Genomic DNA, 84,028 nt, shown 5'->3' with positions numbered 1-84,028 from the left:
TCGCCAATGCCGGCATCGTCGTTGTCCACCGCAAAAGCCTCGCCCTGCGGAAGCACCGCCACGTCGAGCCGGTCTTTCGAAACATCGATGCCTACTATCGTCTCCATCTGATCCCATCCTTGCCTAAGCGGGCTTTGCCTGCGCAAGCGACCCTGGCGACTGTTCGGGGTCAATGGAACGGCGGACGGAGACCCAGGCTCTCCCGCGGGCTTGGTGTCTCAAAGGTGCATCGGTCTTCCATCCGCCACCGCGATAGGCATTACAGCCTCGATAGCGGATAAAGGGAAGTTACAAAGGTGGCCCAAAGGGCCGGATGAGGGGGCCGCGGCCACAGTTCCTCTCTCATCAAGTCAGTCTCATTTGCTGGGCCTCGTATTCCCTGAGCCTCGCATTTGCGATGACGATGATGTGCCGCAATATGGCGCCGAGAGCGGTCATTTTGCCCTCGCCAGCGGCGATCAGGCGCTTGTAGATGATTGCCAGACTGTTCTTTCCCTGGCTTGCGGCCATGGCTGCGGTGAAGAGCAGCGGCACACTGACGCTGCCATTTCGCATGGGCTCGCCAGCGAAGATCCCCTCACCCGAAACTCGCCGCCATCGTCCCGATAATCAGCGCCGCCGAAACCGCGCCCGGATCGGCATGCCCAAGCACACGCTCACCCAATCGAGACGCCCGTCCCTTGGTCGCCAGCATCGACTTCGTCGCCTCCGCACCGGCATTCGCCGCATCCGCCGCCGCCTTCAGGCAGACAGCAAGCGGAGAGCCCTTGGCCAACTCCGCCTCAGCCGCATCAGCGGCCGGACGCCAGGCATCGACCATCGTCTTTTCGCCCGGGACTGCCTTGCCGCGGTCCTCGATCCCCTTGGCCATGGCGGCAAACGCCTTCACCATGTCCTCGTCGCCGGCGGATGCCTTGCCCTTCAGCGCCGCACCGGCGCGCATGAAGGCCGTCGCATAGAGCGGTCCCGATGAGGCGCCGACGGCGTTCAGGAATGACTTGGCGGCGAGGTTGAAGATGGCGCCGAGATCACTCTCTGCCGCATTGGCCGCGAGGCTTGTCTTCACCGTCGAAAAACCGAGCTCCATGGTGATGCCATGGTCGGCATCGCCGATGACGCCGTCGAGTTCACTGAGGCGGTCGCGGTTTTCCGTAATGGTCGCGGCGATCGCCGAGAACAGGGCGCGCAGGTCCTGTGCAGTGATCTCAGCCATCAGTGGCCGCTCCTGAACATGGCGCAATCGCAGGGGTGGTCGAGCAGCGATTGCAGCTCATCGTCGAGATGCATGAGGGTCACCGAGGCGCCCATCATGTCGAGCGAGCTGCAATAATTGCCGACGAGCGTCGAGTGGATGACAAGGCCCTCGCCATCAAGCCGCTGCTTGACGCGCGCCATCATGATGTAGAGCTCCATCAGTGGCGTGGCGCCGAGGCCGTTGACCAGAACGGCAACGCGGTCACCGCGGGCGGCTTTCATCTCGGGCAGGATCTTGTCGAGCAGATCGTCGGTGATCGCATTGGCGCTTTTCAGCGGGCCGCGCGCGACGCCGGGTTCGCCATGGATGCCCATGCCGATTTCCATCTCGTCGGGGCCGAGCTCGAAATTCGGCTTGCGCGTCTGCGGCAGGGAACAAGGACCGAGCGCCACCCCCATGGTGAAGGTCCGGTCGTTGGCCTTTCGGGCGGCAGCCTCGCAGGCATCGAGATCCATCATTCGGTCGCTGGCGGCACCGGCGATCTTGAAGACGAAGACATTGCCGGCCACGCCGCGGCGGTCGGAGCGACGCTCGCGCGGTGCGGACGCCACGTCGTCGGTCGTCAGCACGGTGCGCACTTCGATATTGTCCATCGCCGCCATTTCGGCAGCCATGTCGAAATTCATGACGTCGCCGGCATAGTTGCCATACATGAAGAGCACGCCGGCGCCGCCATCGACGGCCTTGGCGCATTCGAGAATCGGGTCCGGCGGCGGCGAGGCGAAGACATTGCCGATCGCCGCGCCATCGGCGAGACCGCGCCCGACAAAGCCGACGAAGCTCGGTTCATGACCGGAGCCGCCACCGATCACCAAGCCGACCTTGCCTTGACGCGGACCATCGACTGCGACAACCGAGCGGGTGGTGCCCTCGATCAGCTTGAGATGATTGGGATGGGCAGCCAGCATGCCCGCCAGCATTTCGTCGACGGCGTCAGCGCCGTTGTTGATGATTTTCTTGACCGTCATCGATCCTCCTTCGATGCATGCAGCCGCCCCTCTTCCCAGGCGGCAGGCATGCCTATTTCGTATAGAGCGCCCGTGAGCGTTCGAGATGCTTCAGCACCGCCGATTCTGCACCATCGGCATCGCGCGCCGCAAGACGCTCGACGATTTCCTCGTGCTCGACCAGCGTGAATTTTTCCTTGCCGGTCCAGATCAGCATTTCCGTATGATATTCGCGCAACCACGCCAGCATCGCCTCGCTGACGGCGGCAAAGATAGGATTGCCGGAAATCTGCGCGATACGGGTGTGAAACTGCATGTCGGCGGAGATGAAATCTTCCGCGTTTCCAAGCGACTCGCGCTGTCGGCTGATGATCGTTTTCAGCGCCTCGATATCGGCTGACGTCGCGCGCTGCGCCGCCTCCCGCGCCATGCCGCGCTCGAAGAAGATACGGGCGCTCTTCAGGTTTTCGAGACTGTCGTTGGACTGGGACAGCATGATCTTCGCCGTCAGATCTACCTGCCGGAAGATCGACTGCGCCGTCAGCTTCAGCACCTTGGCGCGCTCGCCATGGGAAATGTTGACGAGGCCCATGCCGGCCAGCGACTGCATAGCCTCTCGGATCGCCGGGCGGCCGACGCCGAAGCGTTCCATCAGCACGCGCTCGGAGGGCATCTCGTCACCGGGCTTCAGTTCGCCCGAGGTGATCATGCGTTCGAGCCTGTCGAAAACCTCGTCGGAGAGCTTCCGGCGAACGATCTGCTCGATTGGTTGGGTCATGATGTCTCGCTGGCTCAGAATTCCCTCCCCATTAGCATTTTGCGCGGCGGCGACAAAGGCCGCGATACGATCATTCGGCAGCGCTCGGAAAATTTTCCATTTGCGAAATTGGAATACTCATTATACCAGTTAGGCAATGATTGCCAAGATGCTGGGCTTGGCCTGAGGAGCATTAAAGACGTGAGCATGATCACCCTTACCTACCGCATCGAAACAGCGGGCAGTGTCGAAGCCATGGCCGACAAGATCGCTTCGGATCAGTCGACAGGGACCTTTGTGCCTGTTCCAGGCGAGACGGAAGAGCTGAAGGCGCGCGTGGCTGCCCGCGTACTGGCGATCCGCCCTCTCGAGGATGCCAAGACGCCCGGCTGGCCGGAAGTTGCCGAAGGTCACGGGCCGCTCAAGCGCGCCGATGTCGATATCGTCTTCCCGCTCGATGCCATTGGCACGGATCTTTCGGCGCTGATGACGATTGCCATCGGTGGCGTCTATTCGATCAAGGGCATGACCGGCATTCGTATCGTCGATCTGAAGCTGCCGCCGGAATTCAGGGGCGCGCATCCCGGGCCGCAGTTCGGCGTTGCAGGCAGCCGCAAGCTGACGGGCGTCGAGGGCCGGCCGATCATCGGCACCATCGTCAAACCGGCGCTGGGCCTGCGTCCGCATGAAACGGCGGAACTCGTCGGCGAACTGATCGCATCCGGCGTCGATTTCATCAAGGACGACGAGAAGCTGATGAGCCCGGCCTACTCGCCGCTCAGGGATCGCGTCGCCGCGATCATGCCGCTGATCCTCGATCACGAGCAGAAGACCGGCAAGAAGGTCATGTATGCCTTCGGCATCTCGCATGCAGATCCGGACGAGATGATGCGCAACCACGATCTGGTCCTCAAGGCGGGCGGCAATTGCGCCGTCGTCAATATCAATTCGGTCGGCTTCGGCGGCATGAGCTTTTTGCGCAAGCGCTCCGGACTGGTGCTCCACGCCCACCGCAACGGCTGGGATATCCTGACCCGCAACCCGGCCACCGGCTTGGATTTCAAGGTCTATCAGCAATTCTGGCGCCTGCTCGGCGTCGATCAGTTCCAGATCAACGGCATCCGCGTCAAATACTGGGAACCCGACGAAAGCTTCGTCGAATCCTTCAAGGCGGTCAGCACGCCGCTGTTCGATGAAACGGATTGCCCGCTTCCCGTCGCCGGTTCCGGCCAGTGGGGCGGCCAGGCACCGGAGACGTACCAGCGCACCGGGCGGACCACCGACCTTCTCTATCTCTGCGGCGGCGGTATCGTCAGCCATCCGGGTGGACCGGCCGCCGGTGTGCGTGCCGTGCAGCAAGCCTGGCAGGCGGCGGTCGCTGACATCCCGCTTGAGACCTATGCCAAGGACCATCCGGAGTTGGCCGCCTCGATCGCCAAATTCGCTGACGGCAAGGGCGCGTGACTACCATGTCCAAGCTGCTGCTCAGTTACTATGGCGATGATTTCACCGGCTCGACCGATGTCATGGAGGCGCTCGCCTCCAATGGTGTGAAGACCGCACTGTTTCTCGGCATTCCAAGCGCTGAGACGCTCGCCAAGTTTTCAGACTGCCAGGCGATCGGCATTGCCGGAACGAGCCGCAGTCAGACGCCGGAATGGATGACCGGTAACCTCGCACCCGCCTTTTCCTGGCTGAAGGGCCTGGATGCGGCGATCTGCCATTACAAGGTTTGCTCGACCTTCGATTCCAGCCCCGCAATCGGCAATATCGGCAAGGCGATCGAGATCGGCCGCGAGATTTTTGCGCAGGATTGCGTGCCCGTCGTCGTCGGCGCGCCACAACTGAAGCGCTATACGGCGTTCGGCCATCTCTTCGCCGCCTATCAGGGCAAAGTCTACCGCATCGATCGTCATCCGGTGATGAGCCGCCATCCGGTGACACCGATGGCCGAGGCAGACTTGACCGTTCATCTTGCCGCCCAGACCAGCCTGCCGATCCGGCTTGCCGATCTGGCGATGACGGCGGCCGATGCCTCAGCGGGTATCGATGCGCTGCTTGCCGAGAAGCCCGGCATCCTACTCGTCGACGTCGATGGACCTGCATCGCAGGCTGTTGCAGGCGAACAGGTCTGGCGCCTTCGCGGTGGCGATGGTCTCTTCGTCGCAGGTTCATCCGGCATTCAATACGCGCTGCTGCATGCCTGGGAGCGCGAGGGGCTGACCTCCGGCAAGATCGAATTCCCGGCTCCGGGCGCTGTGGATCGCCTCGCGGTCGTCTCGGGCAGCGTATCGCCGACGACCGAGCGGCAGATCCGCAATGCGACGGAGAATGGTTTCGACGGCATTCCGCTCGATCCGCTGGCGCTTGTCGGCGAGAGCGGCGATGCGGCAATCGAGGCGGCTGTCGCGTCGGGTCTCGCAGTGCTGAAATCCGACCGCAGCGTCATCTTGCATACCGCGCTCGGCCCTTCGGCCGATCGCGGCAGCGAGATCGACCGAATTCCCGAAGCCCGCAATCGCCTGGGTGCCTGCCTCGGCGGCATCCTGCGCCGTCTGATCGAAGCCGAAAAGCTGACGCGCGCGGTCATCGCCGGTGGTGATACGTCGAGCCATGCCTTGAGCGAATTGCGCGTCGAGGCGCTGACGACGCTCCTGCCTTTGCCGCAGACGCCTGGTTCGCCGCTCTGCACGGCTCACGGCTCATACGCTCCGACGAACGGCCTGCAAATCGCGCTGAAGGGCGGACAGGTCGGATCGGACGGCTATTTCGCGCAGATCCGCGACGGGCGCCGCGCGTAGGACCATCAAATTCTTGGGATCAACTGCTATGGTGATTGACTCATCATACCAGTTAAGCTAGCTGATAGAAAAATCGAAAGGCGAGGAAACATGACTTCAATTGCCCTCTTCGGCGCCGGCGGCAAAATGGGCTACCGGCTCGCCAAAAATCTCAAAGGCTCGCGCTTCGATGTTCGTCACGTCGAGGTCAGCGACGGCGGCAAGGCGCGCCTCAAGAACGATCTCGGCATCGATTGCGTCGGTGCGGATGAAGGTCTTGCCGGTGCTGACGTCGTCATTCTCGCTGTTCCCGATACAGCGATCGGCAAGGTTGCCGCCGGCATCGTCGACAAGCTGAAGCCTGGCACGATGGTCGTCGCCCTCGACGCCGCCGCACCTTTTGCCGGCCATTTGCCTGCACGTGCCGATCTCACCTATTTCGTGACCCATCCCTGCCATCCGCCGATCTTCAACGACGAGACGGACATGCAGGCGAAGAAGGATCACTTCGGCGGCCTCTTCGCCAAGCAGCACATCGTCTCGGCGCTGATGCAGGGTCCGGAAGCCGCCTACGATCTGGGCGAAGAAATCGCCAAGGTCATCTGGGCGCCGGTCATGCGCTCGCACCGCGTCACCGTCGATCAGATGGCGATGCTGGAGCCCGGCCTCTCCGAAACCGTTTGCGCCTCGCTGCTCGTCGTCATGCGTCAGGCTATGGACGAATGCGTTGCCCGCGGCGTGCCGGCGGAAGCCGCCCGCGACTTCCTGCTCGGCCATATGAACGTGCTCGGCGCCGTCATCTTCAAGGAAGTCGATGGCGTGTTCTCGGATGCCTGCAACAAGGCGATCGAGTTCGGCATCCCCGCGCTGATGCGCGACAACTGGAAGAAAGTCTTCGAACCTCAGGAGATCGCCGAAAGCATCCGGCGCATCACCTGACAATGCTGCGGCAAGGCCCAGGTCTTGCCGCTTCGCCGGCCCGGTGGGGAGTCCAAGAGACGGTCCGGCAATGAAAATTCGCATGAATTCTGGTTGGGCCGGGGTGGCCCGGCCCATGCGTCAAACTCGGGAGGAGAAACCATGACTTTTACACGCAGACTGACCCTTGCGGCCTTCGCCGGTGCCCTTTCGCTCGGCGTTGCCATGCCGGCATTTTCGGCTGATCTGATCGCCATCATCACGCCGGCCCATGACAACCCGTTCTTCAAGGCTGAAGCCGTCGGCGCCGAAGCCAAGGCCAAGGAACTCGGCTACGAAGCGCTCGTCATGACCCATGACGACGATGCCAACAAGCAGTCGGAAATGATCGACACGGCCATCGGCCGCGGCGCCAAGGCCATCATCCTCGACAACGCCGGCGCCGACGCCTCGGTCGCCGCCGTCAAGAAGGCCAAGGATGCGGGCATCCCCTCCTTCCTCATCGACCGCGAAATCAACGCCACCGGTGTTGCCGTCGCCCAGATCGTTTCCAACAACTATCAGGGTGCCCAGCTCGGCGCGCAGGAATTCGTCAAGCTGATGGGCGAGAAGGGCAACTATGTGGAGCTCGTCGGCAAGGAATCCGACACCAATGCCGGCATTCGCTCGCAGGGCTATCATGATGTCATCGACGACTATCCGGATCTGAAGAGCGTTGCCAAGCAGTCGGCCAACTGGAGCCAGACCGAAGCCTACGCCAAGATGGAAACCATCCTGCAGGCAAACCCCGACATCAAGGGCGTCATCTCCGGCAACGACACGATGGCCATGGGCGCGATCGCCGCTCTCCAGGCTGCCGGCCGCAAGGACGTGATCGTCGTCGGTTTCGACGGCTCCAACGACGTGCGCGACTCGATCAAGGCAGGCGGCATCAAGGCCACCGTTCTGCAGCCGGCATACGCCCAGGCCCAGATGGCCGTCGAGCAGGCTGACGCCTACATCAAGAACAAGACGTCGCCGAAGGAAGAAAAGCAGCTGATGGATTGCGTTCTGATCAACGCCGACAACGCCTCCAAGCTCGAAACCTTCGCGATTTCGAAGTAACCGGCATAAAACACACCGCAGAGGGTCCGGGAAGCCGCGCCCTCTGCGGCCTATTTCACGAAATTCGAGGTTCACAGCATGTTGAGGATCAGGGGCGCCCTGATCGCCGCTCTCGTGGCGGCGGCATTGCCAGGCTGCAAGATCATCAAGACGCCGACTGCCGAGAAAAAGGCAGCGGCGGCCGCAAAGACCGCGTTCGATCCGAATGCCAAGGTCGAGGCCATCTGGCAGTCGCAGGCTGTTCCCTATTATCAGAAGCGCGCGGGTGAGCTGAAGGACGTCGTGGCCGCTGTTGCCGCGGGCCCCGATCAGGCCGGCGAGAAATACGGCAATCCGAAGAAGCAGGCGAGCGCGCCCTGGACCTATGCGGTGAAATTCACCGGCAAGGTCGTGGCCGCTGACACGCAATCGCGCGCCGCGACGCTCGACGTCGATGCCGATGGCGACGGCAAGGCGGATGCCAAGGTGCAGATCGGCCCGGCGCTGCGCGGCACCGCGCTGCGCGACACGCTCGATTTCGTCAATTTCAACGAATTCAAGAACCAGATCGAATGGGCCCAGTTCGGCAAGGCCTTCAATGAGAAGGCCAACACCGCTTTCCTGTCCGCCATTCCGCGCGATGGCATAACCGGCAAGACGGTCACAGTCGTCGGCGCCTTCCCGCTGCCGTCAGGGAGCGACCTGCCGCTGGTCACCCCTTCTGAACTCACGGTGGCGCCATGACTGAGGACGCTGCCAAGGACGATATCATCCTGCGTCTCGACGATGTGTCGAAGGTCTATTCGGGCATCGTCGCCGTCAAGCGCGCCAATCTCGAGCTGCGCCGCGGCGCCGTCAACGTTCTCGTCGGCGAGAATGGCGCCGGCAAGTCGACGCTGATGAAGATCATCGCCGGTGTTGAGCGCCCGACACTCGGCAAGATCATTCTGGATGGCAAGCAGGTCTCGTTCGACAGCCCGGCCGATGCGCAGGCACACGGCATCGGCATGATCTTCCAGGAACTCAATCTCTTCGCCAACATGACGGTTGCCGAGAACATCTTTGCCACCCGCGAAATCACCCGCGGCGTGCTCGGCATCGATCACAAGGCGCAGGTGGAAAAGGCCAACGGCTTCCTGAAGCGCCTCGACGCCGGGATCGACGCCGAAACCATGGTCGAAGACCTGCCGATCGGCCAGCAGCAGCTGGTGGAGATCGCCAAGGCCATGTCGCTCGATGCCCGTATCCTGATCATGGATGAGCCGACCTCGGCGCTCTCGGCTGCCGAAGTGGAGATCCTTTTCAAGGTCATCGCCGAACTGAAGGCGCAGGGTGTTGCGATCGTCTATATCTCGCACCGGCTGGAAGAGCTGATGCGGATCGGCGACTACATCACCGTGCTGCGCGACGGCCAGATCACCGGCCAGGCGATGGTGAAAGATATCGACACCCGCTGGATCGTCCGCTCGATGATCGGTTCGGATGCCAAGGACTTCGCCAAGGCAGACAATCATGCGTTGGGCGGCGAAATGTTCCGCGCCGAAGACATCAGTCTGCCGCGCCCGACCGGCGGCCTTGCCGTCGATCACGTCTCGCTCTCGGTCAAGTCGGGCGAAATTCTCGGCATCTACGGCCTGATGGGCGCCGGGCGCAGCGAATTCTTCGAATGCGTCATCGGCCGCCACATGCATTCCACCGGCAAGATCTTCATCGACGGCCAGGAAGTCCGCGCCCGCGACACGACCCGTCGCATCCGCCGCGGCCTGGCGCTGATCCCTGAGGATCGTCAGCGCGAGGGCCTGGTGCAGGTTCTGTCGATCGCCAGCAATCTGACGCTCGCCAGCCTCGGCCGCTTTGCCCGCTTCTTCCATATCAGCGCGTCGGCCGAGAAGAATGCCATTCGCGAGGCGATCAAGGACCTCTCGATCAAGGCGCCCAATCCGGATTTCGAGGTCACCTCGATGTCGGGCGGCAACCAGCAGAAGGTGGTGATCGGCAAGGCGCTTATGACCAATCCGAAGGTGCTGCTGATGGACGAGCCGAGCCGCGGCATCGATGTCGGCGCCAAGGCTGACGTCTTCCGCACCATGCGGCGGCTGGCGGCCAACGGGCTCGCAATCTTGTTTTCGACTTCAGACCTCGAAGAGGTCATGGCGCTTTCCGATCGCATCGCGGTCCTTAGCAACGGACGGCTGATCGCCGTCTTCGATCGCAGCGAAGCGACGGAAGATGCCATCATCGCGGCTTCGGCCAAGGGACACGGACAGCAGACAGGGAAACTCGCGTCATGACGGCGGCTACCACGACTACCACAGCGCCGAAGGGCGCCAACGGCTCCGCACTTCTGACGCTGATGAAGCTCAGAACCTTCATCGCGCTGTTTGCCGTCATCATCTTCTTTGCGATCTTCGCGCCGAACTTCACCTCGACGGCGAACATGATCCTGATGTCGAAGCATGTGGCGCTGAACGCCTTTCTCGCCATGGGCATGACTTTCGTCATCATCACCGGCGGCATCGACCTTTCGGTCGGCTCGATCGTCGGCCTCTGCGGCATGGTTGCCGGCGGCCTGATCCTCTACGGGATCGAACTGCCGATCGGCTATACGATCTTCTTCAATCTCTTCGAGATCGTGCTGATCACGCTCGCCGTCGGCCTTGCCATCGGCCTGATCAACGGATTGCTGATCACCAAGCTCAACGTCGCGCCGTTCATCGCGACGCTTGGCACTCTCTATGTCGCCCGCGGCCTGGCGCTGCTCTCCTCCGACGGCCAGACCTTTCCGAACCTCGTCGGCCGCCCGGAATACGCGACGACCGGCTTCGACTTTTTCGGTGCCGGCCGCATTCTCGGCCTGCCTGTCTCGATCTGGATTCTGATCGTTCTGGCGCTTGTCGCGGCCTATGTCTCGCGCTCCACGCCGATCGGCCGCCACATCTTCGCGGTCGGCGGCAATGAGCGGGCAGCGCGGATGTCCGGCATCCGGGTCGATCTCGTGAAGATCTTCGTCTACATGTTCTCCGGCCTGTGCGCGGCGATCGTCGGGGTGGTCATCTCCTCCGAACTGATGGCAGCGCATCCGGCGACCGGAGAAAGCTTCGAGCTGAACGCGATTGCGGCAGCCGTTCTCGGCGGCACCTCGATGTCGGGCGGCCGCGGCACGATCGGCGGCACCATCATCGGCGCCTTCGTCATCGGCATTCTTTCGGACGGACTGGTGATGATGGGCGTATCGTCCTTCTGGCAGATGGTCATCAAGGGCCTCGTCATCATCATCGCCGTCGTCGTCGATCAGGCACAGCGCCGCCTGCAGCAGCGCGTTACCCTCATGCAGATGGCAAAGGCAGGTTGAAATGACGGAATTGAAGGGTGCCCTGATCGGTTGCGGTTTCTTCGCGGTCAACCAGATGCATGCCTGGCGCGATGTCGAGGGCGCCGGGATCGTGGCGATCTGCGACCGCGATCCGGCCCGCCTGGAGGCTGTCGGCGACCAGTTCGGCATCGAACGGCGCTACGCGGATGCGGCCGAACTCTTCGCTGCTGGCGGCTTCGATTTCGTCGATATCGCCACGACCGTTCCGAGCCACCGCCCGCTGGTCGAAATGGCTGCAAGCAACAAGATCCCGGTCATCTGCCAGAAGCCTTTCGCAGAGTCGCTGGCCGACGCGAAATCCATGGTGGCGGCTTGCCGCGACGCCGGCATTCCGCTGATGGTGCACGAGAATTTCCGCTGGCAGACGCCGATCCAGGCGGTGCGCCGGCTGCTTGACAGCAAGGCGATCGGCACGCCCTTCTGGGGCCGTTTCTCGTTCCGCTCCGGCTATGACGTATTCTCCGGCCAGCCCTATCTCGCCGAAGGCGAGCGCTTCATCATCGAAGATCTCGGCATCCACACGCTGGACATCGCCCGCTTCATCCTCGGCGACGTCAAGACGCTGACGGCGCGCACCAAGCGGGTCAATCAGAAGATCAAGGGCGAGGATGTTGCGACCATCCTGCTCGACCACGAGAGCGGCGCGACCTCCATCGTCGATGTCAGCTACGCCACCAAGCTCGGCACCGAGAATTTCCCGGAGACGTTGATCGAACTCGATGGCACCGATGGCACCATCCGCCTGTCAGCCGGATACCGTCTCGAGGTCACCAACGCGGCCGGCACCGTCGTCTCCGACGCCTCGCCGCAGCTGCTCTCCTGGGCGTCGCGCCCCTGGCACAATATTCATGAAAGCGTCTATGCGATCCAGGAACACTGGGTCGAGCGTCTCAAAAACGGCGGCGAGCCTGCGACTTCCGGCGCCGACAACCTGAAGACTTTCGCGCTGGTCGAAGCGGCCTATGAAAGTGCGGCCTCCGGCAAGACTGTCGATATCGAGGCGATGCTCGGATGACATCGGAAACCTTCGCCCTCTATGGTACGCACGAGGCCGAAGAGCAGCCGGTGACGCTTTCTGCCGGGCGGCTTTCCGCCGATCTCGCCAACGGCAACCTGCGAACGATCCGCTACAATGGTATCGAGGTGCTGCGGGCCGTTTCCTATCTCGTGCGCGATCGCGACTGGGGTACCTACAGCCCGCGCATCGACGATCTGACCGTAGAACAGGGCGATGGCCGCTTTGCCGTTCGGTATACCGCCCATTGCGTCGGCCCTGATGGAAGCACGCTCGCCATCGCCGTGCGAATTGCCGCCACGGAAACCGAACTGACATTCGAGGCCGATGCGCTTTCGGCGACCGGCTTCGAAACCAACCGTTGCGGCTTCTGCATCCTGCATCCGATCGTCGGCGTGGCCGGAGCTCCAGTCAGGGTCGAGGATGTCGATGGCCACGTGGCCGACACGGTCTTCCCCGACCTGATCGATCCCTGGCAGCCCTTCAAGGATATGCGATCCATCACGCATGCCGTTGCCGAAGGCATCCTGGCAAAATGCCTGATGGAGGGCGACACGTTCGAAATGGAGGACCAGCGCAACTGGTCCGACGCTTCCTATAAGACCTACGTGCGCCCGCTGGCGCTTCCCTGGCCTTACAGGATCGGCGCCGGCGAACCGGTGCGCCAGCGCATCGTGCTGTCGATCGACGACCGCCGCAAGGGCTTTGCATCGGCGAAAACGGCGCAGCGTGTGGTCGAGATCAGGAAGGGCGACCGGTCAGGCACGATGCCGCCGATCGGCATCGTCGTGACACCCGAGGAAGCGCGCACCACATTGGCGGCGAAAGAGATGCTGGACGAGATCGCGCCGCAGCACCTGCTCTTTCATTTCGATCCGCTTGCCGGGCATGGACGCGCGGTGCTCGACGACTTCGCGGCAATCGCGAGAGGCCATCGGGGCTCGGCGACGATCGAAATCGCCTTGCCCTGCGTCAGGTCACCGGCGGAAGAAGCACGCGACATCGCGGCGCTGATGAAGGCGGCACATTTCTCACCCGACGCGATCGTCGTCTCCCCCTCCGTCGATCGCCAATCGACGCCGCCGGGCAGCAAGTGGCCGGAATGCCCGCCGCTGGAAGAAGTCTATGCGGCGGCACGTGCCGCATTCGGCGAGGTGAGCCTCGGCGGCGGCATGCTCAGCTATTTCACCGAGCTCAACCGCAAACGCGTGCCGGCCTGGCACCTGGATTTCGTCACCCATTGCACCAACCCGATCGTGCATGCGGCGGACGACCTGAGTGTCATGCAGACGTTGGAGGCATTGCCTTTCATCACCCGCTCGGTGCGGGCGATCTATGGCAGCAAGCCGTACCGGATCGGCCCTTCCACCATTCCCATGCGCCAGAACCCCTATGGCAGCCGGACGATGGACAACCCAGGCCATGCCCGCATTCCGATGGCCAACAGCGATCCGCGCCAGAATGGCCGTTTCGCCGAAGCCTTCGCTTTTGCCTACGGGATTCAGGTGGCCGATGTTGGCCTGGAATGTCTGACGCTTTCGGCGCTGACGGGACCTTTCGGTCTGATTGCCGGAGACGGCGAGCCGTCACCACCCGGTTCGCCGCGACCACTCTTCAACACGGTCAAAGCCTTGGCCGGCATGGCCGGCTACAGCTGGCGCGAATGCCGGTCGGCAGTGCCGTCAGATGTTCTGGCATTGCTGGTGCAGGACGCTAGCGTGCAGTCGCTGTGCCTCGTCAACATCACGCCGCGTGTTCAGGAAGCCGCTCTCGGAAGCTTCTATCCCGCAGGCGGTGGACAGGGTCTGATCAGACTTGCGCCCTATTCCGTGGAGCGCGTCCGCCTGCCCTGATGGTACCCATTCGCGCATGCGACGGCATGCTGCGTTTGACGCGGATTTCTTCCTTGGCCATCTGCAGAAGATAGGCCAGGAGCTCTGAACCCTCGGCCCTGGCAAGTTTGATGGCGATGTCGAGATGGTCGGCAAGATGAGAATTGCGCATCATGAATTTCCCCGCTCAGATACATATATCAATAATTACTAATGAATCTTGCGCGGGCATTACCAAGGGCATCCAACAACCTAACGTGAGGAATTCATACTCGTAGCCATACGCCTTGTGAACCATCCCTAATAATAGGGATGGTTGACGGAAACGTACAGGATTCGTTCTTTGGTTGTTCTCACGCGCATTAGATCTTTCTAATCTAAAGCAGCCTATACGAGATTTGTACGATCACAGGACAATCTGTAGCTTCACATCATCCGGGCGCGCTTCAACGGCGCGATCGAAAGCCTTGATCGAATCCTCGAAGGCAAAGGTCTCGGAAATCAGTGGCTTGAGATCGACACGCCCGGAACCGAGGAGCGCGATCGACCGCTCGTATTGATGCGCATAGCGGAAAACGGTCTCGATGCGGATTTCCTTGGTCGATGCGGTCGAGACGTCAAAACCGACCGGATTGACCGGCAGACCGACCGCGACGATGACGCCGCCCGGACGCGGCAGCTGCATGATCGTCTCCCATGCCTTCGGCGAACCGGAGCATTCGAAGATCACGTCGGCGCCCCATCCATCCGTCAGCCGCGATACCTCTTCGGCAAGGCTCTTCTCACGGATATTGACCGGAATGACGCCCTGATACTGGGCGGCGATATCGAGCTTCGGTTGCGCCAGATCGGCGACGATGGCACGCGAGCAGCCGCCGGCAAGGACAGCGATCGCGACCATCGTGCCGATCGGACCGGCGCCGAGCACCACGGCGGTATCGCCAGGCGCAATCTTCGCCTTCGACGCCGCCTGCATGCCAACGGCAAAGGGCTCGACCATCGCGCCCTCGGCAAAGCTGACATTGTCAGGCAGCTTGAACGTGTAATTGGCGGGATGAACGACCTCGGCTGTCAGAACGCCATGAATGGGCGGTGTCGCCCAGAAGGTCACGGCCGGATCGATATTGTACATGCCGAGACGGCTGGCCTTCGAATTCGGATCGGGAATACCAGGCTCCATGCAGACGCGGTCGCCGATCTTCAGATGCGTGACGCCCTCGCCGACCTCGATCACCGTTCCCGCTGCCTCGTGGCCGAGCACCATCGGCTCGTTGACGACGAAGGGGCCGATCTTGCCGTGGGTGTAATAATGTACATCCGAACCGCAGACCCCGACCGTATGGATCTTGATCTTCACCTGGCCCGGGCCGGTTTCCATCGGCAGATCGATGTCGCGAAGCGCGAGCTCATGCTGACGCTCCAGAACGAGAGCACGGACTTTGGTCATGGCGGTTTCCTTCCCTGTGGCGCTTACGATTCAGCCGCGCCGTTGCTCAGACTATAGAACCGCCCGCAGGCGAAATTCAATCGCGGCATTTCAGCTTTTGCTCACGACGCGACGAAATGCTCAGTTGGGCGCATAAAGGCATTTATAAGATTTTTATATTGGCGCCATCTGGCGCGTCTCGAACCTTAATGCGCTTCGGCCGCATATTAATGCCCGAGAGATCAAACCGATTATCTCCACGCCAGAAAGCATAAAGGTGCCGATCCCGAGGGAACGGCGCCCTTGTCTTGTCTGACTCCAACAAGAACACCAGGAGTCAAGATCATGATGGATATCATTCTACTGGGCACCGCGATCGTCTTTTTCGTACTGTGCTTTGCCTATACCCGCGCCTGCGACAGGCTTTGAAGGAGAAGCGACGATGACCCTCGATTATATCCTGAGCGGCGCCGTGACCGTTTTCCTCACCGTTTACCTCACCTACGCCCTCATCCGCCCCGAGCGCTTCTGATAGCGCCGGCCGGATACCCGAAAGTTTCCTCCCATGACCCTCAACGGATGGCTACAGATCCTCGTCTTCTGCGGGATCCTCATTGCGCTCGTCAAACCGCTCGGCGGTTACATGACGCGCGTCTTCAGCGGAGAGCGCACGCTGCTCTCCCCCGTCCTCGTTCCGGTGGAACGAGGACTTTATGCGCTTGCCGGCACCAGCGACCGCGAGGAGCAGCATTGGACCTCCTATGCCTTCTCGCTGCTGATGTTCAACCTGCTCGGCACGCTGGTTCTCTATCTGCTACTGCGCTTCCAGGACATCCTGCCCTATAACCCGGCCGGAATGGCCGCGGTCGGGCCGGAGCTTTCCTTCAACACCGCCACCAGCTTCGTCGCCAACACCAACTGGCAGAGCTATGGCGGCGAAAGCACCATGTCCTACCTGTCGCAGATGGCCGGCCTGACCGTGCAGAACTTTGTTTCCGCCGCAACCGGCATGGCAATCGCCATCGGCCTGATCCGCGCCTTCTCGCGTGCTTCGGGCAAGGCGATCGGCAATTTCTGGGTGGATTTGATCCGCGCCACCCTGTACGTTTTGCTGCCTGCCTGCATCGTGCTGACGCTTGTCTATGTCTGGCTCGGTGTGCCGCAGACGCTCGGTCCCTACATCGACGCAACGACGCTCGAAGGCGCCAAGCAGACGATCGCGCTCGGCCCGGTTGCTTCGCAGCTTGCCATCAAGATGCTCGGCACCAACGGCGGCGGTTTCTTCAATGCCAACTCGGCCCATCCCTTCGAAAACCCCGATAACATCTCGAACATGATCCAGATGCTGTCGATCTTCGCGATCGGCGCGGCCTTCACCAACGTCTTCGGCCGCATGGTCGGAAACGAGCGTCAGGGTTGGGCGATCCTCGCCTCGATGGGCATCCTGTTCCTCGTTGGCGTCGGCATCACCTACTGGGCGGAAGCTGCAGGCAACCCGCTGATGCATCAGCTCGGGCTCGCAGGCGGCAACATGGAAGGCAAGGAAGTCCGCTTCGGCGTCGCCATGTCCTCGCTCTTCGCCGTCATCACCACGGCGGCCTCCTGCGGCGCGGTCAATGCCATGCATGGTTCGTTCACCGCACTCGGCGGCCTGATCCCGCTGATCAACATGCAGCTCGGCGAAGTCATCGTCGGCGGCGTCGGCGCGGGCTTCTACGGCATCGTCCTCTTCATCATCGTCGCCGTCTTCGTGGCAGGCCTGATGGTCGGCCGTACGCCTGAGTATCTCGGCAAGAAGATCGAGGCGAAGGAAATGAAGATGGCCGTGCTCGCCATTCTCTGCCTGCCGCTCGCCATGCTGGTCTTTACGGCAATCGCCAGCGTCCTGCCATCGGCCGTCGCCTCGGTCGGCACCGCTGGTCCGCACGGCTTCTCGGAAATCCTCTATGCCTACACCTCGGCTGCGGCCAACAACGGTTCCGCCTTTGGCGGCCTGACGGCCAATACGCCCTGGTACAACATCACGCTCGGCATCGGGATGCTGATGGGCCGCTTCCTGGTCATCGTTCCCGCACTTGCTATCGCCGGCTCGCTGATCAGCAAGAAGACGGTACCGGCCTCCGCAGGCACATTCCCGACCGACGGCCCGCTCTTCGTCGGTCTGCTCGTCGGCACGATCCTGATCGTCGGCGGCCTGACCTTCTTCCCGGCGCTGGCCCTCGGCCCTGTTGTCGAACACCTGGTGATGATCGCAGGGCAGACGTTCTGAGGTGACGCCGATGATCATCCGTCACGCATTCCGCAAATCGATCCACCCACGCCACGGTTCGCCGGGGCGTGGGGCAAGGCCCGGCCTGCGCGGGACCGACGCAATCCTGCTGATGCTGGCTGGCCTGCTCGTCGCGGCCGCCGTTCTCAGACTTTTCCACGGCTGACCGGCCCGGCCGGTTCCGCCTCACTCTTTCAAGCTGGAGTCTCTTATGAGCCAGGCAAAATCCGCGAGTATCCTGGATAGTCGCATCCTCATTCCGGCTGTCGGCGCCGCTTTCAAAAAGCTCAACCCGCGCACGCTGGCCCGCAATCCGGTCATGTTCGTTGTGGCAACTGTCTCGGCGCTGACCACCATCCTCTTCATCCGCGATATCGCCACCGGCGGCGGCAATCTCGGCTTCTCGTTCCAGATCAATCTCTGGCTCTGGTTTACCGTGCTATTTGCCAATTTCGCCGAAGCCGTTGCCGAGGGCCGTGGCAAGGCACAGGCGGATTCGCTGCGCAAGGCGCGCACCGAAACGCAGGCCAAGCTTCTGACCGCCAATAACGGCTCCGGCTACCGCATGGTGCCGGGCACGAGCCTCAAGGTCGGCGATCTCGTTCTGGTCGAGGCCGGCGACATCATCCCGTCCGACGGCGAAGTCGTCGAGGGCGTCGCCTCGGTCAACGAAGCAGCGATCACCGGTGAATCCGCTCCCGTCATCCGTGAGTCCGGCGGCGACCGCTCGGCCGTCACAGGCGGCACGCAGGTTCTGTCAGACGTCATCCGCGTCCGCATCACGGCAGCCGCCGGCTCGACCTTCCTCGATCGGATGATCTCGCTCGTCGAAGGCGCGGAGCGCCAGAAGACGCCGAACGAAATCGCGCTCAATATCCTGCTCGCAGGCATGACGCTGATCTTCGTGCTCGCCACCGCGACGATCCCGAGCTTTGCGGCCTATGCCGGTGGCTCGATCCCGATCATCACGCTGGTTGCGCTCTTCGTGACGCTGATCCCGACCACGATCGGCGCCCTGCTTTCGGCCATCGGCATCGCCGGCATGGACCGTCTCGTCCGCTTCAACGTGCTTGCCATGTCCGGCCGCGCCGTCGAAGCCTCCGGCGACGTCGATACGCTGCTGCTCGACAAGACCGGCACGATCACGCTCGGCAACCGTCAGGCCACGAGCTTCCGCCCGGTCCGCGGCGTCACCGAACAGGAACTGGCCGATGCGGCCCAGCTCGCCTCGCTTGCTGACGAGACGCCCGAGGGACGCTCGATCGTCGTGCTCGCCAAGGAGAAATATGCGATCCGCGGCCGCGACATGGCCAGCCTGCAGGCGACCTTCGTTCCCTTCACCGCCCAGACCCGCATGAGCGGTGTCGATATCGGCGGCTCGTCGATCCGCAAGGGTGCGGTCGAAGCCGTGCTGACCTATGTCGGTGCCAACAACGCGCCGTCCAACGGCAATGCGGCGATCGCTCTGCGTCCCGAGACCGATATCGTGCGCGAACTCCAGGCAATCGCCGACGAGATCGCCAAGGCCGGCAGCACGCCGCTCGCGGTTGCCCGCGACGGCAAGCTGCTCGGCGTCATCCAGCTGAAGGACATCGTCAAGGGCGGCATCCGCGAGCGCTTCTCCGAACTGCGCCGCATGGGCATCCGCACAGTGATGATCACCGGCGACAACCCGATGACCGCAGCCGCAATCGCTGCCGAAGCCGGGGTCGACGACTTCCTCGCCCAGGCGACGCCTGAAAACAAGCTGTCGCTGATCCGCGAGGAACAGGCCAAGGGCAAGCTCGTCGCCATGTGCGGCGACGGCACCAACGACGCCCCGGCACTTGCCCAGGCCGATGTCGGCGTCGCCATGAACACCGGCACTGTGGCCGCCCGCGAGGCCGGCAATATGGTGGACCTCGACAGCGACCCGACGAAGCTCATCGAGATCGTCGAGATCGGCAAGCAGCTGCTCATGACCCGCGGCGCGCTGACGACCTTCTCGATCGCCAACGACATCGCCAAGTATTTCGCCATCATCCCGGCGATGTTCCTGACCTTCTACCCGCAGCTCGGCGTGCTGAATATCATGGGGCTCGCCACGCCGCAGAGCGCCATTCTCTCTGCGATCATCTTCAATGCGCTGATCATCGTGGCGCTGATCCCGCTGTCGCTGAAGGGCGTGAAGTACCGCGCCATCGGCGCCGGTGCGCTGCTGTCCCGCAACCTCGTCATCTACGGCCTCGGCGGCATCGTCGTCCCGTTCATCGGCATCAAGGCGATCGACATGGCCATCACGGCCCTCGGTCTCGCCTAAGGAGCACATGCAATGTTGAAAGAACTTCGTCCGGCAATCGTCATGATCGTTGCCACCACCGCCATCACCGGCCTGCTTTACCCGATCGCCATGACGGGTGCCGCCCAGGCCCTCTTCCCCAAACAGGCGAACGGCAGCCTGATCGAGAAGGACGGAGCCGTCATCGGCTCGACGCTGATCGGCCAGGCCTTTTCCAGCGACAAGTATTTCCACGACCGCCCGTCGGCCGCGGGCGACGGCTACAACGCCGCCTCATCCTCAGGCTCGAACCTCGGCCCGACCAGCCAGAAGCTGATCGACCGCGTCAAGACCGACTACCAGGCCGCCAAGGCGACTAACCCCGGCGCTGACGTACCGATCGACCTCGTCACCGCCTCGGGCAGCGGGCTTGATCCCCACATCACCCCCGATGCCGCCTATTTCCAGGTCGCCCGCGTCGCCAAGGCCCGCGGTCTCGACGAGGCGAAGGTCAAGGCGCTGGTGGATTCGGCTGTCGAGGCGCGTGAGCTTGGGTTCTTGGGTGAGCCTGTGGTCAATGTGCTTGCGTTGAACCAGAGACTCGATGCCTCTATGACTCAGTGAGTTGAGCTTTCGATATCTCCCTCATTCCTGTGCTTGTCACAGGAATCCAGCCACGCGAAGTCCTTCGCGTGAAAGAGTCTTCCGGCGTCGCAGACGCGACGCCGCTGGATCCCTGTGACAAGCACAGGGATAAGGGATCGTTAGGTTCGTGCAAACCCTGATGCCAGTCTGTAGAAAGACGAAACCGGATGCCAGACGACAACCGCGAACAGGCCGGCAGGCCCTCGCCCGACGCTCTTCTCGAGAAAGCGCAGGCCGAAACACGCGGCCGTCTGAAGATCTTTCTCGGCGCTGCGCCCGGCGTCGGCAAGACCTACGAGATGCTGGTGTCCGGCCGCGCCAAGATTGCCGATGGGCTGGATGTGGTGATCGGCGTCGTCGAGACCCACGGGCGCAAGGAAACCGAGGCGCTGCTGGCCGGTTTCGAAATCATCCCGCGCGTCGCGGTCGCCTACAAAGGCCATTCGCTCGACGAAATGGACCTCGACGGAATCCTCGCCCGCAGGCCCGATCTGGTGCTGGTCGATGAGCTTGCCCATACCAATGCCCAGGGCAGCCGCCATCCGAAGCGCTATCTCGACGTCCGGGAACTGCTCGATCGCGGCATCGATGTCTACACGACGCTCAACATCCAGCATGTCGAAAGCCTCAACGATGTCGTCTCGCAGATCACCCGCATCCGGGTGCGGGAGACGGTGCCGGACTCGGTCATCGACGTTGCAGACGATATCGAGATCATCGACCTGACGCCCGACGATCTGATCAAGCGGCTGCATGACGGCAAGGTCTATGTGGCGCGCACGGCCGAGCGGGCGCTGACCAACTATTTCACGCCCGGCAACCTGACGGCGCTGCGCGAACTGGCGCTGCGCAAGACTGCGCAACGCGTCGACGACCAGTTGCTGACGCATATGCAGGCGCACGCCATTTCCGGCCCCTGGGCGGCAGGCGAGCGCGTTCTCGTTTCCGTCGATCACCACGCGCGCTCGGCCTCGCTGGTCCGCTACGCCTCGCGGATGGCAGCACGGCTTCGCGCACCCTGGTCGGCAGTCTATATCGAGACCAATCGCTCGATCAATCTGACGGAAGGCGAGCGCGACACGATTGCCGCGACGCTGCGGCTGGCCGAACAGCTCGGCGGCGAGGCGCTGACGCTGCCGGGCCGCGAGGTCTCGGAAGAGCTGCTGCGCCATGCGGGCGCCAACAACGTCACCCATATCGTCATCGGCTCGCCGAAGAAGCCGACATGGCGGGAATGGCTACAGCCTTCGGCGACCGACCAATTGATCCGCCGGGCGGGCGATATCAGCGTCCACGTCATCTCCGGAAGTGAGAAGGACACGGCCGCCAGGAGCGGCGTGAAAGCCGCCTCCGCCGCGAACGCCTTCGATATCCGCGCCTATATTCTGGCAACGGGCTATGTGGTCGTGGCGCTTGCCGCAGGCATCGTGCTCGATCAGGTGCTCGACGTCCGCAATCTGGCACTGGTGTTTCTGATGGCGGTGCTGACCTCGGCCGTCATCCACGGCCTGCGCCCTGCGCTCTACACCTGCATCATCAGCGCGCTGACCTTCAACTTCTTCTTCCTGCCGCCGCGCTACACGCTGACGATCAGCGACCCTGAGAGCGTGCTGGCGCTGTTCTTCTTCCTCGGCGTGGCCATCATCGCCTCCAACCTGACGGCAACGGTGCAGCGGCAGGCCGCGGCCGCGCGGCAAAGGGCTCGCACGACGGAAGATCTCTATCTCTTCTCCAAGAAGCTCGCCGGAACCGGCACGCTGGATGACGTGCTCTGGGCGACGGCCTTCCAGATCGCCTCGATGCTGAAGGTGCGCGTGGTCCTGCTGCTGCCGGAAGATGGCGGCATTGCCGTGAAGGCCGGTTATCCGCCTGACGACACGCTGGATGACGCCGATATCGCAGCCGCCCGCTGGGCCTGGGAGCACAATCACGCCGCAGGCCGCGGTGCCGATACGCTGCCCGGCGCCAAGCGCCTCTATGTGCCGCTGCGCACCGGCCGCACTGCCGTCGGCGTCATCGGCCTCGATAGCGACCGGCGCGACGGACCGTTGCTGACGCCGGAACAGCAGCGACTGCTCAATGCGCTGGCAGATCAGGCAGCCCTTGCGATCGAACGCGTCCAGCTCGTCGCCGATGTCGACCGCGCCAAGCTTGCAGCGGAAGCCGATCGCCTGCGCTCGGCGCTGCTCACCTCGATCTCGCATGACCTGAAGACCCCGCTTGCCGCGATCCTTGGAGCGGCGGGAACGCTCCGCGACTATCTGAGCTCGATGACGGAAGAGGATCGCAACGATCTCCTGTCGACCGTCGTCGATGAATCCGAGCGTCTCAACCGGTTCATCGCCAACCTGCTCGACATGACCAAGATCGAATCCGGCGCCATGGAGCCGAACTATGCGCTGCATTATGCAGGCGACATTGCCGGAAGCGCACTGCGCCGCGCCGCCAAGATCCTCGACCGGCACAGGACGGAAATGAGCATTCCCGAAGACCTGCCGATGGTGAAGGTCGATCCGGTGCTTTTCGAGCAGGTGCTCTTCAACCTGCTCGACAATGCCGCCAAATACGCGCCGGAAGCATCGACGATCCGCATCCGCGGCTTCTCCGACGCCTTCAGCGTTGCCCTCGAGGTCTCCGATGAAGGCCCCGGCATTCCCGAGGGTGATCTCGATCGCATCTTCGACACCTTCTATCGCGTCCGCAAGGGCGATCAGGTTCGCGCCGGCACCGGGCTCGGGCTTTCCATCTGCCGCGGCTTCATCGAGGCCATGGGCGGCACCATCACGGCAGGAAACCGGAAGGATCGCCCAGGCGCGGTCTTCACCATCCGGCTTCCAAGACCCAATGACACTCTCAAACTGGATGAACTCAAATGAGCGGTTCGCCCGTCAAAATTCTCGTCGTCGATGACGAGCCCCCTATCCGCAAGCTGCTGCGCGTCGGACTGACGGCGCAGGGCTACGAGGTCCACGAGGCAGCCAATGCGCTCGCCGCCCGGCAATCGGTGGTCGATGATCTGCCCGATCTCGTCGTTCTCGATCTCGGCCTCCCGGATACGCCGGGGCACGACCTGCTGCAGGAGTGGCGGGACGACGGGCTGACCATGCCCGTCGTCATCCTCTCCAGCCGCACCGACGAAGCCGGTATCGTCAAGGCGCTGGAGACCGGCGCCGATGACTATGTCACCAAGCCGTTCGGCATTGCCGAACTCGGTGCCCGCATCCGCGTGGCGCTCCGCCATCGCCTGCAGCAGCAGGGCGAGAAGGCGATTTTCCAGACCGGCGGCCTGTCGATCGACATCGTCAAGCGGATCGTCAAGGTGGACGGCAGGGAGATCAAGCTGTCGCCGAAGGAATACGACATCCTGCGCGTGCTCGCCCAGCACGCCGGAAAGGTGCTCACCCATCAGTTCCTGTTGAAACAGGTCTGGGGCCCGGCGGCCGATGTGCAGTATCTCAGGGTCTATGTCCGGCAGCTGCGTCAAAAGGTCGAGCAGGTTCCCGATCAGCCGCACTATATAACCACGGAGACCGGGGTCGGTTACCGTCTTCGCGAGCCCGACTGAGCGGCCGCAGGCCTTCTTCGAAGACAAATGGAAATCACATGAATCTTGCAGACATCATCTTGCCGGAACACACCTCCATCGGCGTTTCGGTCTCGACGAAATGGCGCGCGCTCCAGAATATGGCGGAAAAAGCCGGAAAGGCCTTCGGCGTCGAGGAACAGGCGATCATCAGGGCGCTCGAAACCCGCGAAAACCTGGGTTCGACAGGCATCGGCAACGGCATCGCCGTTCCGCACGCATCCATCCCCGGCATGACCAGTCCCCGTGGCCTTCTGGTCCGCTTCGCGCAACCGCTCGATTTCGAGGCGATCGACGATGTACCCACCGATATCGCTTTCATGCTTCTCTTCGGCGAGAACAATCGCGGCGAATATCTGAACGTCCTCGCCGCCATTGCCCGGCGCCTACAGTCCGAAGGGGTGCTGGCGTCGATGCGCAAGGCGCGCAGCGCCGACGAGCTCTATTCCGATTTCATCGCCGACTCCCGGAGCTGACAGGCCTTGAACTACCATCCCTGCGATCTATTCTGCAATTGAATTGGCAGAGGTTCAAAGGCTTGTCCGGTAAGTCCGTTTCAGAAACCTCTTGCAAATGAAATGACATTCCAGAAAGCGACGTTCCAACCGGAAGAACTTTCGTTTCATTATACGACTAAGTTGATAGAGTTTACGGCAGAAACGAAGGAGGTTTTTCATGCAGTCAACTCGGATCACAAGGCTTCTCGCCGCCGCGGTCTTCGCCGGTAGCGTTGCCATCGGCGCCGTTGCTCCGGCTTTTGCCGATCAGCAGCTTCTCAACGTGTCCTACGACCCGACGCGCGAATTGTACAAGGACTTCAATGCCGCCTTCGCTGCCAAGTGGCAGAAGGATACCGGTGAAGCGGTCACGATCCAGGCCTCCCATGGCGGCTCCGGCGCACAGGCCCGCTCGGTTATCGACGGCCTCGAAGCCGACGTCGTGACGCTGGCGCTGGAAGGCGACATCGACGCGATCGCCAAGGCGACCGGCAAGATCCCGACCGACTGGAAAACCAAGTTCCCGAACAACTCCACCCCCTACACCTCGACGATCGTCTTCCTGGTCCGCAAGGGCAACCCGAAGGGCATCAAGGACTGGGCCGATCTCGTCAAGGACGACGTCCAGGTCATAACCCCGAACCCGAAGACCTCGGGCGGCGCCCGCTGGAACTTCCTGGCAGCCTGGGCATGGGCCAAGCAGGCAAATGGCGGCGACGAAGCCAAGGCACAGGACTATGTGACCAAGCTTCTGCAGCACGTTCCGGTTCTCGATACCGGCGCACGCGGCGCGACCACCACCTTCGTCCAGCGCGGTCTCGGCGACGTTCTGCTCGCCTGGGAAAACGAAGCCTATCTCTCGCTTGAAGAACTCGGCCCCGACCAGTTCGAGATCGTGACCCCGGCCTTCTCCATCCGTGCCGACCCGCCGGTTGCGATCGTCGACGGCAATGTCGACAAGAAGGGCACCCGTAAGGTTGCCGAAGCCTATCTGAACTACCTCTATTCGGACGAAGGCCAGAAGATCGCTGCCAAGCACTTCTACCGCCCGATCAAGCCCGAAGCTGCCGATCCGGCAGATATCGCCCGCTTCCCGAAGTTGACGCTTGCCACCATCGATGATTTCGGTGGATGGAAGGAAGCCCAGCCGAAATTCTTCGGCGACGGCGGGGTATTTGACCAGATCTACAAGCCGGCCCAATAATAGAGTTCATGAACGCACATAGCCCCTCACGGTGGCGGTTGAAGCGGCCGAGTGTCATTCCGGGTTTCGGATTGGCGCTCGGCTTAACCTTGACCTGGCTCACCCTTCTGATCCTGATCCCCTTGTCGGGGCTCGCATGGCGTTCGAGCGAACTCGGCTGGGAGAAGTTCCTGTCGATTGCGCTCGATCCGCGTACTGTGAATGCCCTGCGCATCAGCTTCGGCGGCGCCTTCATTGCCGCCTGCATCAATGCCGTCTTCGGCGTCATTCTCGCCTGGGTGCTGGTACGCTACCGCTTCCCCGGCAAGCGCATCATCGACGCCATGGTCGATCTGCCCTTCGCATTGCCGACAGCCGTCGCCGGTATCGCGCTGACGACGCTCTATGCGCCGAACGGCTGGGTCGGCCAGTTTCTGGCGCCGCTCGGCATCAAGATCGCCTTCACGCCGGCCGGTATCGTCGTCGCCCTGATCTTCGTGGGCCTGCCCTTCGTGGTGCGCACGGTTCAGCCGGTGATGGAGGAGATCGACAAGGAAGTGGAAGAGGCCGCGGCGACGCTTGGCGCCAACCGCTTCCAGACGATCACCCGCGTCCTGCTGCCGGGCCTCGCGCCTGCCGTGCTGACGGGCTTTGCGCTCGCCTTTGCCCGCGGCGTCGGCGAATACGGATCGGTCATCTTCATTGCCGGTAACCTGCCGTTCAAGTCGGAGATCGCGCCGCTGCTAATCGTCATCAAGCTCGAAGAATATAATTACGCCGCCGCCACCGGCATTGCGGCCCTCATGCTCATCATCTCGTTCATCATGCTGCTGGTGATCAATCTCATCCAGAGCTGGCGCAGACGGAGGTACGGACATGGCGCTTGATACTGTCTCCGCCTCTCCGAAGGTTGCTTCTGTCGTGACGGAAAGCAGGCTGGCGCGCTGGGCGCTGATCCTGCTGTCGCTGGTCTTCCTGCTGCTGATCCTGTTCCTGCCGCTGGCTGCCGTCTTCGTCGAAGCGTTCCGCAAGGGCGTCCCGCCGTTCTTCCAGGCGCTGCAGGATGCAGAAACCTTCTCGGCGATCCGGCTCACCCTGATCGTCGCAGGCATCAGCGTGCCGCTGAACGTTGTCTTCGGCGTTGCCGCGGCCTGGGCGATCGCCAAGTTCGAGTTCAAGGGCAAGGCGTTTCTGACGACGCTGATCGACCTGCCCTTCTCGGTGTCGCCCGTTATCTCGGGTCTCGTCTTCGTGCTCCTGTTCGGCGCAAACACCTATCTCGGGAAATGGCTCGATGCGCATAGCATCAAGATCCTGTTTGCCGTGCCGGGCCTGATCCTGGCCACGATGTTCGTCACCTTCCCCTTCGTCGCCCGCGAACTGATCCCGCTGATGCAGGAACAGGGAACGGCCGATGAAGAAGCGGCACTGTCGCTCGGTGCCAGCGGCTGGCAGACCTTCTGGTACGTGACGTTGCCGAACATCAAGTGGGGCCTGCTCTACGGCGTGCTGCTCTGCAACGCCCGCGCCATGGGTGAATTCGGCGCCGTCTCCGTTGTCTCGGGCCATATCCGCGGCCAGACAAACACGATGCCGCTGCAGGTGGAAATTCTCTACAACGAGTATAATTTCACCGGCGCCTTTGCCGTCGCGACGCTGCTTGCCCTGCTTGCCCTTGTGACCCTTGTTTTGAAAACGCTGCTCGAAATGCGATACAGCGCGGAAATCGCCGCCAGCCGGCGGCACTGAAGGATTGAGAATGGAAGTACGCGTTCAAAACATACGCAAGGAATTCGACCGGTTCCCGGCCCTGCACGACGTTTCGCTCGATATCCGCTCGGGCGAACTGATCGCGCTGCTCGGCCCTTCCGGTTCTGGTAAGACGACACTCCTTCGCCTGATCGCCGGCCTCGAAAGCCCGACCGAGGGCAAGGTTTTCTTCGGCGACGAGGATGCCTCGAAAAAGACGGTGCAGGAGCGCAACATCGGCTTCGTGTTCCAGCACTATGCCTTGTTCCGCCACATGACGGTGCTCGACAACGTCGCCTTCGGCCTTAAGGTGCGCGACGGCGCACGCCGTCCGCCGAAGGCCGAAATTCGCAAGCGGGCGCTCGAGTTGCTGGATCTCGTCCAGCTCTCAGGCCTCGAAAAGCGCTATCCCGCTCAGCTTTCCGGTGGCCAGCGTCAGCGCGTGGCGCTCGCACGCGCCATGGCGGTCGAACCGAACGTGCTTTTGCTCGACGAGCCTTTCGGCGCGCTCGACGCCCAGGTGCGCAAGGACCTGCGCAAATGGCTGCGCGAAATCCACGACCGCACCGGCCACACCACGGTCTTCGTCACCCACGACCAGGACGAAGCAATGGAGCTGGCAGACCGCGTCGTCGTCATGAGCCAGGGTGCGATCGAGCAGGTCGGCACGCCGGACGAAGTGTACGATCGTCCGAACTCACCCTTCGTCTTCGGTTTCGTCGGCCAGTCGAACTGTTTGAACGTCAAGATCGTCGGCGGCGACATCCTGTTCGAGGGCCGGACGCTCGGTCTGAAGGCCGATGGCGAGCCGGACGGCGAGGCGCAGCTCTATTTCCGCCCGCACGACATCGAACTGCTGGACGCGAACCGTGGCGGCATCCCCGGCACGCTCGCCTCCAGTCGCCGTGTCGCGGGAACAAGGCATATCGAAATCGATATCGGCAAGGGGCACCAGCATATCGAGCTGGAAGTGCCGCCGTCGCAGACCGAAGTCCTCGACAGCAAGCACATCGCCTTCCGGCCGACGCGCTGGAAACTGTTCAGGAAGGGCTGACCCTCACTTCGTCATGCTCGGGCTTGTCCCGAGCATCTGCAACGGCTGACGTAGGGGATCGTTGGATCCTCGGCACAGCGCCGAGGATAACGGCTGCGGGCGGTGCGACCGCCCGCTCAGGCACATTCAATAGATTTCCGGCACGTACATCTCAGGCGGAACCGGTATGCGCGAATAGTCGTCGTGGCGCACGCGCGGCGGCAGGACGATGTTGTCCTTCGGCACATCCGCGTAAGGGATATGCTGCAGAAGATGGGCGATCATGTTGAGGCGCGCCCGCTTCTTGTCGACGGCCTGGACCACCCACCATGGCGCTTCCGGAATATGGGTCCGGTCGAGCATCTCTTCCTTGGCCTTGGTGTATTCTTCCCAGTGCACGCGGCTTTCAAGATCCATCGGCGACAGTTTCCACTGCTTCAGCGGATCCTGGATACGCATGCGGAAGCGGAATTCCTGCTCCTCGTCGGTGATCGAGAACCAGTATTTGACGAGGATGATGCCGGAACGAACAAGCATGCGCTCGAATTCCGGTACAGAACGGAAGAATTCTTCCAGCTCGTCCTTGGTGCAGAAGCCCATGACGCGCTCGACGCCGGCACGGTTGTACCAGCTGCGGTCAAACAGAACCATTTCGCCGGCCGACGGAAGGTGGGGCGTGTAGCGCTGGAAATACCACTGGTTCCGCTCGCGCTCGGTTGGCGCCGGAAGGGCGACGACACGGCAGACGCGCGGATTGAGGCGTTGCGTGACGCGCTTGATCGCCCCGCCCTTGCCGGCGGAATCGCGGCCTTCGAACAGCACGACGACTTTCAGCTTCTTGTGCTGCACCCAGTCCTGCAGCTTCACCAGCTCATGCTGGAGGCGGAAAAGCTCGCGGAAATAGGTTTTCCGCTCCAGCACGTCTTCGATGCCGCCTGGAAGGTTCTCGGCAACGAGGTCGTCAAGCCGGTCTTCCTCCATCTGCATTTCCAGTTCCTCGTCGAAACTGTCTGCAATCTCGTCCTTGATGCGGCGGAGCTGGTCGATTTCTTCCTGAGTCATGGTCATGTCCCTTTGATCGGCGCCACATCAGCAGGGTTTGACGACAGTAATGTGACAGAACGTGCCGCGCGAGCGAAGCGACCCTGGATACCACAAAGTTGTGTCACGTAAGGTTCATGGGCGGGACGTAGCTTTGGATGCTTTTCCATGAAAGGACAAGGACATGGCTGATATCGCCCCCGATCACCCAATGCCTCAGTCCGGTAGCCATCCGCTGCACTCGTCGAGTGCGGGCAAATGGTTCATACCGGTCTTTCTTCTTATTCTTCTCGTCGGCCTCGGATACGTGGCCTATGCGCTCGGCCGCGACCTGACGGAAGCCGCCGCCGCCGTTCCGTGGATCCTTCTCGGACTGGCGTTGCTGATCGCGCTCGGCTTCGAGTTCGTCAACGGCTTCCACGACACGGCAAACGCCGTGGCGACCGTGATCTACACCCGCTCGATGCCCGCCGAACTGGCGGTCATCTGGTCCGGCTTCTTCAACTTCCTCGGCGTGCTGACATCGTCGGGCGCCGTCGCCTTCGGCATTTTGGCACTGCTCCCGGTGGAGCTCATCCTGCAGGTCGGCTCCGGCTCCGGTCTGGCGATGGTCTTTGCCCTGCTCATCGCCGCCATCGTCTGGAACCTCGGCACCTGGTATCTCGGTCTGCCGTCGTCGAGTTCGCACACGCTTGTCGGCTCGATCATCGGCGTCGGCCTTGCCAACCAGTTCCTAGCCCCGGCAGGCAGCGCCACCAGCGGTGTCGACTGGTCGCAGGCGACCAATATCGGCCTATCGCTGCTGATCTCGCCGCTGATCGGCTTCGGCCTGTCGGCGATCCTGCTCGTCGTCATGAAATTTCTCGTTCGCAAGAAAGAACTTTACGAGGAGCCGAAGGGCAACCGGCCGCCGCCGCTCTGGATCCGCGCCATCCTGATCTTCACCTGCACCGGCGTCAGCTTCGCCCACGGGTCGAACGACGGTCAGAAGGGCATGGGTCTCATCATGCTGATCCTGATCGGCCTGGTGCCGACGGCCTTCGCGCTGAACCGCACGCCCGATGTCAACTATCTCGAAGCCTACAAGCAGGCCTCCGCGCAGGTGGAGACAGCACTCGGCAAATATGTGAAGCCCGGCGTCATCGTCACCGACTACAAGGCCGAGGTCAGCAATGCCGTGAAGACCAAGACCTGGACGGATGCGACGACCCCTGCCCTGCAGCAATATATCCACCAGACGAGCGCCGAAGTCGCCGCCTTCCCGACGCTGGAAGCGGTTCCGACCAATCTCGTCGGTAACGTGCGCAACGACATCTATCTGATCGGTGAAGCGCTGAAGCTGATCGACAAGCAGAAGCTGCTGCCGATGGATGACGCCGACCTGCAGGCGGTGACCGGCTATCACAAGGCAGTCGACAACGCGACGAAGTTCATCCCACTCTGGGTGAAGATCGCCGTGGCCATCGCACTCGGGCTCGGCACCATGGTCGGCTGGAAGCGCATCGTCGTCACCGTCGGCGAGAAGATCGGCAAGACGCACCTGACCTATGGACAGGGTGCGGCCGCCGAAGTCGTCGCCATGGTGACGATCGGCGCGGCCGATCATTTTGGTCTGCCGGTCTCGACGACACACGTTCTGTCGTCGGGCGTTGCCGGAACCATGGCGGCGAACGGCTCGGGCCTTCAGTGGTCGACCGTGCGCAACATGCTGATGGCCTGGGTGCTCACCCTGCCCGCCTCAATCGCCATTGCCTTCGTGCTCTTCGTCATCCTCCGCCAGGTCTTCTGAGACCCCGGCGGAAGGAAAATCGCGACAAATGCTGCGGCGCATGATAAGCGCGCCGCAACAACTTTTCAGGTACCCGCTTTCCATGATCCGCATCGAAAATATCAGCAAGCAGAACAGCCACCGCATTCTCTACATCGAGGCGTCAGCCGCCCTGAACAAGGGCGAGAAGATCGGTCTCGTCGGTCCGAACGGCGCCGGCAAGACGACGCTGTTCCGGATGATCACCGGCGAGGAAATCCCCGACGAAGGGCAGATCTCTGTCGAAAAGGGCATGACCGTCGGCTATTTCAACCAGGATGTCGGCGAAATGTCCGGCCGCAGCGCCGTTGCCGAAGTCATGGAAGGTGCCGGCCCGGTCAGCGAAGTCGCTGCCGAGCTGCGCGATCTCGAGGCGGCGATGTCCGACCCTGACCGCATGGACGAGATGGACGCCATCATCGAGCGTTACGGCGAAGTGCAGGCCCGATACGAGGAGCTCGACGGCTACGCGCTGGAGGGCCGTGCCCGCGAAGTGCTCGATGGCCTGAGCTTCACGCAGGAAATGATGAACGGCGATGTCGGCGCGCTTTCGGGCGGCTGGAAGATGCGCGTGGCGCTCGGCCGTATCCTCTTGATGCGCCCCGACGTGATGCTGCTCGACGAACCGTCGAACCATCTCGATCTCGAAAGCCTGATCTGGCTCGAGGCCTTCCTGAAGAATTACGACGGCGCGCTGCTGATGACCTCGCACGACCGCGAATTCCTCAACCGCATCGTCACCAAGATCATCGAAATCGATGCCGGTTCGCTGAACACCTATTCCGGCGACTACGGTTTCTACGAAAACCAGCGGGCGCAGAACGAAAAGCAGCAGCAGGCGCAGTTCGAGCGCCAGCAGGCGATGCTTGCCAAGGAAATCAAGTTCATCGAGCGCTTCAAGGCCCGTGCTTCGCACGCCGCGCAGGTGCAGAGCCGCGTGAAGAAGCTCGACAAGATCGAACGCGTCGAGCCGCCCCGCCGCCGCCAGACGGTCGCCTTCGAATTCCTGCCGGCGCCGCGCTCGGGTGAAGATGTCATCAACATCAAGAACGTGCACAAGAAATACGGCAGCCGCTGCATCTATGAAGGCCTGGACTTCATGGTCCGCCGTAAGGAGCGGTGGTGCATCATGGGCGTCAACGGCGCCGGAAAATCGACGCTGCTGAAGCTGGTCACCGGGTCCACCGAACCGGATCAGGGCAGCGTGGCGCTCGGCGCCAGCGTCAAGCTCGGCTACTTCGCCCAGCACGCCATGGACATCCTCGACGGCGAACGCACGGTTCTCGAATGGCTGGAAGATTCCTTCCCGCTCGCAGGCCAAGCGCCGCTTCGCGCGCTCGCCGGCTGCTTCGGTTTCTCGGGCGATGATGTCGAGAAGAAGTGCCGTGTCCTCTCCGGCGGCGAAAAGGCGCGTCTGGTCATGGCCAAGATGCTGTTCGACCCGCCGAACCTCTTGGTTCTCGACGAGCCGACCAACCACCTCGACCTCGACACCAAGGAAATGCTGATCAAGGCGCTCGCCGATTACGAAGGCACCATGCTCTTCGTCTCGCACGACCGTCACTTCCTGGCAGCGCTCTCCAACCGCGTGCTGGAACTGACGCCGGATGGCATCCACCAGTATGGCGGCGGTTATACCGAATATGTCGAGCGCACCGGCCAGGAAGCGCCGGGCCTCAGGAGCTGATCCTCTCGCCGGGCGGCCTTAGCTCACCCGGTTAGCCGCCTCGTCGAAGATATGCAGATGCTCTGCCGGGAAGGTCACGTTGACCTTCGGGCCGGCGGTCAGCGATTCGCGGTTGAGCGTGAAGACCTTGAACGGCAGGCCGTGCAGCGACAGGTGCAGGATGATACCGAAGCCTGTCGGTTCGATGAGTTCGACATCGGCGCTCATGCCGGCTCCGCCTGAGGACATGACGACGTGTTCCGGGCGGATGCCGAGGGTGATCTTCGAGCCATTGGCGAGCGACAGCGGCGAAAGCAGCGAGACGACCGTGCCATCCTTCAGCTTTGCGCTGCCATTCTCATAGATCGCCTCGAGGAAATTCATGCCCGGCGAGCCGATGAAACCGGCGACGAAGAGATTGGCGGGACGGTCGTAGAGTTCCAGCGGGCTGCCGACCTGCTGCACGACGCCGCCATGCATGGCAACGATGCGATCGGCTAGCGTCATCGCTTCGATCTGGTCATGGGTGACGTAGATCGAGGTGGCCTTCAGATCGCCATGCAGCTTCTTGATTTCGGCGCGCATCTGTTCGCGCAGGCGGGCATCGAGGTTCGACAACGGCTCGTCGAACAGGAAGGCCTTCGGCTGGCGGACGATGGCGCGGCCCATGGCGACGCGCTGGCGCTGGCCGCCCGAGAGAGCCTTCGGACGGCGTTCCAGCAATGGGTCGAGGCCGAGCTTCGAGGCGGCCGAGCCGACGGCGCTGGCGATTTTTTCCTTCGCCGTCTTCCTGAGCTTGAGGCTGTAGCTCATGTTGCCCGCGACATTCATGTGCGGATAAAGCGCGTAGGACTGGAACACCATAGCGATGTCTCGGTCCTTCGGATGCAGCTCGTTGACGCGGTTTCCGGCAATGCGGATCTCGCCGCCGGTAACCTCTTCCAGGCCGGCGATCATGCGCAACAGCGTGGACTTGCCGCAGCCGGACGGGCCGACGAGGACGACGAATTCGCCGTCCTTGATCTCGAGGTCGACGTCGTGCAGCACCTGCACATGGCCGTAAGCTTTCTTGACGTTCTTGATATCGATCGATGCCATGTGACTAACCCTTGACCGCGCCGGCCGTCAGGCCCTGCACGAGATAACGTTGGATGAGCAGGAAGAAGAGGCCGGCCGGAATGAGCGCCATAACGCCCGCCGCCATCATCTGCCCGAAATCCACGGAGAATTTCGAGACGAAGGTGAGAAGCCCGACCGGGAAGGTCGCCGCGTCGTTGCCGTTGATCAGCATCAGCGCGAAGAGCAGCTCGCTCCAGGCCGCGGTGAAGACGAAGCCGAGCGTCGCCGCGATCCCCGGCAGCGTCAGCGGCAGGATGATCTGCCGGAACGCCGTGAACTGCGTGGCACCGTCGATCATCGCAGCCTCTTCGAGATCCTTCGGAATGCCGTCGAAGAAGGACTGCATCAGGAAGGTGGCGAAGGGCACGTTGAAGGCGGTGTAGACGATGACGAGGCCGGTCAGGCTGTTGGTCAGATGCAGCGGCGTCAGGATCTTGAAGATCGGCGCCACCAGCATGACGAGCGGGAACATCTGGGTCAGCAGCATCAGCGCCACGATCCAGTACTTGGCGCGGAAGTTGAAGCGCGACAGGGCATAGCCCGACAACGAGGCGCAGATCGTCACGGTGATCGCCGTCGAACCCGAGACGATCAGGCTGTTCTTGAAGAAGGTCGGGAAGGCGCTGTGCTGCAGGACGAAGGAATAGTGCTCCCAGGTCGTGCGCGATGGCCACATGCGCACGCCTTCCGAATAGAGAAGATCGTTCGGCGTCACCGAAACCTTCAGCAGCCAGTAGAGCGGGAACAGCGCGAAGGCGATGTAGCAGAGGATCGCCAGGCGATGCGCGACGGTGGGGATGATGGATCGCTTCATGGTCTCAATCCTTGTTCAGCAGCGTCTGCCGCAGCAGGATGATCAGCATGGAATAGGCGAGCAGCAGGGCCAGCAGCACCAGCGCGATCGCCGAGGCATAGCCGAAATCCAGCCGCTTGAAGGCCTGGGTGAAGATGTAGCTGGCGACGATCTGCGTGCGATCGGCCGGGCCGCCGCCGGTCATGACGACGATCAGATCGGCGAAATTGGAGATCCAGACGGTGCGCAGAAGCACGGTGATGGCAATGGTCGGCGCCAGGAACGGCAGGGTGATCGAGCCGAAGCGCTGGAACCAGCCGGCGCCGTCGATCGAGGCCGCCTCGTAGAGGTCGCGCGGGATCGCCTGCAGCGCGGCAAGCAGCGTGATCGCAAAGAAGGGAATGCCCCACCAGACATTGGCGATGATCGGGCCCCACATCGCATATTGCGGATCGGACAGAATGTTGCCCGGCTCGCTCATCAGGCCCATCGCGTAAAGCCAATGCGGGATCGGGCCGATCACCGGGTTGAAGAGCCAGGCCCAGTTGAGGCCGGCGAGGAAGGACGGAACGGCCCAGGGCAGGAAGACCAGCGCCTGAACGATGCCCCTGCCCCAGAACGGCTTGTCGAGCAGCAGCGCCAGGATGAGGCCGAAGGCAAATTGCAGGATGACGGAAGCGCCGGTCCACCAGAGCGTATTCTTCAGCGCGCCATAGAAGGCGGCATCCTTGGAAAGCTCGCGGAAATGCTCGATGCCGATGAAGCCGCCGGAGAACGGGTTCAGCAGCTGGATATCGCGAAACGCATAGGAGATGCCGATCACCAACGGCACCATCATGACCCCGATTATGAGGATCAGTGAGGGGGCACTGTAAAGATATGGCTCGGAGGCATCGGCGAGACGCTTCAGCAACGGCCTGCGGTCGCGGCGCCTGTGCGTATCGGCGGTCATGGTCATCGGTGGTCGGCTTTCCGTGCTCTTGTTCTATTAGCCTCGGCGGGTGCAGCCCCCTCATCCAGCCCTGCGGGCCACCTTCTCCCCCCCCTTCGATAAACTCAGGAGGGAGAAGGGAACGGAGAGGTTGCGGCAAAGTCCCTTCTCCCCGGCGGGGAGAAGGTGCCGGCAGGCGGATGAGGGGCTCCGGGTAAGGAGCCACCTGTGCTTACTTCTTCGCCAGGAACTTCTGCTGAGCCTTGGTCAGGTAATCAGCCCACTGGTCGGCCAGATCCTTCGGCGAGATATCGCCGAGGAGGGCCTGCTGCGAGGTCTTGATCGCGAGCGAATCCTTGAAGAAGGCGAATTCTTCGAGGTAGGTCGGCATCACCGTCGGGACCGTGTCCTTGTCGGCGAGTTCCTGGAACCAGCCCTTGAACTGGTCACCGGCGTAGAACGGGTCCTTTTCGGCGGCCGTATAGGCCGGCAGAGCGCCGATCTTCTTGTTCCACTCGATGTTGCCGTCAGGGCTTTCGAGGGTTTCGATCAGCTTCCATGAAAGGTCCTTGTTCTGGCTCGTCGTGAACATCGACCAGCCGGCATAGCCGATGGTCGGGAACGACTTGCCATCGGGACCCTTCGGCAGCGGCATGACGCCGAAGTCTTCGGCCTTCATGCGCTCGGCAATGGCGATCAGAGCGTCCGGATCCTGGTCGAGGAAGGCGCAGGTGCCGGAGTAGAAGCCAGCGACGACTTCGTTGAAGCCCCAGTTGACGCTATCCTTCGGCGCGTAGCCCTTCTTGTAAAGATCGACCATCCATTCCAGACCCTTTGCCCAGCCTTCGCTGTTCATGGTCGAGGTGCCGTCGTCGTTGAAATACTTGTTGGATCCGGCCATCGAAGCGGCGAAGATCATCCAGCCGTTCAGACCGCCCGGGCCGCCGCGCATGCAGTAGCCGTACTTGCCCGAAATCTTGGACACGGCTTCGGAAGCCTTGGTGAATTCCTCCATCGTCTTCGGCGGCTCTTTCACGCCGGCTTCGGCAAGCAGCTTCTTGTTGTAGAACATGGCGCGCAGATAGAAGCCGTAGGGCAGCATATAGGCGGTCTTCTTGACGTCGCGGCCGAGCTCGAGCGCGCGCGGCGTCAGGTCCTTGGTGTGCTCCCACTTGGCGAGATAGGGCTCGAGGCTTTCGAGCATGCCGTTGTTGCCGTAGAGCGACAGCCAGGTATCCGGCATTTCCATGACATCAGGCGTATCGCCTGCCGATACCATGGTCGCGAATTTCTGGAACGCTTCATTCCAAGGCAGCGAGATGATCTCGACCTTGGTGCCCGGATTGGCGGCTTCGAACTTGCCGACGATCGACTTCAGCGTCTCGGTGCGCTCCGGGCTGGTGATGACTTCGACGAGTTTCAGCGTCGTGTCGGCGAAGGCCGTTCCTGCCATCATGGTGGCGAAGAGCGTTGCGGTTATCAGTCTTTTCATGCTCAGTTCCCCTTTTGTTGAAGGTGTTTCTCTCACTATTGTCGTCACGAAGCGGCGGCGAGCGCCTCTTCGATGTCTCTCCACAGCGCCTCGGTCCCTTCGAGGCCGACATGGAGACGTACGGACCGCGCATGAATGCCAAAGGTATGCGCGGAGTTCGGTTGCGCCTTCTGCTGAAGCACCACCTCGCCCGGTACGATCAGGCTTTCGTGTCCACCCCAGCTCACACCCAGTTTGAAGAGCTTGAGGTGATCGGCGAAGGCGCGGATATCGACGCCTTCGCGGAAGATGAAGGAGAACAGGCCCGAGGTGCCGTTGAGGCCAGCCGGCAGGCGGTTGGCGAGGCCCGGGTGGCAGACCTGCTCGACCACGTCGAGCGCCTGCAGCCGCTGGGCGATGGTCATCGCCGCAGTCTCGTGCGCCTTCATGCGTATCGGCAGCGTGCGCAACCCGCGAATCAAGAGCCAGGCGTCGAAGGGCGACAGCTTGCCGCCGAGATAGGGATAGGCCTCCGCCTTGATGCGGGCGATCATCTCCTTGGAGCCCGCGACGACACCGGCGACCACGTCGCTGTGACCGCCGAGATATTTCGAGGCCGAATGGATGACGAGATCGACGCCCAGCGTGATCGGCCGCTGGAAGATCGGGCTCGCCCAGCTGTTGTCGATCATGGTGACGACGCCGTGCTTCTTCGCAAGCGCTGCCAGCGCCCCGACATCATGGGCTTCCATCACCCAGCTGGTCGGGCTTTCCATGTAGAAGACTTTGGCGCCCGGAAGCGCCTTGGCGACTTCTTCCTCGTCTCGGCCATCGACATAGGTCACCTCGACCTTCATCCGCTTCAAGATGGTGCCGAACAGGCGGAAGGCATCGGGATAGACATGCTTGACGGCGACGATGCGATCACCCGGCTCGACGAAGGAGAGCACCGCCGACGAGATCGCCGCCATGCCGCTTGCAAAACCGAGCGCATCTTCCGCGCCCTCGAGCTTTGCCAGCATCTCCTCGAACATGCGCACTGTCGGGTTCAAGCCGCGCGTATAGATCGGCCGCACCTTCTCGCCGCGATAGGAGGCGATCATGTCGTCATAATCGGAGAAGGTGAAAAGCGATGTCTGAAAAATCGGCGGCACCACCGCTTCGGCAAAATTGCCTTCATCATGGGCGGTGATCAGCGAAGCGAGTTCGATGGGATCGAGCGAGTTGCTCATTTGGACATTTCCTTGATGTCTTCCTCGACAACGTCGAGAATCTTCAGTGTTTCCTCGCGCGCCGCCTGGGGATCCTTAGCGGCGATCGCGTTGAAAAGCGTACGGTGGAACGGGAAGGATCGGCGGGCAAAATCCTGCCGGTCGAACGGATGGGTCCAGAAGCGGACGAAGGTTTCGCGCATCTGCTCCAGAAGCTGGCCGAACATCGGATTATGCGTCGCGTCATAGACTGCCATATGGAAGGCCAGATCTTCCGGACCCGACGTCCCCTTGGCGATGTGGACGCGCTCCATCTCGTTCAGTTTCTCTTCGATATTCACGAGGTCACTGGCCGTGCGCTTGCGGGCTGCCACCATCGCCGCCTCGCATTCGATGCCGCGGCGAACCTCGAGCGTCTGCAGCAGCGCATCGCGCAGATTGGCGCCCTCGAAGGAGAGCGGAACATGAATGGTCGCCTTCGAAACCGGTTTCAGCAGGTAGGTACCGCTGCCCTTTCGGGTTTCGATGACGCCGAGAGCCTGGAAGTGGCGGATGGCTTCGCGGATGGTGGAACGGCCAACGGCCAGGGCAGACATAAGCTCGCGCTCGGCCGGCAGGCGGTCGCCCGCCTTCAGCTTCGCATCCTCGACATAATGCGCCAGCGCCTCAGTCACCTGACGCGCACGGTCGATCGCCGGAAGCGGCCGGATCACCGGCCTGTCGCTCACATTTGCCTTCATGGTTCCCCATTTTTCTTGTCAGGCAGCCGACCTTAAATTGGTCTGACATCTTAGCATTTCCCAAGAACCTTTCGCCGTCAAGGGCAGAAGCTGTTCGCCGCGATGTCTGCTACGAAATTGGTTGCGGGGGGGAACCCGCTGAACCGCCGAAAGAAAATTATGCAAATGATTTTACTGGATTTTTTCCGATGTGGTTTTTTCCACAAGGAGATCACCGGCTTGCGAGCAGCCAAGATCGGGGCGCAACTAGGCCGTTTAAAGACGCCTAGAAACCGGGGCTTCAGAGGTAAAAGCGGGCGGACCATTGGCCCGCCCGCATCATGCTTAGTACTGGGCGACACCGCCATCGACGTCGAGTTGGACGCCGGTGATGAACGCGCTGTCGTCGGATGCGAGGAACACGGCCGTCTTGCCCATATCCTCGGGCGTGCCCATGCGACCGAGCGGGATCGTCGCGGTGATTCCCTCGTAAGCCTCGGCCGGGATCAACCCCGAAAGACCAGGCGTCACGGTATGACCCGGGCTCAAGACGTTGATGCGGAAACCGCGCTCCTTCGTGTCGATGATCCAGCCGCGAACGAGACTGCGGATGGCCGCCTTGGTCGAAGAATAGACCGACATGTTCGGGATGCCCTTCGATGCCGCGATAGATCCCGTCAGGATTACGGACGCACCGTCGCGCAAGACCGGCAAGGCCTTCTGGAAAGCGAAGAGAAGACCGCGCACGTTGGTATTGTAGGTCTTGTCGAAATGCTCTTCGGTGATGTCGCCGAACTTCATGAACTCGTAGAAACCGGCATTGAGGACGAGAGTGTCGATCTGGCCGCTATTCTTCTTCACGATCTCATAGAGCTTATCGAGATCGCCGAGCTTCGACGCGTCGGCCTGCACCGCGATGGCGCCGTGGCCGATTGCGGCGACGGCCTTGTCGAGTTCGCTTTGACGGCGGCCGGTGATGTAGACAAGTGCACCTTCCGCAGCGAACTGCTTTGCGATGCCCAGCCCGATGCCGGCGCTGCCGCCGGTCACAACGGCAACCTTGCCATCCAACTTCTTGCTCATGGAATTATCCTTCGAATTGATCTGCTGGACCCGCGCTTGCCGACTGTTCAGTCTTTCACGCGGGATGGCACCCGGCGGGTGCCTGCCAATCAGATAAATTCAGCAAAAGCTGCGTTGTAGACGCCAAACTCGACTATAGATTATTCCATAATGGAATGCACCTGAACTCTCTGCACCTTCGCAGGACGATCTCTCAATACGCCAAAAGGCGCGCGCCGTCGCCGGGCACGCGCCTTGTGTTTTTTGATTGCAAACCGTCAGTCAAGGACTGATCCTGACTAGGAAAGACCGGCCCGATCTGCTTTCGAAGCAATCATGTCGCAGGAACCAATGCCGTGACTTTCTCGATCGCGCGTTTGACCGCAGGACGGGCATCAATCTCGCCGTACCAGCGCGCAATGTTTGGCGTCTTCTCGAAGTCTATGCCTGCAAATTCGCGGCGCCACAGCCACCCGAAATGCACGATGTCGGCAATCGTGAACTGATCACCGGCAACAAATTTGCGCTCCTGAAGCACGCCTTCGAGCACAGCGAGGACGCGTTCAGCCTCTGTCTGGAACCTCGCGATCGCCAATGGGATCTGCTCGGCGGCTTGCCGCTTGAAGAAGCCGAGCTGTCCGAAGGCTGGGCCAATTCCGGTCAGGTGGAAGAACATCTGTTCGAAGACACGGGCGCGGCCTGTGCCGTCGCCCGGAATCAGCTTTCCTGTCTTTTCAGCGAGATAGACGAGGATCGCCCCGGATTCACTAATGGTAATGGGCTCCCCATCGGGGCCGTCGCTATCGATCAGCAGAGGAACCTTGCCATTGGGGTTGATGGCCAGGTAGTCCGGCAGTTTCTGCTCGCCCTTGCGGACGTTGATGGGCTTGAGCTCATAAGCAAGCCCGAGCTCTTCAAGGGCGATAGGCACGCGAACACTGTTGGGCGTCGCAAAGGCATAGACTTCGATCATCGTGGTTTCCACTCTGGAGAATTGATGGGGATGCTGCCGCATCGAGCACCGCGCATTATTTGCGCGCGTGGACTTGACGGGGGAAGCCGCGATGGAGACATATGCATCATTCCAAGGAGGAATGGCCCATGAACCGGCTCGCTGCCATGGACGCCTTTGTGCGCGTCGTCGATACCGGATCATTCACGGGTGCCGCGCGACAGTTGCGTGTCGGACAGCCCGCACTTTCCAAAATGATCGCCCAACTGGAAGAACGCGTCGGCACCAGGCTGCTGTTGCGGACGACGCAAGGCCTGATGCCCACGGAGGCGGGCGAGAATTTTTACGAACACGCCAAGCGCGCTGTCGAAGAGGCCGACGAGGCCGAGGCCAAGGCGCGGGGCTCAGGTGCCGCTCTCAACGGCCGGCTGCGGATCAGCGGCGCGGTGACATTCATGCGGCTCCACGTGGTTCCCCACTTGCCAAAATTCCTGGCCATGCACCCCGATCTCGATATCGAAGTATTCATGGACGATCGCAACGTCGATCTTGTCGAAGCCGGTATCGACATCGCCTTGCGAATGGGAGATCTGCAGGATTCATCGCTGACCGCCCGCAAGATCGGACAGAGCCCGCGCGTCGTGGTCGCCTCACCGGAGTATTTTGAAAGCCACGGTGAGCCCACCTCTCCTGCGGACCTGGGGGCACATCAAGCCGTCGTCTACGATCTGCGCAGCGGCGGCACTGTCTGGAACTTCAGCCAGGGGCCGGTTCAAAGCGCCGTGACCATCAAGGGGCGCATCCGGTTGACCGCAGCCGAGGGTGTTCGCGAAGCGGTCTTTGCCGGAATGGGACTGGCCGTCGCCTCTGAATGGATGTTCGCGCCCGAACTGGCCTCCGGCAAGGTCCGGCGCGTCCTCCAGGACTGGGACCTTCCGCCCATCGATCTCTGGGCGGCCTTCCCGAGCGGACGCACGGCTAGTAGCAAAGCGAGAACCTTCGCCGACTTTATCAGGCGCGAACTCGCTTCCGAATTCAGCACCGATGACGACGGCGGAGCGGATTGACGATGCCTGCGCCGAGCTCCATGCGATAGCATAGGCCAAGGCGCATCGCCGTTATTGAGGCAGGAGACTCAATGACTCCCGGTAGAGCCCTTACCACCACTCATTGACGATCCGCGCCGGTCTCAGCATATTGCAGCCATGGCGAAGCTGTCGAACCGCGAAAAAATTCTGAGGGAAGGCCTTAAGGTCGTCGACGAGGTCGGCTTCTCGTCCGCCTCGGTGCGCAGCATTGTCAGCGCAGCTGGCGTGCCCCTGGGCTCCTTCACCAATCATTTCGTTTCCAAGGAAGCGTTCGGGCTCGAGATCGTTGAGCTCTATTTCGCCAACAGCCAGAATGTCGTGCTCGATACGCTGCGCAACGATGCGAAGCCGCCATTGATGCGGCTTCGGGAATACATTGCCGGCAGCCGTTCGAAGGGAAGCTGTGGCGGTCCTCTCGGGGGCCTGCTCGGCAACTTCATTGCCGAAACCGGCGTGGCTGGCGACGCCATACGTCAGCGCGTCAACGAGATCGTCGCTGGCCTCACCGACGCAGTCGCCTATTGCATCGAGGCGGCCGTCAAGGCCGGAGAAGTGGCCCCGGATATCGATTGCCGGCAGGTCGCCGGGTTCATCGTCTCCTCGCATCAGGGAGCGGTGCTGCTCAGCAAATCTCAGCGCAGCCCGGAGCCGATCGAACGGCTTGAAACGGTGCTCTTCTCGATCGTGCTGCGCCCGCTCCACTGATCATCTCCGCACAGAAGCAGGATGTACGATCGTACATTTTTGTTGACAGCCACAAATGTACGTACGTACATATTATTCACCTTGCGCGATTTTCGCCGAGGCTTGAAAGGGTTTTCCAATGTCTGCTCCTGTTGTTTTGATCACCGGTGCGCTTACCGGCATAGGCCGCGCGACGGCGATTGCTTTTGGCCGCGATGGCGCCCGCCTTGTGGTTTCCGGCCGCCGCGACGAACTGGGCCGCGAGCTTGTCGAGCAACTCCGCGCCATGGGCGCCGAGGCCGAATTTGTTCGTGCCGATGTCCGCCATGACCAGGAAGTCGAGTCGCTCATCGACCAGACCGTGGCCCGCTTCGGCCGTCTCGACGTCGCCGTCAACAATGCCGGCACAGAAGGTGCGTTCGGGCCGGTAACGGCGCAGACTGCCGAAACTTACGCGGCGACCTTCGACACCAATGTGCTGGGCACCCTGCTCAGCATGAAGCATGAGTTGCGTGTGATGAAGGAGCAGGGAACCGGCAGCATCATCAACGTGTCCTCGGTGCTGGGCAAGGTTGGAACACCGAACGGATCCGTCTATGTCGCCAGCAAGCACGCGGTGGAAGGGCTGACGAAATCGGCGGCCCTCGAGGTCGCAACCACGGCCATTCGCGTTAATGCCGTAGCGCCCGGCCCTATCCAGACCGGATTCCTTGACCGCTTGACTGGCGGATCGGATGACCGTCTCGATTACCTGAAGTCATATGCGCCGATGCGCCGTCTCGGCCATTCGGAAGAAGTGGCGGCAGCGATTGTCTTTCTGGCGTCGCCACAGGCGTCTTTTGTGACCGGCCACTCGCTTGCCGTCGATGGCGGCAAGCTTGCGGGCTGATGCTCAGCGCGCTCTTCAGTAGCTGGAGAAGGGCGGCAGCATCCTCGCCGCTCTTCTCGTCACTTGCCGACCCCTTGGCTCAGGCCCCGAACGAATTGTCGTGAGAACACTACGTAGAGAACGACGAGAGGCAGAATCCCGAGTGTGAGTGCAGCAAGCAGTGCCGGATAGTCGCTGAGGAATTGCCCGACAAACTGCTGGACACCAAGCGTCACTGTCTGGTTGCTGCGGCCGGGTGACAGGATCAGCGGGAACCAGAGGTCGTTCCAGACGGGCAGCATCGTCAGCGTGGCAACAGCTGCAAGGCCGGGCTTCACCACCGGCAGGACGATCAGGAATGTCCGGAATTCCCCTGCCCCGTCCATGCGTGCCGCTTCCTTTATCTCGGTCGGCACAGTGCGGAAATACGCCATCATCAGCGTCACCGCGATCGGCACGCTCATTGCGGTATAGACCAGGATCAACGCCGTCAGCGTATCGACCAGCCGCCAGGCGATCATGATCTCGAGGATCGGAACGGTGCCGAGGCGGATCGGCAGCATGATGCCGACCACGAAAAGCCCGGCGATAACGGGCGTGATCTTCAGGCGGTATTCCACCAGACCGTAGGCAGCCAGCGCCGAGAAAACCACCGTCAGTACGATCGTCGAGACAGTGACGACAAGGCTGTTACGGTAGTTCAGGAAAAAATTGCCGCGGGTGAAGACCCGGATATAGCCATCGACGCTGAAAGTCTTGACGGTCGGCAGGTCGAAGGGGCCGCCGAAGATCGCCGGTGTCGTCTTGAAGGAATTCAGAATGACGATGAAGATCGGGCCGAGGGCCAGGAGCACGAAGAAGATCAGCAACCCGTGGACGACGATGCGATCGAGCACCATGCGCTGGCGGCTGGAGCCGTAGAAGCTGGCACTGAGTTTGGCTGACGATGACATCTCTGCTGTTCCTCAGACTTGGTGCGCTTGCAGCCGTCGCTGGACCAGCCAGAAATAGGCGGCAGTGACGAGAAGAATGATGACGAAGATCACCGTTGCGACAGTCGCTCCGAGATCCAGATCGGCCACCTGGCCACTGGACCCGAAAAAGGTGCGGTAGAACAGCGTCCCGAGAATATCGGTGCTGTAGTTCGGGCCCGGTGCTGCGCCATTCAGCGCGAAGACCAGATCGAAACCGTTGAAGGTCCAGATATAGGTGAGGATGACGATCAGACCGAATTGTGGCGCAATCAGCGGGAACTTGATCGCCCAGAAGATTCGCCAGTTTCCGGCGCCATCGATCCGCGCCGCCTCGACGACATCCTCCGGAACAGCAAGCAGCGCGCTGTAAAGGAAGAGCATCGGAATGCCGACATATTGCCAGACCGACATCAGAGAGATCGTCGGCAGTGCCGTCAGTTCGTTGCCGAGCAGCGGAAAGCCGACCAGCCCCCATAGAGGATTGATGATCAGCCGCCAGATGAAGCCGACGATGACGACGGAGAGCGTCGCGGGGATAAAGAGCAGCGTGCGGTAGACGCCTTCGGAACGGTTAAGCAGACCGGAGGTGAGCAGACCCGCCATCAAAAGGCCGATCGGCACTTCGACCACCAGATGGATGACAAAATATTCGAAATTGTTCAGCAGCGCGTTCCAGAAACGCGCACTCGTGACCGGATGGGTGAAGAGGTAATAATAGTTTTCCAGCCCGACGAAGACGCGCCCGGCCGGACCATCCGTATCGAAGAAGCTCATGACGATCGAGGCGATGAGCGGCAGGACGGCGAAAGCGAGATAGATTGCGAGCGCTGGCAGCACAAAAAGGAAAAGGCTCCAGCGAGCCGTCGCAGGACGTGTCACCCGGTATCTCCGTAGTCTGGTCGCCAGCTGATGCCGGCGGGCATCGGGAGCCTCGCGCACCGGTGTGGTGCGCGGGGCGCTCTTGTTACTTTTTCTGCGGTGCGTACCAGGATGCAAGACCGGCCTGGAGTTCTGCAGTCGCCTTTTCAGGGGTGACATCGTCTCCGATCATCATCGTCTGCAGCACGCGCCAGATTTCGTCGTCGAGCGGCGGATTGCCGGCGCTCAGCCGGTCCAGCGCCAGGCGCGGCGTCAGTTTGGCGTCCTTCTTCAGGTCGGCGAATTTCTGCGCCAGCGCGTTGTTATAGGTTACCGGCGTGCTGCTCATGGCGAAGAAGCCTGGGGCGGCATTGACGTAAAGTTCCTGGAATTCCGGGGATGCAAGCCAGGTGAGGAAGGTCTTTGCCGCATCCTTGTTCTTGCTTGCGGCATTGATGCCGATCGCCATGTCAGGCATTTCCTGCAGGTAGCGCTGACCGCCCTCCTTGGCAGCAGGCGGGCCGAAGACGCCGACGTTGAGACCCGTCGAGGTCACCTGATTGATATCCCAGGAGCCATCAGGAAGAATTGCCGCGCGGCCAATGGTGAAAAGCTGGGTCATGTCGGCATATTGCAGGCTTGCCTGCCCATTAGGCAGGAACGGCTTCCAGGCTGCGAAGGCCTTGAAGGCCTCGACGAATTCCGGATCTGTCAGCTTCTTGGTGCCGTCGATCAGGCCCTGGCGGCCCTCTTCGCCGTTCCAATAGGACGGACCGATATTGTAAAGACCGTTATAGGCGAGCTGCCAGGATTCTGCCGACCCATAGGCAAGCGGCTCGTATTTGCCGCTATCCTTGATCTTCTGCAGTACCTTGACGAACTCGTCAGCAGTCTTCGGAACTTCGAGCCCGAGCTCCTTGAAGATATCGACATTGTAATAGAAGCCAGCAAGCACCGCGGCGATCGGCAAGCAATAGGGCGTGCCTTTGGCGTCTGTCCAGGCGGCCTTCGACGTGTCGTCGAAATTCTTGATGGCGCCAAAGTCCGCCAGGGAGTCGAAATATTTGCGGCTGATCCACTCGCGATTGACGTCGAAGGGGCGGCAGGTCAGGAGATCGGGTCCCGCGCCAGCTTCAATTTGGGATTGCATCGCTGCATTATATTCATTGGTATTGACCGGAGAGAACTCCACCTTGATGCCGGGATTCTTGGCTTCGAAGGCAGGAATGATCTTGTCCTGCCACACTGCGATATCTTCGGTCCGCCAGCTTCCGAGCTTGATGGTGACATTTTCGGCGAAAGCGCTGCCGGCAGCGACCATCGCAACCAGTGAGACAACGGCACCGTTCAGCAATGCGTGCTTTGAAAGCATTTCATAATCTCCCATTCTTGTGACTCAAAACTGCTCCCATGCCGGTTCTTTTAATCTAAGTCCGGCGATTGTTGAGGCGACGATACCTCTCAATACCAGTTGTGACAAGTTATATTTTTTGTTTCCCATTTTTGTCTTATGTGGTATTCGATTGAAAGGAATAAGGACTGTTGCCACAGAGCTTGGAGGGGTGGAAATGATCGGCGTCGGGTTGCTGGGATCGGGTTTCATTGGCGAATGCTATGCCGATGCACTGCTTGACGTCCGCAATGCGGAGTTGCGCAGCTGCTATTCTCGCAGCGGCAAGCGGGCCGAGGAATTTGCGGCCAAGTGGCGGATCAAGGCCCATGCCACGATGGATGCCCTTTGCGCCGACCCTTCCGTTGATCTTGTCATTATCGCCCTCCCGAACGAGGTGCATCTCGAGGCGACAAGAATTGCCGCAAAACACAAGAAGGCCGTGGTCTGCACCAAGCCGCTTGCCCGCACCGAAGCCGAGGCCGCAGAGATGCTCAAGCTGGTAATCGAGGCAGGCGTCTGGCACGGATATGCAGAGAGTTCAGTCTTCTCGCCAAATACAGCCAAGGCTTACGAAATGCTGAAGGCCGGTGGCATCGGCAAGCTGCTGACGATGCGTGCTCGCGAGGCCCATTCGGGTCCGCATGCCCCGCACTTCTGGGATGCGGAGACCGCGGGCGGAGGCGCTTTGCTTGACATGGGCTGCCACACCGTAGAATCAGCACGGCATTTCTTCGGAAAGGACAATCCCGTGACCGAGGTGATGGCCTGGGGTTCGACGATGGTGCATGGCGACAAGACGACCGGTGAGGATGCCGCGATCGCACTTCTGAAATTTGCCGGTGGCGAGCTGGCGACCATCGAATCTTCCTGGATCGAAAAGGGCGGCATGCAGCTGCGTCATGAGCTCGTCGGCTCCGAGGGGCGCATCGTCACAGATAGCTCTGTCGGCCCTGTCTGGGGCTTCGTCGGCAAGCCTGTCGGCTATACTGTCGAGAAGGCGGATGCCGAGACCGGCTGGGTCTATCCCGTACCGGAAGAGACGCGCGCCTATGGCTTCTCGCAGCAGATGCGCCATTTCGTCGATTGCTTCGCAGCCGGCAAGGCTCCGTCCGAAACCTACGAGGACGGGGTTATCGTCAACAGGATCATCGATGCATGCTACCGGTCCATGAAAACCAGGCAGTGGGAAAAGGTAGCGGTGAACTGATGATCGGAAATGAAGGCCAGCCGGGACCTTTGCAGTCGGATTCTCCCGAGCCCCTGTGGCAGCAGGCCGCAAAGGCGATCATGAAGGAAATTGCAGCCGGCAAGCTGGCGTCGGGAAACCGTCTGCCGCCGGAACGCGATCTGCTGACCCGGCTATCGATCAGCCGCGTAACGCTGCGCCGCGCGCTGCAGAGCCTGGTGACTGACGGCGTGCTGGTGTCTTCGCACGGCCGTGGCTGGTACGTGGCAACGGAAGCGCATCAGGAATTTCCCCAGACGCTTGAATCCTTCAGCGAAACCGCCGCCCGCCTCGGCCTCGCGCCATCCTCGGACGTGCTGCGTGCCGGAGGGGCGCCCGCAAGCCTCGATGAGGCAGAAGAGCTCGGCATTGCGCCCGGCGCGCCGGTCTTTCATCTCGACCGCATACGGCGGCTGGATGGCGTGCCGGTTGCCGTCGATACGTCGTTCTTCCCGATGATCCGCGGGCTCGATATGTCGGGTGTCGATTTCAAGACGGCTTCGCTTTTCAAGCTGCTGACCGGTGCCGGTTTTGACCTGGCGCGCGCCGAATCGACGATCGAGGCGCACGCCGCGGACAAGACCCTTGCCCGCAATCTCGGCATCGAGCAGGGCATGCCAATCCTCGCCATGCGCCAGCTTGTCGAAGACAGCAGCGGGCGGCCGGTCATGGCATCGACGATCCGCTACGCAGGCGACCGTTACCGCCTGCGGACATCTTTTTCACGCACTGCGAAGACCGGCGGGTGACGCCGTCCGTCCATCCGGCACGCGCTGGCCGAAGCCGCGGCCGCACATCATTTCAGGACCAAGGAGAAGACCGCAATGGTCAAAGGTTATATTTCGCTGGCTGACGCGCGCGCCTCCCAGGCCAATGCGCTGGAGACCGCGATTGCTGCAATCGGCAGCGAAGTTCGCAATGCTTCCAGCGCGCTGAAAGGCGCGGGGCCGATCTTCATGGGTATCGGCGCAAGCTTTGCAGCGAGTTCGGCTGCCGTCTGGGCCTTGCGGTCCCGCGGTGTGCATTCGTGGCGCCTCAATGGCGGCGAATATCCGATCCCCTTCCCCGCATCCAGCCATCCGGTGATCGCCGTCTCGCAAAGCGGCAAGAGCACCGAGACGCTTGCCGTGCTGAACTCGATCGACCGCAGCCTGCGCATATCCGTGGTCAACGCCAAGGATTCCCCTGTTGCGGCCGCCTCGTCGGCCAATGTCTCGCTCGGCGCGATCCCCGACAGCTACGCATCGACGATTGGCTATACGGCAACGATCGCAGCTCTTGGCATGATCGCCGAGGCCTGGGATGGCGGCGCAATCGAGACGTCCTGGTCTGATCTCCCTGCCGCCTTCCGCACCGTGGAACAGCAGCTCAAGACGCAGATCGGCGAAATTCTCGCACGCATGACGGACGCGGTCTATGTCGATTGTGCCGGGATTGCCCCTTCGGCCGGTTCAGCCGAAGTCGGCGCGCTGCTGCTGCGCGAGATCGCCCGCATCCCTTCGACCGGCATGTCGACTAGGCAATATCTGCATGGCGCGATGGAATCCGCCGGCAAGGGCGTGCATATTCTCTTTGGCGACGAGCGGGAGGCGGAATTGGCATCGACCCTGGCAAAAGCCGGTCATCACACGATCCTTGCCGGCCCCGTGCAAGCCGCAGCCAGCGATTGGCTGACCTATATACCGCTACCGCGCGTCAGCATCACCCAGAGGCCAATCCTCGAGGCCGTCATCATGCAGACCATTGCGGTTGAAACGGCGCTTGCCCGCGGGCTCGATCCCGATGCCTTCGTCTTCCACCACAACGACACCAAGGTAGCTTGACGATGGATAGCAGTGAATGTCTTGTGGCGCTTGATGTCGGTGGGACGAAGACGCATCTGGTCGTCGAAACGCTGGCCGGTGCGCGTATTCTTGACACGGTCATCTCCAGTCAGGATTGGGACGCGGAGCCCGCGTCTCACGGCGCCGATTGGCTGGCTTCGCGCCTGCGCGCCACCCTGCCCGCCGGTCTTTCGATCGCCTCCATTGCCTTCGGTGCGCAGGGGATAAACAATCCCTCGATCGGGCGGGATCTTGAAGCGGCGTTGCTCGATCGGGGATATCGCGGTCGAGCCGTCAACGATGCGGCGCTCATCGTGCCTGCTGCCGGGCTCCGTCAGGGTATCGGCGTCATAGCGGGCACCGGCGCCATCGCCGTTGGAACGGATGGCTCGGGGCAACCGATTTCGGCGGGCGGCTGGGGATGCGTGATCGGCGACGAGGGTGGTGCAGCCGCATTGGTGCGCGAGGCAGCCCGGGCTGCGCTGAGAGCAAATGATGAAGGCAAGCCGGATGACGGGTTGCTGTCGGCATTGATTGCCGATTTCGGAGTCGAGGATGCCGAGCGGCTAACGCGCAAGGTCAACGACGATCCGACGGCCGAGAACTGGGCGCCGCATTGCACTGCCATTTTCGATGCCGCAGACGGCGGATCGCAACTGGCGGTGAACGTCATCTCGGAGGGCGCCGGAGATCTTGCGGCACTTGTCGCCCAGCTCAAAAATCGGGGGGCGACAGGCGATGACGTCGTCGTTGCAGGCAGCGTGATCGTCAAACAGGCACGGCTGCTCGACGCGTTCAAGCGCGCACTCGGCAAGCAGCATCCGCAGCTTGCTGTACATGTGCTCGACGTCTCACCGGTCGAGGGTGCAGTCTTTCTGGCTCGCGCGGTGATTGGATAATCGGAGATTGGGAGCCGGTTCATGAGGCGGCAGGGGCGTCGCCTTGTAAAAATCGGCACTCGCGGGAACCTTGCACGCGGCCCAGCATCAAATAAGCTTCCACAAGGAGAAGCCAGATGCAGGCGTTCGAGAATTCACCGCGACGATCCTTTGCCACCGACGAAGTAACACTTGTCCGACGGGCGTCCACAGGCGACGCGCAGGCGATCCGCGAGATCATCCGGTTTCACAATCAGCGGCTCTACCGGCTTGTCCGGGCGGTTCTTCACAGCAATGCGGAAGCAGAGGAAGCGCTGCAGGACACCTATCTCCAGGCTTTTTCAAAGCTTGCCGATTTCGACGGCGCGGCGTCGCTCTCGACCTGGCTTTCGCGTATCGCACTGAACACTGCCTTCATGCGGTTGCGCGCCGAAAAGCGGCTCAAGCGCTCGAGCCCTCCGTGTGGCCAGCCGCAAGCCGAGATCATCGCGCTCCACCCTTCATCATCCACCATCGACCCGGAGCGCGGCATGGCGCAGCGACAGCTTCTTCAGCTCGTAGAGCAGGCAACCGATGCCCTTCCGGAGGACTTTCGCATCGTGTTCGTTGCCCGCGTCATCGAGGGGCTGGATATCGGGGAGACGGCCACGCTGCTCGATATTCCCGCGGCAACGGTCAAGACGCGGCTTCACCGCGCCCGCAAACTCATTCGCAAGCAGCTGGAAGAGCAGATCGGGCCGATCCTGATGGACGCCTTCCCCTTCGCCGGCAGGCGCTGCGAGCGGTTGACCGAAGCCGTGATCGCCAAACTCGGGCTGAAGAACTGACGGGAACCTCTCCGGCGGCGCGGCATCCAATGCTGCGTACGTTGAAACAGGCGCCGGCGATCCCGCCGCGCCAAGGAGATCCCGATGAAAACCTTCATTTCCGCCATCGCTACGAGCTGCCTTCTCCTCGCCGCCGGCCAATCGCTCGCAGCCGACAAGCCGACCGATCCGCAGATCGCCCATATCGCCTATACGGCAGGCGCGATCGACGTGGACGCCGCCAAGCTTGCCCTTTCGAAGACCAAGAACAAGGACGTCGAGGCATTCGCGCAATCGATGAAAAAGGACCATGAAGCGGTCAACGAAAAGGCGCTCGCGCTCGTCAAAAAGCTGAAGGTCACGCCTGAAGACAACCCGACGAGCCAGGCGCTTGCAAAGGCCGCCAAGGAAAAGCAGGCCGAACTCAGCAAGCTGGACGGCGCCGCCTTCGACAAGGCCTACATGGACAACGAGGTTGCCTATCACAAGCAGGTCAACGGCGCGCTGGAAACCGTCCTTATCCCATCGGCAGACAACAAGGACCTCAAAAGCCTGCTCGAAACCGGGCTGAAGCTGTTCCAGGGGCATGAGCAGCATGCCGAGCATGTTGCCATGGAGCTGAAATGATCTCAGTGCCGATGAAGCGCAGAAGCTTCCTGCTGACGGGAGTAGTCGTTGCGGCCGGCGCATCGCTGGCGCGCGCCCATAACGGCAAGATACATGTGGTGGTCGAAAATCTCGCCTTCGCGCCTGCAGACATCGAGGCGAAAGTCGGCGAGACCGTCGAATGGACGAACAAGGATCCGTTCGATCATACCGCCACCGTCAACGGCAGCTGGGAGGTGACCATCCCCGCCGGCCAGAAAGCGACGCACCTCGTCACGGCCGGTGACACGGTGGAATATTACTGCCGCTTCCATCCCAACATGAAGGGGCACATCAAGGTCGTGTCCTAGAGAAAAACACGCCGCCAGGGACGCCTCTGGCGACGTAGCCTTCGGCGAGTGACCATCGCCGTAGCGCGCGCTTGACCGATAGCCGGCATTCGTGTTGATGCAAGGGTTCGAATATCAGAGCCGAGCGAACGGACCGGGCCGAAAAGAGCCGCACCGCGTGGGGACACTTCTCGCATGTCGAAATCCAATCTGAGGCGGGACGCCGACCTTCTGCTGCATCGCGGTTCGCGGGTCGAAGGCGCCTACCCGGTCAGCCGCTCCCGCAGGCCGGTCGAGGTTCAGCGTCTCATCGGTGCGATCGGCAATCTGATGCTTTCGGGCGATACGCCGATGATGGAGAAATTCGTTGCCGGCAAGATCTTTCATCAGCTGCAATACCCCGGTGCCGTTTCCAGCCGGCCCGCCTCGCATCTGCGGCTCGGGCCGCAGTTGCAGTTCGCCCTGCGCCAGCTGACGCAGAAAGGCCGCGCCTTCGCGGAAGTTGCCGCTGCGATCAACGATCTGGCCAAGAGCCTCGATTGGTCCTCGAGCTCGACCGGTCCCTTCGCCAGCATGAATATCGAAAAGGCCCACGCCCATGCCGTCATCGCCGGAGCGGCGGGCCTCGAAGAGCGCGACGATGTCACGCTCGGGCTGACGATCATGGAGCCCTACAGCCGCTTTCCCGATCATGTCCAATACCGTGCCCGGGTTTTCCTGGCGCTGTCGGACTGCGAATTCCTCTGCGACGAAAAAGGCTGGCAGCAGGCTTCGCCGGGGTCCGCCTTCTACAACGAGGCCGGACACACCGTGGCGATGCGCTGCACCTCGCGGCCCCTGCTGGCCGCCTGGTGCCAGATGGAGCGGTAGAGCCCGGCCAGGCTTGCCCGGCCGGGTCCGGCGCAGCTTATGCAGCCGCCGGGGTCGGCTCGCCGAGCGACAGCATCAGGCGGTTCGCCCAGTTGAAAAAGGCGGCGCCGTGAATGGCGTCGGCAATCTCCAGATCATCGAAACCCTCTTCACGCAGACGGGCAATCTCCGCCGGGCCAAAGCGCGGAGGCGTGGCCGTCAAGGCCGCCGAAACCTCGGCGACGGCGTTCCAGCGGCGGCTGCCGAGATCGGCTTCGACACCTTCGTCGAGTAGTCGCTGAACGTCGGCCGTGCGTTTCGAATGATGGGATGCGAACCTCGAATGCACCGAGGCACAGAAGATGCAGCCGTTGCTGCGGGATGCGGCGGCGGCCGAAAGCTCGCGATCGGCCCGCGGCAAGCCAGCGCGCGTGTTGTAGAAGATATCCTTGTCGGTCTTCGTTCTCGCTTCGAGAATTTCCGGATCGCGGGCCAGCAGCATGAAATAGGGAGACTTGGAGCGCGATGCATCGACCAGACCCGCCCAGTGCCGCTCGGTGAGTTCGCTTTCCTCCAGCGGCGTCAGCCACGGCGTCCAGCCGATCTCGGATTGGGTAAATGCGTTGGGACGATTATCGATCTCAGGATGATTGACGGTATCGGTCATGACGTTTCTCCTTATTCCGCTGCCGCACGCGTGACGCTGCCCTCACCGGCCGCGCCGAGCGCGGAAAGGCCGGCAGCAACGCGAATCTGAAACGACAGGAACGCGACGATCTGCGACAGGGTGACGATACCGGTCGTGGTCCAGCCTGTATCAATCAGCTTCTGCAGCGCATCCGGGCTTGCTTCGCGCGGACGGAAGACCAGCAGATGCGTGTGTTCGAGAGCCGCCGACAGCTTGGCGCCGATCACGGCGCGGCTGAAATCCGAGACGGCATAGATCAGGCCCGGGGCATCTTCCGCCGACAGCGGACCGGCCGGATAGCGGCCGTAAGGGCCATTTGCCGCGCCTTTTTCGATCTCTGTCTGGATCGCAGCTGCGAGCGAGGCGCCGCCCTGCAGCTCGGACAAACCACCGGCGTAGAAGGCCGACGCCGTCCCGGAGCGGTGCAGGCCGCTGACGAATGCGGCGATTGCGAGCCGCTCGGCACGCGTTACGTGATCATCGGAAACCGGCTCGAAGAGCGCGAGATAGCTTTTCTGCGCATTCAGCCGCGTCTCCGGACGTTCGGCACGGAGACGGTCGAGAAAAGACCCCTGCTCGATACCGGCTAGCAGATCAATGATATCGGGTGTGGAAGAACTCATGGATTCATACCTTTTCTGGCGGTGATTATGCTGTAGCGAGGCGCCGTTCGTGGGCGGCGGGTCCGCGGCGAACCCAGCCGAGCGCGGGAGCGACCTCGCTGGCGATCAATTCCAGCGAGCGCAGGATGTAGGCGTGTGGCGGATCGACCGAATGGACCTGGAAGACGAGGTCGGTGACGCGTTCCAACGCGGTGTCTGCCTTCAACGACGCGATCACATCGTCGGGCGTACCGACATGCACGTCGAAGGCCCTGATGAGATCCTCTGTCCTGGTGCTTGCGATCTTGTGACCGCTGGCAATGAAGCGCTCGACGCTGCGCTGCAGGCCAATTTCCGCCAGATGCAAAGCCTCCTTGCGATCGTCGGCAACGAACAGGCTGCGCGAACCGAGAATGCGCGGCTGCCGTTCCTTCGGCAGCGCCTTAAGATAGGCGTCGATGATCGGGTTCTGCAGCTCCCAGAGCGTTGCATCCGGCGCCTCTGCCGGCCGGGGCTGGGTGCGCGACAGCATCAATCCGTCACCATCCTGGCCGGCCCGGATTCCGCCGCCAACCGAGAACGTTGCCTGCCACACGCGCTCGAGAAGATGCGGGGCTGCCGGATAGAGATGATTGCCGCCCGTCAGCTCTCGCCCGGCCCAGGCATCTCGCACCGTCGCGAGGCTTTTCGCATAGACGGCAGCGCGATCGCCCGTTTCCAGCCCGAAGGGGAGGAAGGCGGCCGGGGTCCCGCCGGTACCGAAGCCAACTTCGAGGCGGCCGTTCGACAGTATATCAAGCACTGCCGTGTCCTCCGCGACGCGGACAGCACTTTCCATCGGCAATGTTATGACACCGGTTCCAAGCCGGATGCGCGAGGTTCGGGCGGAGAGTTCCGCCAGAAAGATCAATGGCGCAGGAAGACCGCCCTCATCTCCATTGAAATGGTGCTGTGCCACCCATGCCGTATCGAACCCGAATTTCTCGGCATGAATGACCTGCTCGGCGGCCAGCCGGTAGCGGGTCGCAGCATCGGCCTGATCGAGGATACGGCTGAAGAAACCCAGGCGTTTCGGTGCGGTTGATGGCGTCATTGCTGTGTTCCTGTGCTGATCAGGGGAAATGGCTTTGCTGGCAGCCGGTGCTTCTTTCCGGGGATCGCCTCGATGAGTTCGCGGGTATAGGCGCTCTTCGGACTGCCGAAGACATCGCCGACTGCCCCGCTATCGACGAGCTTGCCGCCGCTTAGGACCGAGACCGTATCGGCGATCTGCCGTACGACAGCCAGATCATGCGATACAAAGAGATAGGTCAGGCCGAGCTCGCGCTGGAGCTTGCTGAGAAGAGCCAGAATCTGCGCCTGCACGGTGACATCGAGCGCCGACACGGCCTCATCGAGCACCAGGATCTGCGGGTTCAGAATGAGCGCGCGGGCAATGGCGACACGCTGTCTCTGCCCGCCCGACAGGGCATGCGGGCGGCGGCCGAGGACATCCGGCGGAAGGCCGACTTTCTCGATGATTGCCGCGACACGCTCCGTCCGCTCGGCGCGCGGCACCGGCTCGAAATTCAGCAATGGCTCTTCGACGATCCCAGCGATCGTCTGGCGCGGATCGAGCGAACCGAACGGGTTCTGGTAGACGAGCTGGATCTTCTTGCGAAACAGCCGCAGCGTTTCCCCACTTAGGGTAGAAAGATCGAGCCCATCGACGATGACCCTGCCCGAGCTCGGTTTTTCAAATGCGGAGACGATGCGGATGCTCGTCGTCTTGCCGGAACCGGATTCGCCGACCAGCGCATGCGTCGTCCCGCGCCGGACGCGGAAGGAAACATCGTCGACGGCGCAAAAGCGCGAATAGCCGCCAAGGCCGAAGTCCTTGACGAGGTTTTCGACAACGATGATGTCGTCGCTTTCCGTCGCGGGAGTTTCCTTTGCCACGGTGGCCGGACGCTGCCGGATATTCAGCGACGGCGCATCCGACAACAGCTGGCGCGTATAGGCATTCTGAGGATTGCCGATGACATCCTGGGTGCGGCCCTGTTCCTGGATGCGGCCATGCTTGAGGACAATCAGCCGGTCGGAACGATCGGTGGCGACGCCGAGATCGTGGGTTACGAGAAGCACTGCCGTGCCATATTCACGCCGAAGCTCGTCGATCAGGTCGAGGATGTGCTTCTGCACCGTGACATCAAGCGCGCTTGTCGGCTCGTCCGCGATGATGAGCGACGGCTTCAACGCGATGGCGATGGCGATCAGCACCCGCTGCTTCATGCCACCGGAAAGTTCGTGTGGATATTGCTGCGCCCTCAGCTTCGGCTCGCTGAGCCCGACACGTTCGAGAAGCGCGATCGCCTGCGTATAAGCAACAGGGCCGGAGGCTTCGCCATGAATGGCGAGAATTTCCGCCACCTGCTTGCCGATCGTCTTGACCGGATTGAGCGAATTGCCGGGGTCCTGAGGGATCAGGCTGATCACCGAACCGCGAATACCGTCCAGCCGCCGCTGCGGCCAGCCTGCGATCTCCTGATCGTTCAGGCGGATACTGCCGCTTTCAAGTTTTCCGTTCTCCGGCAGCAGCCCGATGATGGCCTGAGCCGTCGAGCTTTTGCCCGAACCGGATTCGCCCACCAGCGCGACGACTTCTCCCGGGTTGACGTGGAAATCGATGCCATGGACGGCGATGCGCGCGCCGTTCCTGTCGCTGTAGCTGACAGTCAGGCCGGAGACCGCGAGAACAGGAGACGGTGGGACAGCGGCTTTCGGCAGGTCGACAGGCTGGATCGTCATCTCTCTATCCTTCCAAATGCCTGGCTGATGCGATTGACGGAGAGCACCACCAGAACCACGGCGATGCCAGGGGCAGCCGTCAGCCACCAGGCGGTTGCGATATAATTGCGGCCCTCGGCGATCAGCAGCCCCCATTCCGGCGTCGGCGGCGGTGCGCCGTAACCGAGGAAGCCAAGGGTCGAGAGCTGCAGGATTGCCCAGCCGACCTGCAGTGCGGCGAAGGCGATGACCGAGGTCAGGGAGTTGGGAAGCACGTGGCGGATCAGCACGCTGAGGAAGGTACCGCCGCTGCCAAAGGCCGCCTCGACATATTCGCTTCGGCGAACAGTGATGACTTCGGAACGCACGATGCGGGCAAAACTCGCGACCGAGGTAATGCCAACGGCGATCGCCGCGTTGATCGTCCCGAAACCCAAGAGAATGATGATGCTCAGGGAGAGCAGCAGCGCCGGTATCGACAGCAGAACGTCGGCAAGACGCATGATGGCCGTATCCGTGCGCCCGCCGATCGAGCCTGCGAGAACACCGAGCGCTGTACCGGCGAAAAGCCCTATACCGACGGCCGCCAGCGCTCCCGACAGAGAGTGGACCGCGCCGTACACCAGGCGCGCATAAAGATCGCGGCCAAGTGAATCGGTTCCCAGCAGATGCGCGGCGCTCGGCGGCTTCAGTTGCTGCCCTGGCAGACCCTTGATCGGATCGTAGGCGGTGAATAGCTGGGGTGCGACGGCGAAGAGAAGCACGATGATAAGCACCGCGCCCGCCAGCAGAAGGCTGATATCGATCCTCCGGCTGCTTCGGCGCGGCGTGGCATCTTCGACGGTTTGGGTCGGCACCCAATCGTTGGTCTCTGCCGTCTCCAGGTCGAGATGGCGTTCAGCGACATCGAGGCTGGTCATCGAGCGGTCTCCGGCCTTGTTTTGAGCCGCGGATCGATGATCGGATAGAGAAGATCGATCGCGAGATTGATGGTGACGAACGCCGCCGCCGAGAGAACGACGATGGCCTGCAGGACGGCGACGTCCTGAAAATTGACCGCCTGTTCGGTGAGACTGCCGAGCCCGTTCAAGCCGAAGACCGTCTCGGTGATGACGGYGCCGGCCAGAAGCTCACCGAACAGAACACCGGCAACGGTCAGAACCGGCAGGAAGGCGTTCTTCGCCACATGCCGCCACAGCACCCATGCATGCGAGGCACCCTTTGCGCGGGCGACGGCGACGAACGGCCGTGTCTGGACATGATCGATATTGCGCAGCAGGATCTGCGCCAGCGGCGCCGAGATCGGAATGGCGACAGTCAGCACCGGCAGGATCAGGCCCTCCCACGGGCCGGGATTGATGACGGGCACCAGCCGCAGCCGGAACGAGAATATCTGGATCAGCATGATGCCGAGCCAGAAGGTCGGCACCGAAACGAAGAGCGAAGGCACGGATTGGACGACATTACGCAATCTTCCGAAGCCCTGGATGTTGGACAGGATCGCCAGCAGCACCGCGATCAGCGCCGCGACGATGAAGCCGAAGCCAGCCAGCCGGATCGTCGGCGGCAGGCTGGCAGAGAGCTGCGCACTGACGGCAACGCCTGCCTGCAGCGAATAACCGAAGTCACCGGTGAGGAATTTTCCGGCTGTGTGCAGATATTGGCTGACCACGGTCCCGTCGGTCGCATAGGCGGCGCGGATATCGGCGATCTGTTCGGGACTGAGGCCGTATTCCGGATTCTGGAACTTGATAAGAACGGCATCGCCGGGCATGGCCTGCAGCAGCACGAACGAGATCGTGAAGGCCGCCCAGAGCACGAGCAAAGCCTGTCCTATGCGGGATACGATGTAGCGGGTCATGCGGATCCTTTCAGGTGACGGGCGGCCCGGCTTGCGCCGGGCCACGGCCTTCAGTGTTCAGCAAGCCAGGTGTTGTAGAAGCTCGGACGGCCGACAGCTTCGAAACCGACGCCCTGCACATAGGGCGCACCGGCAAAGGCCTGCGGCTCCTCGAAGATCGGGATCGCATAGGCCTGATCGATCACGTAGTTCTGGACCTCGCCGGCGATGGCGAGACGCTTTTCGCGATCGGGCTGCGAGGAAAGCTGCTCGAGGAGACCGTTCAGCTTGTCATCGACGAAGGATTTCACCTTGTCGCTCGGGCCGCCCTTCTGGCGCAGCACGTCGCGGTTCTTCGGGTAATACTGGCTCTTGATGACATCAGGATCGGCCCGGCCAACCATTGCCGGCGACACCGGCGTCTTGGCCGGATCGAGATCGTCGACGGTCTTGCTGCCAGCATCACCCGCCAGCACATTCAGCGTAACGCCGAGCTTTGCCCATTGCTGCGCGACAAGCTGCAGCGTTGCCTTGTTCTGCGGCTGCGGCGGCGATTCATAGGCGGTCAGCACCAGCTGCTTTCCATCCTTCTCGCGGACGCCATTGGCGCCGACCTTCCAGCCAGCTTGATCCAGCAGTTCGGTGGCCTTGGCTGCATCGTAGGTCAGCTTCGGCGACAGATCGAGATAGCCCTGCGCCGTCGATGCGATGATCGACTTGGCCTGCGGATAGTTGGCCGAGAACAGCGTCGATATGATTTCCGCGCTATTGGTACCGTGAAGCAGCGCCTGACGGACGCGGACATCGGACACCAGTGGATTGTCAGGGCGGAAGACGACGCTGTTGTTCACGCCGCGCGTCGGTGCTGCATAAATCTTGTAGCCCTGGCTCTCGACCTGTTCTTCATCATAGGCCTGCACCTGGCGAATGAAATCCGCCTGGCCCGAGAGCAGCGCACCGATGCGCACGCTGTCTTCGCCGGTAATGATGTACTTGATGCCGTCGAGATAGGCTCGGCCTTGATGCTCCTGCGTTGCCGGACCCCAAGCGTAGTCGTCGCGGACCTTGAGGTTCAGCTCCTTGCCGAGGGTCTCGCTGTCAACGACGAACGGGCCGGAACCGACGATCTTCGTCGCGTCACCCAGCTGGTCGAAAGGCAGCGCCAGCGTCTTCAGCGATACCAGGCCGGAGCCGATTACCGACGTGCCCTGCAGGAAACCTGGGGACGGCTTCTTGAAATAGAACTTGACGGTCAGGGGATCGACGACCTCGGAACGGTCGTAATTGTTGATGACTTCCGAGACCGGCTGCTTCAGCTCCTTATTGCCGAGACCGAACGTATCGTAGTTCTTGGCGACTGCGGCCGCGTCGAGCGGCGTGCCGTCAGAGAAGGTAACACCCTTGCGAAGCTTGAACGTATATTCGGTGGCCTCGGCGTTGACGGTCCAGGATTCGGCAATCCACGGCTCGATCTCAAGCGTCTTCGGATTCTGATAGGTGAGCTTGTCGGTGATCTGATTGAGCACGCCACCGTTCGGATAGAAGCCGCCGGCCGGCGGATAGAGATTGGTATGCGGCTGCTGCTCAAGATAGATCAGCGTGCCGCCCTGAACCGGTTTGGCTGCCTCGTCTGCCACAGCCGCCAGTGCCGTAAACGACACGGACAGGGTGCTCGCAAGAAGCAGGGTTTTAATCGTCGCCGTAAAGCTCATCTGTTGTCCCTCAATAGCTGATGGTGACAACGGTAGCGGCATATAAATTTAGTATATAGAATTAGTATTCTATTTTCGGGACGCACACCGGAAATTCTGTGGCGCCCGCCGCGGGCAGCACTTAAAAATTGCTCTGGCAGCTTTGGATCGACCGCAAGGACGCTGCCTGCCCGGCATCATCAGGAGCCAAACTATTCGTTCTGCGGTTCGAGGCGTTGCCTTCAAAGACCCGCGAAAGTCCGTATCGGCTATTCCTTCTCACTTGCAAGCTTGCGGATCTCGGCCGCGGTCGCAGGATCGACCGGATTGTAGATCACCAGCCCGAGATCCGGCCTGCCATCGACGGCAAAGGCGGAATATTCGAGATCGATCGTTCCCAATTTCGGATGTTTCAGGCGCTTGACGCCATCGCCGTGCACACGCACGTCGTTTTCCTGCCAGAGCCGCTCGAAATCCGCGCTGACGGCACTCAGTTCCTCGACCAGCTTGCTGACTTCAGATCCTGCGCCGGCCCGCGCGACATCCGCCCTGAAGGCGGCAACCACGAAGCGGGCAAGCGTTTCCCAATCATGCTGCTTGGCGCGGATCGCCGGGTTGGAGAATATCAGCCTGAGGATATTGCGCTTCTCCGGCGCGATCGTGCCGTAGTCGGTTAGCACGACGGCGGCAGCGCGGTTCCATGCGACCACATCCCACATCGCGGTCTTTATCAGCGCAGGGCTTGCCTCAAGCGAATCCAGCAGGCGTTGCAGCCGCGGGGTCACGCCTTCCGCCGGCTTGTAGCGCACTTCCGGTGGCCGCCCCAGCCCGAGCATGAAGAGGTGCTCGCGCTCCGGCTCTGTCAGCATCAGCCCGTTGGCGATCCGATTGAGGACATCCGCAGACGGCGCCCCGCCGCGGCCCTGCTCCAGCCAGGTGTACCAGGTCGGGCTGATATTGGCCCGCTGCGCCACTTCTTCACGGCGCAAGCCGGGCGTCCGCCGCCGGCCCGACAGGCCGAAAGCGGACGGATCGAGTTTCACACGGCGGTCTCTTAGGAAGGCTGCAAGCGTGCCCGGCGTGTTGATCGGCATGGAGATCCTGTTAGCTATTATAATAGGATAAAGTCACTACTTTAACAGGATGGACTCTAGCCGATATTCTCTTCGGAGTAAAACACGCAAGGAGACATTGCTGTGCGCATTTTCTTGACTGGAGCAACCGGCTTTATCGGCTCGGCGCTGGTGCCGGAACTCATTGGCGCGGGCCACGAGGTCATCGGCATGACGCGATCGGACGAAGGCGCGCGCGTGCTCGAAGCCGCAGGCGCTAAGGCCTACCGCGGGACGCTCGAGGATCCCGAAAGCCTTCGCAAGGGCGCCCTGGAAGCGGATGGCGTGATCCACACCGCATTCGATCACGATTTCTCGCGGTTTGCCGAAAATTGCCAGAAGGATGCCCGTGCGATCGCCGCGTTGGGTGCGGCACTTGCCGGGTCGGATAGGCCGTTGATCATCACCTCGGGCACCGGCATGGGCAATGCCGAGTTCGGCGAACTGGGAAGCGAGGACGTGTTCAACACCAGCCACCCCAACCCGCGTGTCGCGTCCGAGCTTGCAGGGCAGACGCTGCTGGATGAGGGCACCAATGTTTCCGTCGTCCGGCTTCCGCAGGTGCACGACACGTTCAAGCAGGGGCTCATCACCCCCCTGATCGAAATCACCCGTCAGAAGGGCCTTGCAGCCTATGTCGGCGAAGGACGCAATCGCTGGCCGGCCGGGCATCTGTCGGATGTCGCCCGTCTCTACCGTCTGGCGATCGAGCGAGCCGAAAGTGGCGCGCGCTACAACGCCGTCGCCGAAGAGGGCGTGGAGGCACGCGAGATCGCCGAGGCGATCGGCCGCGGCCTCAAGCTGCCGGTCAGATCGATCTCCCGTGAGGAAGCCGCAGCGCATTTCGGATGGCTGTCGATCTTCACCACGATCGACTTCCCGGCATCGAGCGCCAAGACGCAGGCCGTGCTCGGATGGCGTCCGACCGGACCGTCGCTGATCTCCGATCTCAACGCGATGCAGTACTAAGGATATAAGCGGGCGGACGCCATGAATGGCGCCCGCCCGCTGTTTTGATCACAATGCCGCCGCGCGGATCACATGCCCGCGCCGCCAATCGTCCGCGGCTTGCAACGCCGACTGGATCCGCTCGTCGGTAAACGGCTTGCCGACCACCGCGAAGGCGCCATCAAAACCCTGCGAGACCGCCTGCGGAGAGCCGGTCACGAAGATCACGCTGATCCCGAAACGGTCGATCAGCCGCCGGGCGAGTTGCGTTCCGCTTGTCCCGTCCGACAGACCGACATCGACAAGTGCGGCATCGGCCCGAGGCGCGAAAGCCAATGCCTGCTCGATCGTCGAGGCCGGGCCAAGCGCGCGATGACCGGCCTCGACGGCAATTCTTTCCAGTTCCAGGGCGATGAACCCTTCATCTTCGACAATCAAGACGTTCATGAATCTATCTCCTCGCGTCACGAAGAAATTGCTCTGCCAAAGACGTTTTCAAGCGGGATCACGATGTTTTTCGCCGATCGTGAATGCATCAGGATTTCGATGCCGAAGGCTGCAATCCGGGAGACGAAATCCCATATAAAGGGGATGACGGCTCAGGTTACCAAACGGGAAAAGGAAATTCTCACGCTGATGTGCGCGGGAAAGACGGCGCAGGAAATCGCCCTCATCCTCGGATGTTCGGTGCACACCGTCCGCACCCATATCGAGGCGCTGAAGACGAATTTCGCGGTCTACAAGGACACTGCGCTGGTGGCCGCCGCTTTGCGGCAGGGCGTCATCGACTGACGAGGCCTCGACGTCACTCACACAAATATCTGAAAAATGAGGACTATTCTCGGACAGGGCCGCCATCGGCCCTTTTGCGATCAAAGCGCTCCCCCTATGATCTCGAGATCAGAGGCTGCGGAGTGTGACATGAAAGCGAAAAGCATAGGCTTCGTCGGTACCGGCGCGATTACGGAGGCGATGGTCAGAGGTCTGCTCAGCGAACCCGCCTATCCCACCGAAGTCCATCTCTCGCCCCGGAACGCAGAGATTGCCGCAAGGCTGTTCAGCGAGTTCGCGGCCGTCAGCGTTGCGCCCGATAATCAGACCGTGGTCGATCGCAGCGATCTCGTGGTCCTCGCGATCCGCCCGCAGGTTGCCGAAGCCGTCATCGGCGAACTGACGTTCAAGCCAGGGCAGTCGGTGGTCAGCATCATCGCCGCCACCGAGCGCGAAGTCCTGTTGAAATGGATCGGCACCGATATCCATCTGGTGCAGGCCATTCCCCTGCCCTTCGTTGCCGAGCGCCAGGGCGTGACCGCCATCTATCCTCCGGACCCCGCCGTCGCTGCCATGTTCGACGCGCTTGGCAAGGCCGTCCAGTGCGAATCCCGCAAGGAATACGATCTGCTCGCTGCGGCAAGCGCGTTGATGTCGACCTATTTCGGCATCATGGAATTCGCCACTGGATGGCTGGAAACCAACGGACTGGAGCGGACGAAGGCCCGCGCCTACCTCGCGCCGCTGTTCGAGAGCTTAGCGCGGCGCGCCAACGGCCCGCATGCCGGCGATTTCAACGCCTTGAGCGAGGAATTTGCCACCAGAGGTGGATTGAATGAACAGGTTCTCCGCGACTTCGACGCCGATGGCGGCAAGACCGCTTTGACTGCAGCACTCGACCGGGTCTTTGCCCGTATCGAGGGCCGGTAACCGGACGTCTGCTCAGAAAGGCTTTTCGCAGCAGATGGCATAGCGATGCTGCAGCCCGCGTGCGGCCGCTTTCAGGATATTCCAGTTGGCGGCCTGCGCCCTGTGTACCTGCCGCAGATCCCGGTCGATCTCGATACGCTGAAAGCCGGCGGCCGCGAGCAAGGCCGCGACCTCATCGGCTCTCGCCCCGCCTGAGAAATAGACCTGCCGGAGAATCTCTTCGTGCTTGCGGGCGAGCTCCGGCGGCGCGTGCTTCGGGTCGGTCCGCAAGAGCCCCACCTTCTCCAATATGCCCGCCAGCTTCTTGAGCAGCCGTTCGGCACGGCCTGTGTTGACGAAATCGCCATCGACGATCAGCAGGCGGCCGCCGGGCTTCAGCACGCGCAGCCACTCGCGAAAACAGCTCTCCGGATCGATCAGCGTCCAGACGAGATGGCGCGTGATGACCACATCATAGGCGGCATCCGGCTCCATCGTGTGCTCGGCATCGGCGATGCGAAAACGGATGTCGCGGCCGCGCTGCCGGGCCTTGGCGCGCGCCCGCTCCAGCATGGCTTCCGACCAGTCGAGACCCGTTACCTTGTAGCCAGCGTCGTCCATCAGATGCGAGATCACCGCGGTACCGCTGGCAAGGTCGAGCGCGCTGCGGCCGTCGCCGGGACCGAGATGCTTGGCGATCAGATCGCGCCAGGCGCGGCGCTCGTCCTCGGAAAAAATCTCATGCCCGGGCGAGGCATCGAAGGTGGCAGCCCGCGCCGACCAGTAAGCCTTGATCTCCTCCTTCAGGTGATAGTTGGTGCCATTCACTGTGCTCATTCCGGTTCTGCCGCTCATCCGTTCTCAGTCTTGAATTGCTCTAAAAGATAAAACTTGACTATTGCAATCATAAAATAATAGAGCCCCCTAGATTTTCACGGGGGACCACTCAATGCACATTCAATCCAAAGCCGCAGGCCTCTCTGCAGCATTGCTGCTTGCCACCGTCTGGCCGGCACTTGCCGAAAAGATTTCGTTGAAGGACGTAACCGGCCGCGACGTCGAGGTCGAGGTTCCCGTCAAGCACGTCATTCTCGGCGAAGGACGGCAGATCTACTTCCTGGCGGCGCTCGACAAGACCAATCCGTTCGAACACATCGTCGGCTGGCGCGACGATCTGCCCAAGGCAGATCCGGAGACCTACAAGGCCTATCTTGCCAAGTACCCTGACATCGCCAAGCTGCCGACCTTCGGCGGCATGAAGGACGGCACCTTCGACATCGAACAGGCCGTCACCCTGAAGCCGGATGTCATCCTGATGAACGCCGACGCCAAGACGGCCACCGAGGAAGCGGGCTATATCGAAAAGCTCGCCAAGGTCGGCATTCCGCTCGTCTATGTCGACTTCCGCGAAAAGCCGATGGAAAACACCGAGCCGAGCATGCGCGTCATGGGCAAGCTGATGGGCAAGGAGCAGCTGGCAGAGGATTTCATCAAGTTCCGCGCTGACTCCATCAAGGTCGTGACCGACAAGTGGAAGCGGCCAAGCCCGCCCGCCCCGTTGTCTTCGTCGAGCGTGCAGGCGGCTACTCCGACGATTGCTGCATGTCGTTCGGAAACGAGAATTTCGGCAAGATGGTCGAGATCGCCGGCGGCACCAACATGGCGAAGGATATTATTCCCGGAACCTTCGGCACGGTAAACCCGGAGCAGATCGTCGCTTCGAACCCGGATCAGATCATCGTCACCGGCGGCATGTGGGAAGCCTTCGTTCCAGGCGGCGCTTGGGTTGGCGTCGGCTACGGCGCCGATCTGACCGAAGCCAAGCGCAAGCTCGAGGCCCTGACCAAGCGCCCGGCCTTTACCGGCGTCAAGGCCGTCGAAGACGGCAATGTCCATGCGATCTGGCACCAGTTCTACAACAACCCCTACCAGTTCGTCGCCATCCAGGAGATCGCCAAGTGGCTGCACCCAGATCTCTTCAAGGACCTGGATCCCGAAGCGACCTTCAAGGAGTTGCATGCGCGCTTCCTGCCGCTCGACTACAAGCCCGGCTACTTCGTCTCCCTGAAGGGCGAGTAACCGATGGCCGGGACGGCTCTTACCGCTGACATCGCAGGGCGGGAGCGCTATCGCGCTCTCGCCTTCCGCCGGATCGTCATCCTCGTTCTATTGACGGCAGCACTCTGCGTCAGCGTCGCCGCCGACATGGCACTCGGTCCGGCGAATTACGAAATCCGCCAGGTTCTTCTGGCCCTGTTCAACCCGGAAGTCGCCGGCAACCAGCTAAGGGTCGTCATCTGGGATATCCGCATGCCGATCGCCTTGATGGCGGTCACCGTGGGTGCGGCCCTTTCCGTTGCCGGCGCGCAGATGCAGACCATCCTGTCGAACCCGCTGGCCAGCCCCTTCACGCTCGGGATTTCCGCGGCGGCAAGCTTCGGCGCAGCACTGGCGCTGGTAACAGGTGTCGCCGTCTTTCCGGCGGCCGTCCAGTATATGGTTCCGATCAACGCCTTCCTGATGGCGATGCTGGCATCGCTCTTCATCTATTTCGCATCAACAATGCGCGGCGTCAGCGTCGAAACCATCGTGCTGCTCGGCATCGCGCTGGTATTCTCCTTCAACGCCGCCTTGTCACTGCTGGAATATCTCGCCTCGGAACAGGCTCTGGCAGCGGTGGTCTTCTGGACGATGGGCAGCCTGACGAAGGCGACATGGGCAAAGGTCTACGTCACGGCCGCCGTGCTCGTCGTGACAGTGCCGCTCTTCATGCGCGATGCCTGGGCGCTGACGGCATTGCGGCTCGGCGACGACAAGGCGGCCAGCATGGGCGTCAATGTCCGCCGCTTGCGCCTGCAGACGATGCTGACCGTCAGCCTGCTTGCCGCCATTCCGGTCTCCTTCGTCGGCACGATCGGCTTCATCGGTCTCGTCGGTCCACATATCGCCCGCATGGTCGTCGGCGAGGACCAACGCTTCTTCCTGCCTGGCTCGGTGATCTGCGGCGCGCTGCTGCTGTCGGCGACATCGGTCGTCAGCAAGATGCTCATTCCGGGAGCGATCCTGCCGATCGGCGTGATCACGGCGGTGGTCGGCGTTCCCTTCTTCTTCGCGCTCATCTTCAGCAACAGGAGACGGTCTTGGTAGAGCTGGCACTCAGAGACGTCGGCGCCAATTATGGCCGCGTCACCGTTCTGTCGAAAATCGGCATTGGTACGCTCGAAAGCGGCAGCCTGACGGCCGTCATCGGCCCGAATGCGGCGGGCAAGTCAACGCTCTTCAAGCGCATTGCCGGATTGATATCGGGGCCCGGCGTGGTCGAGCTGTCTGGCACCGAACGCGGAGACCGGGCTGTCTGCTACATGCCGCAGGATACCGGCGCGAACGCCGTGCTGACCGTCTACGAGTCAGTGCTGCTTTCGGCAAAGCAGGGCGGCGGATGGCGCGTCCAGGACGGAGAACTCGATGAGATCGACGCGATCCTGAAGGCCCTGAGGATCGATGACCTTGCCTTCCGGGGACTTGGCGAACTTTCCGGCGGCCAGCGCCAGCTGGTATCGCTGGCGCAGGCGCTGGTCCGCAAACCCGAAGTTCTCTTGATGGACGAGCCGACCTCGGCACTCGATCTGCATCGCCAGATCGAGGTTCTGGCTTTCGTCGAAGGTCTGGCAAGCCGGACGGGGATGATCGTGCTGATCGCCCTGCACGATCTCAATCATGCGCTGCGCTATTGCCACAACACGATCGTGATCGCCAATGGCGCGATGGCGACGAGCGGTCCGACCCGCGACGTCATAACCTCAAACATGCTGAAGGACGTCTACAAGGTCGAAGCGCGGATCGAGACATGCTCCCGCGGCCACCCCTTCATCCTCGTCGATGGAACGGTTGCCGCAGGCTGATGCTTTGGGCCGGATCCGTCAGTTCCGGATATCGGGCTCGACCAGCCGGGCGAGGTTCTTCAGCGATTCCTGCCAGCCGAGATAGCAGGCTTCGGCCGGGATGAGATCGGGAACGCCCGCCTGAGTGATATCGACCTCGGTACCAACAGAAACCTTTTTCAGGATGACGGTGACTTCCATTTCACCGGGCAGGTTGGGATCGTCGAAAACATCGGTGTAGCGAACACGTTCGCCGGGCACGAGCTCGCGATATTCGCCGCCGAAGGCATGGCTGTCGCCTGTCGTGAAGTTGCGGAATGACATTCTGAACGTACCGCCGACAGACGCTTCCAGATGATCGACCGTGCAGGCGAAGCCGTTCGGCGGCAGCCACTTGGCAAGCGCGTCGGCCTCGATGAAGGCGCGGTAGATCTTGTCGGGACTGGTCGCCAGGACACGGTGCAGACGGATGGTGCTCGGCATGGTGTTCTCCTCCTTGCTGATGGAATGGACATCCCAAGGACGAACATGCCTTCAACGATCCGACACGTCACCGGCATTTTTCCGAAAAATTCGGCGTAATCGTGCTGCCCACGGGCCGGGACGTCAGGAATCCCGCAGTTTGCGCGAGAGCGTCTGCAACTCTTTGAAGCCGTCATAGCGTTTCAGATGCAGCCCGGCGATGTCGCCACCCGCCGGTGCGAATGTCTGCTCGACGGAGGAGAGGCTGGTCATTGCCTCCGCCACATCGGCAAACTGACCACCGGCCACGGCAGCGAGAATGGCAGCGCCAAGCAGCACCGGCTCCCCGGCTTTCGTGGCCACGACCGGTTTGCCGCTCGCATCGGCCAGCAACTGGCGAACGAAATCGTGCTGGCCGGCGCCGCCGCTGACGACGATGTTGTCGACGGTGACGCCCGCATCGGCCTGTGTGTCGACGATCTGCCGCAGCCCGTAGCCGATGCCGCAGAGGCCTGCGACGTAGAGAGCAACGAGACTATCGATATCCCGCTCCATGCCGAGACCGGCAATGACGGCACGGGCATGCGGATCGGCGAAGGGCGCGCGATTTCCGAGAAATTCCGGAACGACATGCAGACCAGTGGCAAGCGTGACGGCACCTGAAGCACTGCCCGCCCTTTCGGCTGCCATATCGGCCAGCAGCACCGGAAGCGGAATACCGGCGCGCTTAGCAATATCCTTTGCCTCGCCGGCGGCCGGATGAAAGGCGAGCAGCTGGTCGATTGCCGCGCCCGCAGCACTCTGACCGCCCTCGTTCAACCAGAGCCGGGGAACCATCGCGGAATAGTAGGGACCCCAGACGCCCGGCACGAAGGCAGGCTCCGATGTCGATGTCATCGTGCAAGAGGATGTGCCGAAGACATAGGCGAGATTGGTCTGCGGCCCGCCACCGATCCCGACAGTGCCGATCCCGCCGGCATGCGCATCGATAAGACCGGCCGCAACCGGCGTCCCGGCGAGTAGCCCAAGCTCCTCTGCAGCTGCAGCCGTCAAGCCTTGACCCAGCGCCGAGCCGGGCTCGACGATCGTCTGGCCGATACGGGCAAAGCCTTCCGCGGCCAGCTCGCCAAGACCGACCTGCTCGAAATATCCGGCGTCCCAGCGCTGCTCATGGGCCAGATAGGTCCATTTGCAGGTGACCGTGCAGGTCGAGCGCGCGATATCGCCTGTCGACCGCCAGGTGAGGAAATCGGCGAGGTCGAAAAACTGCCATGCCGCGTCGAAGACCTGCGGGCGGTTTTCCTTGAGCCAGAGCAGCTTCGGCGTTTCCATCTCGGGCGAAATGCGCCCACCGACATAGCGGAGCACATCGTGGCCGAGCGCGTTGATGCGCTCCGCCTGAGGAACGGCCCGGTGATCCATCCAGACGATGATGTTGCGATCCGGATCTTCCGACGGCCCGACCGGCAGCGGCCTTCCGCCCTCACCAAGCACCACCAGCGAACAGGTCGCATCGAAGCCGAGACCGGCGACGGTCGCGGCATCGATACCTGCAATGGAAACGGCTTCGCGCACGGCCGCGCAGACTGCGGCCCATATTTCCGTGCTCGACTGCTCGACGATCGAACCCGGCGCATGGAACAGCGTGATGTCCCGCTTGGCCGATGCCAGCATCCGGCCGGTGAGGTCGAAAATGCCGGCGCGGGCGCTGCCGGTGCCGACATCGACGCCAATGACATGTTTGCCACCCGCTTGCGGCGTGTGAGATGTGTCGCTCATGGTCTCTCGTTTCAATCTGGCAGGAACAGGGGCAATCGGGACGGCGTCGTCAATCTCAGAGATCGACGCTGTTCGGCAAGATCACCAGATCACGGATCGTTACGTTGCGCGGACGCGACAGCATGAAGAGCACGGCATCGGCCACTTCCTTCGGCTGCATCAAGCTGCCATTGGCCAGCGCATCGTCGAGCTTCGCCTTTGGCCAGTCGTCGAGCAGAGCCGTGACCACCGGCCCCGGCAGGACGGCGCCGACGCGAACGCCGTGCGGCGCCACCTGGCGGCGGGTGGAGTGGACGAAGGCCTGAACGGCGAATTTCGAAGCCGTATAGATCGGCTCCCAGACCACAGGCACGACGCCGGCGATGGAACTGGTAAACAGGATGTCGCCGGACTTTTGGGCAATCATGTGCGGCAGCACGGCATGAACCGAGCGGAAGGCCGCGTTGATATTGAGGTTCAGCATCCGGTCCCAGGCATCAGGATCACCTTCCGCCACCGGGCCGCCGATATAGGCGCCGGCATTGGCATGGAAGATATCGAGACCTCCGGCGATCTCTAGGATCCGTGGCAGCATGCCGGAGACCTGCTTGCCGTCGAGAAGATCGACGACGAGTGGCAGGGCGCCTTCACCGATCTCCTTGCACAGCGCCTCAAGCTTGTCCGCGGCGCGATCGACGAGCACGACGGTTGCGCCTTCGGCATGGAGCGTGCGGGCACATTCGAGCCCGATACCCGACGCGGCACCGGTGATGGCGGCAACCTTGCCCTTCATGAGTTCAGTCATGGAAATACTCCTTCATAAAATGCGGATCAGGCGCGTCCATGGCTGACACGGGAGCGGCGGGCGAGCGAATCGACGATGACGGCGATCGCAAGAACGGCCCCTGTTATCATGTAGCGCAGCGACGAGCTGAGATTGAGAAGCGTCAATCCGTTGGAAATCGCCTGGATCACGATGATGCCGAGCAGAGCGGAATAGGCGCTGCCGCGTCCGCCGAAGAGGCTGGTACCGCCGATGACGGCTGCAGCGATGGCGTTGAGGTTGACGTCGCCAGTGCCGGCCTGCTGGCTGGAAGAGGCCAGCCGCGAGGCCGAAAGGATGCCGCCGATCGTCGCCAGCGTCGAGCAGAGCATGAAGGCGCTGAGATAGATACGGCGGACATTGATGCCGGCGCGGCGCGCCGCTTCCCGGTTGCCGCCGACGGCGAACATCGAGCGTCCCCACTGCGTCCGCGTCAGCGCGTAGTTCAGCACGACGGCAATCAGGACGAAGAGGCCGAACATCCACGGCACGCCGCGGCCGAGATTGAGATAGTAGGCGGCAAATTCGAGAGCGGCGGTCAGCACGGCGGCCTTGATCACCAGCGCGCCGAGCGGCTGCTGGGAGAGATTGACCGACTGACGCTGCTGGCGTTTGCGCATACCGTTCACGATCAGCACCAGACCGGGCAGAAGCGCCAGCAGATGCGAGAGCCAGAAGGGCATGACGAGGATCTGGCCGAAGCGGACCAGCGGCGAGGCGAAGGGCAGATTGATACTGCCTGTCGGCCCGAGGATATAGAGCTGCATACCGAGAAGCGCGAGCAACCCGGCCAGCGTCGCAACGAAGCTCGGCATGCCGAGCCTGTTATAGAGAACCGCATAGAGCGCACCGACGACCATGCCGGCGATAATGGCAACGATGATCGCCAAAGGCAGCGGCCAGCCGGTATTGACCCAGAGGACGCCGAGGATTGCCGACGAAAGGCCGCTCATCGATCCCACGGAGAGATCGATTTCGCCGAGCATCAGCACGCAGACGATGCCGAGCGAAATGACGCCGACCGTCGCACAGTCGAACAGCAGATTGACAAGATTGTTCGGCGCCAGGAAGATCGGGTTGAGGATCGAGAACACCGTCGAGATGACGATCAGGCCGACGGCGACCGGCAGCATGCCGAGATCGCCGGAGCGCACGCGGTCGAAGAATGCCTTGATCATCGCGCCGATGCTGTCGTCGTGCCGCACACGCTCGTCGCTGCGATCAAGTGTGGCAGCCGGCGCAAGTGTATTGGATGGTTTCTGGCTCATGCCGGGCTCCCGCTGTTTTCCTGGGCTGTGCTGCTCTTTCGTTCGAGCCGCCGGGATACGGAATTTTCGGTCGCACCCGTGATCGAGGCGACGAGTTCCTGGTTGGAAGCATCAGGCGTGAAGACGCCGTTGTTGCGCCCGAGGCGAAGCACGACGATCCGGTCGGCAACCGCACGCACGTCTTCCATATTGTGGCTGATGATGATGACGCCGAGGCCACGCTCGCGGACGCGCTCGATCAGGTTGAGAACCTCGGCCGTCTGTGCGACGCCGAGTGCGGCGGTCGGCTCGTCGAGCATGATGATCTTCGGATCGAGCAGCAGCGAGCGGGCAATCGCCACCGTCTGGCGCTGGCCGCCCGACAATGAGGCGATCGGCTCCCGGACCGAGGGAATGCGGGCTGCAAGTTCGCGCAGCAGCGTCCAGGCACGCACTTCCATCGCCACCTCGTCGAGGCTCCAGGGCGACAGCTCGTGGCCGAGGAAAAGATTGGCGACGACGTCGAGGTTTTCGCAGAGCGCCAGGTCCTGGAAGACAGTTGCGATACCGAGCTCAAGGGCTCGGCCCGGGCTGTCCAGCGTCACGGTCTGGCCGCAGAATTCTATCGTTCCGGATGACGGCTGATGCACGCCGGCCAGAACCTTCACCAGTGTCGACTTGCCCGCGCCGTTATCGCCGACCAGCGCCACGACCTCACCGGCCTTGACCTCGAGTTCGATGTCGGTCAGCGCCGAGACCGCGCCGAAATTCTTGGAAACATTGCTCAACCGGAGGATCGTTTGTCCCTTCTCCGGCATGCCCTTATCGGTAACCATGGCTGAAGCCCTTCTTGCCCGGGAAACCTCCGGCCGCCATCAACGCGGCCGGAGAATATAGGCAGATTTAGTTGGTGATGCCGAGCTTCTTGCAGCCGTCGGCATATTCGCCGGTGCAGATCTGCTCAGCCGTCTGGATCTTCTTGTCGAAGATTTCAGCCTTGATGTTCTCGGCTGTGACGACAGCCGGAACAAACAATTCGGACGGCGTCTTGTAGAGCGTCGTCTTGGCTTCAGGCGTTTCACCCTTCAGCATCTGCACGGCAACCTTGGCAGCAGCCGCGGCAACCACTTCCGATGGCTTCGAGATCGTGTTGTACTGGTCACCGGAGATGACGAGCTGCAGTGCAGCGATCGTCGCATCGTTGCCCGTCACCGGCGGAACCGGCTTCACGCCAGCAGCCTTGAAGGCAGCAATCGCACCGCCGCCGGTGCCGTCGTTGGCGGCAACGACGCCCTTGATGTCAGCGCCGAAGCGGGTGATCTGGCCTGCAGCCCATTCCTGAGCCTTCGGCGGCGCCCATTCCGGCGTATCGTATTCGGCAAGCGTCTTGTAGGCAGATTCCTTTAGGCCACGATGGACGCCATCACGAATGAGGCCTGCTGCGGCGTCTGTCGGCGAACCGTTGATCTGCAGAACGCCGGCGCCATCGGCCACACCTTCCTTCTTCAGGTGTTCGACCAGCGACTTGGCGATCGCGTAGCCGATACCCTCGTTGTCGAAGGAGACGTAGAAATCGGCCGGCTTGTCGGGGATCGGACGGTCATAGGCGATAACCTTGACGCCCTGCGACTGGGCGATCTCGACGAGACCAGCAGCGGCGGCGGAATCAACCGGATCGAGCACGATTACCTTGGCGCCCTGGGCGATCACCGAATTGAACTGCTGCTGCTGCAGCGAGGCATCGGCATTGGCGTTCTGATAGACGACCGTGCACTTGGCGCAAAGCTTTTCCATCTCGGCCTTGAAGCCTGGGAAGTCGTGCTGCTCGTAGCGCGTCGACGCCTGGTCAGGCATCAGGAAAGCGACGGTCGAAGTTTCCTGGGCAAAGGCCGTACCGGCAAATCCCATCGCGATGGTCGCCGACGCCATAAGCAAATTGTGATATTTCATTCTCTCCTCCTTGGTGTGTTCAAAGACAGGCCCAGGCATTGCCGCCGGTCACCGCAGCCGCCCTCTCCTCGCCACTGCCCATCGCTGCCATCAAGACGGCAAGCGACGTGCCCCGCAAAGACCGGGCTATCCGCAGATTCTTAGAAAATACCTCCCTGCGCCAGCACGAGGCCAGCTTGTAACATCGATTGCGCAAGCTTGCTCAATCGATGAAGCAAGAATTGCCACTTCTTCAGTTTGATGTCAAGTTGGCCAAAATGGAGAAACCAATTTTGAATCACGTAAAGCAGGCCAAGAGGACAACGATTTACGATCTGGCGGAGCTTGCCGGCACATCCGCCAGCGCCGTCAGCGCCGTCCTCAACGGCAATTGGAAGAAGCGCAGGATCAGCAGCCAGCTCGCCGAAAAGATCATGAAGATAGCCGAGGAACAGGGCTATGCGCTCAATATGCAGGCGAGCCTGCTGAGGCGCGAAAAGTCCCACATCATCGGCATGATCGTTCCGAAATACGACAACCGTTACTTCGGCTCGATCGTCGAGCTTTTCGAGGACATGGCGCGCGCGCGCGGGCTTTTTCCGATCATCACCTGTACCCGCCGCGACCCCGAACTCGAGATCGAGGCCGCCCGAACCATGCTCTCCTACCAGGTCGAATGCCTGATCGCGACGGGTGCCACCGACCCGGACAGGATCACGGAGATGTGCGCCGCAGCCGGCGTCCGCAGCCTCAACCTCGACCTGCCCGGAGCGCTCGCCCCCTCGATCATATCGGACAATTTCGCCGGCGCCCGCGAACTGACCCGGCGCATTTTGGTGAATTGCGAACGGCGGCTCGGAAAGAAGGGCCCGCTGCTCTTCATCGGCGGCCGCGGCAGCGATCACAATACGGCCGAACGTATCCGGGGTTTTCGCGCCGCCCATTCCGATCTCGGCCTCGCCGTTGCCGAGGAACATATCCTTGCCTGCGGCTATGCGCCGGAGAAAGCCGAGAAGGCACTGGACGATCTTTCGCTCAAGGGCGATACCAATGTCGGCGGCATGTTCGTCAACTCGACCATTTCGCTCGAAGGCGTCATGCGCTGGGTGCGCCGCTCCGGACACCTTAACGACGACAGTCTCGTTCTCGGCTGCTTCGACTGGGATCCCTTCGTCTCGCTGCTCGGAAACGAGATAGAGATGGTGCGGCAGGACGTGCCTGAGATGCTGAAAAAGGTGTTCGAAGTCATCGAATCGGGCGTCAACAAGCCTGTCGTCATTCAGGTGCCGCCGCTCATTCCGCAAATGTAACGGCGCAATCCGCGCGGGGAGGTCGCCCCGCGCTTTCTGCCGCAGGCGAGTTTGCAAGCGCTAGCGCCGGCTTCCGGCTGGAGCGGACAGGCCCCTGCCGCTCTCAAGGTAAGTCTCTGCTGCCTGCCTCTGCCCAGCGCGGACTAGTCTTCTCCCTTCCTCCGAAAACTTAGAAAATATAATCTATAAAATAAATATACATTGTGGAAATCTGATTTGGACGTCGCCGCTGTGGCCGACGATGAACATTGAGGGTGGCACATGCGCATCAAAACATTGCTTGGGACGATCGGTCTGGTCGCGTCCTTTATGACCGCCGCACACGCGGATGAAGCCAAGAAGGTTGTTATCGCCTATCAGACCGGCGCCGTTCCGTATCTGGTCGGCATCGCCAACGGCGAACTCGCCAAGCAGACCGGCTGGGACATCGAATTCCGCCGCTTCAACTCCGGCGCCGACATCTTCGCAGCGATCGCGTCCGGCGACGTCCAGCTCGGCGACGTCGGCTCGAGCCCCTATGCTGCCTCGGTCAGCAAGGATCTCGACGTCAAGGGCATCTACATCACCGCTGGCGCTGGCGACAGCGAAGCCCTGGTAGTACGCAACGACATCAAGTCCTCTGCCGATCTCAAGGGCAAGAAGTTCTCCGCAGCCCCGGTTTCGACCGATCACTATCAGCTGCTCGCCTACCTGAAGCAGGAAGGCCTGACCGAGAAGGATGCGCAGGTCATCGCCATGCCGCAGCCGCAGATCGTTGCCGCCTGGAAGCGCGGCGACATCGATGGCGCCTTCGTCTGGGATCCGGCTCTGAGCGAACTGAAGAAGGACGGCAAGGTTCTAGTGACCTCGGGTGAAGTTTCCAAGCGCGGCGCGCCTGTGTTCAGCGCCCTCGTCGTCACCGGCGAGTTCGCCAAGAAGAACCCCGAGTTCCTGACGAAATATGTCGGTCAGCTCGACAAGTACTATGTCGACTTCGCAAAGAACCCGAAAAACTGGGGTCCGTCCTCCGAGAACATCAAGGCGATTGCCAAGCTTCAGGGTGGCACGCCTGAAGAAAATGCCGGCTGGCTGAACACGACCGTGGTCGTCCCCCTCCAGGAACAGGTCACAGCGGCCTGGCTCGGCGAAGGCGACAAGGGCAGCGTCGCCAAGACGCTGAAGGACACCGCGCAGTTCCTCAAGGAACAGAAGAAGATCACGGCGGTGAAGGACAGCTACGCCGGCTTCGTCGATCCGCAGTTCGCGGCAGCGGCTCTCGCTTCGAACTGAGATCATTCTCAGACACAAATGGCGGCCCGATGGGCCGCCATATCTCCTTGTCAGGACTTTCCCCATGCTCGAAGTCAGAAACGCGACCGTGAAGTTCGACGCAGCCGACGGAACCTCCGTCCATGCGCTCGACAACGTCTCCTTCAATATCCCGCAGGATTCCATCGTTGTCGCGCTCGGCGCATCCGGCTGCGGAAAATCCACCCTGCTGAACGCCATTGCCGGCTTCCAGCCGCTGACGGAAGGCGAGATCCTGATCGATGGGACGCCCGTGTCACGCCCAGGTGGCGACCGCGGCGTGGTGTTCCAGAAGGACACCCTGCTTCCCTGGTCGAGCGTTCTCGACAATGTAGCGCTCGGACTGCGCTATCAGGGTGTCGGAAAGAGCGAGCGCCATCAGCGGGCGCGCGAACTACTGAAGCTGGTCGGCCTCTCTGACTTCGAATCCAAGCCTCCCTACGAGCTCTCTGGCGGCATGCGCCAGCGCGTCGGCATCGCGCGGGCATTGGCGACCGATCCGAAGGTGCTATTGATGGACGAACCGTTTGGCGCGCTCGACAGCCTGACGCGGGAAACCATGCAGCAGTTGCTGGCTTCGGTGTGGTCGGAGACCAAAAAGCAGGTGTTCTTCATCACCCATTCGATCGAAGAGGCCCTGACGCTCGGAACCCATATCCTCGTCATGTCGCCGCGCCCCGGCCGGGTCGTGGCACGTTATGAAGCCGGCTTCGTTCGCCAGTTTGCCAGCACCGGTGACATCGGCCCGATCCTCGCCGATCCCCGGTTCGTGGCGCTCCGCGAAGAGATCCGCTCGATCATTCACAAACCCGCGCATGACCGCCGCGCCGCCTGACGGCTGGGGCATGACAGCGAAGACAGGCACCAAGGAATTACCCCATGAGCGTATTGGCAGAGCACTCGACGGCAATAGAAGGCGAAGTCGCCTCGCCGCGCAAACCGCGCAGCCGCACTCCCGCGACCGGCACATTTGCCATCAGCGCCGGCACCCTGCTGGCGCTCGTCCTCGGCTGGGTGATCGCCACCCGCTATCATCTCGCCTCGCCGCTCTTCCTCCCTTCGCCCAGCGAAGTCCTCGTGCAGTTTCAGGCGATCGCCTCTGACGGCTATGCGAACGGCACGCTGACGGAACACATTCTGGCAAGCCTTGGACGCATCAGCGTATCGCTCGCCTTCGGCATTGTCCTTGGCGTCCCGATCGGTCTGATCATGGGCCTTAACCGCTGGGCCAAGGGCGTGCTCAGCGTTCCGATCGACATCTACTGGGGCCTGCCGCCGCTTGCCTATCTACCGCTGCTGATCATTTGGCTCGGCATCGGCGAGTCCTCGAAGATCCTGTTGCTGAGCCTCTCGGCCTTCGCCCCGATCTGTTACGCCGCACAGGCCGGTGTCCGCTCCGTGCCGCAGGAGCGCATCAATGCCGCGCAGTCGCTCGGCGCCAACACCTTCCAGCTCTTCACCACGATCGTGCTTCCTTCGGCCCTTCCGGAAATCCTGACCGGCCTGCGCATCGCAATCGGCGCCACGCTGTCGACGCTGGTAGCGGCCGAACTGATCGCTGCGCAGTCGGGCGTCGGTTACATGATCATGTCGGCTGCCAACTTCCTGGCGACGGACGTCGTCTTCGTCGGCCTGATCGTCATCGCCATCTTCGCCTTCGCCTTCACGGCCGCAATGCGCTTTCTCGAAAAGCAACTTGTGCCCTGGAAGGGTAAACTCTGACATCGGACCGATCGCTATGAGCAAGAATGCAAACCCGCCGCTGAAGATGTTTTGGTACCTGCCGACGCATGGCGACGGCCCCTATCTCGGAAGCGAGGAACGCCACCGTCCGCCGACATTTGGCTACATGCGCGATATCGCCCAGGCCGCAGACCGGCACGGCTTCGAGGGCGTGCTGCTGCCGACCGGCACCTATTGCGAGGATGCCTGGATCACCGCCGCCGCGCTGGTACCGCTGACCGAGCGCCTGCGCTTTCTGGTCGCGCTTCGCCCGGGCAGCGGGACGCCGGCGATGTTTGCCCGCCATGCCGCAGCGCTCGACCGGATTTCGGGCGGCAGAGCGTTGTTCAACGTCGTGACCGGCGCCGACCCCGCCGATCTGGCGGGCGACGGCAACAAGCTCGGCCATGGCGAACGCTATGAACAGACCGACGAGTTCCTTACGATCTGGCGACGGATCCTGTCCGGCGAGGACGCCGATTTCGAAGGAAAATATCTGTCCTCCCATGGCCGCGGCCTGTCGTTCCCGCCGGTCCAGACGCCACACCCGCCGATCTGGTTCGGCGGATCGTCAGACGCAGGCATCGCCGTCGCTGCCAAGCATGCAGACGTCTACTTGAGCTGGGGAGAGCCCGCCGATCTGCTCGCCGAGAAAATCATCAGGGTCAAGGAGCGGGCACTGGCCGAAGGGCGCAAAATCCGCTTCGGCTTGCGCATCCATTTCATCGTTCGTGAGACCGAGGAAAAGGCTTGGGCGGCAGCCGACGATCTGATCAGCCGGGTGACCGACGAACAGGTCGCCGCCGCGCAGAACGAATTCCTCAACGTCTCGCAGTCCGTCGGCCAGAAGCGCATGTCGGCGCTGCATCAGGGGCGCCGCGACAAGCTTGTCGTCGGACCAAACCTCTGGGCCGGCCACGGGCTGGTGCGTGGCGGTGCGGGCACGGCTCTCGTCGGCAGCCCGGAAAATATTGCGGCACGGCTGCGCGAATACCAGGAGATCGGCATCGAGACGATCATCGGCTCCGGCTATCCGCACCTCGAGGAAGCCTTCAATGTTGCCGAACTGCTGTTTCCGCTGATCGGCGTCAAGGGCGAACGGTCCTACGGCGTCGGCGAAGACAACCAGACGTTCGAAAGCGGCCTGCGCTCCAAGCGCCCGGCATAGGACCGGGCGTCACGACAAGGTCGGCGACACTTCCGATAGCAGCCAGTTCTGGAACTGGTCGGCGGCGGGGTGGCTTTGCTTATTTTCCGGCCGCACGACGTAGTAGGCGTTCTCCGTCGGCATGGTGATATCGAGCAGCGTGACGAGCGCTCCCGACTTGAGCTCGTCCTCGATCAGGTAGGTCGGCAAAAGCGCGACGCCGAGGCCTGCCGCCACAGCCGTAACGATCATCGAGAACTGGTCGAGACGGAGGCCGAGATAGGCATTCTCGACCGACGCCTGCTGCATCTGAAACCAGTCTGCCCAGAGCTTCGGCCTGGTGGTCAGATGCAGCAATGGCGCTTGCGACAGGTCTTTCGCCGCGCCGATCTTCAATTGTCCGGCAAGGCTCCGGCTCGCCACCGGCAACACCGTTTCATGGCACAGGAAGGTGGGAACGCCGCCTGCCCAGACCGGCTGGCCGAAATGGATGGCGAGATCGAAACTGTCCTCGCTGAAACTAAAGGGCTTCGACCGGGATTCGATGGTCAGCGCCACATCCTGATGATCGGCGAGAAACCGCCCAAGGCGTGGCACCAGCCATCTGGCGCCGAAGGTCGGAAGCGTCGCGATCTTCAAAGACGCGCGCATCCGCCCGGCCGCCGCCGCTTCGATCATCAGCCGCTCGGAGCGCAACAGCAGGTCCCTCACCTCTGGAAGAAACCGCTGCCCGGCCTCCGAGAGGATGACCCTTTGGCGGACGCGCTCGAAAAGTTTCAATCCCGTCTGCTGCTCCAGATCGGCGATCTGCCGGCTGATGGCGCTTTGCGTCAGGCTCAGCTCTTCGGCCGCGCGCGAGAAATTCTCGTGCCGCGCGGCACATTCGAAGGCCTGCAGCGTGACGATGTCAGGAACGAGGCTTCGGCGCATGGCTATTCCGTTTCCGCATCAAGTTAAACGCATAAGTCACAACATTAACATCAATGGGAGGAGTATATCCCATTTTCAGCATCAAGTGACAAATCCATTTAGGGCCACGCACATGACAAAACACGTCACATCGAGCGACATCCGGTCAGCCTTTTCCGCCGCCATGTCGGCCATGTATCGCAACGAAGTGCCGGCCTATGGCACGCTGATGGACCTCGTTGCCCGCGTCAACGCAGAGGCGCTCGCAAACGAGCCCGATCTCAAGGCACGCCTGGAAGCAACCGACAATCTCGAGCGTATTTCCGAAGAGCGCCACGGCGCCATCCGTCTCGGCACTGCCGGCGAACTGGCGATGATGCGGCGCGTCTTCGCCGTCATGGGCATGTATCCGGTCGGCTACTACGACTTGTCGACCGCGGGTGTTCCCGTTCACTCCACCGCCTTCCGCCCGGTCGGCGATGAAGCGTTGAAGCGCAATCCGTTCCGTGTTTTCACCTCGCTGCTGCGCCTCGATCTGATCGCCGATCAGGAACTGCGCAAAGACGCCGCCCGCATCCTCGAAATGCGCCGGATCTTCACGGCGGGCGCGGTCGAACTGACAGAGAAGGCCGAAACAAACGGCGGCCTGTCGAAGGGCGATGCCGATCGCTTCGTCGCCGAAGTGCTCGAAACCTTCCGCTGGCACGACAAGGCGATCGTCGATGGCGAGATGTATCACCGCCTGCACGACGCACACCGGCTCATTGCCGATGTCGTCTCTTTCAAGGGACCGCATATCAACCACCTGACGCCGCGCACGCTCGATATCGACCGTGTCCAGGCGCTGATGCCTGACTACGACATCGCGCCCAAGGCAATCGTCGAGGGCCCCCCGGCCCGTAGATGCGCGATCCTGCTGCGCCAGACGTCGTTCAAGGCATTGGAGGAAGCAGTCGCCTTCGAAGACGGCAAGGGCGGCTGGCAGACCGGGTCGCATACGGCGCGCTTCGGCGAGATCGAACAGCGCGGCATCGCGCTGACGCCGAAGGGCCGCGGCCTCTACGACACGCTTCTCGACGCTTCCCGCAAGGTGGTTCGCCCGGCCGCCGACGGATCCAACGCCAAGGCCTACGAGGCAGCATTGATCGAAACCTTTAAGGGGTTCCCGGATGACTGGAAGACAATCCGCGCCGAAGGTCTCGGCTATTTCAGCTATTCGCTGACCGAAAAGGGAAGCAAGACGTCCATCCCTGCTGGTTCCGATGTCGATGCACTCATCGCCGACGGCCTGATCCAGTTCGATCCGATCGTCTATGAGGACTTCCTGCCCGTCAGCGCCGCCGGCATCTTCCAGTCGAATCTCGGTGACGGCGCGCAGCAGGACTTCGTGGCAAGCCCGAACCAGCAGCGCTTTGAAGCCGATCTCGGCGCCAAGGTGCTCAACGAATTCGACCATTATGCAGGCATCGAACAGTCGTCCCTCGACGCCTGCCTCAATGCACTGACCAGACGCCCGGCCGCCGAGTAAATTCCGGCCACCGATCCGAGACGTTTCCGAACTGGAGTTCCATCAGATGAATATTGCCGTCAAATCCGTGTCCGTCGCCGAAGAAGCCGTGACCATCCTCGATCGCCTGGGTGTTGCCAAGTCCGCCTACACAGGCGGCGACATGGACGCCTTCTCGCCGGTAACAGGCGAACGCACCGGCCAGCTGAAGACAATCTCACCGGCGAAAGCCGTCGAGGCCATCGACCGCGCCCATGCGGCATTCCAGAAGTGGCGCCTCGTTCCGGCGCCGAAGCGTGGGGAACTCGTTCGTCTGCTCGGTGAGGAGCTACGTGCAGCCAAGGCCGATCTCGGCCGTCTGGTTTCGATCGAAGCCGGCAAGATCCCGTCCGAAGGTCTCGGCGAAGTGCAGGAAATGATCGACATCTGCGATTTCGCCGTCGGTCTTTCCCGTCAGCTCTACGGCCTCACAATTGCCACCGAGCGCCCCGGCCACCGGATGATGGAAACCTGGCATCCGCTCGGCGTCATCGGCATCATCTCCGCCTTCAATTTCCCGGTCGCCGTCTGGGCCTGGAATGCTGCGCTAGCGCTCGTCTGCGGCAACAGCATTGTCTGGAAGCCGTCCGAAAAGACGCCGCTGACGGCTCTGGCATCGCAGGCAATCCTGGAACGCGCCCTTAAGCGCTTCGGTGACGCGCCTGAAGACCTGTCGCAGGTGCTGATCGGCGACCGCACGATCGGCGAAGCGCTGGTCGACCATTCTAAGGTCGCCCTCGTCTCCGCAACCGGCTCGACCCGCATGGGCCGCGAAGTCGGGCCGCGCCTTGCCAAGCGCTTCGCGCGCTCAATCCTCGAACTCGGCGGCAACAATGGCGGCATCGTCTGCCCGTCGGCCGATCTAGACATGGCGCTGCGTGCCATCGCCTTCGGCGCCATGGGCACGGCCGGTCAGCGCTGCACC

General features: G+C 61.9%; 80 protein-coding genes and 2 pseudogenes (1 of these 82 cut by a window edge). 47 read left to right on the top strand and 35 right to left on the bottom strand.

All coding sequences use genetic code 11. From position 1 onward, the window contains the following. The 5 genes and pseudogenes from AC1DNK_RS14695 to AC1DNK_RS14675 form a co-directional block, all read right to left on the bottom strand. A pseudogene (locus AC1DNK_RS14695) lies at nucleotides 1-107 on the bottom strand (IS110 family transposase); the annotation flags it as partial. A gap of 238 nt (nucleotides 108-345) precedes the next feature. Next, nucleotides 346-555, bottom strand: a complete 210-nt coding sequence (locus tag AC1DNK_RS14690; RefSeq protein WP_477941797.1) for a hypothetical protein — start codon at nucleotides 553-555, stop codon at nucleotides 346-348. A gap of 22 nt (nucleotides 556-577) precedes the next feature. Next, a complete protein-coding gene (gene dhaL / locus AC1DNK_RS14685) occupies nucleotides 578-1,213 on the bottom strand; it encodes a dihydroxyacetone kinase subunit DhaL (RefSeq protein ID WP_477941796.1) in 636 nt (211 codons plus the stop codon). Then, complete coding sequence (locus AC1DNK_RS14680; protein WP_477941795.1) at nucleotides 1,213-2,223, bottom strand: dihydroxyacetone kinase subunit DhaK; 1,011 nt, start codon at nucleotides 2,221-2,223, stop codon at nucleotides 1,213-1,215. Before AC1DNK_RS14680 ends, dhaL begins: the two co-directional genes overlap by 1 nt. Nucleotides 2,224-2,275: 52 nt before the next feature. Continuing rightward, nucleotides 2,276-2,980 (bottom strand): transcriptional regulator NanR, encoded by a 705-nt coding sequence (locus AC1DNK_RS14675; protein ID WP_112388476.1) that lies wholly within the window; start codon nucleotides 2,978-2,980, stop codon nucleotides 2,276-2,278. A 186-nt stretch (nucleotides 2,981-3,166) separates the two neighbouring features. On the opposite strand from AC1DNK_RS14675, the gene oiaX reads away from it, so the two are divergent. The 9 genes from oiaX (at nucleotide 3,167) to apnL (ending at nucleotide 13,981) form a co-directional block, all read left to right on the top strand. After that, nucleotides 3,167-4,423 carry a 3-oxo-isoapionate-4-phosphate decarboxylase OiaX gene (gene oiaX, locus AC1DNK_RS14670; RefSeq protein ID WP_477941821.1) on the top strand — a complete coding sequence of 419 codons (1,257 nt, stop codon included), beginning with the start codon at nucleotides 3,167-3,169 and terminating at the stop codon, nucleotides 4,421-4,423. 5 nt (nucleotides 4,424-4,428) lie between these two features. Further along, nucleotides 4,429-5,760, top strand: a complete 1,332-nt coding sequence (locus AC1DNK_RS14665) for a four-carbon acid sugar kinase family protein (protein WP_477941819.1) — start codon at nucleotides 4,429-4,431, stop codon at nucleotides 5,758-5,760. A gap of 90 nt (nucleotides 5,761-5,850) precedes the next feature. Beyond that, nucleotides 5,851-6,678 carry a phosphogluconate dehydrogenase C-terminal domain-containing protein gene (locus AC1DNK_RS14660; protein ID WP_477941794.1) on the top strand — a complete coding sequence of 276 codons (828 nt, stop codon included), beginning with the start codon at nucleotides 5,851-5,853 and terminating at the stop codon, nucleotides 6,676-6,678. Between the two features lie 141 nt (nucleotides 6,679-6,819). Then, nucleotides 6,820-7,761 carry a substrate-binding domain-containing protein gene (locus tag AC1DNK_RS14655; protein ID WP_477941793.1) on the top strand — a complete coding sequence of 314 codons (942 nt, stop codon included), beginning with the start codon at nucleotides 6,820-6,822 and terminating at the stop codon, nucleotides 7,759-7,761. A gap of 78 nt (nucleotides 7,762-7,839) precedes the next feature. Next, on the top strand, nucleotides 7,840-8,484 hold the full coding sequence (locus AC1DNK_RS14650; RefSeq protein ID WP_477941791.1) for a DUF2291 family protein: 645 nt from the start codon (nucleotides 7,840-7,842) through the stop codon (nucleotides 8,482-8,484). After that, nucleotides 8,481-10,031 (top strand): sugar ABC transporter ATP-binding protein, encoded by a 1,551-nt coding sequence (locus tag AC1DNK_RS14645; RefSeq protein ID WP_477941790.1) that lies wholly within the window; start codon nucleotides 8,481-8,483, stop codon nucleotides 10,029-10,031. The genes AC1DNK_RS14650 and AC1DNK_RS14645 overlap by 4 nt, the downstream gene beginning before the upstream one ends. After that, nucleotides 10,028-11,092 (top strand): ABC transporter permease, encoded by a 1,065-nt coding sequence (locus AC1DNK_RS14640; RefSeq protein WP_112514737.1) that lies wholly within the window; start codon nucleotides 10,028-10,030, stop codon nucleotides 11,090-11,092. Before AC1DNK_RS14645 ends, AC1DNK_RS14640 begins: the two co-directional genes overlap by 4 nt. Nucleotide 11,093: 1 nt before the next feature. Next, nucleotides 11,094-12,128: a Gfo/Idh/MocA family protein gene (locus AC1DNK_RS14635; protein ID WP_477941788.1), complete on the top strand. Its 1,035-nt coding sequence runs from the start codon at nucleotides 11,094-11,096 to the stop codon at nucleotides 12,126-12,128. Further along, nucleotides 12,125-13,981 (top strand): D-apionate lactonase, encoded by a 1,857-nt coding sequence (gene apnL, locus AC1DNK_RS14630; RefSeq protein ID WP_477941787.1) that lies wholly within the window; start codon nucleotides 12,125-12,127, stop codon nucleotides 13,979-13,981. Before AC1DNK_RS14635 ends, apnL begins: the two co-directional genes overlap by 4 nt. Before the next feature lie 385 nt (nucleotides 13,982-14,366). Here apnL and AC1DNK_RS14625 read toward each other — a convergent pair whose 3' ends face one another. Then, nucleotides 14,367-15,407 (bottom strand): NAD(P)-dependent alcohol dehydrogenase, encoded by a 1,041-nt coding sequence (locus AC1DNK_RS14625; RefSeq protein WP_477941784.1) that lies wholly within the window; start codon nucleotides 15,405-15,407, stop codon nucleotides 14,367-14,369. Between the two features lie 421 nt (nucleotides 15,408-15,828). Here AC1DNK_RS14625 and AC1DNK_RS14620 point away from each other — a divergent pair, with 421 nt between their 5' ends. The 12 genes from AC1DNK_RS14620 (at nucleotide 15,829) to AC1DNK_RS14565 (ending at nucleotide 28,623) form a co-directional block, all read left to right on the top strand. Then, nucleotides 15,829-15,918, top strand: a complete 90-nt coding sequence (locus tag AC1DNK_RS14620; RefSeq protein WP_016556800.1) for a K(+)-transporting ATPase subunit F — start codon at nucleotides 15,829-15,831, stop codon at nucleotides 15,916-15,918. A 33-nt stretch (nucleotides 15,919-15,951) separates the two neighbouring features. Then, nucleotides 15,952-17,655: a potassium-transporting ATPase subunit KdpA gene (kdpA, locus tag AC1DNK_RS14615; RefSeq protein WP_477941782.1), complete on the top strand. Its 1,704-nt coding sequence runs from the start codon at nucleotides 15,952-15,954 to the stop codon at nucleotides 17,653-17,655. Nucleotides 17,656-17,665: 10 nt separating this feature from the next. Further along, the gene (locus tag AC1DNK_RS14610) at nucleotides 17,666-17,821 is read left to right on the top strand and encodes a hypothetical protein (protein ID WP_310291017.1); all 156 of its coding nucleotides are present in this window, start codon (nucleotides 17,666-17,668) and stop codon (nucleotides 17,819-17,821) included. A 45-nt stretch (nucleotides 17,822-17,866) separates the two neighbouring features. Further along, the gene (kdpB, locus tag AC1DNK_RS14605; RefSeq protein WP_477941781.1) at nucleotides 17,867-19,954 is read left to right on the top strand and encodes a potassium-transporting ATPase subunit KdpB; all 2,088 of its coding nucleotides are present in this window, start codon (nucleotides 17,867-17,869) and stop codon (nucleotides 19,952-19,954) included. A 12-nt stretch (nucleotides 19,955-19,966) separates the two neighbouring features. Next, nucleotides 19,967-20,536 (top strand): potassium-transporting ATPase subunit KdpC, encoded by a 570-nt coding sequence (kdpC, locus tag AC1DNK_RS14600; protein ID WP_477941780.1) that lies wholly within the window; start codon nucleotides 19,967-19,969, stop codon nucleotides 20,534-20,536. 188 nt (nucleotides 20,537-20,724) lie between these two features. After that, the gene (locus AC1DNK_RS14595; protein WP_477941778.1) at nucleotides 20,725-23,433 is read left to right on the top strand and encodes a DUF4118 domain-containing protein; all 2,709 of its coding nucleotides are present in this window, start codon (nucleotides 20,725-20,727) and stop codon (nucleotides 23,431-23,433) included. Next, a complete protein-coding gene (locus tag AC1DNK_RS14590) occupies nucleotides 23,430-24,122 on the top strand; it encodes a response regulator transcription factor (protein WP_112388490.1) in 693 nt (230 codons plus the stop codon). Before AC1DNK_RS14595 ends, AC1DNK_RS14590 begins: the two co-directional genes overlap by 4 nt. A gap of 38 nt (nucleotides 24,123-24,160) precedes the next feature. Then, nucleotides 24,161-24,616, top strand: coding sequence for a PTS sugar transporter subunit IIA (locus AC1DNK_RS14585; RefSeq protein ID WP_477941776.1), 456 nt, complete (start codon nucleotides 24,161-24,163; stop codon nucleotides 24,614-24,616). A gap of 199 nt (nucleotides 24,617-24,815) precedes the next feature. After that, the gene (locus tag AC1DNK_RS14580; protein WP_112388492.1) at nucleotides 24,816-25,841 is read left to right on the top strand and encodes a sulfate ABC transporter substrate-binding protein; all 1,026 of its coding nucleotides are present in this window, start codon (nucleotides 24,816-24,818) and stop codon (nucleotides 25,839-25,841) included. An 8-nt stretch (nucleotides 25,842-25,849) separates the two neighbouring features. After that, nucleotides 25,850-26,707: a sulfate ABC transporter permease subunit CysT gene (cysT, locus tag AC1DNK_RS14575; RefSeq protein WP_112514721.1), complete on the top strand. Its 858-nt coding sequence runs from the start codon at nucleotides 25,850-25,852 to the stop codon at nucleotides 26,705-26,707. Next, nucleotides 26,697-27,569, top strand: coding sequence for a sulfate ABC transporter permease subunit CysW (gene cysW, locus AC1DNK_RS14570; RefSeq protein ID WP_112388494.1), 873 nt, complete (start codon nucleotides 26,697-26,699; stop codon nucleotides 27,567-27,569). The genes cysT and cysW overlap by 11 nt, the downstream gene beginning before the upstream one ends. 10 nt (nucleotides 27,570-27,579) lie before the next feature. Continuing rightward, nucleotides 27,580-28,623: a sulfate/molybdate ABC transporter ATP-binding protein gene (locus AC1DNK_RS14565; RefSeq protein WP_112388495.1), complete on the top strand. Its 1,044-nt coding sequence runs from the start codon at nucleotides 27,580-27,582 to the stop codon at nucleotides 28,621-28,623. Nucleotides 28,624-28,749: 126 nt separating this feature from the next. On the opposite strand, the gene ppk2 is transcribed toward AC1DNK_RS14565, so the two are convergent. Next, the gene (gene ppk2 / locus AC1DNK_RS14560) at nucleotides 28,750-29,664 is read right to left on the bottom strand and encodes a polyphosphate kinase 2 (protein ID WP_112388496.1); all 915 of its coding nucleotides are present in this window, start codon (nucleotides 29,662-29,664) and stop codon (nucleotides 28,750-28,752) included. A gap of 163 nt (nucleotides 29,665-29,827) precedes the next feature. Here ppk2 and AC1DNK_RS14555 point away from each other — a divergent pair, with 163 nt between their 5' ends. Together AC1DNK_RS14555 and AC1DNK_RS14550 are read left to right on the top strand one after the other, a co-directional pair. Next, on the top strand, nucleotides 29,828-31,432 hold the full coding sequence (locus AC1DNK_RS14555; RefSeq protein WP_112388497.1) for an inorganic phosphate transporter: 1,605 nt from the start codon (nucleotides 29,828-29,830) through the stop codon (nucleotides 31,430-31,432). 82 nt (nucleotides 31,433-31,514) lie between these two features. After that, nucleotides 31,515-33,137 carry an ABC-F family ATP-binding cassette domain-containing protein gene (locus AC1DNK_RS14550; protein ID WP_477941775.1) on the top strand — a complete coding sequence of 541 codons (1,623 nt, stop codon included), beginning with the start codon at nucleotides 31,515-31,517 and terminating at the stop codon, nucleotides 33,135-33,137. A gap of 18 nt (nucleotides 33,138-33,155) precedes the next feature. Here the strand turns inward: AC1DNK_RS14550 and AC1DNK_RS14545 are convergent, their stop codons facing one another. The 8 genes from AC1DNK_RS14545 to AC1DNK_RS14510 form a co-directional block, all read right to left on the bottom strand. Further along, nucleotides 33,156-34,214 (bottom strand): ABC transporter ATP-binding protein, encoded by a 1,059-nt coding sequence (locus AC1DNK_RS14545; RefSeq protein WP_477941773.1) that lies wholly within the window; start codon nucleotides 34,212-34,214, stop codon nucleotides 33,156-33,158. Between the two features lie 4 nt (nucleotides 34,215-34,218). After that, on the bottom strand, nucleotides 34,219-35,049 hold the full coding sequence (locus tag AC1DNK_RS14540) for a carbohydrate ABC transporter permease (protein ID WP_112388501.1): 831 nt from the start codon (nucleotides 35,047-35,049) through the stop codon (nucleotides 34,219-34,221). 4 nt (nucleotides 35,050-35,053) lie between these two features. Beyond that, nucleotides 35,054-35,986 (bottom strand): carbohydrate ABC transporter permease, encoded by a 933-nt coding sequence (locus AC1DNK_RS14535; protein WP_112514712.1) that lies wholly within the window; start codon nucleotides 35,984-35,986, stop codon nucleotides 35,054-35,056. Nucleotides 35,987-36,191: 205 nt separating this feature from the next. Further along, entirely contained in the window at nucleotides 36,192-37,451 is a 1,260-nt protein-coding gene (locus AC1DNK_RS14530; RefSeq protein WP_112388503.1) for an ABC transporter substrate-binding protein, read from the bottom strand. A 44-nt stretch (nucleotides 37,452-37,495) separates the two neighbouring features. After that, entirely contained in the window at nucleotides 37,496-38,662 is a 1,167-nt protein-coding gene (locus AC1DNK_RS14525; protein ID WP_477941771.1) for a PLP-dependent transferase, read from the bottom strand. Next, nucleotides 38,659-39,381, bottom strand: coding sequence for a FadR/GntR family transcriptional regulator (locus tag AC1DNK_RS14520; RefSeq protein ID WP_112514707.1), 723 nt, complete (start codon nucleotides 39,379-39,381; stop codon nucleotides 38,659-38,661). The genes AC1DNK_RS14525 and AC1DNK_RS14520 overlap by 4 nt, the downstream gene beginning before the upstream one ends. Before the next feature lie 324 nt (nucleotides 39,382-39,705). Continuing rightward, entirely contained in the window at nucleotides 39,706-40,443 is a 738-nt protein-coding gene (locus AC1DNK_RS14515) for an SDR family NAD(P)-dependent oxidoreductase (protein WP_477941769.1), read from the bottom strand. A 313-nt stretch (nucleotides 40,444-40,756) separates the two neighbouring features. Continuing rightward, nucleotides 40,757-41,395 carry a glutathione S-transferase family protein gene (locus tag AC1DNK_RS14510; RefSeq protein WP_477941768.1) on the bottom strand — a complete coding sequence of 213 codons (639 nt, stop codon included), beginning with the start codon at nucleotides 41,393-41,395 and terminating at the stop codon, nucleotides 40,757-40,759. A 128-nt stretch (nucleotides 41,396-41,523) separates the two neighbouring features. Here AC1DNK_RS14510 and AC1DNK_RS14505 point away from each other — a divergent pair, with 128 nt between their 5' ends. The 3 genes from AC1DNK_RS14505 to AC1DNK_RS14495 all read left to right on the top strand — a co-directional run bounded on the left by AC1DNK_RS14505 (nucleotide 41,524) and on the right by AC1DNK_RS14495 (nucleotide 44,035). Further along, the gene (locus AC1DNK_RS14505) at nucleotides 41,524-42,441 is read left to right on the top strand and encodes a LysR family transcriptional regulator (protein WP_477941766.1); all 918 of its coding nucleotides are present in this window, start codon (nucleotides 41,524-41,526) and stop codon (nucleotides 42,439-42,441) included. A 138-nt stretch (nucleotides 42,442-42,579) separates the two neighbouring features. Further along, nucleotides 42,580-43,167, top strand: coding sequence for a TetR family transcriptional regulator C-terminal domain-containing protein (locus AC1DNK_RS14500; RefSeq protein ID WP_112389007.1), 588 nt, complete (start codon nucleotides 42,580-42,582; stop codon nucleotides 43,165-43,167). Nucleotides 43,168-43,285: 118 nt separating this feature from the next. Next, nucleotides 43,286-44,035 (top strand): glucose 1-dehydrogenase, encoded by a 750-nt coding sequence (locus AC1DNK_RS14495; RefSeq protein WP_477941765.1) that lies wholly within the window; start codon nucleotides 43,286-43,288, stop codon nucleotides 44,033-44,035. 59 nt (nucleotides 44,036-44,094) lie between these two features. Here AC1DNK_RS14495 and AC1DNK_RS14490 read toward each other — a convergent pair whose 3' ends face one another. From AC1DNK_RS14490 to AC1DNK_RS14480, 3 genes are all read right to left on the bottom strand, one after another. Beyond that, on the bottom strand, nucleotides 44,095-44,967 hold the full coding sequence (locus AC1DNK_RS14490) for a carbohydrate ABC transporter permease (protein WP_477941764.1): 873 nt from the start codon (nucleotides 44,965-44,967) through the stop codon (nucleotides 44,095-44,097). Nucleotides 44,968-44,979: 12 nt separating this feature from the next. Then, on the bottom strand, nucleotides 44,980-45,867 hold the full coding sequence (locus AC1DNK_RS14485; protein WP_112596902.1) for a carbohydrate ABC transporter permease: 888 nt from the start codon (nucleotides 45,865-45,867) through the stop codon (nucleotides 44,980-44,982). Nucleotides 45,868-45,952: 85 nt separating this feature from the next. Continuing rightward, nucleotides 45,953-47,218, bottom strand: coding sequence for an ABC transporter substrate-binding protein (locus tag AC1DNK_RS14480; protein WP_477941762.1), 1,266 nt, complete (start codon nucleotides 47,216-47,218; stop codon nucleotides 45,953-45,955). Between the two features lie 196 nt (nucleotides 47,219-47,414). On the opposite strand from AC1DNK_RS14480, the gene AC1DNK_RS14475 reads away from it, so the two are divergent. The 8 genes from AC1DNK_RS14475 to AC1DNK_RS14440 all read left to right on the top strand — a co-directional run bounded on the left by AC1DNK_RS14475 (nucleotide 47,415) and on the right by AC1DNK_RS14440 (nucleotide 53,776). After that, nucleotides 47,415-48,446 (top strand): Gfo/Idh/MocA family protein, encoded by a 1,032-nt coding sequence (locus tag AC1DNK_RS14475; RefSeq protein ID WP_442208672.1) that lies wholly within the window; start codon nucleotides 47,415-47,417, stop codon nucleotides 48,444-48,446. Continuing rightward, nucleotides 48,446-49,213, top strand: a complete 768-nt coding sequence (locus AC1DNK_RS14470; protein ID WP_477941759.1) for a GntR family transcriptional regulator — start codon at nucleotides 48,446-48,448, stop codon at nucleotides 49,211-49,213. Before AC1DNK_RS14475 ends, AC1DNK_RS14470 begins: the two co-directional genes overlap by 1 nt. 75 nt (nucleotides 49,214-49,288) lie before the next feature. After that, nucleotides 49,289-50,287 (top strand): SIS domain-containing protein, encoded by a 999-nt coding sequence (locus AC1DNK_RS14465; RefSeq protein ID WP_477941757.1) that lies wholly within the window; start codon nucleotides 49,289-49,291, stop codon nucleotides 50,285-50,287. Nucleotides 50,288-50,289: 2 nt separating this feature from the next. Then, nucleotides 50,290-51,186 (top strand): N-acetylglucosamine kinase, encoded by an 897-nt coding sequence (locus AC1DNK_RS14460; protein ID WP_477941756.1) that lies wholly within the window; start codon nucleotides 50,290-50,292, stop codon nucleotides 51,184-51,186. Between the two features lie 116 nt (nucleotides 51,187-51,302). After that, nucleotides 51,303-51,992, top strand: coding sequence for an RNA polymerase sigma factor (locus tag AC1DNK_RS14455; protein ID WP_477941755.1), 690 nt, complete (start codon nucleotides 51,303-51,305; stop codon nucleotides 51,990-51,992). Between the two features lie 84 nt (nucleotides 51,993-52,076). Beyond that, entirely contained in the window at nucleotides 52,077-52,598 is a 522-nt protein-coding gene (locus AC1DNK_RS14450) for a DUF4142 domain-containing protein (protein WP_477941753.1), read from the top strand. After that, complete coding sequence (locus tag AC1DNK_RS14445; RefSeq protein WP_477941751.1) at nucleotides 52,595-52,927, top strand: cupredoxin domain-containing protein; 333 nt, start codon at nucleotides 52,595-52,597, stop codon at nucleotides 52,925-52,927. Before AC1DNK_RS14450 ends, AC1DNK_RS14445 begins: the two co-directional genes overlap by 4 nt. Before the next feature lie 174 nt (nucleotides 52,928-53,101). Further along, nucleotides 53,102-53,776, top strand: coding sequence for a dimethylsulfonioproprionate lyase family protein (locus tag AC1DNK_RS14440; protein ID WP_112388517.1), 675 nt, complete (start codon nucleotides 53,102-53,104; stop codon nucleotides 53,774-53,776). 37 nt (nucleotides 53,777-53,813) lie between these two features. On the opposite strand, the gene AC1DNK_RS14435 is transcribed toward AC1DNK_RS14440, so the two are convergent. From AC1DNK_RS14435 to AC1DNK_RS14400, 8 genes are all read right to left on the bottom strand, one after another. Continuing rightward, entirely contained in the window at nucleotides 53,814-54,422 is a 609-nt protein-coding gene (locus tag AC1DNK_RS14435; protein WP_477941748.1) for an alkylhydroperoxidase domain protein, read from the bottom strand. Between the two features lie 11 nt (nucleotides 54,423-54,433). Beyond that, nucleotides 54,434-55,066 carry a CMD domain protein gene (locus AC1DNK_RS14430; protein WP_477941747.1) on the bottom strand — a complete coding sequence of 211 codons (633 nt, stop codon included), beginning with the start codon at nucleotides 55,064-55,066 and terminating at the stop codon, nucleotides 54,434-54,436. A 25-nt stretch (nucleotides 55,067-55,091) separates the two neighbouring features. After that, on the bottom strand, nucleotides 55,092-56,138 hold the full coding sequence (locus AC1DNK_RS14425) for a putative FMN-dependent luciferase-like monooxygenase (RefSeq protein WP_112388520.1): 1,047 nt from the start codon (nucleotides 56,136-56,138) through the stop codon (nucleotides 55,092-55,094). After that, entirely contained in the window at nucleotides 56,135-57,832 is a 1,698-nt protein-coding gene (locus tag AC1DNK_RS14420; RefSeq protein WP_477941746.1) for a dipeptide ABC transporter ATP-binding protein, read from the bottom strand. The genes AC1DNK_RS14425 and AC1DNK_RS14420 overlap by 4 nt, the downstream gene beginning before the upstream one ends. Next, a complete protein-coding gene (locus AC1DNK_RS14415; protein ID WP_477941745.1) occupies nucleotides 57,829-58,731 on the bottom strand; it encodes an ABC transporter permease in 903 nt (300 codons plus the stop codon). The genes AC1DNK_RS14420 and AC1DNK_RS14415 overlap by 4 nt, the downstream gene beginning before the upstream one ends. Then, nucleotides 58,728-59,672, bottom strand: a complete 945-nt coding sequence (locus AC1DNK_RS14410) for an ABC transporter permease (RefSeq protein WP_477941742.1) — start codon at nucleotides 59,670-59,672, stop codon at nucleotides 58,728-58,730. The genes AC1DNK_RS14415 and AC1DNK_RS14410 overlap by 4 nt, the downstream gene beginning before the upstream one ends. Nucleotides 59,673-59,722: 50 nt before the next feature. Continuing rightward, nucleotides 59,723-61,363: a TIGR04028 family ABC transporter substrate-binding protein gene (locus AC1DNK_RS14405; RefSeq protein WP_477941740.1), complete on the bottom strand. Its 1,641-nt coding sequence runs from the start codon at nucleotides 61,361-61,363 to the stop codon at nucleotides 59,723-59,725. A gap of 248 nt (nucleotides 61,364-61,611) precedes the next feature. Beyond that, nucleotides 61,612-62,436, bottom strand: coding sequence for a helix-turn-helix transcriptional regulator (locus tag AC1DNK_RS14400; protein ID WP_477941738.1), 825 nt, complete (start codon nucleotides 62,434-62,436; stop codon nucleotides 61,612-61,614). Between the two features lie 102 nt (nucleotides 62,437-62,538). On the opposite strand from AC1DNK_RS14400, the gene AC1DNK_RS14395 reads away from it, so the two are divergent. Then, nucleotides 62,539-63,423 carry an SDR family oxidoreductase gene (locus tag AC1DNK_RS14395; protein ID WP_477941737.1) on the top strand — a complete coding sequence of 295 codons (885 nt, stop codon included), beginning with the start codon at nucleotides 62,539-62,541 and terminating at the stop codon, nucleotides 63,421-63,423. Between the two features lie 48 nt (nucleotides 63,424-63,471). Here AC1DNK_RS14395 and AC1DNK_RS14390 read toward each other — a convergent pair whose 3' ends face one another. Further along, complete coding sequence (locus tag AC1DNK_RS14390) at nucleotides 63,472-63,849, bottom strand: response regulator (protein WP_112388527.1); 378 nt, start codon at nucleotides 63,847-63,849, stop codon at nucleotides 63,472-63,474. 99 nt (nucleotides 63,850-63,948) lie between these two features. On the opposite strand from AC1DNK_RS14390, the gene AC1DNK_RS14385 reads away from it, so the two are divergent. After that, entirely contained in the window at nucleotides 63,949-64,194 is a 246-nt protein-coding gene (locus tag AC1DNK_RS14385; protein WP_442208656.1) for a response regulator transcription factor, read from the top strand. Between the two features lie 129 nt (nucleotides 64,195-64,323). Continuing rightward, nucleotides 64,324-65,103 carry a pyrroline-5-carboxylate reductase gene (locus AC1DNK_RS14380; protein ID WP_477941735.1) on the top strand — a complete coding sequence of 260 codons (780 nt, stop codon included), beginning with the start codon at nucleotides 64,324-64,326 and terminating at the stop codon, nucleotides 65,101-65,103. A 12-nt stretch (nucleotides 65,104-65,115) separates the two neighbouring features. On the opposite strand, the gene AC1DNK_RS14375 is transcribed toward AC1DNK_RS14380, so the two are convergent. Further along, on the bottom strand, nucleotides 65,116-65,919 hold the full coding sequence (locus tag AC1DNK_RS14375) for a class I SAM-dependent methyltransferase (protein WP_477941733.1): 804 nt from the start codon (nucleotides 65,917-65,919) through the stop codon (nucleotides 65,116-65,118). Between the two features lie 112 nt (nucleotides 65,920-66,031). Between AC1DNK_RS14375 and AC1DNK_RS14370 the strand changes: the two are divergent. From AC1DNK_RS14370 to AC1DNK_RS14360, 3 genes and pseudogenes are all read left to right on the top strand, one after another. Next, nucleotides 66,032-67,161, top strand: a pseudogene (locus AC1DNK_RS14370) (ABC transporter substrate-binding protein). Between the two features lie 3 nt (nucleotides 67,162-67,164). After that, nucleotides 67,165-68,229 carry a FecCD family ABC transporter permease gene (locus AC1DNK_RS14365; RefSeq protein WP_442208651.1) on the top strand — a complete coding sequence of 355 codons (1,065 nt, stop codon included), beginning with the start codon at nucleotides 67,165-67,167 and terminating at the stop codon, nucleotides 68,227-68,229. Next, a complete protein-coding gene (locus AC1DNK_RS14360; RefSeq protein WP_112388531.1) occupies nucleotides 68,223-68,984 on the top strand; it encodes an ABC transporter ATP-binding protein in 762 nt (253 codons plus the stop codon). The genes AC1DNK_RS14365 and AC1DNK_RS14360 overlap by 7 nt, the downstream gene beginning before the upstream one ends. 18 nt (nucleotides 68,985-69,002) lie before the next feature. On the opposite strand, the gene AC1DNK_RS14355 is transcribed toward AC1DNK_RS14360, so the two are convergent. The 6 genes from AC1DNK_RS14355 to AC1DNK_RS14330 all read right to left on the bottom strand — a co-directional run bounded on the left by AC1DNK_RS14355 (nucleotide 69,003) and on the right by AC1DNK_RS14330 (nucleotide 75,203). Continuing rightward, entirely contained in the window at nucleotides 69,003-69,446 is a 444-nt protein-coding gene (locus AC1DNK_RS14355; RefSeq protein WP_112388532.1) for an SRPBCC family protein, read from the bottom strand. Nucleotides 69,447-69,569: 123 nt separating this feature from the next. Further along, nucleotides 69,570-71,204 (bottom strand): FGGY-family carbohydrate kinase, encoded by a 1,635-nt coding sequence (locus tag AC1DNK_RS14350; protein WP_477941730.1) that lies wholly within the window; start codon nucleotides 71,202-71,204, stop codon nucleotides 69,570-69,572. 55 nt (nucleotides 71,205-71,259) lie between these two features. Further along, on the bottom strand, nucleotides 71,260-71,988 hold the full coding sequence (locus AC1DNK_RS14345; RefSeq protein WP_112388534.1) for an SDR family oxidoreductase: 729 nt from the start codon (nucleotides 71,986-71,988) through the stop codon (nucleotides 71,260-71,262). A gap of 26 nt (nucleotides 71,989-72,014) precedes the next feature. Beyond that, nucleotides 72,015-73,274 (bottom strand): sugar ABC transporter permease, encoded by a 1,260-nt coding sequence (locus AC1DNK_RS14340; protein WP_112388535.1) that lies wholly within the window; start codon nucleotides 73,272-73,274, stop codon nucleotides 72,015-72,017. Further along, nucleotides 73,271-74,089 carry an ATP-binding cassette domain-containing protein gene (locus AC1DNK_RS14335; RefSeq protein WP_310290944.1) on the bottom strand — a complete coding sequence of 273 codons (819 nt, stop codon included), beginning with the start codon at nucleotides 74,087-74,089 and terminating at the stop codon, nucleotides 73,271-73,273. The genes AC1DNK_RS14340 and AC1DNK_RS14335 overlap by 4 nt, the downstream gene beginning before the upstream one ends. A 67-nt stretch (nucleotides 74,090-74,156) precedes the next feature. Further along, entirely contained in the window at nucleotides 74,157-75,203 is a 1,047-nt protein-coding gene (locus tag AC1DNK_RS14330) for an ABC transporter substrate-binding protein (RefSeq protein WP_477941729.1), read from the bottom strand. A gap of 272 nt (nucleotides 75,204-75,475) precedes the next feature. On the opposite strand from AC1DNK_RS14330, the gene AC1DNK_RS14325 reads away from it, so the two are divergent. The 5 genes from AC1DNK_RS14325 to ssuD all read left to right on the top strand — a co-directional run bounded on the left by AC1DNK_RS14325 (nucleotide 75,476) and on the right by ssuD (nucleotide 80,669). Continuing rightward, entirely contained in the window at nucleotides 75,476-76,492 is a 1,017-nt protein-coding gene (locus AC1DNK_RS14325; protein WP_477941727.1) for a LacI family DNA-binding transcriptional regulator, read from the top strand. A 261-nt stretch (nucleotides 76,493-76,753) separates the two neighbouring features. Further along, nucleotides 76,754-77,761 (top strand): taurine ABC transporter substrate-binding protein, encoded by a 1,008-nt coding sequence (gene tauA, locus AC1DNK_RS14320; protein WP_112514663.1) that lies wholly within the window; start codon nucleotides 76,754-76,756, stop codon nucleotides 77,759-77,761. 64 nt (nucleotides 77,762-77,825) lie between these two features. Beyond that, nucleotides 77,826-78,614 carry a taurine ABC transporter ATP-binding protein gene (locus tag AC1DNK_RS14315; RefSeq protein WP_477941725.1) on the top strand — a complete coding sequence of 263 codons (789 nt, stop codon included), beginning with the start codon at nucleotides 77,826-77,828 and terminating at the stop codon, nucleotides 78,612-78,614. A gap of 44 nt (nucleotides 78,615-78,658) precedes the next feature. Beyond that, a complete protein-coding gene (locus AC1DNK_RS14310) occupies nucleotides 78,659-79,501 on the top strand; it encodes an ABC transporter permease subunit (RefSeq protein WP_112388540.1) in 843 nt (280 codons plus the stop codon). A 16-nt stretch (nucleotides 79,502-79,517) separates the two neighbouring features. Next, nucleotides 79,518-80,669 carry an FMNH2-dependent alkanesulfonate monooxygenase gene (gene ssuD, locus AC1DNK_RS14305; protein WP_477941724.1) on the top strand — a complete coding sequence of 384 codons (1,152 nt, stop codon included), beginning with the start codon at nucleotides 79,518-79,520 and terminating at the stop codon, nucleotides 80,667-80,669. 9 nt (nucleotides 80,670-80,678) lie between these two features. Here the strand turns inward: ssuD and AC1DNK_RS14300 are convergent, their stop codons facing one another. Further along, nucleotides 80,679-81,578 carry a LysR family transcriptional regulator gene (locus AC1DNK_RS14300; RefSeq protein WP_477941722.1) on the bottom strand — a complete coding sequence of 300 codons (900 nt, stop codon included), beginning with the start codon at nucleotides 81,576-81,578 and terminating at the stop codon, nucleotides 80,679-80,681. A gap of 112 nt (nucleotides 81,579-81,690) precedes the next feature. On the opposite strand from AC1DNK_RS14300, the gene hglS reads away from it, so the two are divergent. Next, on the top strand, nucleotides 81,691-83,085 hold the full coding sequence (hglS, locus tag AC1DNK_RS14295; protein WP_477941721.1) for a 2-oxoadipate dioxygenase/decarboxylase HglS: 1,395 nt from the start codon (nucleotides 81,691-81,693) through the stop codon (nucleotides 83,083-83,085). Between the two features lie 46 nt (nucleotides 83,086-83,131). After that, nucleotides 83,132-84,028, top strand: the 5' portion of a protein-coding gene (gene amaB / locus AC1DNK_RS14290) for an L-piperidine-6-carboxylate dehydrogenase (RefSeq protein ID WP_477941720.1). It continues 636 nt past the right edge of the window; 897 of the gene's 1,533 nt are visible here — the first part of the coding sequence; it begins with the start codon at nucleotides 83,132-83,134; its stop codon lies beyond the right edge, outside the window.

This window comes from Rhizobium sp. 01N424, assembly GCF_056399485.1.
The sequence above is the reverse complement of the archived record's forward strand: the minus strand, read 5'-3'. Positions and strand labels throughout refer to the sequence as shown.

Bases quoted from the DNA above. Each gene is read 5' to 3' on its own strand.
- AC1DNK_RS14580 (WP_112388492.1), top strand. From the start codon at position 24,816: ATGCAGTCAACTCGGATCACAAGGCTTCTCGCCGCCGCGGTCTTCGCC.
- AC1DNK_RS14635 (WP_477941788.1), top strand. From the start codon at position 11,094: ATGACGGAATTGAAGGGTGCCCTGATCGGTTGCGGTTTCTTCGCGGTC.
- AC1DNK_RS14660 (WP_477941794.1), top strand. From the start codon at position 5,851: ATGACTTCAATTGCCCTCTTCGGCGCCGGCGGCAAAATGGGCTACCGG.
- AC1DNK_RS14540 (WP_112388501.1), bottom strand. From the start codon at position 35,049: ATGAAGCGATCCATCATCCCCACCGTCGCGCATCGCCTGGCGATCCTC.
- kdpC (WP_477941780.1), top strand. From the start codon at position 19,967: ATGTTGAAAGAACTTCGTCCGGCAATCGTCATGATCGTTGCCACCACC.
- AC1DNK_RS14490 (WP_477941764.1), bottom strand. From the start codon at position 44,967: ATGTCATCGTCAGCCAAACTCAGTGCCAGCTTCTACGGCTCCAGCCGC.
- AC1DNK_RS14610 (WP_310291017.1), top strand. From the start codon at position 17,666: ATGATCATCCGTCACGCATTCCGCAAATCGATCCACCCACGCCACGGT.
- AC1DNK_RS14375 (WP_477941733.1), bottom strand. From the start codon at position 65,919: ATGAGCACAGTGAATGGCACCAACTATCACCTGAAGGAGGAGATCAAG.
- AC1DNK_RS14625 (WP_477941784.1), bottom strand. From the start codon at position 15,407: ATGACCAAAGTCCGTGCTCTCGTTCTGGAGCGTCAGCATGAGCTCGCG.
- AC1DNK_RS14515 (WP_477941769.1), bottom strand. From the start codon at position 40,443: ATGAGCAAGAAGTTGGATGGCAAGGTTGCCGTTGTGACCGGCGGCAGC.
- AC1DNK_RS14595 (WP_477941778.1), top strand. From the start codon at position 20,725: ATGCCAGACGACAACCGCGAACAGGCCGGCAGGCCCTCGCCCGACGCT.
- AC1DNK_RS14310 (WP_112388540.1), top strand. From the start codon at position 78,659: ATGAGCGTATTGGCAGAGCACTCGACGGCAATAGAAGGCGAAGTCGCC.
- AC1DNK_RS14405 (WP_477941740.1), bottom strand. From the start codon at position 61,363: ATGAGCTTTACGGCGACGATTAAAACCCTGCTTCTTGCGAGCACCCTG.
- AC1DNK_RS14345 (WP_112388534.1), bottom strand. From the start codon at position 71,988: ATGACTGAACTCATGAAGGGCAAGGTTGCCGCCATCACCGGTGCCGCG.
- AC1DNK_RS14590 (WP_112388490.1), top strand. From the start codon at position 23,430: ATGAGCGGTTCGCCCGTCAAAATTCTCGTCGTCGATGACGAGCCCCCT.
- AC1DNK_RS14480 (WP_477941762.1), bottom strand. From the start codon at position 47,218: ATGCTTTCAAAGCACGCATTGCTGAACGGTGCCGTTGTCTCACTGGTT.
- AC1DNK_RS14340 (WP_112388535.1), bottom strand. From the start codon at position 73,274: ATGAGCCAGAAACCATCCAATACACTTGCGCCGGCTGCCACACTTGAT.
- AC1DNK_RS14315 (WP_477941725.1), top strand. From the start codon at position 77,826: ATGCTCGAAGTCAGAAACGCGACCGTGAAGTTCGACGCAGCCGACGGA.
- AC1DNK_RS14650 (WP_477941791.1), top strand. From the start codon at position 7,840: ATGTTGAGGATCAGGGGCGCCCTGATCGCCGCTCTCGTGGCGGCGGCA.
- AC1DNK_RS14475 (WP_442208672.1), top strand. From the start codon at position 47,415: ATGATCGGCGTCGGGTTGCTGGGATCGGGTTTCATTGGCGAATGCTAT.
- AC1DNK_RS14565 (WP_112388495.1), top strand. From the start codon at position 27,580: ATGGAAGTACGCGTTCAAAACATACGCAAGGAATTCGACCGGTTCCCG.
- AC1DNK_RS14640 (WP_112514737.1), top strand. From the start codon at position 10,028: ATGACGGCGGCTACCACGACTACCACAGCGCCGAAGGGCGCCAACGGC.
- AC1DNK_RS14335 (WP_310290944.1), bottom strand. From the start codon at position 74,089: ATGGTTACCGATAAGGGCATGCCGGAGAAGGGACAAACGATCCTCCGG.
- AC1DNK_RS14585 (WP_477941776.1), top strand. From the start codon at position 24,161: ATGAATCTTGCAGACATCATCTTGCCGGAACACACCTCCATCGGCGTT.
- AC1DNK_RS14450 (WP_477941753.1), top strand. From the start codon at position 52,077: ATGAAAACCTTCATTTCCGCCATCGCTACGAGCTGCCTTCTCCTCGCC.
- ppk2 (WP_112388496.1), bottom strand. From the start codon at position 29,664: ATGACTCAGGAAGAAATCGACCAGCTCCGCCGCATCAAGGACGAGATT.
- AC1DNK_RS14680 (WP_477941795.1), bottom strand. From the start codon at position 2,223: ATGACGGTCAAGAAAATCATCAACAACGGCGCTGACGCCGTCGACGAA.
- AC1DNK_RS14690 (WP_477941797.1), bottom strand. From the start codon at position 555: ATGCGAAATGGCAGCGTCAGTGTGCCGCTGCTCTTCACCGCAGCCATG.
- AC1DNK_RS14545 (WP_477941773.1), bottom strand. From the start codon at position 34,214: ATGGCATCGATCGATATCAAGAACGTCAAGAAAGCTTACGGCCATGTG.
- tauA (WP_112514663.1), top strand. From the start codon at position 76,754: ATGCGCATCAAAACATTGCTTGGGACGATCGGTCTGGTCGCGTCCTTT.
- AC1DNK_RS14530 (WP_112388503.1), bottom strand. From the start codon at position 37,451: ATGAAAAGACTGATAACCGCAACGCTCTTCGCCACCATGATGGCAGGA.
- AC1DNK_RS14430 (WP_477941747.1), bottom strand. From the start codon at position 55,066: ATGAGTTCTTCCACACCCGATATCATTGATCTGCTAGCCGGTATCGAG.
- AC1DNK_RS14415 (WP_477941745.1), bottom strand. From the start codon at position 58,731: ATGACCAGCCTCGATGTCGCTGAACGCCATCTCGACCTGGAGACGGCA.
- AC1DNK_RS14390 (WP_112388527.1), bottom strand. From the start codon at position 63,849: ATGAACGTCTTGATTGTCGAAGATGAAGGGTTCATCGCCCTGGAACTG.
- AC1DNK_RS14520 (WP_112514707.1), bottom strand. From the start codon at position 39,381: ATGAAGGCAAATGTGAGCGACAGGCCGGTGATCCGGCCGCTTCCGGCG.
- AC1DNK_RS14525 (WP_477941771.1), bottom strand. From the start codon at position 38,662: ATGAGCAACTCGCTCGATCCCATCGAACTCGCTTCGCTGATCACCGCC.
- AC1DNK_RS14330 (WP_477941729.1), bottom strand. From the start codon at position 75,203: ATGAAATATCACAATTTGCTTATGGCGTCGGCGACCATCGCGATGGGA.
- kdpB (WP_477941781.1), top strand. From the start codon at position 17,867: ATGAGCCAGGCAAAATCCGCGAGTATCCTGGATAGTCGCATCCTCATT.
- AC1DNK_RS14655 (WP_477941793.1), top strand. From the start codon at position 6,820: ATGACTTTTACACGCAGACTGACCCTTGCGGCCTTCGCCGGTGCCCTT.
- AC1DNK_RS14510 (WP_477941768.1), bottom strand. From the start codon at position 41,395: ATGATCGAAGTCTATGCCTTTGCGACGCCCAACAGTGTTCGCGTGCCT.
- apnL (WP_477941787.1), top strand. From the start codon at position 12,125: ATGACATCGGAAACCTTCGCCCTCTATGGTACGCACGAGGCCGAAGAG.
- AC1DNK_RS14440 (WP_112388517.1), top strand. From the start codon at position 53,102: ATGTCGAAATCCAATCTGAGGCGGGACGCCGACCTTCTGCTGCATCGC.
- hglS (WP_477941721.1), top strand. From the start codon at position 81,691: ATGACAAAACACGTCACATCGAGCGACATCCGGTCAGCCTTTTCCGCC.
- kdpA (WP_477941782.1), top strand. From the start codon at position 15,952: ATGACCCTCAACGGATGGCTACAGATCCTCGTCTTCTGCGGGATCCTC.
- AC1DNK_RS14380 (WP_477941735.1), top strand. From the start codon at position 64,324: ATGAAAGCGAAAAGCATAGGCTTCGTCGGTACCGGCGCGATTACGGAG.
- AC1DNK_RS14460 (WP_477941756.1), top strand. From the start codon at position 50,290: ATGGATAGCAGTGAATGTCTTGTGGCGCTTGATGTCGGTGGGACGAAG.
- AC1DNK_RS14555 (WP_112388497.1), top strand. From the start codon at position 29,828: ATGGCTGATATCGCCCCCGATCACCCAATGCCTCAGTCCGGTAGCCAT.
- AC1DNK_RS14300 (WP_477941722.1), bottom strand. From the start codon at position 81,578: ATGCGCCGAAGCCTCGTTCCTGACATCGTCACGCTGCAGGCCTTCGAA.
- AC1DNK_RS14675 (WP_112388476.1), bottom strand. From the start codon at position 2,980: ATGACCCAACCAATCGAGCAGATCGTTCGCCGGAAGCTCTCCGACGAG.
- AC1DNK_RS14400 (WP_477941738.1), bottom strand. From the start codon at position 62,436: ATGCCGATCAACACGCCGGGCACGCTTGCAGCCTTCCTAAGAGACCGC.
- AC1DNK_RS14620 (WP_016556800.1), top strand. From the start codon at position 15,829: ATGACCCTCGATTATATCCTGAGCGGCGCCGTGACCGTTTTCCTCACC.
- AC1DNK_RS14535 (WP_112514712.1), bottom strand. From the start codon at position 35,986: ATGACCATGACCGCCGATACGCACAGGCGCCGCGACCGCAGGCCGTTG.
- AC1DNK_RS14365 (WP_442208651.1), top strand. From the start codon at position 67,165: ATGGCCGGGACGGCTCTTACCGCTGACATCGCAGGGCGGGAGCGCTAT.
- AC1DNK_RS14495 (WP_477941765.1), top strand. From the start codon at position 43,286: ATGTCTGCTCCTGTTGTTTTGATCACCGGTGCGCTTACCGGCATAGGC.
- AC1DNK_RS14470 (WP_477941759.1), top strand. From the start codon at position 48,446: ATGATCGGAAATGAAGGCCAGCCGGGACCTTTGCAGTCGGATTCTCCC.
- AC1DNK_RS14465 (WP_477941757.1), top strand. From the start codon at position 49,289: ATGGTCAAAGGTTATATTTCGCTGGCTGACGCGCGCGCCTCCCAGGCC.
- dhaL (WP_477941796.1), bottom strand. From the start codon at position 1,213: ATGGCTGAGATCACTGCACAGGACCTGCGCGCCCTGTTCTCGGCGATC.
- AC1DNK_RS14420 (WP_477941746.1), bottom strand. From the start codon at position 57,832: ATGACGATCCAGCCTGTCGACCTGCCGAAAGCCGCTGTCCCACCGTCT.
- AC1DNK_RS14425 (WP_112388520.1), bottom strand. From the start codon at position 56,138: ATGACGCCATCAACCGCACCGAAACGCCTGGGTTTCTTCAGCCGTATC.
- AC1DNK_RS14445 (WP_477941751.1), top strand. From the start codon at position 52,595: ATGATCTCAGTGCCGATGAAGCGCAGAAGCTTCCTGCTGACGGGAGTA.
- AC1DNK_RS14435 (WP_477941748.1), bottom strand. From the start codon at position 54,422: ATGACCGATACCGTCAATCATCCTGAGATCGATAATCGTCCCAACGCA.
- AC1DNK_RS14665 (WP_477941819.1), top strand. From the start codon at position 4,429: ATGTCCAAGCTGCTGCTCAGTTACTATGGCGATGATTTCACCGGCTCG.
- AC1DNK_RS14385 (WP_442208656.1), top strand. From the start codon at position 63,949: ATGCCGAAGGCTGCAATCCGGGAGACGAAATCCCATATAAAGGGGATG.
- AC1DNK_RS14455 (WP_477941755.1), top strand. From the start codon at position 51,303: ATGCAGGCGTTCGAGAATTCACCGCGACGATCCTTTGCCACCGACGAA.
- AC1DNK_RS14355 (WP_112388532.1), bottom strand. From the start codon at position 69,446: ATGCCGAGCACCATCCGTCTGCACCGTGTCCTGGCGACCAGTCCCGAC.
- AC1DNK_RS14350 (WP_477941730.1), bottom strand. From the start codon at position 71,204: ATGAGCGACACATCTCACACGCCGCAAGCGGGTGGCAAACATGTCATT.
- cysT (WP_112514721.1), top strand. From the start codon at position 25,850: ATGAACGCACATAGCCCCTCACGGTGGCGGTTGAAGCGGCCGAGTGTC.
- AC1DNK_RS14550 (WP_477941775.1), top strand. From the start codon at position 31,515: ATGATCCGCATCGAAAATATCAGCAAGCAGAACAGCCACCGCATTCTC.
- cysW (WP_112388494.1), top strand. From the start codon at position 26,697: ATGGCGCTTGATACTGTCTCCGCCTCTCCGAAGGTTGCTTCTGTCGTG.
- AC1DNK_RS14500 (WP_112389007.1), top strand. From the start codon at position 42,580: ATGGCGAAGCTGTCGAACCGCGAAAAAATTCTGAGGGAAGGCCTTAAG.
- ssuD (WP_477941724.1), top strand. From the start codon at position 79,518: ATGAGCAAGAATGCAAACCCGCCGCTGAAGATGTTTTGGTACCTGCCG.
- oiaX (WP_477941821.1), top strand. From the start codon at position 3,167: ATGATCACCCTTACCTACCGCATCGAAACAGCGGGCAGTGTCGAAGCC.
- AC1DNK_RS14645 (WP_477941790.1), top strand. From the start codon at position 8,481: ATGACTGAGGACGCTGCCAAGGACGATATCATCCTGCGTCTCGACGAT.
- AC1DNK_RS14505 (WP_477941766.1), top strand. From the start codon at position 41,524: ATGAACCGGCTCGCTGCCATGGACGCCTTTGTGCGCGTCGTCGATACC.